Below are 115,343 nucleotides of genomic sequence, written 5' to 3' on the forward strand. Positions count from 1 at the left end.
CGGGGCCAGCGCTACTCGTCCCCATCGACACCTGAGGTCAGGATAACGCAGCGGGGAGGGCCCCGCCGCTCGTTCGGGGGAGGGCCGCCGTGGCTGAGGACGTCCGGGGCGCCGTGCTGGTGACGATGGCGGACCGCGATGACGCCGAGGAGCTGGCCGACCAGCTCCTGGAGCAGGGGTACGAGCCGTGCCTGGTGCACCGCGACATGCTCGCGGGCGAGGACGACGCCGAGGACGTGGACTGGGTGATCGAGGTGCACACCGGGCCGCACGGCGGCCCGGCGGTGTTCGACGAGCCCCACCTGGCGGCCCTGGCCGAGGACTACGGCGGTTTCGCGTTCGCGGAGTGAGGTGCGCGACTCCCGCCCGTGATGTGGGCGGGTCGGACGGGGCGCGTGGTCTGGTCGGGGTGAGCGGATCTCGTGCGCTGGACGGAAAACCGGTTGGGCGCGGGCCGGGGGGAGCGCGAGGATACGTCCCATGCTGATACGTACCGCCGTGCCCGAGGACGGTCCTGCCGTCGCCGACGTGGAGGTCCGCTCCTGGCGGGCCGCCTACCCGGGCATCGTCCCGCAGGACTACCTCGACGCCATGGACGCCGCGGAGCGGGGCGCCCGCTGGTCGGACTGGATCGCCGGAGCGGCCCGGCCGGGGGCGGAGCTGCTGCTCGCCGAGGACGGCGCGGGGGTGGCGGCCTTCGCCTGTTTCGCCCCCGTCGAGGAGGACGGGGAGGGGGCCGGCGGCACCGCCGGGCCGTGCGAGCTGGAGGCCTTCTTCTCCGTCCCCGAGGCGTGGGGGAGCGGGGTCAACCGGAGGCTGATCGCCGACGTGCACCGCGCCGTCGCCGGGGCTGGGTACGGTGAGGCCGTCCTGTGGGTGCTCCGGGACAACCCGCGCGCCCGCCGCTTCTACGCGGCGCACGGCTGGGAGGCCGACGGGGCGGTCACCGAGGAGGGGCCCCTCAACGGCGCGGTCCTGCCCCGCCTGCGCTACCGGCGGGGGTTTTGACCGGGACCGGTCGGTGCGCGGCCGCGCGGACTCCGTGCCCCCCGCGACGACCGACGCCCGTGCTCCGTGCTCCGTGCTCCGTGCCGGGAATGTACGGGCCGGTCGGAGCCGTGACCGGGCGGAAAGCGCATTGTCCCGGATCTTTGCCTTGTCCGGGCGGATTGCCTAAGCTTCCGGCACCACTCGCGGTACCGCCCAGGGGGGAGAGTCCGCGCTCCGGCGGACTCCGGGACGGGTGCCGAGCCGTTTGGAGGGGGTTTGCGATGAAGGCCACCGACGCCGCCCGGCTGCCGGTCCTGCCGGGGGAGGACCCCTGGACGGCGGGGGAGGTCGCCGCGCTCCGCGGGCGACTGGAGGAGGAGGCCGCCGCGGCGAAGCGGGAGCTCGGGGAGGTCGAGGCCGAGTTCGCCGAGCTGCTGGAGGACCCCGTGGAGGGGGCCGGGGACGACAGCGCGGACGCCGGGGCCAGGGCCTTCCAGCGCGAACAGGATCTGGCGTTGGCCTACAATACTCGTGACCTGCTCGCCGAGGGCGAGCGGGCGATCGAACGGATGGACGCGGGGACCTACGGGGTCTGCGGCTCATGCGGGCAGGCCGTCGGGAAGGCGCGCCTTCAGGCCTTCCCGCGCGCGACCCTGTGCGTCACCTGCAAACAGCGCGAGGAGCGTCGCTGACTGAGGTAGAGCCCTCCGGGGACAGGAACATGACCACGACCGACAAGACGGGCGCACGTCCGCGCAGGTACCTTCTCCTGCTGCTCGTCGCGCTCGCCGCGATCGGCGTCGACTTCCTCACCAAGGAGTGGGTCCTGGCGACCTTCGCCGAGGGCGAGTACCTCGACGTCATCGGCGACTTCGTCCAGTTCACCCTGGTGTTCAACACGGGCGCCGCCTTCTCCATGGGCACCGACTTCACGTGGGTGTTCACCTGCATCGCCAGCATCGTGGTCCTCGTCATCGGCTACATGGGTCTGCGGGTGCGCAGCGTGTGGTGGGGGGTGACGCTCGGACTGATGATGGGCGGCGCCGCCGGGAACCTGATGGACCGCTTCTTCCGCGACCCGGCCCCCTTCCACGGCGCGGTCGTCGACTTCATCAGCGTGGGGACCTTCCCGGTCTTCAACATCGCCGACTCCTGCGTGGTGGTGGGCGCCTGCCTGGTGGTGGCGCTGACCTTCAAGGGACTCAACCTGGACGGGACCTTCATCGAGGACGACCGCGACACCGGAAAGGCCCCGGCCGAGGGCGGCGAGAACGCCGGAGGCGCCGGTGAGAACGGTGCCGCCGGAGACGAGAGGACCGGAGGGAGGGACCAGTGAGCGACGTTCGTAGCCTGCCCGTGCCCGAGGGGCTGGAGGGCGACCGGCTCGACTCGGCCATCGCCCGGATGTTCGGCCTGTCCCGTACCCGCGCCGCCGAGATCATCGGTGACGGCGGCGTCCTGGTCGACGGCTCCGAGGCGGGCAAGTCCGACCGCGTCAGCGCGGGGGCCTGGCTGGAGGTCGCCCTCCCGCCGCCGCCCACCGCTCCCGTGCCGCGTCCCGAGGCCGTGCCCGGCATGCGGATCGTGCACGAGGACACCGACATCATCGTGGTGGACAAGCCGGTCGGCGTGGTCGCCCACCCGACCGTGGGCTGGACCGGCCCCAGCGTCCTGGAGGGCCTGCTGGCCTCCGGGGTGCAGGTGGCCACCAGCGGCGCCGCCGAACGCCAGGGCATCGTGCACCGGCTGGACGCCAACACCACCGGCCTGATGGTGGTCGCCAAGAGCGAGACCGCCTACAGCGTGCTCAAGCGGGCGTTCAAGGAGCGCACCGTGGACAAGCACTACCACACGCTCGTCCAGGGGCACCCGGATCCGCTCCGGGGCACCGTGGACGCGCCGATCGACCGCCACCCGGCGGGGGACGGCCGCTGGGCCGTGGTCGCGGGCGGGCGCCCGTCGGTGACGCACTACGACACGCAGGAGGCCTTCCGGGCCGCGAGCCTGCTGGAGATCAAGCTGGAGACGGGCCGCACCCACCAGATCCGGGTGCACATGTCGGCCCTGCGCCACCCGTGCGTGGGCGACATGCTCTACGGCGCCGACCCGACCCTGGCCGAGCGGCTGGGCGTGCGCCGCCAGTGGCTGCACGCGGTGCGCCTGGGCTTCGACCACCCCACCGAGCACCGACCGGTGGAGTTCTCCAGCCCCTACCCGGACGACCTCGCCGCCGCCGTCGAAGCGCTGCGCGAGGACTGACCGACCGGCTCCCGGACCGGACCGCCGGGGCCCGGCGCCCCGGCCCGTCCACAGGCATGGGGCCGTCCACAGGCGAGGGTGAGGGCTTGCCGTGCGTGCGCGCGGCGAAGGACACTGGAATCGGGGGGAGCCCCACCCCCTGGGGGGTGCGTGGCACCCCCGGTTCCCAGTCTGACACCGGGCTGCGGCCCCGGCCAGGGCCTTCCCGGACCTGTGGACGGCTGGCCCGCGGGAGGCTCCGGTCACCTCCTCCGCGCGGACGGGGCCACGTAGCGGGTACGGATCACCCCTTGGCACAGGGCGGCGCCCAGGATGATGACCACCGCGCCCAGCGGCTGGTTCCAGCTCAGGGTCTCGTCCAGCAGCACGACCCCGGCGGCGATCGCCACCACCGGCGCCACATAGGTGACCGTGGTCGCCACGGTCGCCCCGGCCTCGCGCACCACCGCGTACTGGAGGATGTAGGCCACGCCGGTGCCGAAGACGCCCAGGGTGCTCACCGCCGCCACCACCTGCCACGTCACGCCCGTGGGCATCTCGGTGAACAGCGGGACCAGGATCACCAGCGGAACCGAGCCCAGCAGCAGTTGCAGAGTGCTCAGTTCCAGGGCGCCGTGGGAGCTGCCCGCCACGAACCGGCGCAGGTAGGGCGTGCCGATCCCGTAGCAGACGGTGGCTCCCACGACGAACAGCATGCCCAGCACGGCGTCGCCGTCGCTGACGGCCACCTCGCCCAGCGACCTCCACACCCCGAACACGGTGAGCACGCCCAGGAAGCCGATGCCCAGGCCCAGGATCCGGTCGCGGTCGGGCCGCTCGTCGGAGAGCAGCAGCATCGAGAACACCACGCCGAACAGGGGCGTCGAGGCGTTCACGATGCCCATGAGCGCGGACGGGATGAGTTGGGCGGCGTACCCGAACAGGGTGAAGGGGACGGTGTTGAGCAGCAGCGCCGCCACGAACATGTGCCCCCACAGGCGGGGGGAGCGCGGCAGCCGGCCGCCCCGCAGTAGCAGGACGGCGAGCAGGGGCAGTGCTCCGGTGGCCATGCGCCCGAGGGTGAGCTGCATGGGGGAGAGGACCTCGGCCCCGATCTTGATGAACAGGAAGCTCATGCCCCAGATCAGGGAGAGCAGGACGAACTTGGCCCGCCAGTCGGAGAGCGCGCGGCGCGGGCCGCCGGGCGGGGCGGACACGGGGGAGACAGTGGAGGCAGCGGACATGGGACGTTTCTATCCCCGAACGATGTGTTAGGTCTACTTCGTATTGCTTAAGCCAGACCTTAGACTTGCTTACATGCTCAGCGTCGACCGACTCCGGGTCCTGCACACCATCGCGGCCCACGGCTCCCTCAGCGCCGCCGCCGAAGCCCTCCACGTCACCAACTCGGCCGTCTCCCAGCAGCTCACCAAACTCGAACGCGAGGTCGGACAGCCCCTCGTCGAGCGCAACGGCCGGGGCGTGCGCCTCACCGACGCCGCCGAACTCCTGGTCGAGCACACCGCCAGGATCCTGTCCATGGTCCAGCGCGCCGAGGCCGACCTGGAGGCGCACCGCGACGACGTCACCGGGCACCTGCGCCTGTCCGCCACCCCCACCGCCGTCCGGGGCCTCCTGCCGCACGCGCTCTCCTCCCTGCGCGAGGCCCACCCCGGTCTGCGGGTGGAGCTGCACGAGGAGGAGCCGCACGAGAGCGTGCCCGCCATGGCCCGCGGGGACGCCGACCTGGCCATGGTCGTCGACTGGATCGGAGCGCCGCTGAACCTGCCCGGCGGGATGAGCCGCGCCCCGCTCATGGAGGACGTCGGCGACATCGCCCTGCCCGCCGACCACCCCCTGGCCCACCGCGAGATCCTCGCCCCCGAGGAGATCCTCGACCTGCCCTGGATCAGCTGGTCGCGCGGGTCGATCTGCGACGACTGGCTGCACGGCCTGATCCGGGCGCACGGCGGCGAACCCAACGTCATCCACAACGTGGAGGAGCACCAGACCAAGCTGGCGCTCATCGCCGCCGGGATCGGCGCCGCCGTCATGCCCCGCCTGGGATGCGGACCCCTGCCGGAGGGGGTGCGGGTGGTGCCCGTGCAGCCCGCGCTGGTGCGCCAGGTGTACGTGTTCTGGCGCACCGACGCCTCCCGTCGTCCGGGCATCCGCGCCACCGTGCGCGCCCTGCGCGAGGCGGCCGCCGCCTACGCCGCCTGAGCGCTCAGCCCCCTTTCCGGAACGGTTCGGGTCCGGGGAAGGGGCGCGGGCGCCGTGCCGCCCGAGGCGGCCGTTACGGCGCCCGTGCGTCCGTGCGCGTCGGCGGCAGGGCGCGTCCGCGAGGCTCCGTCCGAGCGCCCCGGAGGCGACCGGTGCCCCGGAGGCGACGGCGCTCCGGCGGACCGGTGGCGCGGACGGCCCCGCGGGGCGGCGGCCCCCAGCCGTTCGGCGGTACCGGCTCAACCGTTCAGCAGGCCCGACAGGGTGGCGCCCGGGCTGATCACCTCCGGATCCGTCCGCACGTCCACCAGGGTGGGCAGATCCGCCATCACGGCCTCCGCCAGCGCCTTCTCCAACTCCTCACGCGTGTGCGCGGTCGCGCCCCTGGCCCCCAGGGACCGGGCGTACCCGGCCAGGTCCAGCGGCCCGCTGATCCGGGTTCCGGCGATCCTCCCCAGTTCCCGGGCCTGGTGCATGGCGATCGTGCCGTACAGCCCGTTCTGGAACACCACCACGGTGACCGGCGCGTCCATCCGCACCGCGGTCTCCAGTTCCTGCCCGGTCATCAGGGCGCCGCCGTCACCGGCCACCGCCACCACCGTCCGGTCCGGGGCGGTGATCTTGGCCGCCACCGCGGCGGGCACGGCGTAGCCCATGGCCCCGCTGGTCGGCGCCAGCTGCGTGCGCGGATGCCGGAACCACCAGCCCCGGTGCAGGAAGGAGGCGAAGTTGCCCGCGTCGTTGGTGATCAGCGCGTCCTCGGGCAGCGCCGCGCGCATCCCCGCGACCACCGCCCACGGATGGAGCCGGGAACCGGGGTGCCCGGCGGTTTCGGGGGGCACCGTCGCGGTGTCCACCCACACCCGGCGGGCCGAACTCCAGTCGCGGTAGGGCGCCTGGACCGGTGCCCCGGCGAGTTCGCGCAGCGCCTCCCCGGCGTCGGCGACCGCGCCGAACCACAGGTCGGTACTGGCCCCGAGCTGCCCCGGATCGATGTCGATCTGCGCGACCCGGACGCGGCCGCCGCGCTCGGGCAGCCGGTACCCCTGGGTGGTGGTCTCGCTCATCCGGCAGCCGACCACCAGGACCGCGTCGGCCTCCGCCAGGGCGTTGAGCACCGGCGGAGAACAGCCCAGACCCAGGTGGCCCAGGTACAGCGGATGGTCGTTGGGGAACACGTCCTGGCGCCGCCAGGCGGCGTACACGCCCGTGTTGAAGCGTTCGGCGACCCGGATCAGGTCCTCCCGGGCCGCGCGGGCGCCACCGCCCGCGACGATCACCGGGCGCACCGCCCTGGCCAGCCAGGTCGCCAGCCGGTCCCTGGCCTCCGTGCCCAGGACCGGGCGCGGGACCACGGTCGGTCCGGGCGGGTCCTGGGGGCCCACGCGCTGGCCGAACAGGTCGCCGGGCACCGCGATGGCGACCGGGCCGGGCCTGCCGGTGGTGGCGACGCGGACCGCCTTCGCGGTGGCCTCCGCGAGCCGGTCGGCCCGGTGCACGGTGGTGGACCACTTGGTGATGGGCGCGTAGAACGCGGTGAGATCCACCTCCTGGAAGGCCTCTCTGCCCAGGTGCTCGGTCTCGGCCTGTCCGAGGAACACGATCATCGGCGTCGAGTCCTGCATGGCGGTGTGCACGCCCACCGCCAGGTTGGACGCTCCCGGCCCCCGGGTGGCCGCGGCCACGGCGGGGACGCCGGTGAGCTTGGCCTCGGCCTCGGCCATGAACCCGGCGCCGTTCTCGTGCCGGGTGGAGACCAGCTGCATGCGGGGGTGCTGGTCGATCGCGTCGGCGAGCTCCAGGAAGCTCTCACCGGGGACGGTGTAGCACCGTCTGATCCCGGCCGCGGCCAGCACCCCCACCACCGCGTGCGCGGCGGTGTCGGTGGGCGGGCTGGGGCGTTCTGCTGCGCCTGTGGCCATGGGGGCGGGGTCCTTCCATCGTCGCAAGGTCCACTCGGCGCGTCCGAACGGTCCAGACCGGGCCTGGCACGTCCGGGCGCGTGCGGCCGGTGGTGACCGGCCGCTGCCGTTTCGAGCCTCGTGGGCTCCGTGGCGTCCCGGGTGCTGCCACCCGGAGGCCGCCGTCCCGGGCCGCCGCTGTCCGGCGCCCGAGTAGGGTCTCCGGCTTCCTTCCCAGGGGGAGGGGAACTTGCACCCCCCTCCCGCCGTGTACGGGGACGGTCGTGGTGGGGCGATCGGTCGGAACCCGTGCCGGGGCCGGGCCTGCCCCGGCGCCGCATGGGCGAACGGGAAGGCCTCGTCACCGGCTGGTACGCCCTCCGACGTCCCACCGCCTCCTCACCTTGAGGAAACCGCAGTGCGGCGGCCTTCGGTAGGGGATGTGGATAACTTCCCCGGGCCGCTCAGCCGACGCCCGGCGCCCACGGGAGCCGGGTCCGCCCCTCGCCGGAGACACGACCCGGTGCTCGCCCGGGGACGTGCGGGGAGCGGTTCCCCCGCCGGAGACGCGCGCCCGGTGTTGGGCCAAGGGCGGTGCGGGGAGCGGCCTCCCCGTCGGAGGCGAACCCCCGGTGTCCGGTCGCGCGGCCCCCTCGTCGGAGGCCGCCCCGCCGCTCAGCCGACGCCGAGGGCGCGCAGGCCCGCCGTGGTGGCCGCGGCGGCGACGATCACGACGAGGAAGGGCGCGCGCAGGACCAGGGCCAGGACGGCGGCGCCCAGGCCGCCCATCCGCGCGGTGTCCCAGGCCAGCGCCTGGCCCTCGCCGCGCAGCGCCTCCACCGCGATCAGCGCGGCGAGCAGGGCGAGCGGCACCGCGGTGGCGAACCGCCGCAGCCCCGGGTTGTCCAGGAGCCGCCGCGGAGCGGCCAGGCCCGCGTACTTGAGCAGGTAGCAGCCCGCGGCGGTGGCGACGAGCACGATCCACAGGGTCACGGCCGGGCCTCCCCGCGTTCCGCCGCGGACCGGTGGCCGCCCTCCGCCACGGGACCGTCGACCGCGGGCGCGGCCGGAGTCCCAGCCCCGGAGGACGCGGCCGGGCCGCCCTCCCCGGAGGCGGGACCGATCAGCGCCACGAGCGCGGCCGAGGCGGCCAGCAGCACCGGGACGCCCGAGGGCAGGAACGGGGTGGCCGCCAGGGCCAGGCCCGCGCCCAGGCCCGCGATCAGCCACGTGCGGGCGCCGCCCTCCCGCAACCGGGGCCACAACAGCCCCAGGAAGACCGCCGGACCCACCGCGTCGAGCCCGAACGCGCTGATGTCGCCCACACGCTCGGTGGCCAGCGCTCCGGCCAGGGTCGCCACCACCCAGGAACCGCCCAGCACGGCGTAGGTCGTCACGAACGCCGTACGCGCCGACGCGCGGTCCGGCTGGGCCAGTGTCACGGCCGTCGTCTCGTCGATCACCCCGTGCGCGGCCAGCGCCCGTCGCGCGCCCCGCCAGCCCAGCACGTCCGCCAGGCGCAGCCCGTACAGGGTGTTGCGGGCGCCCAGGAGCAGCGCGCCCGCCGCCCCGGCGACCAGGCTGCCGCCACCGGCGATCACCCCCACCAGGGCGAACTGGGAGGCTCCGGTGAACATGAACAGGCTCATGAAGACGGACTGCGCCGGGGACAGACCGGCTGCCACGGCGGCGGTGCCGAACGCCAGACCGGCGGCGCCCACGGCGACGCCGATCCCCACGCTGTCGCGCACCGCGGGTGTACGGAGGACGGAGAAGGATTTCACCCGCCCCACGCTAGGAAGGCCGACCCGCGGTGTCTTGAACGTTCTTGCCGGGCCCGCCGCCCACCACCGCCCCGCCAGCGGCTCAGGCGGAGAGCAGGGCGCGCTGGTAGGTCACCGGAGGAACCCCCAAGTGGCGCTTGAAGTGGCGGGTCAGGTGCGGCTGGTCGGCGAACCCCACCTCCACCGCGACCTCGCCCGCCCGCCGACCCGAGGCCAGCAGCGCCCGGGCCCGGTCCACCCGCAGCTGGTTGAGGTAGGCGTGCGGCGGCAGGCCGTGGACGGCGCGGAAGGCCCGCGACAGCGCGAACGGGCCGATGCCCAGTCCGGCCGCCAGCTCCTCCAGCGTCGGCGGGTCCACCAGGCGCCCGGCCAGGATCCGCCGGGCCCGCTCCACCTCGGGGCGGGCCGCGTGCCCGCCCGGTCCGGCCGCCCGTTCGCGGCCGTGGGAGCGCAGCAGCATGCCCAGGCCCTGCCGGGCCAGGGAGGAGGCGGTCAGGCGGTCGCCGTTCTCGGCGGCCACGTGCGCGGTGGCCAGCACCCGGGCGGCCTCGGGCGCGTGGATGCCGGACTCGGTGAACGCCGGGGTTCCGCGCATGCCCAGTTCGCGGGCGACGCCGGCCACCACCTCGGGCAGCGGGTAGAACACGCGGTAGCTCCAGCCCTCGGGAACCCCGGCGTGGCCGGTGTGCACCTCCCCGGGGCCGACCACCGCCAGTCCGCCCGGCCCCACACGGGCGCGTCCCCGCTCGTGCGTGTACTCCTCGATGCCGTCGGTGATCACCCCGATCGTGTAGGTGGGGTGGGTGTGGCGGGTGAAGGCGGTGGTGACGAAGCGGGCGGTGAGCAGTTCGGTCTCGGGCAGCCCGGAGAAGCGCCAGTAGCGCGCCCGCTCCGCGCGCGGGTCCTCGATCCGGGGGTGAACGTCTCCGGGCATGCCCATCGCTCCAGGTTAGGCAGTGCGCCGCGCGGGCGCCGCCGCGGGCTTCGGTGCGCACGCCGCGGACAGAGCGGGGCCGTGCGACAGCACGGGCACCGGGAACAGCGCGGACACCGGCCGCTCCGATGGGAAGTCCGTACAGGCCGGGGAACGGCACCCACGATGCGTGTTTCGCCCCGTCATGGGACTAATCTGCCTGCATGACTACGACCGAGATCCGCCTGGCGCGGGACGAGCGCGACCGCGCCGCAGTGTTCGTCATCCGGGGAGCCGTGTTCGTCGCCGAGCAGCAGGTGCCCGTGGAGGAGGAGTGGGACGTGCGCGACGCCACCGCCGACCACCTCCTCGCCCTGGACGGCGGCATCCCCGTGGGCACGGTCCGCCTCGTGGACCTGGGCGGAGGCGTGGGCCTCCTCGGCCGTCTGGCCGTCCTGCCCAAGGGACGCGGCACCGGGACCGGCGCCGCGCTCGTGCGCGCGGTGGAGGAGCGGGCCCGCGAGCGCGGTCTGACCAAGGTGGAGCTGCACGCCCAGACCCACGCGCTGGGCTTCTACGCGCGACTGGGCTACGCGGCCCACGGCGAGGAGTTCCTGGACGCGGGGATTCCGCACCTGCACATGGTGCGTGAGCTGGCCTGACGCCGCCGAGCGTGCCGCCCGTCTCCGCGCCGTGTGACAGGGAGCGCACCGCCCGGCCCCGCCCCGCCGGAATACGACCGAGTAGGATTCGGTTTGACGGTGGTGCCCCCAGCCGCCCGTGCACACCCCGATCCGACGAGGAACACATGACGGTCAACACGCAGCCGGTAACCGAGCGCCTCGACCCCCGCGCCTTCGGCCTCCCGGTGGTCGAGCAGGCCCAGATCCCCGCCGAGCTGCGCTCTCTCGTGGCCCGCGTCCACGACCTCATCGACGCCGTCGCCAACACCGAGGTCGACACCGACACCCTGGCCGAGGCCGCGGCCGCCGTCGAGGGCGTCACCGGCAGGCTCAACGTCGCCCGCCGCCAGATCGGCACCATGGTCCAGCGCGACATCCCGAACGGAGACGTCGAGTACGGCACCATCACCAACATCGTCTCGGGCGACACCAACCCCGCAGCCCCGCCGCTCCTGCTGGAGCGCACCCCCGAGGGCCTGCGCGGCGAGGTCACCCTCAACACCGTCTACCAGGGCCCGCCCGGACTCGTGCACGGCGGCTGGATCGCGGCCCTGCTCGACCAGGCCGTCGGCAGCGTCTCCGCGGTCGAGACCGCGCCGGGGCTCACCGCCAAGCTGGAGGTGAACTACCGCCGGCCCACGCCGCTGTTCACCCCGTTGGAGGTCACCGCGGAGGTGGAGCGGGTGGAGGGCCGCAAGGTCTTCGTCTCCGGACGGATCCGCGCCCACGGCGAGGTCACCGCCGAGGCCACCGCCCTCATGGTCCAGGTCAGGATTCCCGGGACCGGGGCCCAGCAGGGCTGAGCCGTCAGCCGGTCCACCCGGCCGGAGCACCGTGGGGCGGCCCGCGCCGACAGGCGGGACCGCCCCACGCGCGTGCGCGGCCGGTCGCCGTACAGCGCCGCATCGACCACCGCGGCGGAGCCTCCCCACGCGCGTGCGCGACCGAAGGGAACACGGCTCACACGCGCGGGGCGACGCGGCTCCCGCGGGGGAGTCGTCGCGCCCTCACCGGCGGATTCGGTAGTATCTCCCCCATGACCCGCCGCTATCACGTGTTTAGCCAGCCGACGACCTCGTCGGCCGCTCTCACGTAGGCGGAACCAGGGGTCGTCGGCAACGGAGCACCAGGGCAGCAGCCCGGTGCTCCTCTTCGTTTTCAGGCGGCCGACGCCCCAGGACACGCTCTCCACGCACCGCGCGCATCCCGCGGGGACGTACGGCCGCACCGCCACCGCGTCCGGCCCGCCGCCGGGACCGTCCCACCCGAGGGAGAACCACCGTGTCCGAGCACCGCACCACCCCGCCCGCCGCCCAGGAGCAGATCCGCCAGCTGCGCGGACGCATCGACCAGATGGACGCCGAGCTGGCCGCCCTCCTCGAACGCCGCGCCCTCGTCGCCGCCCAGGTGCAGCGGCTCAAGCCGGTCGGCTACTTCGCCGGGCGCGACATGCGGCGCGAACGCGAACTGGTCGAGCGCATGGCCGAGCACGCCCCGCGCCTGGGCCCCGACCGGCTCGCCGCCATCATGGACAGCGTCATCAGCGCAGGACTGGCCGCCGCACAGGAGGAGGCCGTCCGCACGGGGTGACCGCGTCCCGGCCGCTGAGGGTACGGCTAGTGGCGTACCGCGTCCACCCACACCATCCGGTGGTCGGAGCTGGGGAAGGGGTAGTCGCCGGTCAGCCGGAACAGAGGGTCGTCCACGGTCGGCCAGAACACCCCGGACGACCGGGTCGGAACGGTCCGCGAGGGCAGCACGTAGTCCACGCGCAGGTTGCCCGGACCGGGCTCGTCCGCGAAGTCGGCGCTGTCCAGCACCGGGTCGCCCCCGTGCCCGTCGTTGGCCCCGCCCTGGCGCTGGGCCGCGCCCCTGCCGCCCTGGCTGGACGGGCGCACGTCGGTGATCCCCGGGTGCTCCAGGAGCTGGGTGATGGCGTTGGGGTGGCCGTCGCCGTCGTTGGGGTCGGCGTTGAGGTCCCCGGCGATGACGAACGGGGCGCCCACGGGCAGGCCGCCGCGCCGCCCCTGGTCGTCGTAGATGTAGGAGCCCGCGCGCGGGGTCACGTAGTCGGCCCAGAAGCGGATCTCGTCGTGGTTGCGGGCCACGTTGCGCCTCTCCGGGCCGTCGAAGGCCGGCGGGGTCGGGTGGCTGGCCAGCAGGTGGACCGGGCGGCCCCGGCCCGTGTCGATCGGCAGGTCCCAGTGGCTCTTGGAGGACAGCCGCAGCACCTCCAGGGCCTCGGGGGAGTAGTAGGACTCGCCCGTCCCGGGGTCGGTGGGCAGGAGCGCGCCGGGCATGTCCGCCCACCGGAAGGTCTGGAACGTGCGCACGTCCTCGGTGACGATCGGGTACATCGAGTACACGACCATCCCGTACTGGCCGGGGAACAGCCCGTACCCGAAGGCGTCCTCGGCGTAGGCGGGGCTGCCGGGCTCGGTCACCGCCTCGCCGTCGCCGTTGAGGTCCGCGCCCGAGGCCACGCCGGTGTTGACGGGCGCGGAGTAGACGTAGGGGTACTCGATGGCGTCGGCGCCGTTCTGGCCCACGGACAGGTAGTTGTCCTGGAACCGGCGGGGCCCGTTCCCCTCCTCGTCGTAGTCGAACTCGTTGACCAGGAGGACGTCGGGGCGCACGTGCTGGATGATCTCGGCCACGTTGCGCGCCTGCTCGCTGTCGGGGGTGGCCAGCTCCTCGGCGAGCACCCCCTGTCCGGGGCGTTCCAGCGCGGTGTTGAAGGTGGCGAAGCGCACCTCGTGCGATCCCGGCGGCTCGGGGACCGACGGTGACACCTCGGCGGAGGCGGGGGCCGCCACCAGGGCGGACGCGGCCAGGACGAGGGTGGCGGTGGAGGCCACCGGTCTGACCAGCGGGCGTGAACGCGGCTTCATGGAGGCATCCTCTCAGCGGGGGAGCGGGGTGGGAAAGGCCGGATCGCGCCCGACCGTATTCGGGCCGGAGAGTCCCGGCGGCCTGGCCTGGCCGGTGCGGCCCCGGCCGCGGGAGGTTAGCAGTCCGCGGTGAAGCGGGGGTGGACCCGTGTCGTCCACAGGGGGCGGAACCCCGGGGCGTGGGCCTTCGCCCGCCCCTTCTCCCGGTCGCCTGGCCCCCGCGGAGCCCCGTCCTTCGGCCGGGACGCCGCGGGCGAAGATCCGCGGAACCCTCCGTCGCGCCGGAGACGCCACTCCGTTTGAAACGTTTTGCTTCCCACTGCTCCGGACTCATCTCCCTCGGCCGCAGAGGGGTCGGATATCCCATGTCATCTGGGACTCAGAACCTCCGAGGGGACATAAATCGGTTTAGGAAGGGCCGTTGTCGCACCACTACTCCCCGTGTTACATTCGCGTTGTTTTCGGGAGCGCTCCCATCCACATCGACGCATCCGGGCCGCCGCGACAGGCCGGTACCGGACGCGGTGAGGAGTGCCCTTCCCATGCCCCCCAAGCCCCCTGCCGCCCGCCGACGCACACGGCGCGGCGCCTGCCTCGCGACCGCCCTCGCCACGGGCGCGGCGCTCGTCGCCGCGGCGACCGGCCCCGCTTCCGCCGCCGCCGGCTGCGAGGTCGCCTACACCGTCCAGAACCAGTGGAACAACGGCTTCACCGCCGCCGTGTCCGTCACCAACCTCGGTGATCCCGTCGACGGCTGGACCCTGGAGTGGGACTTCACCGCGGGCGAGCGCGTCACCAGCGGCTGGAACGGCGAGTTCTCCGGATCGGGGAACCGCGTCAGCGTGGCCGACACCGGGTGGAACGCCGCCATCGCCACCGGAGCCTCGGTCAGCTTCGGCTTCAACGGCTCCCACGGCGGCACCCCCGAAATCCCCGACTCCTTCACGCTCAACGGCACCGTCTGCACCGGCGACACCGGGGAACCGCCCGGTGAGGAGCCGCCCGACCCCGAGGACCCGCCCACCACCGGAGAGGGGCGCCAGGTCGAGGAGCTGGGCCGCGGCCTGGTGAGCGTGCGGGGCCCGCAGGGCAACCTGGTGAGCTGGCGGCTGCTGGCCACCGACCCCGAGGACGTCGCCTTCAACGTCTACCGGGGCTCCACGCGCCTGAACTCACAACCCCTCACCGGAGCCACCTCCTACCTGGACGGCGGCGCCTCCGCGGACGCCCGCTACACGGTCCGCCCCGTGATCGACGGCCGGGAGGCGGAGGCCTCGGGGACCTCCCTGGCGCTGCGCGACGGCTACCTGGACGTCCCCCTGGACGTCCCGTCCGGCGGCAGCGGCTACACCTACGACGCCAACGACGCCAGCGTGGGCGACCTCGACGGCGACGGCGAGTACGAGATCGTCCTGAAGTGGGAGCCCACCAACGCCAGGGACAACTCCCAGTCCGGCCGGACCGGCCCCGTACTGCTCGACGCCTACGAACTCAGCGGCGAGCGGCTCTGGCGCATCGACCTGGGACGCAACATCCGCGCCGGTGCGCACTACACCCAGTTCCAGGTCTACGACTTCGACGGCGACGGGCGGGCCGAGGTGGCCGTGAAGACGGCGGACGGCACCGTGGACGGCACCGGCGGGGTCATCGGCGACGCCGGGGCCGACCACCGCAACGGCGACGGCTACGTCCTGAGCGGGCCGGAGTTCCTCACCATGTTCGACGGCCGCAGCGGGGCCGCACTCGACTCGGTGGACTACGTTCCCGGACGCGGTGACGTCTGCGACTGGGGCGACTGCTACGGCAACCGGGTGGACCGGTTCCTGGCGGGCGTCGCCTACCTGGACGGTCAGCGGCCCAGCCTGGTCATGGCGCGCGGCTACTACACGCGCTCGGTCATCGCGGCCTGGGACTGGCGCGACGGGCGCTTCACCCGGCGCTGGACCTTCGACAGCGACGAGGCCGGGTCGCGCTGGGCCGGACAGGGCAACCACCAGTTGAGCATCGCCGACGCCGACGGTGACGGCCGTGACGAGGTCATGTACGGCTCGATGGCCGTGGACGACGACGGAAGCGGGATGTGGGCCACCGGCTACGGACACGGGGACGCCATGCACGTGGGCGACCTGCTGCCCGACCGCTCCGGTCTGGAGGTCTTCACCATCACCGAGCGCACGGGAGGCGCGGCGGGCGCCTACGTGGCCGACGCCGACACAGGCGGGGTGGTCTGGCGCAGGCCGACCGCCAGCGGTGAGGAGGGGCCCGGCCGGGGCGTGGCCGCGGACGTGTGGCCGGGCAACCCGGGCGCGGAGTTCTGGGTCACGGGTGGCGGCATCGGCGGCATGTACGACGCCGAGGGGAACCGCCTGGGCGTTCGTGCCCCCTCGTCGGCGAACTTCGTGGTCTGGTGGGACGGAGACCCGCTGCGGGAACTGCTGGACGGCACCCGCGTCGACGAGTACGGGACCGGGGGCGACACCCGGCTGCTGACCGGCTCCGGGGTGGCCTCCAACAACGGCACCAAGTCCACACCGGCGCTGAGCGGCGACATTCTGGGTGACTGGCGTGAGGAGGTCGTCTGGCGGACCGCGGACAACCGGGCGCTGCGGATCCACTCCACGCCTGTTCCCACAGAGCTGCGGATGCCGACCCTGATGCACGACACCCAGTACCGGGTGGCCGTCGCCTGGCAGAACACCGCCTACAACCAGCCGCCGCACCCGAGCTTCTTCATCGGGGACGGAATGGAGCCCGCTCCCTGGCCGGAGGTCCACACGCCCTGACGCCCGAGCGGGGTAGGACGCGGGTGGTCGTACGGGCGTGCTCGTGCGACCGCCCCGTTCCCGGCGGAGTTCCCTCGGGGGAGGGGACCGCCAGAAAACGGGTGGTCAGAGAAGGGACCGCCGGAAAACAGGCCGTCAGAAAACGGGTCCTCCTTCCGGGTGTGTCCTTCTCCGGGGGAGGGCCCGTGGTTCTCCGCGCGGTGGCCGTGTGCCCCACAGGTACCTGCGGGGGAGGTCGCCCGCCTGGAGTTCGGCGAAGGTCACCATCCGCATGCCGGGGCGGGTGAGCACGGCCCCGCCGCGGGCGAGGAGGACGGTGCCTCAGGCCTTGCTCAGGTCGAGCAGGCTCAAGAGCTGTTCGGGTGTCTCCAGAGCGTTGCCGTCTCCCTGGACCGGTCACTCGAACGGCTCCGAGAAACGAAGCGGGGTTATGAAGATGGATCACTGGACGTGGCGTGAGTCCAGCTACAGCGGTGGCAGCGGCGGCAACTGTCTGGAGGCGGCTGGCACTGCCACGGGAGCCGCCGTGCGTGACACCCAGAACCGGCACCTCGGTCACCTGGAGGCCGACCACCGTGAGCGGATCACCCTCCTGGAAGTCGTGAAGGGCCCCACCCCCTGACCCCTTCGAAGCACCCCTGTTCGCAACACCCCAAAGACGCGCCGAGCCCCCCTCCCGGACACCCGGGAAGGGGGCTCGCGTGGAAGGATCACCGGCTCTACAGGGTCGGCAGGTACCTGTGCAGCTCGTACGGCGTCACCTGGCGGCGGTAGTCGTGCCACTCCGCCTTCTTGTTGCGCAGGAAGAAGTCGAAGACGTGCTCGCCCAGCGTCTCGGCGACCAGTTCACTGTTCTCCATGATCCGCAGCGCCTCGTCCAGGCTCTGCGGCAGCGGCCGGATGCCCAGCGCCCGGCGCTCGGAGTCGGTCAGCGCCCAGACGTCGTCCTCCGCGCCCGGAGGAAGTTCGTAGCCCTCCTCGATGCCCTTCAGGCCCGCGGCCAGGATCACCGCGTAGGCCAGGTACGGGTTGCAGGCCGTGTCCAGCGAGCGGATCTCGATCCGGCTGGAGTTGGACTTGCCCGGCTTGTACATCGGCACTCTCACCAGCGCCGAGCGGTTGTTGTGGCCCCAGCAGATGTAGGCCGGCGCCTCGCCGCCCATGCCCGCCGAAGCGGCCGGGTCGTCCCACAGGCGCTTGTAGGAGTTCACCCACTGGTTCGTGACGGCCGTGATCTCGTCGGCGTGCCGCAGCAGGCCCGCTATGAACCCGCGCCCGACCTTGGACAGCTGGAAGTCCGCCCCCGGCTCGTAGAAGGCGTTGCGGTCGCCCTCGAACAGCGACAGGTGCGTGTGCATGCCCGAGCCCGGGTACTGCGTGAACGGCTTGGGCATGAAGGTGGCGTACACGCCCTGCTCCATCGCCACCTCCTTCATCACGAGCCGGAAGGTCATGATGTTGTCGGCGGTGGTCAGCGCGTCGGCGTAGCGCAGGTCGATCTCCTGCTGCCCCGGTCCGCCCTCGTGGTGGCTGAACTCCACGGAGATGCCCATGGCCTCCAGCATGTTGATGGCGTTGCGCCGGAAGTCGTGCGCGCTGTTGTGCGGCGTGTGGTCGAAGTAGCCGCCGGAGTCGTTGGGCTCGGGCAGCTCACCCAGCTCGGGCATCTTCTTGAGCAGGTAGAACTCGATCTCGGGGTGCGTGTAGAACGTGAACCCCAGGTCGGAGGCCTTGCCCAGGGTGCGCTTGAGCACGTGGCGCGGGTCGGCCGACGACGGCGACCCGTCGGGCATGAGGATGTCGCAGTACATGCGCGCCGTGCCGTGCGGCTCGTTGCGCCAGGGCAGCACCTGGAAGGTGGAGGGGTCGGGCTGGGCCAGCATGTCGGCCTCGTAGACGCGCGCGAACCCCTCGATGGCCGAGCCGTCGAAACCGATGCCCTCGGAGAAGGCCGCCTCCAGTTCGGCGGGGGCGACCGCCACGGACTTGAGGTACCCGAGCACGTCGGTGAACCACAGCCTCACGAACCGGATGTCGCGCTCCTCCAACGTGCGGAGCACGAATTCCTGCTGTCGATTCACGTTCAACCTTCCTCGATGCGGTCGGTGTCCGGGCCCTCCCGGCGTACGGCGGGGCCGGTTCGGACACGGCCTCCCAGGTCCAGTGTGCCGTGCGGATATTTCCGGGGTATTTCCGCACCCGCCGAGGAGCCTGCCCGGTCCGTCACCCGCACACGCATTATGGCCCGTGACCGGGCGTTTCCGGTCATCCTCCCGCCGCCGGCGGCGGGCCCCGCACGGGACCCGCCGCCGTCCCCGGCGTGTGTGCCTTCGTGCCCCGAACAGCCGTGCCCGGTGCCGGGCCGCCGGTCCCACCGCCCCCGAAACATCCTGCGGCTAGGCTCGGGCCCGTGGCACAGCTCAGAATCGCACTGGCCCAGGTCAACCCCACCACGGGCGACCTGGACGGCAACCTGTCCCTCGTCGTCGGCTCCGCGCGCAGGGCCGCAGAGGAGGGCGCCCACCTGGTCGTCCTCCCGGAGATGGTCGTCACCGGCTACCCGGTCGAGGACCTGGCGCTGCGCAACTCCTTCGTGTCGGCCTCGATCAAGGCCACCCGCGCCCTGGCCGCCGACCTGGCCCGGGAGGGCCTGGGCGAACTCCCCGTCGTGGTGGGATACCTCTCCCGCCGCGAGGGCCCGGGCGCCCGCTACGGCCAGCCCGCCGGGGCGCCGCAGAACTCCGTCGCCGTCCTGCACCGCGGCGGCGTCGTCCTCTCCTCGGCCAAGCACCACCTGCCCAACTACGGCGTGTTCGACGAGTTCCGCAACTTCGTCCCCGGCGACACGCTCTCCGTGGTCCGGGTCCGCGGCGTGGACGTCGCCCTGGCCGTCTGCGAGGACCTGTGGCAGGAGGGCGGCCCCGTCACCGCGGCCCGCGCCGCCGGGGTCGGCCTCCTGGTCTCCCTCAACGGCTCGCCCTACGAGCGCCACAAGGACGACGTGCGCCTGGAACTGTGCCAGCGCCGCGCCCGCGAGGTCGGCGCCGCCCTGGCCTACGTCAACATGGTCGGCGGCCAGGACGAGCTGGTCTTCGAGGGCGACTCGCTGATCGTGGACTCCGAGGGGGAGCTGGTGGCCCGCGCGCCCCAGTTCGCGGAGACCCTCCTGGTCGCCGACCTCGACCTGCCCGAGGCCCGACCGGCACCGGACGGTCCGGGCGCGCGGGTGGACGGCCTGCGCATCGTGCGCCACACCGTCTCGGCCGACCCGGTCGCCCCCTACCCGCCGCGGGCGGGCACCGTCACCCCGCGGCCCGACCCCCTCTCCGACACGGGCGAGGTCTACCGCGCGCTGGTCACCGGCCTGCGCGACTACACCGTCAAGAACGGCTTCGGTTCGGTCCTGGTCGGCGTCTCGGGCGGCATCGACTCCGCGCTGGTGGCCACCATCGCGGTGGACGCCCTGGGCGCGGACCGGGTGCACGGCGTGCTCATGCCCAGCGCGCACTCCAGCGACCACTCGGTCGGCGACGCCGAGGAGCTGGCGGGCCGCCAGGGCTTCGCGACCCGCACCATCGCCATCGCCCCGGCCGTGGAGGCCTTCACACGCTCCACGGGGGAGGCGGGCGTTCCGCTCACCGGCCTGGCCGCCGAGAACCTCCAGGCCCGCGTGCGCGGCACGCTCCTGATGGCGCTCTCCAACGAGGAGGGCCACCTGGTCCTGGCCACCGGCAACAAGAGCGAGGCCGCCACCGGCTACTCCACGCTCTACGGCGACTCCGTGGGCGGGTTCGCGCCCATCAAGGACTGCTGGAAGACCCTGGTCTGGGAGCTGGCCCGCTGGCGCAACGAGGAGGCCGTCCGGCTGGGGCAGACCCCGCCCATCCCGGAGAACTCCATATCCAAGCCGCCCAGCGCCGAACTGCGCCCCGACCAGCTGGACACCGACTCCCTGCCCGACTACACGCAGCTCGACGCCGTTTTGGACGCCTACGTCGGCACGGACAAGGGGGAGGCCGAACTGGTCTTCGCCGGATACGACCCCGAGCTGGTGCGCCGGGTCATCCGCATGGTGGACCGCGCCGAGTACAAGCGCCGCCAGTCCGCGCCGGGCACCAAGATCAGCGCGCGCAACCTCAGCCGGGACCGCCGCGTGCCCATCACCAACCGCTGGACCGTCTGAGCCGGGTTCCACCCGCGTCCTCCGGTGCGCCCGCGTCCGCACCGGTCCCCGGAGCACGCACGACCCGCGGCGCGGAGCCGGTGGGGGCGGTGCGCCCGCGCCCTCCCCCGGCCCCTGTTCCGGGTCCGGTGTGCGTGGGGCCGGGGACTGGGGCCGGGGCCCGCCCCTAGGCCAGGCCCAGCTCCCGCAGCCGCGCCCCGGCCGCGGCCCGGTTGGGCACGTCCAGCTTGGCCAGGATGTTGGACACGTGCACGCTCGCGGTCTTGGCCGTGATGAACAGCCGTTCGGCGATCTGGGCGTTGGTGCTGCCCACCACCAGCAGCCGCGCCACCTCCGCCTCGCGCGCCGTCAGCCCGGCCGGGACGGCGGGCGGGGCCGCGTCCTCCTCCACGCCGGAGCCCATCCTGCGGGCCAGGTCCGCGGCGGCGCCGGCCAGCGGAACCGCTCCGCACTCCCGTGCCGCGGCGTGCGCCTGACGCATCCACGCCACGGCCAGGTCCCGCCGCCCGAGCACCACGGCCGCCTCGGCGGCCCGCAGCCGGGCCCGGGCCAGGTGCAGCCGCATCGGCGTGGCCTCCCAGGCCGCCACCGACCCGCGCCACCGCTCCAGCAGCGCGTCCGGTCCAGCGCCGTCCGCCTCGGCCAGGTGCGCCCCGACGGACGTCCGGTAGGCGTGCTGCGCCGTCCCGTGGGCGGGCATCGGCGCCACCAGCGCCGCCACCAGGTCCCGCACCCGGCGCGCCCGCTCCGCCGTCCCCTCCGGGCGGCCCGGCGCCGCGCCCCGCCGGGCGGCCTCGGCCATCGCCTCCGCCATCGGCCACGTGTACCCGTGCGCGGACTCCAGGGCCAGCCGCTCCAGCGTCCGCTCGGCCAGGACGAGCGCGTCGTCCACGTCCCCCGCGACCAGGTCCGCCTCCAGCAGCGCCAGAAGGGACAGCTGCACGATGTTCATCCGGTGCGAGGCCAGCGCGTCCGCCCGCCCCGACACCCTCATGGTCCGGCGCGCCGCCTCCGGGTCCCCCTGCGCCGCCGCCGTGCGGGCCAGCACCGCGTCGACGTAGAAGCGGTGCTTGCTGGAGGGGTGGGCGCGCAGGACCGTTTCGAGGATCCCGCGGGCCTTGGCCAGGTCCCCCAGCTCGAAGTGGATCTCCGCGCGGTTCTGGTGGTTGAACGTCTTGTGGACGGCGGCCCACCCCATCGCCTCGTGCCGGGCCAGGGACTCCTCCAGGACGGCCAGGCCCTCCTCGTGGTGCCCCAGCTCACGTAGGAAGTGGCCGAGGTTGCCCGCCCCGCGCGCCTCCAGGGAGGGGTCGCGGATCTCGGCGGCGTAGCGGATGGCGGCCTCGATGAGGGGGCGCCCCCCGTCCAGGTCGCCCGCGTCCATGTGCAGGCCGCCCAGGGTGATGCGGGCGTCGGCGGCCGCGCACATGCCGCTCTGCTCGGCGGGGTCGGCGAGGGCGATGGCCTCCTCCGCCAGCGCGCGCGCCGACCTCCCGGACCTCTCCAGCTCCCGCAGCCGCTCCTGTTCCGGCGTGTGGCGCCGGTCGGCGCGGTGCACCGTGCTCTCCCGGGCCAGGATGGACAGCAGCAGGCCGTACCCCGGCATGTGCGGCGGGTGCAGTTCCAGGGCCGCGACCAGGTCGGTGATCCCGCTGCCGCAGGAGTCCGCGGCGCGTGCCAGACCGCGGCGGCGCAGCAGCCCCGCCCGCACGGTCAGCGTGTGGTCGTCGCCCCCGTCCTCGGGGAGGGCGGCCAGGGCCTCGTCGGCCAGTTCGAGGGCGCGCCTGGCGCGGCCCGCCTCCACGGCGGCCCCCGCCGCGAGGCTGGCCACCTCGGCCCAGGTCCGGCCCTGGACCCGCTCCCGTGCGTCGGGGACGCGGTCCCACAGGGCCAGGACACGCTCCAGCATGTCCAGTTCCTCGCCGTAGGCCAGGGTGTCGCCCGCGCGCACCGCGGCCCACCAGGCGGCCTGGAGGGCGCTGGGCAGCTCCTGTGCGGCGTTGTAGTGGTGGGCCTGTTCGGCGGCCCTGCGGTCGAAGGGGACGGAGTCGGGGTACTCGTCGATGAGCTGGGCGAAGCGCATGTGCAGCCGCGCGTGGGCGCCGGGCAGCAGGTCGCCGTGCACGGCGTCGCGCAGCAGGGCGTGCCGGAAGCGGTATCCGGTCCGGTCGGCGCGCAGGGTGTTGGCGTCGACCAGGGTGTGCAGCGCGGTCTCCAGTTCGCGTTCGGGCAGCCCGGCCGCGTGGTAGAGCATCTCGTGCTCGATGCTGCCCGAGACCGCGCCGACCGAGGCCACGCGCAACACCGACAGGGCGGTGTCGTCGAAGCGGTGCAGGGGTTCCAGCAGCAGGTCGCGGAACTGGTCGGGCACGTCGTGGCCGCTGACGGAGGGGTCGCCGACCGCCGAGGCCAGCGACTCCACGAACAGCGGGACGCCCTCGGTGCGCTGGTACAGCTGGTCCAGTTCGTGGCCGGTGAGCTCGGCGCCCCGTATCGCGGCGGCCTGGGCACCGGCCTCCTCGCGGCTGAGCGGCGCCAGCTCCAGCGGCTCGACCCCGGGCGCGCGCCGCAGTTCGGGCAGCAGGCGGCGCAGCGGGTGGGTGCGGTGCAGGTCGTCGCTGCGGTAGGTGGCCACGAGCTGCACGCCCGGCAGGTCCAGGTTGCGGACGAGGAAGACGAGCAGGTCGCGGGTGGCGCCGTCGGCCCAGTGCAGGTCCTCCAGCACCACGGTGACGCCGCCGTCCTCGGCGGCCTGGGTGAACAGGCGCAGGACCTGCTCGAAGAGGATGCCCCGGTTCTCCGGGCGCAGCACGGGCACCTCGCCCAGCTCGGGCAGGAGCCGGGCGAACTCGCCGGTGCCGCCGGGCGCCGCGGCCTCGAACGCCGCGCGTCCGCGCTCGCGAAGGAGCTGGCGCAGCACGGCGGTGAAGGGGGCGTAGGACAGCCCGTCCACGCCGAGCTGGAGACAGCCGCCGACGAACACCGTTCCCTGGGGCAGGGCCGAGACGAACTCGCCGATTAGGCGGCTCTTGCCCACGCCCGCGTCGCCGCTGACCAGTACCGTTCCGGACGCCTCGGTGTGGGAGCGTCTGGCGTGGTCCCGGAGGAGGCGGAGTTCGCGCTCGCGGCCCACGAAAAGGGTACGACTCTCGGCAAGAACGGGCATAGCGCCCATTATGCCCGCCATGTGCGGCCTTTCCAGGGGGTTTCGCCCGCCGCCCGCCTGCCCGCCGCCCGCTGCCCGCCGCCCGCCGCCGCATGACGCGCGGACGAGTCGGGCCCGGTGCCGCCTCCGCCTCCCGGCACGGCCTCACGCGGCGCGGCCGTAGGAGCGCCGCTGGCGCTGGCGCTCGCGGCGTTCCTTCCTGCGCCGCGCGCGCTCCTCGGCGCGTGCCCGCAGGGCCGCACGTACGTTCTCGGCCTCGCGGACGCGCCGCTCGGTCATCTCACGGGCGTTGGCGTTGAGCAGTTCGCTGTGGAACACGGTGCTTCCCTCTTCACTCGCGCGGCGGAACCGGTGTCCCGCCGTCTGGTCTCCACGTTCTCCCTAAGACCCCGGAGCGCGCATGGGGAGGAATCCCAGTCCTGGGAAGTCTGAGCGCCCCTGCGCCCTAAGACCCGGCCCCCACGGCGTGTCACACCATGCTTCCGAGTGCTCACCCGTAGTTGTCTAGGCGGCAACGACGCACGTGGGAGGCGCGACATGACGCGGAAGTACAGGGCAAAGACGGCGGGCGCGCTCACAGCGGGCGCGCTCACGGCGGGCCTGGCGGCGGCGGGCGCGCTGGGCGCCCCCGCGCCCGCCGCCGCGGAGCCGGTGGAGGGGGAGGGGCGGGTGGGCCTGTTCCTGGAGGCGGGCGAGGCGCCGCGGCCGGGCGAGGAGTTCACGCTGCGCACCACCGTCACCGACGGTCCCGTGGAGGGCGCCCTGCTGGCCCAGCACGTTCCCGGGGAGCTGGAGATCGTCGAGGTCGGGGAGGAGGGGGTGGTCCGGGAGGGGATCGTGAACTGGCGGGTGGCGGTGCCGGAGGGGGAGGAGGCGGTGTACACGGTGCGCGTCCGCGCGCCGGAGGCGACGGGGGAGCGCCTGACCAGCACCGCCTGCCTGCTGCTGGAACGCGACGCCGACCCGGCCGCGTGCGCCAGCGACTCGGTCCAGGTCGCGGAACAGACCGCCATGTCGCGGGTCTCGGAGTACACCGACCCCGCCCACCTGCTGCGGGCGGCGGGGGTGGCTCTGGCGGCGGGGCTGGCCTGGATGCTGTGGCGGCGCAGGAGGGCGCTGTCGCGCGGGTGAGGGGGCGCGCGGGCGGGGAGTCGCGCAGGTGGGGGCGCCGGTTTTGTTACGTCAGCGTGTCATGAACCCGGCGAGGGAAAACTACAGGCCGTAGTAGTGTTTCCGGCATGGACATTCTCTACTCCGCGCTCGTCTTCCTGCACATGATCGGCCTGGCCGGGATCATCGCGGGCTTCCTCATGCAGGTCATCACCGACAACCCCAAGTCGACCAAGGTCCTGCTGCACAGCTCCCTGCTCCAGTTCGTCACCGGCCTGCTGCTGGTCGGGGTGGCCGAGATGGCCGACCTCGGAGAGCTGAACCACGTCAAGATCGCGGTCAAGCTGCTGGTCGCGCTGGCGGTCGTGGTCGTGGGCGTGCTCAACCTGCGCAAGCCCGCCAAGAACCTCGCGATCATCGCGGGCGTGCTCGCCATCGTCAATATCGGCGTGGCCGTCTTCTGGTAGGCCCTCCCGGGGCGGTCCCCGCAGACCGCGCAGGAGCCACCGCCGGCGGCGGCACGAACCGTGCCGCCGCCGGTTTTTTCTGTGTGCGTTTCCGTAATCTTGCGAAGTTTTTCCCACGGACTTCGTGGACTTGCGCGGACGTCGTCCCAGTTCACGGGGGGAGTATCCCCTGGGGCCGATCTGGCGGGGGAGGGCGGCCCGAAACGCATCGCGGCAGGTGGCGGCGGAAACCGTCGCGCTGGGTGAGCGGTGTGACGTCCAGATCAAGACCCGTTCACAAGAGCGTTCCGGTCTGTTAGCTTCGTCACGCTCACGCAAACTCTTGCAAGCACTGCAAGAGAACGGCGGACGGGGCAGTGCCGCCCCGCCGCGCCACCTCCCCCCAAGGAGCGCACATGAAGCCCATCCGACCCGGCGCCGTCGCCGGGGCGGTCCTGATGGGGATCGGCCTGCTGGCCGCCCCCGCGCAGGCCGCCCCCGTCCCGGCGGCCCCGGTCCCGACGACACCGGTCCCGGCAGCCCCCGCCCCCGCCGAGGACGTCCGGGCCGCCGACAACGGCGAGACCATCGTCCAGCTCTTCCAGTGGAACTGGGACTCCGTCGCCACCGAGTGCGAGGAGTTCCTCGGCCCCCACGGCTTCGGCGGGGTGCAGGTCTCCCCGCCCCAGGAGCACGTGGTCATCCCCTTCGCCGAGGGCGGCGACTACCCCTGGTGGCAGGACTACCAGCCGACCTCCTACCGCATCGACAACACCCGGCGCGGCACCGCCGAGGAGTTCCAGGCGATGGTCTCCACGTGTGCCGACAACGGCGTGAGGATCTACGCCGACGCGATCATCAACCACATGACCGGCGACGGCTCGGGCACCGGCAGCGCGGGCACGGAGTGGGCCAAGTACGAGTACCCCGACCTGTTCGGCGACGGCACCGCCTCCCGCACGGGGGAGGACTTCAGCTCCTGCCGGAGGGAGATCAGCAACTGGAACGACAAGTGGGAGGTGCAGAACTGCGAGCTCGTCGGACTGTCCGACCTCGACACCGGTGACCCCGAGGTGCGCGCGCAGATCCGCCGTTACCTCAACGGCCTGGTGGACATGGGCGTGGGGGGCTTCCGCGTGGACGCCTCCAAGCACGTCCCCGAGGCCCACGTCGACGCGATCTTCTCCGACCTGAACGAGGTCCCGGTCTTCGGCGGCCAGCCCGACGTCTTCCACGAGGTCTACGGGGACCAGACCATCCCCTACACCGCCTACGCGCCCTACGGCCGCGTGACCGCCTTCGACTACCAGCGCGACATCTCCAACAAGTTCGCCGGCGGCGACATCTCCGGCCTGGCCCAGCTGCCGGACTACGGCGGGCTCACCGACGAGCAGGCCACCGTCTTCGTCGACAACCACGACACCCAGCGCTACCACCCGACCCTGACCTTCAAGGACGGCGACCGCTACCACCTGGCCGTGGCGTTCATGCTGGCCCACCCCTACGGGCGCCCCGTGGTGATGTCCAGCTACGACTTCGGCTCCAACGTCACCCAGGGTCCGCCCAGCGTCGGCGAGGCGGCGGGCAACCCGGCGGGCTGGATCACCGCCGACACCGACTGCGCCAGCGCCGAGTGGGTCTGCGAGCACCGCCACCCGACCGTCGCCGGGATGGCCGCCTTCCGCAACGCCACCGGCGACACCCCCGTCGTCCAGCGCGCCACCGACGGCTCCTCCCGGCTCGCCTTCGACCGGGGCGACCGCGGCTTCGCCGCCTTCAACGCCACCGGCGGCACCTGGAACCTGACCGCCGACACCGGCCTGCCCGACGGCAGCTACGACAACGCCGCCGGGAGCGGGACCCTCACCGTCGCCGACGGCCGGATCAGCGCCCAGGTCCCCGCCAACGGGGCCGTCGCCCTGCACGTGGGCGGCACCTGCGACGACCCGGCCGAGTGCGGCGGCGGCCCCGGTGAGCCGGGCGAGCCGGGCGAGGTCAACGTCGCCGCCACCGTGGAGACCTGGTACGGCCAGGAGGTGTACGTGGTCGGATCCACCCCCGGGCTGGGGTCCTGGAACCCCCCGAACGGGGTGAAGCTGTCCACCGACGCGTCCACCTACCCCGTGTGGTCGGGCACCGCCCCCATCGGCGCCGACACCGAGTGGAAGCTGGTCAAGATCGACGGCGCGGGCAACGTCGAGTGGGAGTCCGGCGCCAACCGCGTCGGCCCCGCCACCAGCGTCACCTGGCGCGACTGACCCGTGCGCGGCGCCCCGGCCGGGGCGCCGCGCACGGCCCTTCCGGGACGCGCTCCCGGGAGCCGCGAGCCACCCCCACGGGCCGACCACTCCCCGGCCCCGGAGCCCCCGCGTCCGTCTCCTCCGGTGCGGGGGCTCCGTGTCCGACTCCTCCGGCGAGGGGCGCCGCACCGGGAGGGACACGTCTCCGCTCGGGGGTTGTCCACAGGCGCGGGCAGCCTCTGGCGCGGCCCGGGGCGTTCGCGGTTTCCTGGAAAGCGGGGGGTCCCCAGGGGCCGCCGACCTCGGCGTGCCCGCGTCCCGACCGCACCGGCCCCCGGCCTCACGGCGTCCCGCGTCCGCCTCCCGACCGCACCAGACTCCGACCGCACCAGACTCCGACCGCACCAGACTCCGACCGCACCGGCCCCCGACCTCACCGCGTCCCGGAGGCCGGGGACCACCCTCAGTCGTCGTAGAAGACGCGCTCCATCACCGCCCGCGCCCGGCGCGTGGCGCGCAGGTAGGTCTCCGTCAACTGCTCGGCCGGGCCCTCCCGCACGGACTCCGCGTGCTCCCCGCCGCCGTCCTCCCCGTCCTCGCCGTCGCCGCCGGGGCAGCCCATCGCCCCCGCCAGCGCCGCCCGCACCCGCAGGTCCGAGGGCAGCGAGTCCCCGCCCCGGCCGCGCACCAGCATCACCATGCCCCGCACCCGCGACGCCAGCCGCCAGGCCTGACCCAGCACCTCGCCGTCCTCCGCGTCCAGGAGACCGTGCGCCACGGCCGCCTCCAACGCCTCCAGGGTGCCGGTGGTCCGCAGGTCGGGGTACTCGTGCGCGTGGCGCAGCTGGATCAGCTGGGCCACCCACTCCACGTCCGACAGCCCGCCACGGCCCAGCTTGGTGTGCAGCGTCGGGTCGGCGCCGCGCGGCAGCCGCTCCGCCTCCATCCGCGCCTTGAGCTTGCGGATCTCCAGCACCGCCGAGGAGTCGATCCCGCCCTCCGGGTACCGGATCGGGTCGATCAGCCCCGTGAACGCCTCCCGCAGCTGCGGGTCGCCCGCGACCGGCTTGGCCCGCAGCAGCGCCTGGCTCTCCCACACCTGCGACCAGCGCCCGTAGTAGGCCGCGTAGGACTCCAGCGTGCGCACCACCGGGCCGCTGCGGCCCTCCGGGCGCAGGTCGGTGTCCACCTTCAGCGGCGGCTCGGCCGCGGGCATCTCCAGCAGCCGCGCCAGCTCCCGTACGACGGCCAGCGCCTGCTTGGTCGCCGCGCCCGTGTCCACGCCCGGCAGGGGGTCGTGCACGTACATCACGTCCGCGTCGCTGGCGTAGGTGAGCTCACCGCCGCCGAACCGGCCCATCGCCACCACGCACACCCGCGTGAGCGGCTCGTCCCCCGACGCCGCCACCACCCGGTTCTGCGCCAGCCGCAGCGCCGCCTCTATGGTCACCGCCGCGATGTCGGTCAGCGCCGTGCCCACGTCCTGGACCGAGGCGACCTCCAGCAGGTCGGCCGCGGCCGTGCGCAGCAGCTCGCGGCGGCGCAGCGCGCGCACCGCCGACACCGACTCCTCGGCCGTGTCGTACCGGCGCCGCGCCGCCTCCGCCTCCCCGGCCAGCACCTTCGGGTCGCGGCGCACCAGGTCGCCGTCGTCGTCGAACATCGCCACCGCCTCCGGGGCGCGCAGCAGCAGCTCCGTCACGTACCGGCTCGTCCCCAGCAGCCACGCCATCCGCTCGGCCACCCGCACGTCGTCGCGCAGCAGACGCAGGTACCACGGCGTGGTGCCCAGGGCCTCGCTCACCTGCCGGAAGCCCAGCAGACCCGCGTCGGGGTCGGGGGCGTCGGAGAACCAGCCCAGCATCACCGGCAGCAGCGTCCGCTGGATCGCCGCCCTGCGCGAGACCCCCGAGGTCAGCGACTCCAGGTGGCGCAGCGCGCCGCCCGGATCGACGAACCCCAGCGCCTCCAGACGGTCCCTGGCCTGCTCCGGCGACAGCCGCGCCTCCTCGCCCGGCAGCCTGGCCACCGCGTTGAGCAGCGGCCGGTAGAACAGCTTCTCGTGCAGGCGCCGCACCTCCGACGACACCCGGCGGCGCGCTTCGGTCAGCTCCCGCACCGGGTTCGCGGTCATCCCCAGCGCCCGCCCCAGACGGCGCAGCTGGTCGGGGCCCTCCTCGGCGGCCGGATCGGGCATCAGGTGCGTGCGCCGCAACCGCTCCAGCTGCAACAGGTGCTCCAGCCGCCGCAGGAACCGGTAGGCCTCCGCCAGCCCCGCCGCGTCGCCGCGCCCCACGTACCCGTGCTCCGACAGCGCGGCCAGCGCCTCCAGGGTGTTGCCCGACCGCAGCCGCTCGTCGGTGCGCCCGTGCACCAGCTGGAGCAGCTGCACGGAGAACTCGATGTCGCGCAGCCCGCCCGGGCCCAGCTTGAGCTCGTGCTCCGCCTCGCCCGCCGGGATGTGCGCCACCACCCGGCGGCGCATCGCCTGCACGTCCTCCACGAAGTCCTTACGGCCCGCCGCCTCCCACACCATCGGGGAGATGAGGTCCATGTAGGCCCGGCCCAGCTCCGCGTCCCCGGCGATCGGGCGGGCCTTGAGCAGCGCCTGGAACTCCCAGGTCTTGGCCCAGCGCTCGTAGTAGGCGCGGTGTCCCGACAGCGGGCGCACCAGGGGGCCGTTCCTGCCCTCGGGGCGCAGCGCCGGGTCCACCTCCCACAGGGCGCCCTCGGCGTCGGTCTCGGCGGGGACGCGCATCATCGCGGTGGCCAGCCGGGTCGCCGCGCGCATCGCCGCCTGCTCGTCCACCGGCTCCCCGGAACCCGGGCCCGCGCCAGCGTCCTCGTCCGCCTCCCCGGCCACGACCGGCTCGGCCACGAACACCACGTCCACGTCGCTGACGTAGTTGAGCTCGCGGCCGCCGCACTTGCCCATGCCGATGACCGCCAGGCGGCACAGCGCGGCGTCCTCGGGGTGCTCGGCGCGGGCCACCGCCAGCGACGCGTCCAGCAGCGACGCGGCCAGGTCCGCGAGTTCCCCGGCGACCTCGTCCACCGTGCACAACCCGGTCAGGTCGCGCCCGGCCAGGCGCAGCACCCGCCTGCGGTAGGCCACGCGCAGGACGTGCCGCAGGTCCTCCGGCGAGCCGTCGCCGACCACGGCCGGGTCGGCGGTCGGCGCGGGGCTGTGGGGATCGGCGCCCACGGTGTGCAGCAGGCCTCGGCGCACCTCCTCCGTGCCGGGGGAGCGGGCGGCGTCGGCGCCCCGCAGCTCCCGCCAGTCGCCCGGGTGGCGCACCAGGTGGTCGGCCAGGGCGGTGCTCGTGCCCAGCACCCGGCACAGCCGGGCCCGCAGCTCCCGGTCCTCGCGCAGCGCGTCCAGGAGGTCGGCGGGGTCGGGGTCGGACTCCAGGACGCGGATCAGCCCGAGGAGCGCCTGGTCGGGGTCGGGAGCGGCCGCGAGCGAGCCGATGACCTCGCTGTCGGCCCGGGCGTCGAGTCCGGCCTCCTCCACCAGGCGCAGGGCCCGGGTGCTGTCGCTGAAACCGCGCCTGGCGAGCGCGCCTGCCGTCATGTTCGTCGTTCCGTCCCTCACCACGTGTTCAACGGTAACGGTCCGGCCGGTGAGCGGGTCCGGTGCCCCGAACCGGTTCGGCCCTCGGCGCCCGGGGCGAACCGTCCCGCGCACCCGGAACCGGGTCGGGGCCGGTACCCGAACGGATACCGGCCCCGATGGGGGGAGTGCGCGGCGCGCCCTCCCGGAGCTGCCGTCTACGCCTTAGATGTCGTAGTAGAGCTCGAACTCGCGCGGGTGCGGGCGCAGGCGCAGGGAGTCGATCTCCTCGGTGCGCTTGAAGTCCACGTAGGTCTCGATGAGGTCCTTGGTGAACACGCCGCCTTCGAGCAGGAACTCGTGGTCGGCCTCCAGGGCCTCCAGGGCCTCGTCCAGCGACGCCGGGACGGTCTTGATGGCCTGGGCCTCCGCCGGGGGCAGCTCGTAGAGGTCCTTGTCCACGGGCTCCGGCGGCTCGATCTTGTTCTTGATGCCGTCGATGCCGGCCATCAGCATGGCGGAGAAGGCCAGGTACGGGTTGGCCGACGGGTCCGGCACGCGGAACTCGATGCGCTTGGCCTTGGGGTTGGAGCCGGTCAGCGGCAGGCGGATGCAGGCCGAGCGGTTGCGCTGGCTGTAGACCAGGTTGATCGGGGCCTCGTAGCCGGGCACCAGGCGGTGGAAGGAGTTCACCGTCGGGTTGGTGAAGGCCAGCAGCGCCGAGGCGTGCTTGAGCAGGCCGCCGATGTAGTAGCGGGCCGTGTCCGAGAGCTGGCCGTAGCCGGACTCGTCGAAGAACAGCGGCTCGCCGTCCTTCCACAGGCTCTGGTGGCAGTGCATGCCCGAGCCGTTGTCGCCGAAGAGGGGCTTGGGCATGAAGGTGGCCGTCTTGCCCGCCGCGTTGGCGACGTTCTTGACGATGTACTTGTACAGCTGCACCTTGTCGGCCTGCTGGAGCAGGGTGCCGAACTTGATGCCGATCTCGGCCTGGCCCGCGGTGCCGACCTCGTGGTGCTGGAGCTCGACCTCGATGCCCGACTCGATCAGCTGCTGCACCATGTCCGAGCGCAGGTCGCTGTAGTGGTCGACCGGCTCGACGGGGAAGTAGCCGCCCTTGTAGCGGGGACGGTAGCCGCGGTTGCCGCCCTCGATGGCCGAACCGGTGTTCCAGGCGCCCTCGATCGAGTCGATCTCGTAGTAGCCGGTGTTGGACCGGGTCTCGAACTTGACGTCGTCGAAGATGTAGAACTCGGCCTCGGGGCCGAAGAAGGCGGTGTCGGCCACGCCGGAGCCGCGCAGGTAGGCCTCGGCCTTGCGGGCGACGTTGCGCGGGTCGCGGCTGTAGGACTCCAGGGTCAGCGGGTCGTGGACGAAGAACGTCATGTTCAGCGTCTTGTGCTTGCGGAACGGGTCCAGCACGCCGGTGCTCAGGTCCGGCAGCAGCAGCATGTCGGACTCGTGGATGGCCTGGAAGCCGCGGATCGACGAGCCGTCGAACATCTGGCCATCGGTGAACGTCGACTCGTCGACGTTCTCGGTCGGGAGGGTAACGTGGTTCACGCCCCCGAAAAGGTCCGTGAATCGGACGTCGAGGAACTTGACGTCCTCGTCCCGGATGTAGGCGAGCACCTCGTCGACGCTGCTGAACAAAACGAACCTCCGTGCAGGTGGCTGAGACGGTGGACCGGGGTCCGCGCCATCGCGGACACGTCGGATCACGCGCCGTCTCCCGGCTTCGTCTCCGAAGCTAGGAGCGGGTGGTTTCCGCGCCATGTCTCGATTGTTTCCTGTATGTTACGGACCCGGCTGTTGTCGCAGACCACCGGGTCTGACCCGGTGATTCCGCCCTGTAGGGGCCGAAAAGGGACGCTGCGCGGCCCCGTTTGCGGCCCCCGCCACGGACCCCGGCGTGACCTCCGCCATCCTGCACCGAGCGGAGGGTCACAGCCGCTCCGACGCCCCGGGTGCGGGCCCTCCCACCGGGTGGATACCGTGGAAACCATGAGCGACGAGAGCCGGGGCTCCGCCACCGCGGCGTCCGGGGACGACTTCCAGTACCGGGGCAACCGGCTCGGCCTGCCCGAGAGCGGACCGGGTTCGGTGCCCGGCGTGATGCGCCGCCTGGTGGGGCTCCTCCTGGACTGGATGCTGTCCCTCGCTCTCGCCTGGGGGGCCTACGGCGTCGGGCTGGTCGGCGCGGACGCCGCCAGCCAGGCGGAGGCCGTCCCGATGGTCAGCAACACCGCCCTGGTCGTCTTCGCGGTCATGAACATCCTCCTGCTCACGCTCTTCGGCACCACCGTCGGCCGCCGCCTGGTCGGCGTGGGCATCACCGCCACCGGCGAGCGCTCCTGGCCCTGGTTCGTGTCCATGACGGTGCGCACACTCCTGCTGTGCCTGGTCATTCCCGCCGTCATCTACGACCGCGACACCCGCGGGCTGCACGACCGGGCCGCCGGGACGGTCGCCACCCGCTACTGAGGCCTCACGGGGGGTTTCCGGCGCCGGGGACACCCGGCACGCGCGTGGGCGCGGCCCTCCCGAGCTGCTGTTAACATCCGTTCATTACTTGGCCCGGGAACGGACCGAAACTCTGAGCGCTCGATTCCCCGCTCTCACGGGGGCCCGTTCGCGCGCGGGAGAATCGGGTCCGGACCCGCGCGGGGACCCGGTCTCCGCCGCGGATCCCGTTCCCACCGGCGGGCCCCGTCCCCGCCGGGGGACCCGGCCGCCTCCCACGCACGCCGCCGCACCCGAAGGTTCGCATGGCTGGAAAACGCTCCGCCCCCCGCCCTCCGTCCGCCGCCATGCACTCCGTGCGCATGTCCCCGGGGCAGTGGGTCGCCTGCGTGGCCACCGCCCTGGCCATCATCGCCAGCCTCGGCGGCTACGGCTGGTACCAGGGCATCGTCGGCAACATCACCACCGCGCAGGTGGACACCGACGCCTGGGACCGGCCCACCAGCGTCGAGGGCGTGATGAACCTGCTCATCATCGGCTCCGACGTCCGGTCGGGGGACAACGCCAACTACGGCGAGGCCGAGGGCGAGCGCCCCGACACCATGCTCATCGCCAGCATCAACGTGGACAACGGCGCGGCCACGCTGGTCAACCTGCCCCGCGACCTGGTCGTGGACCTGCCCGGCTGCGAGGCCGTGGAGGGCTACGAGGGGATGAACCCGCACAGCGGCATGATCAACTCGGCGATGACCTTCGGCGGGGTGGGCTGCCAGTGGCAGACCGTCGAGGAGGTCACCGACGTGCACCTGGACCACTTCGTCATGATGGACTTCACCGGGTTCAAGGACATGGTGGACGCCATCGGCGGCGTGGAGATGTGCATCCCCGCGCCGGTGGACGACCCCAAGGCGCACCTGACGCTGGACGCGGGGACGCAGACCCTCATGGGTGAGGAGTCGCTGGGCTACGTGCGCTCCCGCTACGGCCAGGGCGACGGCAGCGACCTGTCCCGGATCGACCGCCAGCAGGAGTTCATGGGCGCCATGCTGCGCCAGGTGCTCAGCAGCGAGGTCATGACCAGCCCGGTGACCATCACCAACTTCCTCAGTGCCGTCACCGACTCGGTGACCACCGACGAGGAGCTGACCGTGGAGACGATGACCGACATCGCCATCTCCATGCGCGAGGTGGACCTGGAGCGCATCCAGTTCGTCACCGTGCCCAACGGCCAGCACCCCGCCGACGCCAACCGGCTGGCCATGAGCCAGCCCGCCGCCTCCGAGCTGTTCGCGGCGATCAACTCCGGCGCCTACCTGGAGGACGAGGACCCGGAGGACGAAGGGGAGGAGTCGGAGGAGGGCTCCGGCGACGCGGCCCCCGCCCCCGCCGACGTCTCCGTGCAGGTCCTCAACAACACCGGTGTCACCGGCCTGGCGAACGAGGTCCAGGGCGTCCTGCTGGGGGAGGGCTACGACGTCACCGGTATCGGCGAACCCGCGGTGCGCTTCCCCGAGCTGACCACCGTCTACTACGCTCCGGGTGAGGCGGCCGCCGCCGAACTGCTGGCGGGTTCGCTGGAGAACGCGGTCACCGAGGAGGTCGCCGACCTCCCGCAGACCCTGGAACTGGTCATCGGCCAGGACTGGAACGGCTTCGCGGGCGGAGGCGGTTCGTCCGGGCCCGAGGTCTCCATCACCGAGGACCTGGGCGGCACCACCGCGGCGGGGGCTCAGGAGAGCGCCTGCTGAGGGCCGGTGACCGGCACCCGGTCGTCGGCTCTGATCTGACACGGTACGTACCCGTCCGGTACCATCCGGCCGTTACGTCCGTGTCAGCGCTCGCGCGGTACGCCCTCCCCCACCGACCGGACCAGCCCTTGTCCCATACCGAATCGCAGGTGCCCCTTGGCTCCCAGAAACGCGTCCTCAGCCCTGGCGGGGAAGATGAGTCTCGGCCAGTGGGTGGCGTGCGGGGCGACCGGCCTGCTCATCGCGGCCAGTCTCACCGTGTACGCGGGCTACCGCGACGTCCTCAGCATCGCCACTGAGGAGGTCAACACCGACGCCTGGGGTGACCGTCCGGCCCAGGCGGAGGGCATCCACAACATCCTGCTGCTCGCCACCGACGAGCGCGCCGGTGACAGCGCCGAGTACAGCGTGGTCAACGGTGTGCGCCCCGACGTGCTGGTCGTGGTGAGCATCAACGTGGACGAGGGCGGGGTGACGATGGTCAACATGCCCCGCGACCTGATGGTCCCGATGCCCGACTGCCCGGCCAACGGTGAGAACCCCGGGGTGACGGCGGGCACGGTGGACCAGCTCAACCACGCCATGACCTACGGCGGGATGGACTGCCAGGGCAACACGGTGGAGACGGTCACCGACATCCACCTCGACCACATGGTGATGGTCGACTTCGCGGGCTTCCAGGAGATCGTGGACTCCATCGGCGGCGTGGAGATGTGCGTCCCCCAGCCGATCGACGACCCCAAGGCCCACATCACGCTCGACGCCGGGATGCAGACCCTCAACGGCGAGGAGGCGCTGGGCCTGGCCCGCTCCCGGGCCAGCACGGAGCAGGGCAGCGACCTCAACCGGATCGAGAACCAGCAGCGGATGATGGGCGCCATCCTGCGCAAGGTCACCAGCGGCGAGATCATGTCCAGCCCCGCCACGCTCTACGACTTCATGGGCTCGGTCACCGACAGCCTGGTGACCGACGACGGGTTCACCGTGGACCAGATGACCGAGCTGGCCATCTCGATGCGCGAGGTCGACCTGGGCCGGATGCGGATGGTCACCGCCCCCGTGGTGGACTCTCCCGTCCACGGCGGGAAGCTGGACCTCCAGCAGCCCGCCGCCGACGAGCTGTTCGCCGCGGTCTCCTCCGGTGACGCCCTGCCCGAGGAGGAGGGCGGCGGCGAGGGCTCGGAGGGGGCCGAGGAGCCCGCCGTCGAACCCGCGGACGTGTCCGTGCGGGTGCTCAACGGTACGGGCATCACCGGTCTGGCGAGCCAGGTCGGGACGCTGCTCACCGAGCAGGGGTTCAACGTCACCGGCGAGGGCGACCCGGTCGAGCGGACCCCCGCCGTCACCACGGTCTACCACGGCCCCGACCAGCTCGCGCAGGCCGAGGAGCTGGCCTCGGCGCTCAGCGTGGCCCAGCTGGAGGAGGTCCCCGACTTCGGTCCGGAGCTGGAGCTGGTGATGGGCGCGCAGGACTGGGACGGCCTGGCCACGAGCGGAGGGGGCTCCGGCGGCGGGGGCGACGCCCTGGCGGGTCTGGGCGCCACCAGCGCTGCCGAGGACGAGGTCAGCTGCGAGTAGTCCCTTTCTGAGGGCTTCGGGGCCCCGTGGACGCCGTGCAGGCGTCCGCGGGGCCCTTCGCCCGTACCACGCGGAGTCCGGCGACGGTTCCCGCCGCACCGGGGACGCCGTGCCGGGAGCGCCGCCGGACGAGTGGGCCCCGGGAAGGGCGGACGGGCTCCCGGCGGCGCGCGAGGAGCCTTCGCCGTCCCCCGGTGCCTCTCCCCGGTGTCCCCGGCGGAACGCGGTGCCGCCCCGTGTGACAGGCCCGGGTTTATCGTTTATCGTTAATATCGAAAAACGATAAGAGAAAGGCCGTCATGTCCCTTCGCAAGGCCCTGGACTGGTCCAGGGCGGACTCCGCTCTGCTCCGGTTCGTCCTCGTTGTCCTCCTGGGCTTCCAGGTGGTCCACGGGCTCTTCCTGCTCGCCTGGAGCACCGGTCTCGTCCCCGCCGCCACCAGCGCGGGCCTCAACGTGCTCACGCGGGACCTGCCCTCCGGCACGGTGCCGCGTTCGCCGGACCTCGCCGTGCGCGGCGACGTCACCGTGGAGGGGGCGGACGGCATGGAGATCGCCTTCCACGCCCCCTCGGTGGCCGAGCGCGTCATGCTGGTCGCCCCCGCGCTGCTCACCGCCCTGGCGGCGGGGCTGGTCGCCTATCTGCTGCTGCGCATGGTCCTGACCCTGGACGGGGGAGACCCCTTCGTCCCGGCGAACGTCCGTCGCATGTACGCCATCGCCCTGACGGTGATCACCGGCTCCCTCGCGGTCCCGGCCGCGGAGGCCCTCCTCGGCGCCGTCCTGGAGCACCGGGCGCTGGGCACGGACGCCACCGTGGTGTTCTCCCTCAGCCTGGACCTCGACGGCGGTGTCCTCCCGCTGGTCGCGGTCGGCCTCGTCATCGCCGCCCTCGCCGAGGTCTTCCGCCGGGGCACCCGGCTCCGCGAGGACGTCGAGGGTCTCGTCTGATGCCGCCCGAGGAGGCCGCCGGCGTCCGCGTCCACCTGGACAAGCTCCTGGCCGAACGCGGTATGACCCTCACCCAGCTGGCCGAGCGGGTCGGTGTCACCGTCGTCAACCTGTCGGTGCTCAAGAACGACCGGGCCAGGGCGATCCGCTTCTCCACCCTGGCCGCCCTGTGCCGCGAACTCCGCTGCCAGCCGGGCGACCTGATCAGCTACGACCCCGAGTGAACCGGACCCGGGCACACGCGAGGGGGCCGCCGCACCCGACGGTGCGACGGCCCCCTCGTCCGACTGCGGCCCCGGGCGGGGTCAGCCGCCCATCTGGCCGCGCATGCCCCGGGGCATCTTGGCGTTCTTGGGCATGGGCCCCTTGGGCATCTGCATCTTGGCGGGCAGCGCCTTGAGCCGGTAGTTCAGCTCGGCGGTCCCGGCCTTGTCCAGGTTGCGCGGGAGCCTGACCAGCGTGCGCTGGAGCTTGGAGACCGGCACCTGGTCCTCGCCGTTGCCCACCTTGAAGTCGTAGATGGGCGTGTCGTAGGCGACGCGGGCCACGCGCTTCTTCTCACCGGCGATCAGCGGCTTGAGGCGGCCGGGGTCGCCCTCGCCGACCAGGATCACGCCGGGGCGCCCCACCACGCGGTGCACGACGTCCATCTGCTTGTTGGCCGCCACACCCGGCTCGACCACCCAGTTGCCGCGCATGTTGTCCAGGATCGCCATACCCGCGCCCAGGCGTCCGTCCAGCATCTTGTACTGCACGCGCTGCGCGGAGCGGGTGAAGATGATGAAGCCCACCAGGAAGGCGACCGGCAGACCGGTCAGCGGCCACAGGATCCACGACCCGGTCCAGATGCCGATGCCGACGAACACCGCGAGGATGACCACCGCCGCCGTGACCGCGAGCGGGATGCTGCGCGGACTCTGCTGGTGGACGACCTTGGCGACCATGCCGATCTGCTTGAGACGGCCCGGCTCCTTCTCGGCACCGCCCTTGCCTCGGGCCGTGTTCTGTGAACCCTTGGGCTTTTTCGCCATCGTGCTCTCAGGCAGCTCACGCCGACGCCGGATCGGCGGGGAAGGAGATCCCCCGGCTGCCTTGCCTCCTCTTCGCGGTCGTCGTGGGTGCGGCGCCTCACGGCGCCACCGACGGGCTCCTGTCCACATCAGGATATGTGCGGGTGCCCGTAACTGAGGAACGGTGGCCAGCGGGCCACCGTTCCAGCTTGGTCACGACTCGGGTGGAAAGTTCGTTACGCGTTGTTCGCCAGGGCGGTGTTCTCGGCGTCCCGCTTCTCCCGGGCCTGCTTGTACAGGCGGCCCGCCCGGTAGGAGGAGCGCACCAGCGGACCGGACATGACGCCGGCGAAGCCGATCTCCTCGGCCTCCTGGCCCAGCTCCACGAACTCCTCCGGCTTGACCCACCGGTCGATCGGGTGGTGCAGCTTGGAGGGGCGCAGGTACTGGGTGATGGTCAGCAGGTCGCACCCGGCCTCGTGCAGGTCGCGCATCGCCTCGCTGATCTCCTCACGGGTCTCGCCCATGCCCAGGATCAGGTTCGACTTGGTGACCAGGTTGTCCGCGCGCGCCTCGGTGATCACCTTGAGGGAGCGCTCGTAGCGGAAGCCCGGACGGATGCGCTTGAAGATCCGCGGCACCGTCTCGACGTTGTGCGCCAGCACCTCCGGACGCGAGCCGAACACCTCGGCCAGCTGGTCGGGGTCGGCGTTGAAGTCGGGGATGAGCAGCTCCACGCCCGTGCCCGGGTTGAGCTCGTGGATCTTGCGGACGGTCTCGGCGTACAGCCAGGCGCCGCCGTCCTCCAGGTCGTCACGGGCCACACCGGTGATGGTGGCGTAGCGCAGGCCCATGGTCTTGACCGAGTTGGCGACCTTGGTCGGCTCCATGCGGTCCAGGGCGGTGGGCTTGCCGGTGGCGATGTTGCAGAAGTCGCAGCGCCGCGTGCACTGGTCGCCGCCGATGAGGAAGGTCGCCTCGCGGTCCTCCCAGCACTCGTAGATGTTGGGGCACCCGGCCTCCTGGCAGACCGTGTGCAGGCCCTCGCTCTTGACCAGGGAGTGGAGCTCGGTGTACTCGGGCCCCATGTGCGCCTTGATCTTGATCCACGGCGGCTTCTTCTCGATGGGGGTCTCGCTGTTGCGCGCCTCCACGCGCAGCAGCCTGCGGCCCTCAGGAGCGATCGTCAACGTGAACCCGTTCCCTTCTGTGCCCCGTGCCGGGGACCCTTCCCCTCGTGGGGGCTCGGCGTCCCCACGGGGACTGGTTCATGGTGTGGTGTGTCATCCACGCGCGGTGGCGCCGGAGAGCAGGTCCGCGCCGTCGGTGTGGCGGTACTCCCGCGCGCCGAGCAGGTCCGCCAGGTGGCGTTCCATCCGGGGCCGCGCGTCGGCCACGGACACGTCGCGCCCCAGTTCGGCGGAGAGCGAGGTGACCCCGGCGTCGGTGATTCCGCACGGGACGATCCGGTCGTACCACGACATGTCATTGTTGCAGTTCAACGCGAGCCCGTGCATCCCGACCCCGCGGGCGATCCGGCAGCCGATGGCGGCCACCTTGCGTTCGATCAGGCCGCGCTCGGGGTCGGCCTCCAGCCACACCCCGGTGCGCCCCTCCACCCGCGTGCCGGTCAGGCCGTACTCCGCGATGGTGCGGATGACGGCCTCCTCCAGCATCCGGACGTAGGCGATCACGTCGATGGGGTCCGGCAGCCGGACGATGGGGTACACCGTCAGCTGGCCGGGGCCGTGCCAGGTGATCTTGCCGCCCCGGTCGATGTCCACCACGGGAGCCCCGGGGTCGGTGATGGGACGATCCCACCTCCCGGTGCGCTTTCCTGCGGTGTACACGGGCTCGTGTTCCAGCAACAGGACGGTGTCGGGCACCTCATCGGCGACCCGGCTCTCGTGGAGCCGCTTCTGGAGATCCCAGCCCTGGTGGTACGGGACGGGAGCGTCGCCCAGCCATGCGTAAACGAGATCACTCACACATCCAACCTTACGCCCCGGTGGACTGTGCGGGTCTGGCCAGGATGTCGGATAGCGCACTGTCCACGGTGGGCAGCGCGAAGGAATAACCGGCCTTCGTGAGGCGTTCGGGCTCGGCCCTCATGTCGATCAGCGCGGTCTCCTCGGCGAAGTCCCCCAGCACCGCGCGCATCACCGGAGCCGGGACCGGCAGGACGGCGGGGCGCCGCAGGGCGCGGCCCAGCGCCCTGGTGAACTCGGCGTTGGTCACCGGTTCGGGCGCGCACATGTTCACCGGGCCGGTGATCTCGGGGTGCTCCAGCAGGAAGCGCACGGCCCCGATCTGGTCGCGCATGGCGATCCAGCTCATGTACTGGCGCCCCGATCCCAGGCGCCCGCCCAGCCCCGCCCGGTACAGCGGCAGCAGCGTGCCCAGCATGCCGCCCGAGCGGTCGAGCACCACCGAGGTGCGCATGTGCGCCACCGACAGGCCCGCCTCCTCGGCCGGGGCGGTGGCCTCCTCCCAGTCCCGGCAGACCCCGGCCAGGAAGCCGCTGCCCGGCGGGGAGTCCTCGGTGGCCGCCCGCTCGCCGGTGTCGCCGTAGAAGTGCATCCCCGACGCGCTGAGCAGGCGCGGGGGAGGCGAGGACATCCCCGCCAGGGCCTGGCACAGGGTGCGGGTGCCGCGCACGCGGCTGCGCCGGATGAGGGTGCGCCGGTGCCGCGTCCACAGGGCCGGGCCGACCGGCGCCCCGGCCAGGTGCACCACGGCGTCGGCCTCGTGCAGGGCCACGGTGTCCACCCGTCCCTGCTCGGGGCGCCACTCCGCCTCCTCCACGTCCGGGTGGTGCCGCCCCCGGGGCAGGTGGCGCACCATGCGCACCACCGTGTGCCCGTCGCCGAGCAGGGACGCCTCCAGCGCCCTGCCGATGAGTCCCGTCGCCCCCGTGATAGCCACTCGCATGGTCCTGGGTCTACCCGAAGGAGGGCGGTCCTCGCGCGTGAAGACACACCAAACGGACGACGGAGGACACCCGCCCGGTTTTTCTTCGGCTTTTTCCTCGAAAGAGCTGCGCGAGGGGCCCTCGGTCTTCTAGTTTGAACGTGGGACAGGAACTCCGCGTCAACGCGGAGCTACTGTGGGCGACGCGCTGTCGGGCTGACTGCCGCGTCCCCGACCACAGACCTTTGATGATGGGGATCATCAGGGGATGGTGATTGGTGGGGTAGAAAGACGGGGCGGCGCCGAGAGGCGCCGCCCCGTCCGCTTTCCCGACGCGGGGCTGCGCGCCGCCTCCGAGGAGGCCGCGGGCCCCTCAGCCGGCCGGGCCCTAACCGGGGTAGGGGCGCCGCTCCCGGGCCTCGCGCAGGGCCAGCGCCCACCACGCCAGCTGGCGCAGCATCCGCTCCACGGCGGCCTCCGCGGACGACATGTCCACCACCGGGGCCCCGTCCGGGCCGAACATCGTCTGCGCGTTGTGCAGGCTGACCGTGTCGCGGATCGTGGCGGTGTGCAGCTCCGAGAAGACCGACCGCAGCTGCTCGATCGCACGCAGGCCGCCGGACATCCCGCCGTAGGAGACGAAGCCCACCGCCTTGCCGAACCACTCACGGCGCGCGGCGTCGATGGCGCTCTTCAGCTCGCCCGGGTAGCCGTGGTTGTACTCCGGGGTCAGTACGACGTACCCGTCGGCCGCCTCCACCGTGTGCGCCGACTCCGGGGCCATCGGGCCGCCGTGGCCGTCCTGCGGGCTGATGTCCTCCACGTCGAGGAAGTCGAACGACACGGAGGGGTCCGGGTACTTCTGGGCCCGGTCCACGAACCAGCGGGAGACGGCGGGTCCGGTGCGGCCCCGGCGGTTTCCGCCGAGGATGACCGCGATCCGAAGGTTGTCCATGTGGGTCCTTGCTTCTTTGGTGCCGTCTCGGCCCACACGTGAGCGGGCACGTCAGGCGGGCACGCGCGGACCGGCTCAGGGAGCCGCGCGGCGCACCGTCGGTTCTTAGGGGACAGGACAACGCTAGGACCTCAACAGGTCTTGAGGTCAAATCGGACAGCAGATTCCCCAATAAAGGACGCGCCGGGCCGGGTGCCGTCGCGGCACCCGGCCCGGCGGGTGGTGTGGGGGCCTTCGCGGCCCGGGCCTACAGGCCCAGGTCGTCCTCGAAGGCGCCCTCCTCCAGACGCGCCTTGACGCTCTGGAGGAAGCGCCCCGCGTCGGCGCTGTCGATCAGGCGGTGGTCGTGGGCCAGCGACAGGTACACCATCGAGCGGACCGCGATCACCTCGTCGCCCATGGCGGTGTCCTCGACCACGACGGGGCGCTTGACGACCGCGCCGGTGCCCAGGATGGCCACCTGCGGCTGGTTGATGATCGGCGTGCCGAACAGCGCGCCGGTGCAGCCGGTCTCGGTGATGGTGAACGTGCCGCCGCCCAGCTCGTCCGGGCCCAGCTGGCCGGTGTGGGCGCGCTCGGTCAGGTCCTTGAGCCTGCGCGCCAGCTCACCCAGGCCCAGCTTGCCCGCGTCCTTGACCACGGGGGCCAGCAGACCGCGCTCGGTGTCCACCGAGACGCCGAGGTTCTCCACGTCGTGGTAGGTCACCTCCTGCTTGTCGCTGTCGACCACGGCGTTGAGCTTGGGGTGGGAGCGCAGGGCCTCCACCGCGGCCAGCGCGAAGAACGGGAAGAAGTCCAGCCGCACGTCCTCGCGCTCGGCGAAGCGCTCGGCGGAGTGCTCGCGCAGGCGGGCGATCTTGGTGACGTCCACCTCGATGACCTGCGTGGTCGTGGCCGAGACGTGCAGCGACTCCACCATCCGGTCCGCGATGGACAGGCGCAGGCGGGTGAGCTTCTCGGTACGGCCGCGCAGGGAGGTGTCGGTGGCCCCCTTGCGCGGGGCCGAGGACGGCGCGGGGGCGGCGGCGCGCGCGGCGTCGGCCTTCTGCTCCTCGGCGGCCTTGAGCACGTCCTGCTTGCGGACGCGGCCGCCCACGCCGGTGCCCTTGACGCGGCTGAGGTTCACGCCGTGCTCGGAGGCGAGCTTGCGCACCAGCGGGGTCACGTACGCCTCGGTCCCGGCGTCGGTGCCCGAGGCGCGGCCGGTGCCGCTGAGGGTGCCGATGTCCACGGACGGGCTCTCGCCGTCCTTGTCCCGGCCCGCGGCGGGCTCGGCCTCGGGCTCCGGGGCGGGCTCGGCGGGCTCGGCCTTGGCGGGCTCGGGCTCCGACACGGGTTCGGCCTTGGGCTCGGCCTCGGCCGGGGCGGCGCCCTCGGAGACGGCCGGGGGCTCGTCCCCGGTGCCGCCGATGACGGCGATCTCCGCGCCGATCTCCACGGTCTCGTCCTCGTCGACGAGGATCTTGGTGAGTACGCCCGCGACGGGTGAGGGGATCTCGGTGTCCACCTTGTCGGTGGAGACCTCCAGGAGCGGTTCGTCCACCTCGACGGTGTCGCCCACGCTCTTGAGCCACTGGGTGACGGTGCCCTCGGTGACGCTCTCACCCAGGGCGGGCATGGTCACCGACGTGGTCGGGCCCTGGTCGGAGGACGAGGCCTGCGCGTCGGACCCGGACTCGGGCTCCGGGGCGGGCTCCGGCTCGGGCTCCTCCGCGGCCTGGGGCTCGGGGGCGGGCTCCGGCTCGGACTCCTCCTGGGACTCCTGCGCGGACTCCTCGGCGGCGGGCTCGGCGCCGCCCTCGTCGTCGGCGCTCTCGCCCTCACCGCCGATGACGGCGATCTCCGCGCCGATCTCCACGGTCTCGTCCTCGTCGACGAGGATCTTGGTGAGTACGCCCGCGACGGGTGAGGGAATCTCGGTGTCCACCTTGTCGGTGGAGACCTCCAGGAGCGGTTCGTCCACCTCGACGGTGTCGCCCACGTTCTTCAGCCACTGGGTGACGGTGCCCTCGGTGACGCTCTCACCCAGGGCGGGCATGGAAACGGAAGTCGGCATGGGTTTCCTCGTTGGATCTGGGCGCGGTCTCTGCCCAACCCCTTGATGGGCAGCGCGGATGTGTGCGGGGGCGGGCCCTCGCGGCCCGCCCCCGGTGGTGCGGTCAGTCGTGGACGTGCAGCGGCTTGCCCGCCAGCGCGAGGTGCGCCTCGCCCAGCGCCTCGGACTGGCTCGGGTGCGGGTGGATCAGCTGGGCCACCTCGGAGGGCAGGGCCTCCCAGTTGTAGATCAGCTGTCCCTCGGCGATCAGCTCGCCGACGCGGCTGCCGACCATGTGGACGCCCAGCACGGGGCCGTCCTTCTCGGCGATGACCTTCACCGCGCCCTGCGTCTGCAGGATCTGGCTCTTGCCGTTGCCCGCGAGGCTGTAGTTCATCTCCACGACGTCGTGTCCGCGCTCCTTGGCGACCTTGGTGGTCAGGCCCACGGACGCGACCTCGGGCTCGCAGTAGGTGACGCGGGGGACGCCGTCGTAGTCGATCGCGGGCGGGTTCTGCCCGGCGATGTGCTCGGCGACGAAGATGCCCTCGGCGAAGCCGACGTGGGCGAGCTGGAGGGTGGGGATGAGGTCGCCCACGGCGTAGACGTTGCCCACGCCGGTGTGCAGGTTCTCGTCCACCTGGACGAAGCCGCGGTCCAGGGTGATGCCCTGCTCCTCGTAGCCCAGGCCCTCCGAGACCGGCCCGCGGCCGATGGCCACCAGCAGGACCTCGGCCTCCAGGGTCTTGCCGCCCTTGAGGGTGACGGTGACGCCGGAGTCGGTGGTCTTGACCGACTCGAACGGGGTGCCCAGCTCGTACTTGATCTTGCGCTTGCGGAAGGCGCGCTCCAGCAGCTTGGAGCTGGACTCCTCCTCCACCGGCACCAGGTGCGGCAGGGCCTCGACGATGGTGACGTCGGCGCCGTAGGAGCGCCACACGCTGGCGAACTCCACGCCGATCACGCCGCCGCCCAGGACGATGACCGACTCGGGCACGCGGTCCAGGTCGAGGGCCTGGTCGCTGGTCATGACCTTCTCGCCGTCGATGTCCAGCCCCAGGGTCTTGGGCTTGGAACCGGTGGCCAGCAGGATGTTGCGGCCCTTGTAGACGGCGCCGCCGACGGTGACCTCGTCCTTGCCGGTGAGCTTGCCCTCGCCCTCGACGACGGTGATCTTGCGCGACTTGACCAGGCCGGTCAGGCCCTTGAACAGGCCGCCGATCACCTTGTCCTTGTAGGTGTGCACGGCCTGGATGTCGATGCCCTCGAACGTGGCCTTGACCCCGAAGTTCTCGCTCTCCTTGGCGGAGTCGGCGACCTCGGCCGAGTGCAGCAGGGCCTTGGTGGGGATGCAGCCGCGGTGCAGGCAGGTGCCGCCGAGCTTGTCTTTCTCGATCAGGACGACGCTCATGTCCAGCTCCGCGGCGCGCAGTGCCGCCGCGTAGCCGCCGCTGCCGCCGCCAAGGACGACGAGGTCGAAGGTGCCGCCGCTCTCACTCACGGGAACGAACTCCTTGTTGTGGCTGGTGATGGGTGGTGGCCGCGGCCGGCCCCGCGTGGGCGGAGGGAGGGTGTGCGCGGCCGCGGTGCCCGGGAGGGGCGGCGCTCCGGCTCGGGGAGGCCGCCCCCTGGGCGGGTGCTATCCGGCGTACTCCTCGGCGATGCGGACCAGGGTGCGGGTGCCCGCGCCGGTGCCGCCCTTCGGGGTGTAGCCGTGCGGTCCGCCCTGGTTGAAGGACGGACCGGCGATGTCGAGGTGCGCCCACGTGACGCCCTCCTCGACGAACTCCTTGAGGAAGACGCCCGCGGAGAGCATGCCGCCCCAGCGCTCGCCCGCCACGTTGGCGATGTCGGCGACCGCGGAGTCCAGGCCCGCGCGCAGCTCCTCGGGCAGGGGCATCGGCCAGGAGGCCTCGCCCGCCTCGGCGGCCGCGGCGACGATCCGGTCGCGCGCCGCGTCGTCGTTGGACATGACCGCGAACACGCGGGTGCCGAGCGCGACCAGCTGGGCGCCGGTCAGGGTGGCGATGTCCACGACCAGGTCGGGCTCGTCCTCCTGCGCCCGCACGAGGGCGTCGGCCATGACCAGGCGGCCCTCGGCGTCGGTGTTGAGCACCTCGACGGTCTTGCCGCCGTAGATGGTCAGCACGTCGGAGGGGCGCTGGGCGGTGCCGCTGGGCATGTTCTCGGCCACGGCCAGGTAGCCGACGGCGTTGACGCGCAGGTTCAGGGCGGCGATGGCGCGCATGGCGGCCAGCACGGAGGCGGCGCCCGCCATGTCGGACTTCATCCAGTCCATCGAGCCCGCGGGCTTGAGGGACAGGCCGCCGGAGTCGAACGTGATGCCCTTGCCGACGAAGGCGACGGTCTTGGTGGCCTCGGGGTGGCTGTGGGCCAGGCGGACCAGGCGGGGCGGGTTGGCCGAGCCCTGGCCGACGCCGATCAGGCCGCCGTACCCGCCCTCGGACAGGGCGGCCTCGTCCAGGACCTCGACGCGCAGGCCGGACTGCTGGGCGATCTCCTGGGCGGTGGTGGCCAGGTCCTCGGGCGCCAGGTCGGCCGGTGCGGTGTTGACCAGGTCGCGGGTGAGGTTGACGGCCTCGGCCAGGACGGCGGCGCGCTCGGCGGCCTCCCGGGCGTCCCCGGCGGAGCTGGCCAGGACCAGTTCGGCGGCGCGCTTGTCCTTGGCGGCGGTGCGGTACCGGTCGAAGCCGTAGGCGCCCAGGCGGGCTCCGAGGGCGACGGCGCCGGCTTCGGCGGCGGTCCCGGCGGGCAGGGCCAGGACGACGCGGCCCGCGCCCTCGGGGCGCGAGGTCAGCGAGCGCAGCGCGACGCCGGCGGCGCGGGACAGGATGTCGGGGTCGACGGGGCCCTCGGCGGGCGCCGGGCCGAGACCGACCGCGACGACGACCGGGGCCTTGACGGCTCCGAGGGAGGCAAGGGTGTGCACCTCCTCGGGGGCGCCGCTCGCTCCCAGGAGCGACAGGGTCTGGGCGAGGCCGCCGGAGAAGGCGGCATCGACGTCATGAGCGCCCGACGCGGGCTCCGGAGCGTCGCCTCCGGAGTGGTAACCGACGACAACCGCGTCGGCGTCGAGCGAACTGGGGGACTCCGTATTTACTGACAACGACGTGCTCACGTCCCCGATGCTAGTCGCCCCGCGCGCCCGGCGGGGACGCGGCGCCCCGGGTCCGCGGGGGCCCTGACGCGGCGCTGCGGGGGGTCGCGGGAGCCGGGGGTGTGCGGGGTCGGGTCCGGCCCGCGCGCGCGGCGAGGGTGCCTCTGACCGCCGGTGAAGGGTGTCGTGGGCCGCCTCCGGGGCGGACTCCGCCTTCCCGCCTGCGAGAACCGTGAAACCTGTGTGAAAAAATGTGATGATCACGACATCGGGCACCCCCGAGGCGGTTACCGGCTGGTAGGAAACCGCCTGGTGGGAAGCTCCGCGGCCCGCCGACCGGGGCCGTGAATCCCCGTGCCGGTCCTCACAGCCGGGCCGCGGCCGCCGCGGCCGCCACCAGCGCCGTCGTCACCGCCGTCTCCGACAGCGCGCCCAGCACGTCGCCCGTGACGCCGCCCAGCCGGCGCACCGCCCGGCGCAGCAGGAGGCCCGCCGCCAGCAGGCCCGCCGCGACGGCGAGCGCGCAGGCCAGCGCGAACCCCGGCGCGTGCGCCCAGCCCGCCAGGCACGCCAGCAGCGCGGGGACGGCGGCCAGCAGCGCACCCGGGAGGCGCACGGTCCCCGCCACGAACGCCCCCAGGCCCTCGGGCCGCGCCGAGGGCACGCGCGGGGTGCACGCCAGGGTCACGGCCAGCCGCCCGGCGGCCCCGGCCGCCGCCGCGCCCGTCAGCGCCGCCTCGGCCGAGGCCTGCGCCAGCTGGCCCAGGGCCAGGGTCTGCGCGGCGAGCACGACCACCAGGGTGACCACGCCGAACGGGCCGATGTCGGACCGGCGCATCACCTCCAGGGCGCCCTCGGCGGGACGCGCGCTGCCCAGCCCGTCGGCCAGGTCGGCCAGGCCGTCCAGGTGCAGCCCCCGCGTCAGCAGCGCGCCCAGCCCGACGGCCAGCACCGCGGCCAGCGCGGCGGACAGGCCGACCGCCGTCCCGAGCACGGCCGCGGCGCCGGTGAGGCCGCCCAGGAGCGCGCCCAGCACGGGCGCCCACACCATCGCCCACCCGGCCACGCGGCGGTCCAGCCGCCCCGCGCGCACCGGGAACACGGTGAACGTGCCCAGCGCCATCCGGGCCCCCGCGACCGCGTCCGCGGCGCGGGAGGAAACGGAGGGGAAGCCGCCCGGGACGGGCCCGTCCGACGACGAGCCCTCCGGGGGAGGCCCCTCCGGCGCGGGGTCCCCCGGAGGGGGACCGGCGGCACCGCTCACGGCAGCTCCAGGACGCGGCCCGCGGTCACCAGCACCACGTCCTCGGACTCGGCGCCGACCCACTGGTTCAACCGGCCCAGGTGGTCGCGGAACAGTCCACCGGCACGGGTCGCGGGCACCACGCCCGACCCCACCTCGTTGGTGACCGCCACGACGTAGGCCTGGGTGGAACGCCAGGCCTCCAGCAGCCCGTGGACCGCCGCCTCCACCTCCTCCTCCGCGTCGGGCGGGGGGTTGTCCTCCCACAGCCCCGCCTCGTCCATCACCCGGGTCAGCCAGGTGCCCAGGCAGTCCACCAGGACCGCGCCCCGGGCGCCCTTGAGCAGCGCGGCCAGGTCCGTGGTCTGCTCGGTGCGCCACCACCAGGGGCGGCGCCGCACGTGCCGGGCCACCCGGTCGGCCCAGTCGGGGTCCGCGTCCGGGTCGGGCTCCGGACCGGTCGCCGCGTACAGCACCTTCGGCTCCGACATCAGGCGCAGCTCCGCCTCGGTGGACTTGCCCGAGCGCGCGCCCCCGGTCACCAGGGTCCGGTGCGGCCCGCGCGGCCGCGACTCCGGCCACACCGCCGGAGGGCACGACAGGACCTGCCCGTCGCCCGGCACCAGGGCGCCCCACAGCCGGGCCCGGCGGGCGAACTCCTCGGGTGAGCGGACGCGGTGGTCGCCGCCGACCGCGACGACGGCCGTGGTCACCCCGATCACCCCCGAGCGGCGCAGCTCGCCGATGACCTCCGGGCGCTGCGCGGCGTCCACGACGACCATGTCCACCTGCTGGTCGGGGCGGGCGGAGGAGTAGCCGGAGGAGCCCTCGGCGCGCGCCTCCGCCGGGGGGACGCCGGGCAGGGGCCCCGGGCCCGTGCGCGCGTACATCAGCCTGCCCCCGTCGGGGCCCTCGACCAGGACGCCGTCGGGGGTCGGGCTCACCGAGTACCCCGGCGGCACCGGGCCGACCACCCCCGCTTCGCGGACGCGGAAACGGTCGTCCACCGTCACGCGCAGGGGCAGGCGGCGCTCGGAGAGGGCCTTGTTGCAGGAGGCACAGGTGCACTGGGGGGCGGGCCACCCCGAGTGCCCGGCAGTCCCGAGAAATCGGATACGCACCAAAAAAGTAAACAGCATCCTCCGCCAAGGCTTGGCTAAGCTCGGGCCAGGATCACGGTGACCGGCGCCGTGACCTCCGTGACGAAGGGGCGGTCGAACATGGCGTGGACCTGGCGGTACTTCGAGGCCGACGGAGCCGACCCGCTGGGGGCGGACCTGCCCTCGGAGTCGTTCACCTCGCGTGGCGACGCGGAGAGCTGGCTGGGGGAGAACTGGCAGGAGCTCGCCGAGGGCGGCGTGGGACGCGTCGCCCTGCTCGACGGCGACACGGAGGTCTACGCGATGTCCCTGGAGCCCGTCGAGTAGCGCCCGCCCGGGGGCCGCCAGGGCCCCCGGAGCGGTGGGCCGCCTCCGTGACAATGGGGGCGTGATCCCTGCTCTGCGCAATGTGGCCGTCCTGGAACTGGTCAACATCCCCCTGTTCGCGACGGTGCTCTTCCTCCTTCTGGGCGTGCCCGCCTCACCCGCCAACCTGGTCGGCTTCGCCCTCTTCGCCCTGCTGCTGGCGGAGGGCGGCGCCTACTGGTGGGTCAAGGTGCGCCAACTGCGCGCGCGGGCCCGCTGCCCGGCGGGCATGGCGCTCTTCCGCGCCCTGGGGCGGGCCAACATCGCACTGTTCCTCGCGGGCGGCGCGGTGGTGGCCTCGGCCCTGGCCGCCGACGCCCCGTGGACGAGGGTGTGGCCGGGCCTGGGCCTGTGGCTCTTCGCGCTCCTGGAGCACGTCAACTACTTCCACGTCCAGCTGTCCCACCAGACGCGCGCCGACCTGGCGCGGCTGGTGCGGACCCGGCGCCTCCGCCGCTCCCACCTGTCACGCGACACGGCGCGCTGACCGCCCCGGCGCGGCCGGTCGGCCGGGGCCTCCCGAGCGGGTCAGCCGGTGCCGGGGAGGGGACGGCGGCCCTGCCACGGCCAGCGGTTCTCCAGCTCCACCTCCAGGGAGAAGCTGAGGAAGGTCCGGATGAGGACGATCCCGGCGAGCACCCCCACGCTGGCGAAGGTGGGCGACACCGCGACCGTGCGGATGATGTCCCCGGCGACGAGGAACTCCAGGCCCAGCAGGATCGCCCGGCCCAGCCCCTGCCGGTAGGGCCGGTAGGCCGCGTCCAGCCCGTGCCCGCTGGCCCACCGGTACAGGAACAGCGCGGTGGCGCCCAGGGCCCCGACGACGATGACGCCGACCCCGGCGACGTCGACCGCGGTGCCCACCGCCTCGATGACGTGCGCGATGTCCATGGAGCCCCCTCCGTGCCGCGTGCGTGCGGGGCAGCAGCTACCCAGGTCGGGCGGGGCGACACCGGGGGCCGCGCTGGCGCCGGGGACCGGGCGGCCCGGCCGAGCGCGCGGAGGGGCGCCGGGAACACGGAAGGGCCCGGCCGTCCTGGGGACGGCCGGGCCCGCGGCGTCGGACACCGCTCGAACACGGACCGAAGCGAAGGTCCCGAGAAGACTGTCTAGCCGCGGATGTTCTCGGGGCTCCTGGTCAGCGCCGGGTCGCGCTGGACGCTGTCGCCCAGGACCTCGTCGATGCGCGCCATCAGCTCGGCGTCCAGCCTGACCCCCGCGGCCTTGACGTTGCCCTCCACCTGCTCGGGGCGGGAGGCGCCGATGATCGCGGCCGACACGTTCGGGTTCTGGAGCACCCAGGCCACGGCCAGCTGGGCGAGCGTCAGGCCCGCCTCGGCGGCCAGCGGCTCCAGCCGCTGCACGCGCTCCAGCATGACCTGGTCCTTCATCTGGTCGCTCAGGAAGCGGCCGCCGCCGGGGTCGGCGGCGCGCGAACCGGCGGGCAGCTCCTGGCCGGGCTTGTACTTGCCGCTCAGGACGCCGCCCTCGATCGGCGACCACACGATCTGGCCGACGCCCTCGCGCTCGGAGAGCGGGACGACCTCGGTCTCGATGACCCGCCACAGCATGTTGTACTTCGGCTGGTTGGAGATGATGCGGTCGAAGCCCATCTCGTCGGCGATCTTGAGCGCCTGCTCGATCTCCTCGGCGCGCCACTCGGAGACGCCCACGTAGAGGACCTTGCCCTGGCGGACCAGGTCCTCGAAGGCCCGCACGGTCTCCTCCAGCGGGGTGGAGTAGTCGAACCGGTGGGCCTGGTACAGGTCCAGGTAGTCGGTCCCCAGACGGCGCAGGGAGTTCTCCACGCTGCGGACGATGTGCTTGCGGGACAGACCCCGGTCGTTCTTGCCCTCACCCGTGGGCCAGAAGACCTTGGAGAAGATCTCCAGCCCGTCCCGGCGCTCGCCCTTCAGCGCGCGGCCGAGCACCTCCTCCGCCCTGCCCCCGGCGTAGCCGTCGGCGGTGTCGAACGTGGTGATACCCGCGTCCAGCGCCGCGCGGACACAGGCCTTGGCCGTGTCCTCCTCCACCTGGGATCCGTGCGTGATCCAGTTCCCGTAGGCGATCTCGCTGACCATGAGACCGCTGTTGCCCAGATGCCGAAATTCCATGTCGAGCACTCTAGTAGGGGATTGTGCCCGTTCGCGAGGTTCTACGCCGTGCGAGTGGAAGCGCTCCCAACCGGAGGGGAGCGGGGGATCGGCGGGGAGTGAGGGGCCGGTGCTGGGACCGGCCCGGGCTCACGTCGTCGGGGAGGCGGCGGTGGGAGCCGTCAGTGCGCGCGGCGGGGCGTGGGGTCCTCGCGGACCTTGAGCCGCGGCTTGGGCAGGCGCAGGCGGCGGAACTGGAGCTGGCGCATGGCCGCGTACATCCCGATGCCCTTGACGGCCGGGTCGTCGGGGAAGTACTCGGCGGCGCGCCTCTTGACCGTGCGGCCCACCATGACGCCCTCGGCGATGATGGTGACCATCATCAGCGGCCACAGGACGTAGGCCACGCCGATCTGGAACATCGGGATGTTGATGAACAGCAGCGCGATGATCAGGATCGAGAACGGCAGGAAGAACTCGCTGGCGCTGCGGCGCGAGTCGACGAAGTCGCGGGCGAACGCCCGGGCCTCGCCGAGGTCCTGCTGCCGGTAGTAACGGGCCTCGTCCTTGGGCACGCCCTTGATCGCGGAACTCGCGGTGCCCCTGCCGCGTTGGCGGTCAAGACGCTCCCGGTAGGCCTGGTAGGCCTCCTTGCGCGTCTCGGGCGCCTTGAGCGGTCGGCGGGGGTTGGGGTCGGATTCCCTGCGCTTTGGGGTGGGAACACCCTTCTTGGGCGTGTATCCCTTAGGTTGGGTGGACTCAGTGGCCTCAGGGCTGGCGGATTCGGCGGAGGCCGGATCCGTGGCTGCGGAAGCGGAGCGACGTCGGAACACACCCACAGGGTAGCCGGTCATAGCTTTATGGCGACCGCGGGCCAGAGCGCGTAGGGTTGGGCAAAGCGCCCGCTGGGAACAGCCGATGTACGCACCGAGAAGGGGACGGCCACGCCGATGAGCGTGTTTCAGCGACTTTCGATGATCTTCAGGTCCAAGGCCAACAAGGCCTTGGATTCGGTCGAGGACCCAAGGGAAACGCTCGACTACTCGTACCAGAAGCAGCTTGAGCTTCTACAGAAGGTGCGGCGCGGTGTGGCCGACGTCGCGACCTCCCGCAAGCGCGTGGAACTCCAGATCCAGCAGCTGGAGCAGCAGTCCGGCAAGCTGGAGAACCAGAGCCGCGCCGCCCTGACGCAGGGGCGCGAGGACCTCGCCCGCGAGGCCCTCACCCGCCGCTCCGGCCTGTCCCAGCAGATCGAGGACCTGCGCGGGCAGCACGCCAACCTCCAGGGCGAGGAACAGAAGCTCACCATGGCGGCCCAGCGCCTCCAGACCAAGGTGGACGCCTTCCGCACGCGCAAGGAGACCATCAAGGCCAACTACACCGCGGCCCAGGCCCAGACGCAGATCAGCGAGGCCTTCTCGGGCATCTCCGAGGAGATGGGCGACGTCGGCATGGCCGTCCAGCGCGCCGAGGACAAGACCGCCGAGATGCAGGCCCGCGCGGGCGCCGTGGACGAGCTGCTCGCCTCCGGCGCGCTCGACGACGTCACCGGCACCGCCAGGGACGACATCCAGAGCGAGCTGGACCGCATGGCCAGCACCACCGGCGTCGAGGCCGAGCTGGAGCGCATGAAGATGGAGCTCGGCCAGGGCAGCGGCGGTTCCACCCCCCAGATCGAGGGCGGCAACGGCGCCGGGAACACCGGCGGCACCGGTAACCGGGAGGGCGCGTGATCGTCCGCATCATGGGTGAGGGGCAGCTCGACCTCACCGACGCCGACCTGGAGCTGCTCAACTCCTTCGACTCCGCGCTGGAGTCGGCGATCGAGTCGGGCGACGAGGCCACCTTCCGCCGTGCCCTGCACGACCTCCTGGAGAGGGTTCGCGAGGACGGTCGGCCGCTGCCTCCCGACGCTCTGGAGCCCTCGCAGTTCATCCTCCCGCACGCCGACGCCACCATGGAAGAGGTGCGGGAGATGCTCCAGGACGACGGTCTCATCCCCGGTTAGGACCGGATCCTCCGTCCGGCGCACCGCCTCCGTCCAGGTGCGCCCGGACCGGTGAGTGCGCACGGCGGGCCGGATCCCGGCCGGCCGGTGCGGCGCTCGGTTCCTGCGCGCGTGTTTCCAGGCCGCCGTGACCACGTGTCACGGCGGCTTTCGCGTGCCCGGGGGCGTACGCGCACGTCCGGGGCGCACGCGACGGGCCGTGTGTGGCGTGCGCCGCCCTCGGTCCAGGAACCGCGGCGGGCCCCCCGTCCGTTGGACGTGGTGGAGGGGAAGGGGAGAGGGCAGAGGGCAGGGACCCGCGGTGCGCGTGGGGGACGGTCCGCCGGGGCGGCCGCGCCGGCGAGGCCCGGAGCGGGCGGGGCGGGGCCGGTGAACACGCGGCGGGCGAACCGCCTCATACCCTTTCCCACCTGGGCGAACTACACTCCGAGACAGTCGACGCACCGGCGGAGGGGACTACGGCATGGCCGGATCCAAGTTCAGACCTGACCGGGGACTGACCACCCGCATGGTGACGACCATGGGCCTGCTCGCCCTCGTCTACGCGGCCTTCGTCGTCGGGCTGGTCCTCGTGGGCCTCAACGTGTGGCTGGTGCTGCTCATCGTCGCCGGGTTCGCGCTGTTCAGCTACTTCGCCTCCGACAGGATCGCCATGTTCGCCATGGGAGCCAAGGAGGTCTCCCCGGAGCAGGCTCCCGAGCTGCACGCCCTCATCGACCGGCTGTGCGCGATGGCGGACATGTCCAAGCCCCGCGTGGGGATCGCCGACACCGACGTGCCCAACGCCTTCGCCACCGGGCACAACGAGAAGTCCGCGGTCGTGTGCGTGACCACCGGCCTCATGCGCCGCCTCGACGGCCCCGAGCTGGAGGCGGTCCTGGCGCACGAGCTGTCCCACATCGCCCACCGCGACGTCATGGTGATGACCGTCGCCGGGTTCCTCGGCATCGTGGCCGGGTTCCTCACCCAGGCCGGGCTGCGCTTCGCGATGTTCGCCGGGGCGACGCGCGGCAACAACAACAACGGGCCCGCACCGGCCGTGGTCGCCCTGCTCGTCGTGGCCGTCAGCGCCGTGGCCTGGGCGCTCAGCTTCCTGCTCACCCGGGCGCTGTCGCGCTACCGGGAGCTGGCGGCCGACCGCGCCGCCGCCTACCTCACCGGGCGCCCGTCCGTGCTGGGCAGCGCCCTGACCAAGATCACCGGGGACATGTCCCGCATCCCCACCCGCGACCTGCGCCAGGCGGAGCCGTTCAACGCCTTCTTCTTCGCCCCGGCCTCCTCCCGCGAGGGGTTCAGCTTCAGCCAGCTGGTCGCCACCCACCCGCCGGTGCAGCAGCGGCTGGAGCAGCTGTCCGACATCTCGCGCCAGCTCGGGCAGGGGCGCTGACCCCGCCCGGGGAGGCCGCCGGAGGGGACGGCCGCGCCGGGCCGCTGCCCCGGGAGGCGGGCGGCGGCCGCACCGATCCGTCCGGGCGGACACGGCGTCGACCCGGTCCGCGCGCAACCGACACGACCACGAGAGAGGACCGGCCACGATGAGCTTCTGGCGAGCGCTGTTCGGGCGCTCCGAACCGGCCCAGCCCGACCTCGACGCCCTGTTCGGCCTGCCCTCGGCGTCGGTCACCCTGCGGGCCGCCGCGGGCTTCACGCCCACCGGCACCGGCTCCGTCGCCTTCCGGCCCACCGAGGGCGCCGCCTTCGCCGACCTGGAACGCGACGTCACCGAGCTGCTCAACGCCGACGGGGGGACACCCGTCGAACAGGTCACCGACGACTACGGCTACACCTGGCTGGTGGTCCGTGCGGCCGATCCGGCCCGGGGCCCGGACGGGGCCGCCGACCCCGACATCACCGGCCTGGTGACCGACCTGCACGCCGTCAACTCCACCCTGGAGGCCAACGGCTACGGGCCCTCCCTCCTGTGCTCCCTGGTCGGCTTCACCGACGGCACGCGCTCGCTGGGTCTGGTCTACCTCTACAAGCGCGGCACCTTCTACCCCTTCGCCCCGGTCGGCGACGGCGGCCGCAGGGACAACGCCCTGGAACTCCAGGCCGAGGCCGCCATCGGCCGCGACCTGCCCCTGGAGGAGGACCGCTCCCGGTGGTTCCCCGTCTACGGGGCGCCCGGCCTCTGACCAGCGGGGGGTACCCCGCACCGGGAGAAATGTGGCCTGGCACACTGGTGCGGTGCGTATCCTCATCGCTCCTGACAAGTTCGCCGGTACCCTCTCCGCCCTCGAAGCCGCGCAGGCGGTCGCCGACGGCTGGCACCGGACCGATCCCTCCGCCACGACGGACCTGCTGCCCCTCTCCGACGGCGGCCCCGGCTTCGTCGAGGTCCTGCACACGGCCCTCGGCGGCAAGGTGCACCGGACCGAGGTGACCGGCCCCCTCGGCGCGCCCGTGACCGCGGAGTACCTCCTGGACGGCGACACCGCCTACGTGGAGAGCGCCCAGGCCTGCGGTCTGCACCTGGTGCCCTCCGGTGACCGCGATCCCGGCCGCACCACCACCCGCGGCGTCGGCGAGCTGGTCGCCCACGCGGTCCGCTCCGGCGCCCGCACCGTCGTCGTCGGTCTCGGCGGCAGCTCCACCAACGACGCCGGGGCCGGCCTCCTGGCCGCCCTGGGCGCCACCCCCGCCGACCGCCTGAGCCACGGCGGCGGCTCCCTGGCCGACCCCGGGGAGGTCGACCTCGACGCGGCCCGCCGGGCCGTGGCCGGGGTCCGTGTCGTCGCCGCCACCGACGTCGACAACCCCCTGCTGGGCATCCACGGGGCCAGCGCCGTCTTCGGGCCCCAGAAGGGCGCCGACCCCGACCAGGTGCAGCGCCTGGACGCCGCCCTCACCGCCTTCGCCGACCGCGTCGACCCCGGCGGCGAGGTCCGCGACACCCCCGGCGCCGGAGCCGCGGGCGGCCTGGGCTTCGCCCTGCTCCTGCTCGGCGGCGCCGTCGAGTCGGGGATCAGCCGCGTCCTGGACTCCGTGCGCCTGGCCGAGCGCCTCTCGGGGGCCGACCTGGTCATCACCGGCGAGGGCTCCTTCGACTCCCAGTCCCTGCGCGGCAAGCTGCCCCACGGCGTCGCCCAGGCCGCCAACAAGCACGGCGTCCCCTGCGTGGTCACCGCGGGCGCGGTCAAGGTCGGCCGCGCCGAGGCGGCCGCCGCGGGGATCACCGAGACCTACTCCCTCGTGGAGTCCTCGGGCTCGGTCGAGGCCGCCATGACCCGCTCCGCGGACGAACTGCGCGCCCTGGCCGCCGACATCGCCCGCCGCTGGGCCCGCTGAGCCCCCGGTGACGCCGGGTCCCGGCCGGGACCGGTCCCCGGCGGACACGGAGGGGGCGGGTCGCCCCGGCCCCCCGCGTGCCCCCAGCGCCCTTGCGCCGCGGGGCGCGTACACGCGAAGCGGCGCCCCGGGAGAACCCGCTCCCGGGGCGCCGCTTCGCGTGTGTCGTCACGGACCGCGCCGTGACGGACCGGGCCGTGTGCGGCGGGGGCCGCTACCGGCCGTTGCCGCTACTCCTGCAGGGAGTGCTCCTCGTAGGCCAGGATCTCGTGGCCGTCCTCCCCGTAGTGGAAGATCTCGAAGGTGGCGGCGGTCGGGTCGCCGTTGTCGTTGAAGTCGATGTTGCCGCTGACGCCCTGGTAGTTGATCTCCTCACCGTCGGCCAGCAGGTCGCGGCACTCCTCGAAGGTGCCGCACTCGGTGCCCTCGGGACGGCTGACGTTGGGCAGCTCGGCGACGTACTCGGACGGGTTCACGCTGCCCGCGGCCTCGGCGGCCAGGGCGATCACGGTGACGCAGTCGTAGACCTGCGGGGCGAACTGGAAGACCTCCAGCTCCTCGTTGAAGCTGGTCAGGCCCTCGGTGAACTCGGGGTTGTCCGCGCTCGGGGCGATACCGGTGATGCCGGTGACGCTCTCGGGGTTGTCGGCGCTGACGGTCTCGCCCAGGTTCGGGTCGTTGAGGCCGTCGGTGACGTAGAGCTGCTCGCCCTCGGTGCCGCCCTCCAGGAGCTGGGCGATGACCTGCGCGCCCTCCTCGAAGGCGATGAGCGCGACGGCGTCCGGCTCCTCGGTGGTGACGCTGTTGACGACCGAGTCGAAGGTGGTGGCCAGCGGGTCGTAGGTCTCGTTGACCACGACCTGGGCGCCCAGGTTCTCCAGCTCCGTCTGGAGGGCGCCCGCGTAGCCGCCGCCGTAGTCGTCGGCGCGCGCGACGATGGCGATGTTCTGGTTGCCGTTGTCGACCATCGTGCGGGCCATCACGACCGCGGAGAGCAGGTCGCTCGGCGCGGTGCGGAAGTAGTAGCCGTTGTCCTCGATCTCGCTCAGCTCCGCGGCGGTGTTGGAGCCCGAGCACTGGACGATCTCGGCACCGGTGATGGTGTCGTAGGTCGCCTGCGTCATACCGGAGGCCGCGGCGCCGATGACGGCGTTCACCTGGTCGGAGACGAGGTTGTTGGCGGCCTCGTTGGCCTGGGCGTTGTCGCCCGCCTCGTCACCCTCGACGATGGCGGGGACCTCGGTGCCGAGGATGCCGCCCGCGGCGTTGATCTCGGAGATCGCGTACTCGGCGGCCGTGATCTGGGGCGGGCCGAGGAAGGCGAGGTTGCCGGTCTGCGGGTAGAGGATGCCGTAGGTGAACTCTTCACCGCCCTCACCGCCGCCGCCTCCCTCTCCCCCGTCGCTGCCACACGCGGTCAGGCCGAGGACGAGGGCCGCGGTTGCGGCAGTGAGGCCTAGGACCTTCTTGCTAGCCATGATCGTGGTCACTCCGTTCAACCGGCGAAGCACGTGCTGCGCGGGGCAGCCGTGCCATGAGCATGCGCGTCCTGAATGTCCGTGATGTGTGGCATGACTTAATCAGGAGCGTTAGCGGAGCTTAATCATGAAAGTTCTGGCTCGGAAAGGACGGAACGGGCGTTGGTGCCGACTCGCCGTCAGGCTGTTATGGCTCTGTAGTCATCATTGACATCCGGCGTTTCGTCTCTGTACAGATCACAGCTTTCCGTGCTCGCGGGATAGCGAACTGTCGCGATGATCAGGCACGACGAAGCCCGACCGTCAAGGGCGGCGGCCGGGCCGGAGGAAAGCCACAGGCGGGCTACACGCGGGCGTGAAGCGGTCCTTCCCTAAAACGAGAAAACCCTTGACCGCTATACGCGGAGCAGAAGGGGCGACCGCCCCGGAGGGGCCCGCCCGCGGTGCCCGTCCCGGAACCGCCGTCAGCGACTCCGGGAGGCGACCGCGACCGCGCCCGGCGGACGCGCGGGAGGGCTCCCCGGCGGCCGGGCCCGCTACGCCCCCGGCAGCTCGCGCAGCATGCACGTGAGCCGGGAGGTGCACACCTTCCGCCCCCCGTCGTCGGTGATGGTGATGTCCCACGTGGCCAGCGTCCGGCCCAGGTGCACGGGCGTGGCCACACCGGTCACGTGCCCCTCGGTGGCCGAGCGGTGGTGCGTGGCGTTGATCTCGACGCCGACCGCGACCTTGCCGAACCGGGAGGCGTGGGCCGTGGCGCCGATCGACCCCAGGGTCTCGGCCAGCACGCACGACGCGCCGCCGTGCAGCAGCCCGAACGGCTGGACGTTGCCCTCCACCGGCATCCGGCCCACCACGCGCTCGGCGGACGCCTCCGTCACCTCGATGCCCATGCGCTCGCCCAGACCGCCCGCGAGCGCGCCCGTGTCGAGCATCCGCCGCATCGCCTCGGAGTCCGTCGTCATGTGCCCTCCGCCTCCTCGGAACCCCGCCGCGGCCGGGCCCGGGCCGCGCCGGACCGGGGGCGGAGTCCACGCCGTCGTGTCACTGCCCTCGCGGTATGGCCGCGAAGTGTCTCCGTCGCATCCTAGGATTCGTCTGTGGTGACCAAGCGAGAGACCCCCGACCAGACAACCCGGAGCGGCGACGGCGGCAGGCGCCCCCGGCTCCTCCTCCTGGACGGCCACTCGATGGCCTTCCGCGCGTTCTTCGCGCTCCCGGTGGACAAGTTCGGCACGAGTACCGGCCAGTCGACCAACGCCGTGTACGGCTTCGCGTCGATGCTGGTCAAGCTGCTGCGCGACGAGGAGCCCACCCACGTCGCGGTGGCCTGGGACCTGTCCGGCCCCACCTTCCGGCACGAGGAGTACGCCGAGTACAAGGACGGCCGTTCCGACACCCCGCCGGAGTTCCCCTCCCAGGTGCCGCTCACCCAGGACCTGATGCGGCTGATCGGCGTCGCCAACCTGTCCGCCCCCGGGTTCGAGGCCGACGACGTCATCGCCACCCTGGCCCACCAGGGCGGCGAGGCCGGTATGGAGGTGCTCATCGCCTCCGGCGACCGCGACGCCTTCCAGCTGGTCACCGACTCCTGCACGGTCCTGTACCCGGGCAAGAGCCTGTCGGACCTGCGGCGGATGGACCCCGCGGCGGTCGAGGACAAGTACGGGGTCACCCCCGAGCGCTACCGCGACCTGGCCGCGCTGGTGGGGGAGAAGGCCGACAACCTGCCCGGCGTGCCGGGCGTGGGCCCCAAGACCGCCGCCAAGTGGATCACCAAGTACGGGTCCCTGGACGAGCTGGTCGCCCACGCCGACGAGCTCACCGGCAAGGCGGGGCAGAGCTTCCGCGACCACCTGGACGACGTCCTGCGCAACCAGCGGCTCAACCGGCTGGCCACGGACGTGGAGCTGGACGCGGAGGTCACCGCCCTGGCCCTGGGCGAGGCCGACCGCACCGGGATCGACGCGCTCTTCGACAACCTGGAGTTCGCCTCCAACCTGCGCGAGCGCCTCTACGCCGTCGTCCGCCTGCCCGAGGACGGCTCCGGGGAGAAGGGGACCGAGGCGGTCGAGGGCTTCCGCGTCGAACTGACCGTGGCCGGGACCGGCGAGCTGGCCCCCTGGCTGGCCGCGCACGCCGCCCCCGACGACGCGGCCTCCGACACCCTCACGCCCACCGCCCCCGCCGGACTGGCCCTGGACGGCTCCTGGGGACAGGGCACCGGCCGGGTGGACGCGCTGGCGATCAGCGTGCCCTCCGGCGACGCCGTGTTCGTCGACCCCACCGCCCTGGACCCCGCCGACACCGAGGCGCTGGCGGACTTCCTGGCCGACCCCCGCCGCCCCAAGGCCGTGCACGAGTACAAGGGCGCCCTGCTGGCCCTGGGCGCGCACGGGTGGGAGCTGGGCGGGGTGGTCAGCGACACCGCCCTGGCCGCCTACCTGGTCCAGCCGGGACAGCGCCGCTTCGACCTGGCCGACCTGTGCCGCAAGTACCTGGGCCGGGAGCTGGAGGAGGACTCCTCCGGCGACCAGCTCACCCTGGACCTGGGCGGCGAGGACGGAGAGGGCTCGGGCCGCCAGCACCTGCTGGCCGTGCGCGCGAGCGCCACCCGCGACCTGGCCGGGGTGCTCGCCGCCGAACTCGACAAGCGCGGCGGCACACACCTGCTGCACGAGGTCGAGCTGCCGCTGGTGGACGTGCTGGCGCGCCTGGAGCGCGCGGGGATCGCCGCGGACCGCCCCTACCTGGAGGAGCTCCAGGGCGAGTTCGCCGCGGCGGGCCGGGTCGCGGTGGAGCGCGCGCACGAGATCGTGGGCCGCGAGTTCAACCTCGGCTCGCCCAAGCAGCTCCAGCAGGTGCTGTTCGAGGACCTGGGCCTGCCCAGGACCAAGAAGATCAAGACGGGCTACACCACCGACGCCGACGCGCTGGCGTGGCTGGCCTCCCAGACCGACAACGAGCTGCCCGCGGTCCTGCTCCACCACCGCGACCAGACCAAGCTGCGCACCACGGTCGAGGGGCTGATCAAGACCGTCGCCGACGACGGCCGCATCCACACCACCTTCAACCAGACGGTGGCGGCGACCGGGCGCCTGAGCTCCACCGACCCCAACCTCCAGAACATCCCCGTGCGCACCGACGTGGGGCGGCGCATCCGCCGCGCGTTCGTCGTGGGGGAGGGCTACGAGGAGCTGCTCACCGCCGACTACAGCCAGATCGAGCTGCGCATCATGGCGCACCTGTCGGGCGAGCAGGCGCTGATCGACGCCTTCAACAGCGGCTACGACTTCCACGCGCAGATGGCCGCGCAGATCTTCGACGTCGAGGTCGAGCGGGTGGACGGCGAGGCGCGGTCCAGGATCAAGGCCATGAGCTACGGCCTGGCCTACGGGCTGAGCGCCTACGGCCTGTCCCAGCAGCTGGGCATCACGCCGGAGGAGTCCAAGCGCCTCATGGAGGACTACTTCGCCGAGTTCGGCGGGGTGCGCGACTACCTCAACGCCGTGGTCGAGGAGGCCCGCCGGGTCGGCTACACCGAGACCATCCTGGGGCGGCGCCGCTACCTGCCCGACCTGACCAGCGACAACCGCCAGCGCAGGGAGATGGCCGAGCGGATGGCGCTCAACGCGCCGATCCAGGGGTCGGCCGCCGACATCATCAAGGTGGCCATGCTCCGGGTGGACGCGGCCCTCACCGAGGGCGGGCTCGCCTCGCGGGTCCTGCTCCAGGTGCACGACGAACTCGTGGTGGAGGTCGCCCCCGGCGAGCGCGCGGAGGTCGAAAACATCGTGGCGCGCGAGATGAGCTCCGCCTATGATCTGCGTGTGCCGCTGGCCGTCTCGGTCGGCAGCGGCCAGAACTGGCACGACGCCGCGCACTGAACAGGGGCCGCGCGCGGCCCGCGCACGACGAGAGGGTGGGGGACGGTGACGACACGGAGCACGGCCGAGGAGGGGCTGAGCGCGGGTCCGGTCACCGTCCCCGCCGACGCCCTCACTTGGCGCTTCTCACGCTCCTCGGGGCCCGGCGGCCAGCACGTCAACACCTCCGACACCCGGGTGTCGCTGTCGTTGGACGTGGCGGCCTGCCCCGGCCTTGGCGGCACGCGGCGCCAGCGCGCGCTGGAGCGGCTCCGGGGGCGCCTGGTCGGGGACGTGCTCACGGTCACGGTGCAGACCCACCGCTCGCAGGCGCGCAACCGGGCCGAGGCCCGGGAGCGGATGGCCGCCCTGCTGGAGGAGGCGATCGCGCCGCCAGCCCGCGAGCGCCGCGCGACCCGTCCGAGCCGCAGGGCCAAGCAGCGCCGCCTGGACGCCAAGAAGCAACGGAGCGCCATCAAGCGGTCACGCTCCAAACCTCCTACGGACTGACCGTAACCGGCCCTTCGCACTTTTTCCTCCGGGGGTTCGCTCCGGTGCCGCCGGCCGCCGGCGCGGCCGTCCCAGGGGGACGAAACCCCCGTTCGGACGTGGGGCTACCCCCCAGTTGATCTTGACCGCCATGCTCGGGTAAATTGCCGCCATTGCGACCTACGCCGGGTTGGCTGCCCCGGGTTCCGATTGACCAGGACGCCCTTGTCTCATATTCTGGCGGGAGCGTTGTGGGTTCCTGCGTGCGTCCGCTGTCTCCGGTGAGGGTCGGCGCGACCGCGCCGCTCCGGTCGACACCCTGCACCCGGCGATTGGTGTCCAGGCGGTTCATCGCCGCCTCGGCTCCGCTCCTCGGACGACGGATCGACGGGTTCGAACCCGCGATGTGACCATCTTTCTGAATCTGTCCGTATCCGGAGTCCACCCACACATGACGAGCAGCACCGAGGCCACCTCGACACCCCAGGTAGCGGTCAACGACATCGGGTCCGAGGAAGCCTTCCTCGCGGCGATCGACGAGACCATCAAGTACTTCAACGACGGTGACATTGTCGAGGGCACCATCGTGAAGGTCGATCGAGACGAGGTCTTGCTCGACATCGGCTACAAGACCGAGGGTGTGATTCCCTCACGGGAACTCTCGATCAAGCACGACGTCGACCCCGGCGAGGTTGTTGCCGTCGGTGACCAGGTCGAGGCCCTCGTCCTCCAGAAGGAGGACAAGGAAGGCCGCCTGATCCTGTCCAAGAAGCGCGCCCAGTACGAGCGCGCCTGGGGCACGATCGAGAAGATCAAGGAGGAGGACGGCGTCGTCACCGGCACCGTCATCGAGGTCGTCAAGGGCGGCCTCATCCTCGACATCGGTCTGCGCGGCTTCCTGCCCGCCTCCCTGGTCGAGATGCGCCGCGTGCGCGACCTGCAGCCCTACGTCGGCCGCGAGCTCGAGGCGAAGATCATCGAGCTGGACAAGAACCGCAACAACGTGGTCCTGTCCCGCCGCGCCTGGCTGGAGCAGACCCAGTCCGAGGTCCGCCAGACCTTCCTCAACACCCTCCAGAAGGGCCAGATCCGCAAGGGTGTGGTCTCCTCGATCGTCAACTTCGGTGCGTTCGTGGACCTGGGCGGCGTCGACGGCCTGGTGCACGTCTCCGAGCTGTCCTGGAAGCACATCGACCACCCGAGCGAGGTCGTCGAGGTCGGCCAGGAGGTCACCGTCGAGGTTCTCGACGTGGACATGGAGCGCGAGCGCGTCTCCCTGTCGCTCAAGGCGACCCAGGAAGACCCGTGGCAGCAGTTCGCCCGGACCCACCAGATCGGCCAGGTCGTTCCCGGCAAGGTCACCAAGCTGGTTCCGTTCGGTGCGTTCGTGCGCGTCGAGGAGGGCATCGAGGGCCTGGTCCACATCTCCGAGCTGGCCGAGCGCCACGTCGAGGTGCCCGAGCAGGTCGTCCAGGTCGGCACCGAGATCTTCGTCAAGATCATCGACATCGACCTCGACCGCCGCCGCATCAGCCTCTCGCTGAAGCAGGCCAACGAGAGCGTCTCGCCGGACCAGGTGGACTTCGACCCCACCCTCTACGGCATGGCCGCGGAGTACGACGAGCAGGGCAACTACAAGTACCCCGAGGGCTTCGACGCGGACAGCGGCGAGTGGCTCGAGGGCTTCGAGGCCCAGCGCGACGAGTGGGAGCGCAGCTACGCCGAGGCCCAGGCCCGGTTCGAGGCGCACCGCAAGCAGGTCGAGGAGGCGCGCGCGGCCGAGGCCGACGCCGCCAACGCTCCTGCCCCGGCGGAGGAGGACGACTACACCGGCGGCGGACAGAGCAGCAGCTCGTCCGGCTCGGAGTCCTCCAGCGGCGCCCTGGCCTCCGACGAGGCCCTGGCCGCCCTGCGCGAGAAGCTCGCGGGTGGCGAGGCCTAAACAGCCTCCGAGGACACGCTGAGAAGCTGTTCGGGCCGTCCCCTCTCCGGAGGGGGCGGCCCTTCGCCGTGCCCGGCCCCGGCCGGGTTTCGCGGCACCGGCGGGGCCGGGGGCTAGGCTCGTGGCGTGCCCCCCGACGGAGGGCCCCTCAGGAGGAGACGTGTTCGACATCCACCCGGCCGCCCCCGCCGACGCGGGCGAGGTCTTCACCCTCCAGCGCGCGGCGTTCGTCGACGAGGCCCAAGCCTTCGGCGACCCGTTCGTGCTGGCCCTCACCGAGAGCCTGGAGAGGGTGGAAAGACTTCTGGGGCAGGAGGACACCCTCATGCTCAAGGCGGTCGCCGGAACCCGCCTGGTCGGCTCGGTGCGGGCTCGGGTGATGGGCACCAGCGCGGTGGTCTCCCGCCTGGCGGTCGTGCCCGACCTGCGCCGCCGGGGGATCGCGCGGGCGCTCCTCGCCGACCTGGAGGGCCGCCTACGCGAGCGCCACCCCGACCTGGCCGCGCTCACCCTGTCCGCGGGGGCCCAGGACACCGGCCAGCAGCGGCTCTACCGCGGCCTGGGGTACGCCGAGACCTCCCGCGAGCGCGTCGCCGAGCACCTGGTCATGGTGCACATGCGCAAGGAGCTCACCCCGGCGGGAGCGCGCGCGGACGGCGCCGCCCGGGCGGCGCGGTAGACGGGGGCGCCATGACGCGGACGCGGGCGGCCGTCTAGGGTTGCCGACATGCTCAAAGTGGGACTCACCGGCGGGATCGGCTCGGGCAAGAGCGCGGTCGCGGCCGAACTGGCCGCCTACGGCGCCACCGTGGTCGACGCCGACGCTATCGCCCGGGAGGTCGTCGAGCCCGGCACGCCGGGCCTGGAGGCCGTCGTCGCCGAGTTCGGCGATCGGGTGCTCACCCCCGACGGGCGGCTGGACCGGCCCCGGCTCGGGGAGATCGTCTTCGCCGACGAGGCCAGCCTGACCAGGCTCAACGCCATCGTGCACCCCCTGGTGGGCGAGCGCAGCGCCCAGCTCATGGAGGAGGCCGTGGCCTCCGGCGTGGAGGTGGTGGTCTACGACGTTCCGCTGCTGGTGGAGAACGGCCTGGGGCCGCTCTACGACCTGGTGGTCGTGGTGGACGCCCCCGACGCGGTGCGGGTGGAGCGGGTCACGGCCAACCGCGGCATGCCGCGCGAGCAGGTGGAGGCCCGCATCCGCGCGCAGGCCGACCGGGACACCCGCCTGGCCGCCGCCGACCTGGTGGTGGACAACTCCGGCACCCGCGAGGAGCTGACGGAGCGGGTGGCCGAACTCTGGCGCGAACTCCTCAGGCGGGCGCGGTAGCGGTCCCCTCCCCGCCCACCCCGCCTACGCCGAGGGCCGCGACGCCCCAGCAGGTCAGCGCGGCCGCCAGGTACAGCAGCGCCGTCGCGACGTCGCCCGGGTGCAGGAGCAGGACCGGGGCCAGCTGCCAGACCAGGTACACCACGACGTCGCGCAGGAACGGCAGCAATCCGACACAGGCCACGGCCGCCACCACGGCGTAGGCCGCGGCCTCGCCCCAGGACATCCACTCCCCCCGCCGCAGCCTGGCCCGCACGACCAGGACGCCGACCGCGGTCCAGCCCAGGACCAGCAGCAGGTGGAACGCGTCGTACCAGGTCAGTGCGAGGGCCGCGCCGCCCAGGAACAGGAGGCCGACCAGGGCCGTCACCACCCGGGACCGGGGACGCGCCCTGCCGGGGCGGCGGACCGCCTCCCGCAGGCCCGCGGCGGAGGGGTCCGGAGCCCACAACCCGGCGCCGGGGCGGTCGAGTTCGGCCGCCCGCCCCAGGAACTCCCTCTCCAGCCGCTCCGACGTACGGCGGGACCTCCACAGTTCGACCGAGGGGACCGTTCCCGTCCCGGACTCCGCCAGCAGCCTCCAGCGCCGGTGCGCCGCGACCGCCCTGTGCGCCGCGAGACCGAGCCGGAGCGGGCGGCGGATGTCCCCCTCCGACAGCTCCGGCCACCTGGGGGCTCCCCGGCGCGGGGAACCGCGCCGGTGCCGCAGGTTCACGCGTACGAACGCCGCCCACTCCTCCCGCCGCGCGAGGGCGACCGCCTCGGCGGTCCCGCTGTCGGGCCCCAGCACGCGGTGGGCCTCGACGACGCGGTCGGTCGCCTCCTGGAGGTCGATCAGGAGGCGGTGCTCGGGCCAGGGCTCCGCCGACCGGCCCGGGCCGCCGCTCACGTGCGGCAGCAGGTAGTCCACTCCGTGGACGAGCGTGCCGTCCCCCTGCCGGGCGGGGCCGAGGCGGGCGGTGGCCAACAGCACGAGGGCGGTGACGGCGAACAGCAGGGCGGCGGCGGTGTTCGGCACCGCCCCGGGCATGAGGAACGCGAGCGCCCGCGCCAGGAGGGGGTTCAGCAGCGGCGGTTCGACGGTGACGGGGCTGGACACCGCGGCCAGGAGGACGAACTGCCGGGTACTGAACTCCGGGTACCTGTACCCCAGGCCCGTGAACAGGTAGACCCACCCGCCGATGCCCAGGAGCAGGGTCGCCACCGCTCCGACGAGGGGTTCGCCGGAGAACAGGAGCAGCACGGCGGCGCCGGCGCAGACCGCGGCCAGCCAGGAGTGCAGGGGATCGCGCGGGGACGGCCCCCGCGCCGTTCGGCCGGCGGGGCCGCCGCGGGGGGCGGCCGTGTGCGCGGGCAGGTGCTCCGCGAGTTCGAGGGGCAGGTCGGGGCGCAGGGTGGCGCGGGCGTGCATGGGGCCTCGTGTGGGGGAGCGGAGTTCGGCCGGGTGGAGGAGAAGGCTAACCCGCGGGTACCCGTCCGGAAGCGGAGGGGCCGCGCGTGGACGCCTCCCCCCGGGCCGTCACCTACCGCGTGCACCGTCTCCGCCACCGCCCCCTCCTCCGGTCACTCCCGTCCGCGGTCGCGGTGCAGGACCTCGGACAGGGACGACCCGGCGGACACGGCCTCGCGCACCAGCTCCTCGCGGACCGAGCGCGCGGCCTCCACGCTGAGCAGGCTGTCGTCGATCTCCTGCGGGCGCACCCGCTCCCGCGCGGAGAACAGCGCCAGGTCGGCGTAGTCCCCGGCGCGGTCGGCGATCTCCTGGCACTGCTCCCACTCGCGGTGCGCGGTCACCGCCGCGTGCACCCGGTCGCCGTAACCGGTCAGCACCCCGACCCGTTCGCCGAGTGCCTTGGTGGCGCGGGCCACCGCCTCCTCCTGCGGCTGAAGGGCCCGGGTGACCTGCTCGGACACGGCCTCGCGCCTGCGCACCAGCAGTTCCCTGCGCAGGGAGCGCAGCCGCAGCAGCTCCTGGGACAGCTTCCACTCCTCCTCGCGCAGCAGCGGCAGGGTCTGGGCGGCGTCGAAGGAGTCGCCGAGCACCCGCACGCCCTCCTCCACCCGGTCGGTGGCCTGCTGGAGCGCGGCGAACAGGTGGGCCTCGGGCTCCTCGGTACGGGAGGCGTAGCCGTGGGTGCGGCCGAAGTCCTGGGGCAGCACGTACCGGTCGGCGTGCTCCGAGGCCAGACGGGCGACCATGCCGGGCCGCAGGATGGCCCCGGCGCCGCCCGCGGCGGCGGTCAGGTAGAGGGCAGCGGTCGCGGGGTCGCCGGGGACGGAGGCGCCGACCGGCCCGAGCGCCTGGTCGAGCAGCATCCGGGCGCCCAGGACGCCCACGGTGGAGGCGGGCAGCGCCCAGAAGGCGTGCATGACCAGGTCGGCCCAGTCGTCGGTGAAGGAGCCCCTGAGCGAGGCCAGGCCGAGGACGGCCGCGGTCGTCCCCACGCAGAGCAGCGCCACCAGGACGGCTACCGCGGCCGGGGAGAGCAGGGCGACGGCGGCCAGGGAGGTGCACCCCGCCGCCGTGATCGCGGCGCCCTGGCGCCAGGTGGGCCCGCGCCGCGGACGGGCCGCGGCCGGGAGCAGTTTCTCGGGATGGGCCCTCATGCGCGCGACCGCGCGTGGGGGGAGGTCCGGGTCGAAGGTCGGTCTGGAGGGGTGTGACACGGCTGCCACCTCGCTTCGGACGCAGAGCGCTGGTCTCGATGGTAACTCCGCGCCCTCGGCCGGGAAGGGATGTCCTAGGGGCTCTGTAGCGTTAGGGGTGAGGGACACGCGGGCAGCGGGGGCGGCCCGCCTTCGACGGGAGAAGAGGCGACGTGCGACCGGTCAGCGACATCAAACGCAGCGAGGCGCCCTTCGAGGTGATCTCGGAGATGACCCCGGCGGGGGACCAGCCGGGCGCGATCGCCGAGATCAGCAGGAGGGTGCGGGACGGGGAGCCGCACACGGTGCTGCTCGGCGCGACCGGCACCGGCAAGACGGCGACCGTGGCGTGGACGGTGGAGCAGCTCCAGCGGCCCACCCTGGTGATGCAGCCCAACAAGACCCTGGCGGCGCAGTTCGCCAACGAGCTGCGCCAGATGCTGCCCAACAACGCCGTCGAGTACTTCGTGTCGTACTACGACTACTACCAGCCCGAGGCCTACGTCCCGCAGAGCGACACCTTCATCGAGAAGGACTCCTCCATCAACGACGAGGTCGAGCGGCTGCGCCACTCGGCCACCAACTCGCTGCTCACGCGCCGGGACACGATCGTGGTCGCCTCGGTCTCGTGCATCTACGGTCTGGGCACCCCGCAGGAGTACGTGGACCGGATGGCGCAGCTGGCGGTGGGCATGGAGGTCGACCGCGACGACCTGCTGCGCCGCCTGGTGGAGATGCAGTACTCCCGCAACGACACCGCGTTCACGCGCGGCACGTTCCGGGTGCGGGGCGACACCATCGAGATCATCCCGGTCTACGAGGAGCTGGCGATCCGCATCGAGATGTTCGGTGACGAGGTCGAGCGCCTGCTGACCCTGCACCCGCTCACCGGCGAGGTGCTGGGCGAGAGCCGGGAGATGTTCATCTTCCCCGCCTCGCACTACGTGGCCGGCGAGGAGCGCACCGAGCGCGCGATCGCCACCATCGAGGCGGAACTGGGCGAGCGGCTGGCCGAACTGGAGGCCCAGGGCAAGCTGCTGGAGGCGCAGCGCCTGCGCATGCGCACCACCCACGACCTGGAGATGATGCGCCAGCTGGGCACCTGCTCGGGCATCGAGAACTACTCGCGGCACTTCGACGGCCGTGAGCCGGGCAGCCCGCCCAACACGCTCCTGGACTACTTCCCCGAGGACTTCCTGCTGGTGCTGGACGAGTCCCACGTGACCGTCCCGCAGATCGGCGCGATGTACGAGGGCGACGCCGCGCGCAAGCGCACCCTGGTCGAGCACGGGTTCCGGCTCCCCTCGGCGCTGGACAACCGGCCGCTGAAGTGGGAGGAGTTCACCGAGCGCATCGGGCAGAGCGTCTACCTGTCGGCGACGCCGGGCCGCTACGAGCTGCGCCAGGGCGGCGGCGAGGTGGTCGAGCAGGTCATCCGCCCCACCGGGCTGGTGGACCCCGAGGTGCTGGTCAAGCCGACCGACGGGCAGATCGACGACCTGGTCCACGAGATCCGGGTGCGCGCCGAGCGCGACGAGCGGGTGCTGGTCACCACGCTCACCAAGAAGATGTCCGAGGACCTCACCGACTACTTCACCGAACTCGGTATCCGGGTGCGCTACCTGCACAGCGAGGTGGACACGCTGCGCCGCGTGGAGCTGCTGCGCGAGCTGCGGGTGGGCGAGTTCGACGTGCTGGTGGGCATCAACCTGCTGCGCGAGGGCCTGGACCTGCCCGAGGTGTCGCTGGTGGCGATCCTGGACGCGGACAAGGAGGGCTTCCTGCGCTCGGAGACCTCGCTGATCCAGACGATCGGGCGCGCGGCGCGCAACGTCGCGGGCCAGGTGCACATGTACGCCGACAACGTCACCGACTCCATGCGGGCGGCCATCGACGAGACCAATCGCCGCCGGGACAAGCAGCTGGCCTACAACGCCGAGCACGGGATCGACCCCACGCCGCTGCGCAAGCAGATCGCCGACATCCTGGACACGCTCAACCGCGAGGACGTGGACACCGAGGAGCTCATGGCCACCGGGTACCGCAGCTCGGGGGGCAGGGGCGGCCGGGCGCCGGTGCCCGCGCTGGGCGAGCGTTCGGCGGACGTGTCCGCCATGCCGCGCGCGGAGCTGGCCGGGCTCATCGAGCAGCTGAGCGAGCAGATGCACCAGGCGGCCACCGACCTCCAGTTCGAGCTGGCGGCCCGCTTGCGCGACGAGATCGGCGAACTCAAACGTGAGCTCCGCGGCATGGACGCGGCCGGGGTGAAGTGACGCGAGTGCCTGTGGATTAGCGTTTCCAGCTCTGGGAACACGGGGATCGGGACAGCGCTCACATCTCGAAACAGAAACTTTTTGAGAACGGTGAGGTCGCATAGTTACCTCCGCGTGACATACTCTTGGCTTCGCGCAAGCCGTATGTCGCAATTGCCGGTTATCCGGTTGTGGGGGAGAACATGAGAGTTCGGCTTCTCGTGGCCGCGGGTGGCGGCCTGCTGATCACCGGCCTCCTTCCCGGCTGTGGTCTGGCCTTCGGTCACGAGGACGTCGAGCCGCCCAACGGCGCCCCGGGCACCGAGGGCGCCTCCGACGGGGGCGAGCCCGACATGCCCAAGCACAACGTCAGCACCGAGGACGTGCTCATCGTCGTCGACGACGGCGCCGAGGTGAGCGAGGACTGCGGGGAGCGCGAGGTCGTCGTCACCGCGGACGACGCCGTCGTCGTGCTGCACGGAGACTGCGGGCTGGTGCGCGCCACCGGTCGCGGGTCCACCGTCGACGTGGGCTCGGCGGACAAGATCGTGCTGGTCGGCGTGGACAACAGGATCTCCTTCGCCTCCGGCGAGCCCGAGGTGATCAACCACGGGCGCAACACCACCGTGGCCGAGGGCGGCACCGCGCAGCGGTGATCCCGCGGGCGCCTCGGGCCGGGAGGCCCGCGCCGGGGATCCGTGTCGGGGCGTTGACCGCCCCGGCACCCGAGAGTGACCTTCGATCCGTTACGGTGGTGCGCGTCCGTGCGCGCGCGGGAAAGCGGCGCGGGACGCCGAGGCCGAGCGGGCGCGGCGACGCGCAGTGAATTCTTGGTTGCAGTTGGCTGTTTCGTCCTCCTGGTCGGTTCTGAGGCGGTACGGTCGTTTCGTTCCGCCTGCGGTGTGGCCTGTCCCGCCGGGGCGGCACGACGGCCCAGGGGCGGCGCACGCGCCCTGCCGGAGCCGTTCCGAGGGCGCGCGTTCGACGTGAGGACCCGCTAGGGGAGGGGTGGATGAGCGGTTATGTCGCACGGGTGCGGCATGATGAGTCGCCCGGGGGCGACGTCGGCCTGGACCCGTTGGTGAGTTCGGCCGCCCAGCGCTGGGCGGCCGTGGATTCGCTGTTGCCCGAACCGGTCAACTTCGCTCCGGGCTCCTATCCCCTCCTGACCGTCAGCGACGAGGACGGCCGTGCGGTCGCCGCCGGCACCATGCACTACACCTGGTACCAGCCGGGCGAGGTCGGCCGGATATGGGGCGTGCCCGACCAGCACTGGCTCACCCCCATCGTGGGCGGCCCCGACCCCGGCCGCGCCCTGGACTCGCTGCTGACCAGCTGGCGCGACCAGCTGGAGGACCTGCCGACCGGCACCGGCTCGGAGTCGGCGGCCCTGGTGAGCTGGCCCGCCCGCGACGTGTGCGGCATCATCCCGCTCCAGCGCCACGGTCTGCAGCCCTACACCGTGCTGGCCGCCCGCCAGCGCCGCCGCGGCGTGCCCCCGTCTCTGCCGCCGCGCGACGTGACCATCCGGCTGGCCGACCGCAGCGACCTGACCCAGGTGGTCGGTCTGCTGATGGAGGAGCACCGCTACGAGCAGCACTTCGGCGGGGTGTTCCTGCAGCCCGACACCGCCGAGCAGACCCGTGAGGTGGCCGCCCGGGCGCTGAACCGCTCCCGGTCCTGGATCTGGCTGGCCGAACGGCGCGGTCGCGCCGTGGGCCTGCTGTGGGTCTCCCCGCCCGAGCGTTCGCGCTGGGCCAAGTCGCTGGTCAACGCGCGCCCGATCGCGCACATCGGCTACGGCGTGGTGACCGCCGCGGAGCGCGGCAGCGGGATCGGCACGGCGCTGGTGGGTCAGGCGCACCAGGCGCTGGACAGCCACGGCGTGGGCGTGTCGGTGCTCAACTACGCGGCGATGAACCCGCTGTCGGGGCCGTTCTGGCACCGCATGGGGTACCGCCCGGTGTGGACGACCTGGGAGGTCCGTCCCGCGCTCGCCCTGCGCTGAGCCGGGCGGCGCGAAGCCGGGGGGCCGGGGTGGCCCCCCGGTATCCAGTAGACCGCGCTCCCCCCGTCCCGCGCCAGCGGCGTTGCGGTGCCTGTGGACGACGGGGGCGCGGCCCGGTGCGGGTCCGCCGGCGGGCGTTCCACTACCCTGTGCGCTGACGCAACGGCGCGTGGAAGGGGACGGACGATGGCTGCCAGCGACAGCGGGCCCGAGGGCGCGGAGCACGTCGAGATCGTCGAGGTGGGGCCGCGCGACGGCCTCCAGAACGAGGCGAGGACCCTGCCGGTCGAGGACCGCGTCGAGCTGATCGACCGCGCGGTGGCCGCCGGGGTGCGCCGGATCGAGGCGGTCAGCTTCGTCAACCCCAAGCGCGTCCCCCAGATGGCCGGGGCCGAGGAGGTCATGGCGGGCGTCACGCGCGCGCCGGGGGTCTCCCACATCGGGCTGGTCCTCAACCGGCGCGGCCTGGACCGCGCGGTGGCCGCGAAAGTGTCCGAGGTCAACGTCGCGGTGCCCGCCACCGACGGGTTCTGCGTCCGCAACCAGGGGTGCACCGTCGAGGAGATGCTCGGCACCCTGGCCGACATCGACGCCGCGCTGGAGGGCACGGGCATTCCGCTGAGCGTGACCGTCTCCACCGCGTTCGGCTGCCCCTTCGACGGCGAGGTGGCGCCCGAGCGCGTGGTGGAGGTGGTCCGGCGCATCGCCGACACCGGTGCGGTGGAGATCGCCCTGGCCGACACGATCGGCGTGGGCGTGCCCCGCCAGGTGACCGCACTCGTGGCCGCCGTCGGCGAGGTCGCGGACGGACGCGCGCTGCGCTGTCACTTCCACAACACCCGCAACACCGGTTACGCGAACGCGCTCGCGGCCGTGGACGCGGGCGTACGGGTGCTCGACTCCAGCCTGGGCGGCTTCGGCGGTTGCCCGTTCGCCCCCGCCGCCACCGGCAACATCGCCACCGAGGACCTGCTGTACGCGCTGCACCGCGGCGGCCTGCACACCGGGGTCAGCCTCTCCGGGGCCGCCGCCCTGGGCGGGTGGATGGGCGAGCGCCTGGGCAAGCAGCCGCCCGCCTACCTGGGCCGCGCCGGGGCGTTCCCGGCCTGAGGCTCCGGTGTGGTGTTCGTCGCCCGGCCCTCGCGGTCCAAGGCCCTGGACCTCGAAGTGCCCGAACGGTTTCCGCGCGCCGCCGCGCGCCCCGAACCGCTGCGGGCAAAGCGATCACGCTGGTGACGGGAGGGGACCCGGGGGTGTACGGCGGTGTCCCCGGGTGTGGACGTCCGGGGTGCCTGTTATCCTGGTGCCCCGTGGAGTCCGGCGGCCGGAGCGACGAACCAACCGCCCGCAACCGGACCGCCGCACGGCCGCTCAGCCCGATCCGAGCCCGCCGTAGCCACTCAACCCACGGGAGCACCACTTTGGCATCCGCCGCGAGTACCAAGCACCTTTTCGTTACCGGCGGCGTCGCCTCCAGTCTCGGTAAAGGCCTGACCGCTTCCAGCCTGGGACGACTCCTGAAGTCGCGCGGCCTGCGGGTCACCATGCAAAAGCTCGACCCCTACCTCAACGTCGACCCGGGGACGATGAACCCCTTCCAGCACGGCGAGGTCTTCGTCACCGACGACGGGGCCGAGACCGACCTGGACGTCGGCCACTACGAGCGCTTCCTGGACACCGAGCTGTCCGCCACGGCCAACGTCACCACCGGCCAGATCTACTCCAGCGTCATCGCCAAGGAGCGCCAGGGCGCCTACCTCGGCGACACCGTGCAGGTCATCCCGCACATCACCAACGAGATCAAGGCGCGCATCTACGCGATGGACGCCCCCGACGTCGACATCGTCATCACCGAGATCGGCGGCACGGTCGGCGACATCGAGTCGCAGCCCTTCCTGGAGGCGGTCCGCCAGATCCGCCACGAGATCGGCCGGGACAACTGCTTCTTCCTGCACGTGTCCCTCATCCCCTTCCTCGGCCCGTCCGGCGAGATGAAGACCAAGCCCACCCAGCACTCCGTGGCCGCCCTGCGCAGCATCGGCATCCAGCCCGACGCCATCGTGTGCCGCTCGGACCGCCCCATCACGCAGAGCCTGAAGTCCAAGATCAGCCTCATGTGCGACGTGGACGAGGCCGGGGTGGTCTCCACCCCCGACGCCCCCTCGATCTACGACATCCCCAAGGTCCTGCACCGCGAGGGCCTGGACGCCTACGTCGTGCGCCGCCTGGGCATGCCCTTCCGGGACGTGGACTGGACCGAGTGGGACGAGCTGCTGCGCCGCGTGCACCAGCCCGACCACGAGGTCACCATCGCCCTGGTCGGCAAGTACATCGACCTGCCCGACGCCTACCTGTCGGTCAGCGAGGCGCTGCGCGCGGGCGGTTTCGCCACCGACACCCGCGTCAACATCCGCTGGGTGGCCAGCGACAACTGCGCCAGCCCCTCCGGCGCCGCCTCCGAGCTGGACGGCGCGGACGGCATCCTCATCCCCGGCGGCTTCGGCGTGCGCGGCATCGAGGGCAAGATCGGCGCCATCCGCTACGCCCGTGAGAACGGTGTGCCGCTGCTGGGCATCTGCCTGGGCCTGCAGGCCGTCGTCATCGAGTACGCCCGCGACGTGCTCGGGCTGGAGGGCGCCAACAGCACCGAGTTCGACGACAAAGCCGCAGACCCGGTCATCGCCACCATGGCCGACCAGACCGACGTCGTCGCCGGGGAGCGCGACATGGGCGGCACCATGCGCCTGGGCATGTACCCGGCCGCGCTGGGCGAGGGCACCGTGGTGCGCGAGCTCTACGACGGCAGCGCCGAGGCCTCCGAGCGGCACCGCCACCGCTTCGAGGTCAACAACGCCTACCGCCCGAAGCTGGAGGAGGCGGGTCTGGTGTTCTCCGGGCTCTCCCCGGATGGCAAGCTGGTGGAGTACGTCGAACTGCCCCGGGACGCCCACCCGTTCTTCGTCGCGACGCAGGCGCACCCGGAGCTGCGCTCCCGCCCGACCAAGGCCAACCCGCTCTTCCGCGGTCTGGTCTCGGCGGCCCTGGAGTACCACAACTCCTGATCCGAGGGGCCGGGCGGGGCACGAGGCCTGAGAGGCGAGAACCCATGCCCAGTGACACCCACCCGGCCCTTCCCGCGGGGGCGGACGCGAAGGTCGCGGACGCCCCCGAGTCGTGGCCGGTGGAGCGGTCCGAGGAACGCTTCCGCAGCGTCAAGTGCGGCATGCGTACGGACTGGGTGCGCATGGTCGGCAGCGACGGCGAGGGCACGACCGTGGCCGCCCGCGACTACATGGAGCACCCCGGCGCCGCCGCGGCCCTGGCCCTGGACGCCGACGGCCGGGTGCTGCTCCAGCGCCAGTACCGCCACGCCACCCGGCACACCCTGTGGGAGCTGCCCGCCGGACTCATGGACGAGGAGGGCGAGGGGCCGCTGCGCACCGCCCAGCGCGAACTCGTCGAGGAGGCGGGGCTGCGCGCCGGGCTCTGGCACGAGCTGGCCGACTTCTTCCCCTCGCCCGGGTTCTCCGACGAGCGCATCCACGTGTACCTGGCCCGGGACCTGTCGGTGGTGCCGCCCGAGGAGATCGGCTTCGAACGCGAGCACGAGGAGGCCGACCTGGTCGCCGAGTGGGTGCCCCTGGAGGAGGCGGTCGCCCTGGTCATGGCGGGCAGGCTGCACAACGGCGCCACCGTCATCGGCGTCCTGGCCGCCCAGGCCGCCGCCGCGGACGGGTTCGCCTCCCTGCGCGAGCCCGCGGAGGACTGACCCGTGGCCGACCGGGCGGGCGGGGAGCAGGACCCGCTGGCGCGGGTGTGCGCCGCCTTCCTGGACCACCTCAGCGCGGAGCGCGCCCTGGCCGACAACACCCTCGCGGCCTACCGGCGCGACCTGCGGCGCTACCGCGCCTACCTGGCCGAGCACGGGGTCCTGTCGCCCGAGCGGGTGGGCCCCGCCCAGGTGGGCGGCTTCCTGCGGGCCCTGCGCGAGGGCGACGCCGACCACCCGCCGCTCGGCGCCGCCTCGGCCGGACGGGCCCTGGCCGCCGTGCGCGGCCTGCACCGGTTCGCGGCCCGGGAGGGCTGGACGAATGCCGACCCGGCCGCCGACGTCTCCCCGCCCGCGCCGCCGATGCGCCTGCCCAAGGCGGTGCCGCTGGCGGCGGTGGAGCGCCTCCTGGACGCCGCCGGACCGGTGGGGGCCCCGGCCTCCGGCGACCGCGCCGGGCTGCTGGCCCTGCGCGACCGGGCGCTGCTGGAGGTGCTCTACGGCACGGGCGCGCGCGTCTCCGAGGCGGTGGGGCTGGACGTGGACGACGTCGCCGACGCGGTGGAGGGCGACGACGCCGTGGGCCTGGTGCGCTTTCGCGGCAAGGGCGGCAGGGAGCGCGTGGTGCCGCTGGGCTCCCACGCCCGCCGCGCTCTCTCGGGCTACCTGGTGCGGGCCCGGCCGGGCCTGGCCGCCTCCGGTCGGGGCGGTCCGGCGCTGTTCCTCAACGCGCGCGGGGGCAGGCTCACCCGGCAGGGCGGCTGGGGGATCCTGGCGGCCGTGGCCGAGCGCGCCGGGGTCGAGGGCGTCTCACCGCACACCCTGCGCCACTCCTTCGCCACCCACCTGCTCGACGGCGGAGCCGACATCCGGGTCGTCCAGGAGCTGCTGGGACACAGTTCGGTCACCACCACGCAGATCTACACGCTGGTGACGGTCGAGCACCTGCGCGAGGTGTACGCGTCCAGCCACCCCCGGGCACGGCGCTGAGCGGGGACGCCGCCACGGGGTCCGCGCGCGGTGCGAAGCGGAACAACCCGGTTGGAGGCTCCGATTTCCCCCAGGGGCGCAGGCGTGGGATTCTACCCGTACGTTTTGTTGAAGTGCGTCGTGTCGGCGTTCTAGAGTCGCCGCGCGGAGGTACGTTGCTGTCGACATATTGAGTTTCCGACGGCGGTCAGGGACAGGGGCGCGCGGCATCCCTAGCCGTGGCCGATCCGTAGGGGAGGTCAAGGGTTGTGAACTGGGACAACGAGGCTGCGAACACCGCACCTGTCGGCGAGGGGGAGCTCGCCGACCCGGTGACCAACCCGTGGGGGACGACACGCAACACGGGGGCTAACCTGCACACCTCAAGACCCGAGCGAGCCTATCCGGAGCCCGGGCCCGTAGATGAACACGGCCCGGCACGGATTGTAGCACTCTGTAACCAGAAGGGTGGGGTCGGCAAGACCACCACGACGATCAACCTCGGCGCCGCCATCGCCGAGTACGGAAGACGGGTGCTGCTGGTCGACTTCGACCCGCAGGGCGCGCTCTCCGTCGGCCTGGGCCGCCTCGATCCGCGCGAGCTGGACCTGACCGTCTACAACCTGCTCATGCAGCGGGACGTGACGGTCGAGGACGTCCTGCTCAAGACCGACATCGACGGCCTGGACCTGATCCCGAGCAACATCGACCTGTCGGCCGCGGAGGTGCAGCTGGTCGGCGAGGTGGCGCGCGAGCAGATGCTCGGCCGCGCGCTGAGACCGGTCATCAACGACTACGACGTGGTCCTGATCGACTGCCAGCCCTCGCTGGGCCTGCTCACCGTCAACGCGCTCACCGCCGCGGACGGCGTCATCGTGCCGCTGGAGTGCGAGTTCTTCGCGCTGCGCGGTGTGGCACTGCTGATGGACACCATCCAGAAGGTCCAGGAGCGGCTCAACGAGGACCTGGTCATCGACGGCTTCCTGGGCACCATGTACGACCCGCGCACGCTCCACGCGCGCGAGGTGCTGTCCACGATCATCGACGGCTTCGGGGACAAGGTCTACGGCACGGTCATCAACCGCACCGTGCGCTTCCCCGACGCCACCGTGGCGGGCGAGCCCATCACCAGGTTCGACTCGTCCTCGGCCGGGGCCAACGCCTACCGGGAGCTGGCCAAGGAGGTGCTGGCGAGGTGGCCTCTCAGCGGTCACGGCGTGTGACCCTACCCGGGGCGGACGAACTGTTCTTCCGCCCCAGCGGCACCGAGGAGGTGCCGGAAGAGACCGAACGCCAGCACAAGGCACCGGAGCAGGGCAGCAAGGGCAGCAGGGGCGAGGCTCCGTCGCGCTCCAACGGCACCAACAGGGGCACGTCCGCCGTGCAGGCGGCACGCGCGCCCAAACCGAGCGGGCGCCAACGCCACGACGAGAAGATCACCGTCTACATCTCCGGGCCCGAACTGCTGGCACTGGAACAGACCCGGCTCTCGCTGCGCGCCGAGCACGGGCTGTCCGCCGACAGGGGCCGCCTCGTCCGCGAGGCCGTCGCCGTGCTGCTGGCGGACTTCGAGGAGCACGGACCGGCCAGCATGCTGGTACGCAGGCTGTCCGAGGACTGAGGGCACGCGCACCGGTACCGGAGGGGGTGCCGGTTCGATGACGGAGGTGCCACGGGTGTCACCGGCGGGTTCTGGCCGGTGACACCCTTGTCCCATGAGGAAGACGACGCGGGGCCGGTGCCATGGGGGCTGAGGGAACGTCGGCGGACACCGTCGCGGAGGTGGACGACAACGCCTTCCAGGTGCACCTCGACAACTTCGAGGGGCCCTTCGACCTGCTCCTCGGGCTGATCTCCAAGCACAAGCTGGACATCACCGAGGTGTCGCTGTCCAAGGTCACCGACGAGTTCATCGCGCACATCCGGGCGCACGGCGACGACTGGGACCTGGACCAGGCCAGCAACTTCCTGCTGGTCGCGGCGACCCTGCTGGACCTGAAGGCGGCGCGCCTGCTGCCGCGCGGCGACGTCGAGGACGAGGCCGACCTGGCCCTGCTGGAGGCCCGCGACCTGCTGTTCGCCCGGCTGCTCCAGTACCGCGCCTACAAGGAGGTCGCCTCCTTCATGCGGGCGCGGCTGGCCTCGCAGGGGCGCCGCTACGCGCGCGCCGTCCCGTTGGAGGAGCGCTTCGCGGGGCTGCGGCCGGACGTGCTGTTCAAGCTGGGCCCCCAGGAGTTCGCCGCCCTGGCGGGGATGGTCTTCACGCCCAAGGAGCCGCCCAGCGTCCCGGTCACCCACATCCACCAGGCCAAGACCTCGGTGAAGGAACAGGGCGAGCTGATGGTCGCGGAGCTGCGCGAGCACGGGCGGTTGACCTTCGCCCAGCTCACGGCCGCCTGCACCGGTACCTTCGAGGTCATCGCCCGCTTCCTCGCCCTGCTGGAGCTGTACCGGGCCGCCAACGTGGGCTTCGACCAGCCCGAACCCCTGGGGGAGCTGGTCGTCTCCTGGACCGGCGGCGAGGGCGAGGTCGAGCTGGAGAGCGAGTACGACGAGGCCGACGGCGCCGGGGACACCGGCGGCGGGAACGGGCCGGGGGAGACGGAGGAGCGCGGATGAGCGTCCGGGACACGGTGGGGGACCCGACGACGGAGGACCCGGCAGCGGGGGACGCGGCGGCCCGGGAGGCGGTCGGCGGGGAGGCCGCCGGGGACGGGGCCGAGGTGGGCGCGGAGGGCGCCCCGGCCACTCTGCGCCGCGACCTGGAGGCCGTGCTGATGGTCGTGGACCAGCCGGTGTCGGAGTACGACCTGGCGCGGGCCATGGACGTGCCCGTCACGGTGGTCGTCGGGGCGCTGGAGTCGCTGTCTCGGGAATACACCGAGCAGGGCCGGGGTTTCGACCTGAGAGCGGTGGCCGAGGGGTGGCGTGTGTACACGCGGCCCGAATGCGCCGACGTCGTCGAGCACTTCCTCCGGGAAGGGCAGGAGGTGCGGCTCACCCAGGCCGCGCTGGAGACGATGGCGGTCGTGGCCTACCGACAGCCGGTCTCCCGGGGCAGGGTCTCCGCCGTGCGCGGTGTCAACTGCGACGGGGTTATGCGTACCCTCGTACTGAGGGGCCTGATCGAAGAGGCCGGACACGACTCCGAGTCCGGTGCGCTGCTGTATCGGACCACCTCCTATTTCCTGGAACGGTTGGGCCTGCGAGGCCTCGACGAGCTGCCTGATCTGGCGCCGTTCCTCCCCGACGACATCGAAGGTCTAGACGACACCGGTGAGCACACCTAACAACAGTTCCCGCGGTGCGCGGGACGACGCCCCGCGCGGTGAGCGCGGCGACTACGACAAGCGCGGCGGACAGGGCCGCGGCGACAGCCGGGACCGCCGGGACGACCGTCCCCGCGGCGGTTACCGGGACGACCGCGGCCCCCGGGGCCGCGACGACCGCGGCGGGTTCCGGGGTGACCGGGACGATCGCGGCGGACGTGACTTCCGCGGCGGCCGCGACGGCCAGCGCGGTGAGGGCCGCTCCTTCGGCGGCGACCGTGACGGCCGCCGTTCCTTCTCCGGCGGTCGGGACGACCGTGGCGGGCGTGACTTCCGGGGCGGTCGTGATGACCGTGACCGTGGTGGCTTCCGCAACGACCGTGGCCCGGGTGGTGGCCGGGACGACCGTGATCGCGGTGGTTTCCGGGGTGACCGGGACAGCCGTGGTGGGCGTGACTTCCGTGGTGGCCGTGACGGCCAGCGCGGTGAGGGCCGCTCCTTCGGCGGCGGCCGCGACGACCGCCGTTCCTTCGGTGACCGTGACAACCGCGGCGGGCGTGACAGCCGCGGTCCCGGTGGCGGGCGCGACTTCCGTGACGGCGGGGACCGGCGTTCGTTCTCGGGCGGTCGGGACGACCGTGGCGGGCGTGACTTCCGGGGCGGTCGTGATGACCGTGACCGTGGTGGCTTCCGCAACGACCGTGGCCCGGGTGGTGGCCGGGACGACCGTGATCGCGGTGGTTTCCGGGGTGACCGGGACAGCCGTGGTGGGCGTGACTTCCGTGGTGGCCGTGACGGCCAGCGGGACGACCGCCGTTCCTTCGGCGACCGCGACAACCGAGGCTCGGGCGGTCGCTTCCAGGACCGTGACAGCCGTGGCGGGCGTGACAGCCGCGACGGCGGGGACCGCCGCTCCTTCTCGGGCGGCCGGGACGAGCGCGGCGGCCGTGACTTCCGTGACCGCGACAACCGTGGTCCGGGCGGACGCTCCTCCGACCGTGGCGGACGCGGCCCGGGTGGCGGTCGTGATGACCGCGACCGTGACCGCGACCGCGGTGGTTTCCGGGGTGACCGGGACAGCCGTGGCGGGCGCGACTTCCGTGGTGGCCGTGACGGCCAGCGCGGTGAGGGCCGCTCCTTCGGAGGCGGCCGCGACGACCGCCGTTCCTTCGGTGACCGCGACGACCGCGGCGGGCGTGACAACCGCGGTCCCGGTGGCGGACGCGACTTCCGCGACCGCGAGGACCGCGACGGCCGTCCAGGCGGCGACCGCTCCGGCGCCAAGCGCGTCACGAGCGAGAACCAGCTCTCCAAGGCGGCCCGCGAGCGGCTCAGCGCCCTGCGCGCCGACTACGACCCCAAGGACGAGGACCACGCCGACGAGGCGCGCGACACCTACACCGACGTCGAGAACGGCATCCGCCTCCAGAAGGCGCTCGCCGCGGCCGGGGTCGCCAGCCGCCGGGCCAGCGAGGAGATGATCGCGGCCGGACGCGTCAGCGTGGACGGCCAGGTCGTGCGCAGGTTCGGCGCCCGGGTCGACCCCGAGTCCTCCGAGATCCGCGTCGACGGCATGCGCGTGGTCACCGCCCCGGACAAGCTGTACTTCGCGCTCAACAAGCCGCGCGGCGTCGTCAGCACCATGTGGGACCCCGAGGGCCGTCCCACCCTGGCCGACTACACCGGTCAGACCGAGGAGCGGATCTTCCACGTCGGCCGGCTCGACACCGAGACCGAGGGCCTCATCCTGCTGACCAACGACGGCGAGCTGGCCAACCGGCTCACCCACCCGCGCTACAAGGTCGTCAAGACCTACATCGCCAAGGTGCCCGGCCCGGTCCCGCACCGCGTCGTGCGCGAGGTGCAGAAGGGCGTGGAGCTGGAGGACGGTCCGGTCGAGGTGGACTCCTTCCGCGTGGTCGACAACGAGCCGCCCAAGGCGCTCGTCGAGATCCGGCTGCACGAGGGTCGCAAGCACATCGTGCGCCGCCTGATGGAGGCCGTCGGCCACCCGGTCGCCGACCTCGCCCGCACCCAGGTCGGCCCGATCGACCTGAACGCCCTCAAACTGGGCACGATGCGGGCCCTCACCTCGCGTGAGGTGAGCGAACTCTACGAGGCCGCGGGCCTGTAGATACAGTTGACGGCGGTCGCCTGCCCGGACACCGGGCGGCGACCGCCGTTCCCCTTTCCCGGGCACGGCAGGCTGAACGAGGACGAGGCGGGATCGAACGTGGCGGTACGGGCCATCCGCGGTGCGGTGCAGGTCGACGCGGACGAACGCGAGCAGGTGCTGGAGGCCACGGCCGAACTGGTCTCGGAGGTGATGCGGCGCAACGCACTGGAGACCGACGACGTGATCAGCGTGCTGTTCACCGCCACCCCCGACCTGAACAGCGAGTTCCCCGCGCTGGCCGCGCGCAAGCTCGGCTTCTCCGACGTTCCGCTGATGTGCGCGACCGAGATCGCCGTCCCCCACGCCCTGCCGCGCGTGGTGCGCCTCATGGCGCACGTGGAGACCGACCGGCCGCGCTCGGAGCTCCAGCACGTCTACCTGCGCGGGGCCCAGGCCCTGCGGCTGGACATCGCCCAGTGACGGCATCCACCGGCCTCCGGGCAGGTCGTAGGCTTGGGAGGTAACGGGAACACGTCGGAGGCGGGGGAAAAGTGAGCGACAGCAGCGGTGCGCGGGGGGACGGGGAGCAGCGGCTCCCGGTGCGCCGGGTCACGGTGGTCGGCGCGGGGCTCATCGGCACGTCGGTGGCGCTCGCCCTGCGCTCGCGCGGCGTCGACGTCGCCCTCTCCGACCCCGACGCCGCCTCTCTGCGCCTGGCCTGCGACCTGGGCGCGGGACACCCCCTGGAGGAGTCCGGCGACCCGACCTCGGCCCCGGCCGACCTCGCGGTCATCGCCGCGCCGCCCGCCGTCATCCCCTCCGTGCTGCGCCGGGCCCAGGACCGGGGACTGGCCCACGTCTACACCGACGTGGCCAGCGTGAAGGCGAGCGTGCTGGCCGAGGCCGAGCGGCTGGGCTGCGACATGGCCACGTTCGTGGCCGGGCACCCCATGGGAGGCAGGGAGAAGCAGGGCCCCGGCGCCGCGCGCGCCGACCTGTTCCTGGGCCGCTCGTGGGCGCTGTGCCCCACCGGCAAGGTCGACGCGCAGGCCGTCGCCGTCGTCGCCGAGGTCGCCCGCATGTGCGGCGCGGACCCGCTGGTGCTGGACGCGGCGGCGCACGACCGGGCGGTGGCGCTGGTCTCGCACGCGCCCCACGTGGCCTCCTCGGCGGTGGCGGCCCGGCTGCTCTCGGGCGACGACGCCGCCCTGACCCTGGCGGGGCAGGGCGTGCGCGACGTCACCCGGGTGGCGGGCGGCGACCCCGCCATGTGGTCCGAGATCCTCACGCACAACGCCGCCCCGGTCGCGGAGGTCCTGCACGCGGTGGCCGCCGACCTCGCGGCGACCGCCGACGCCCTGCGCGCGCTGGCGGACCGGCCGGGGCCGAAGGAGGCGTCGGACCGCGTCCTCGCTCCGGTGCACGACCTGTTGGAGCGCGGCAGGTCCGGCCACGGCCGCATCCCCGGCAAGCACGGCACGGTACGGCTGCCCGACTACACGGTCATGCCGGTGGTCATTCCCGACGAGCCCGGTGCGCTGGGCCGCCTGTTCGCCGCGGCGGCGGATGCCGGGGTCAACATCGAGGACGTGCGCATCGAGCACACGCCCGGCCTGCCGCTGGGCGTGGCGCAGCTGCACGTGCTGCCCGAGGCGGTGGACACGCTCGCGCGGGCGCTGGCCGCCGACGGCTGGTCGGTGCACCCGGGCCTCTGAGCTTCCCGCGTCGTGCTCCCGCTCCTGTGGCGGGGTCCGACGCTGGCACCGGTTGAGCCGCGGGCCGGGTCGCCTGTGTCCCGACGCCTCCGGCTCCGGTTCCCGCGGGCGGGCGCCGGGCCCTACCCCGGCGGCGCTCGTGCGTACTCCGCACGTACCGCACGACCCCACACCACGCGACGCCGACCGCGAGCCCACTACCAGCGCACCGCGCACGACTACACATCACTCAACACCCACCGCGTGCGACTGCACGCGACTGAGCGCCAAGTACACACGGGCCACGGGTAGGGTTGGGCGTCGGCAACAGTGAACGCAAGCGGGAGTCAACGGCAGTGAGCGCGCAGGACAGCACCGAGGGCATCGTCATCGCGATCGACGGTCCCTCCGGGTCGGGCAAGTCGAGCACCTCCCGGGGTGTGGCCAGGGCGCGGGAGCTGCGGTACCTCGACACCGGCGCGATGTACCGCGCGCTGACCTGGTGGATGCTCTCCCAGGGTGTGAACGTCAACGACGCCGACGCCGTGACCGCCCTCGTCGACACCCCCGTCATCACCATGGGCACCGACCCGGACGCGCCCTCCGTGGCGGTGGACGGCCGCGACGTGGCCGCCGAGATCCGCGGCAGGGAGGTCACCACCAACGTCAGCGCCGTCTCGGCCGTGCCCGCGGCGCGCGAGCGCCTCGTGCGCACCCAGCGCGAGATCATCGCCGAGGCCAGGGCCGAGAGCGCGGGCATCGTGGTCGAGGGACGCGACATCACGACCGTCGTCGCCCCCGACGCCCCGGTCAAGCTCTTCCTGACCGCCAGCCCCGAGGCCCGCGCCCAGCGCCGCAGCAAGGAGGTCCGCGGCGCCGACGTCGCCGCCACCCAGGCCGACCTGGCCCGGCGCGACGCGCTGGACTCCAGCCGGGCGCACTCGCCCCTGCGCCAGACCGAGGACGCCACCGAACTCGACACCAGCGGGCTGACCCTGGACGAGGTCGTCGCCCTGGTGGTCAAGCTGGCCGACGAGGCCCGCGACCGCTGACCCGCAGGTCGGGCGCCGCCGCGTTCCAGCGGACGGGCGTCCCGTGCCTCCGGACGCCGCCGCGACGGGCGGGCGGTGCACCCGGCGGCCGTAACACCGGACACATTCGTCCCGACAGTCCCTTTCGGGGGAACACAACGACATCCGCGGGGGTTCCTCCCCGTGGCCAGTACACGGGCGCCGTCGGCGCCCGCGTCGATCCGCGCGACCCGGGACACCGGGGCGGATCGGCCCTTCGCATCCCCGCGGCACGCATCCTGGGCGCGCGGGGACCCAGAACCGGGAGCAGTACATGAGTGACTTCGACACCTCCGACGTCGTCCACGGGGGGGCGGACGCCGAAGAGCCCGCCACCCTCCCCGTGGTGGCCGTGGTCGGACGCCCCAACGTGGGCAAGTCCAGCCTGGTCAACCGCATCATCGGCCGCCGTGAGGCCGTGGTGGAGGACGTGCCGGGCGTGACCCGCGACCGGGTCGCCTACGACGCCGAGTGGCAGAACACCAGGTTCACCCTGGTCGACACCGGCGGCTGGGAGACCAGCGTCAGCGGCCTGGCCGCCATGGTCGCCCGCCAGGCCGAGTACGCCGCGCAGACCGCGGACGTCATCCTGTTCGTGGTCGACGCCACGGTGGGCGTCACCGACGCCGACGCGGCCGTGACCCGCGTCCTGCGCTCGACCAAGCGCCCCGTGGTGCTGGCCGCCAACAAGGTCGACGGCAGCATGCAGGAGGCCGACGCCCTCGACCTGTGGCAGCTGGGCGTGGGCCAGCCCTTCCCCATCAGCGCCCTGCACGGCCGCGGCACCGGCGACCTGCTGGACGCGCTCGTGGCCGAGTTCCCCGAGCAGCCCCTGGGCGAGGAGGACGAGGGCGAGGACGGCCCGCCGCGCATCGCGCTGCTGGGCCGCCCCAACGTGGGCAAGTCCAGCCTGCTCAACCGCCTCGCCGGTGAGGACCGGGTGGTCGTCGACGCGGTGGCGGGCACGACCCGCGACGCGGTGGACGAGCTGATCGAGCTGGGCGGGCGGACCTGGAAGTTCATCGACACCGCCGGTATCCGCCGCCGGTTCCGGGCCCTCCAGGGCGCCGACTACTACGCCACCATGCGCACCGGCACCGCCCTGGAGCGGGCCGAGGTCGCCGTGGTGCTCATGGACGTCAGCGAGCCCCTCGCCGAGCAGGACATCCGGGTCGTCGAGCAGGTCGTGGAGGCGGGCCGCGGTCTGGTCCTGGCCTTCAACAAGTGGGACATCCTGGACGAGGAGCGCCGGACCTACCTGGAGAAGGAGATCGACCGCCAGCTGGCCCGGGTCTCCTGGGCGCCGCGCGTGAACGTCTCGGCCAAGACCGGGCGCCACATGGAGAAGCTGGTCCCGGCGATCGAGACCAGTCTGAGCGGGTGGAACCAGCGCATCCCGACCGGGCAGCTCAACAACTGGCTCAAGGAGCTGGTGGCGGCCACCCCGCCGCCGGTGCGCGGCGGCAAGCAGCCCAAGATCCTGTTCGCGACGCAGGCGGGCTCGCGTCCGCCGCACTTCGTCCTGTTCACCACCGGGTTCCTGGAGGACAACTACCGCCGCTTCATCGAGCGGCGCCTGCGGGAGGACTTCGGCTTCGAGGGCTCCCCGGTGCACATCAGCATGCGCATCCGCGAGAAGAAGGGCGGCGGGGCCCAGGGCCGCGCCTCCAAGGGCAGCATGCGTCCTGACCGCAAGCACCGCCGCCGGTAGGGCGTGTCCGGCGGGCGCACACCCCGCTGTGCGAGGGGCGGTGTCCGCCGGACGCTTCCCGGCACCGGCCCCGCCAGCCTGACCACGGCACGAGGAAGGGGGCTCCCCGCCCGGGGAGCCCCCTTCGCCGTGTTCTCGGGCCGGGGAGGGGCCCTGAGCTGGGGCGCGCGGCGCCCGGCGGCCCGGTCGCTCCGCGCGTGCGGGCCCTCGCGCTCCGGGTGCTCAGGCGTCGAGGGAGGCCCAGAAGTCGCGCAGTACGCGGGCGCCCCGCTCGGGGTCCTGGAGCATCCAGTAGTGGGTGAGCCCGTCCAGCTCCTGGAACCGGGCTCCCAGGCGGTGGGCCACCTCCCGGTCCTGCTCCGGGCGGGCCATCGGGTCCCCGGTCGGGGCGAGCAGGAGCCCGGGCGCCTCGGCGGGGCCGTCGAAGTCCCGGCCCCAGTCGGCGTGGAAGTTGGGCCACGCCGAACGGTAGAGCGCCAGGACGGCCGCGCTCATCTCCTCGTCATGGGCTCGGTCGACCTCCCGGGCCAGTTCGGGGCTCATGCCTCGGGGCTGGAGGACGTCTCCGAAGGTGCCCCCGCTGCCGGGGGCGGCCTCGCGCAGCCCGGCCAGGGACTCCTCGCCCTCGGGGCTGCTCTGCCAGAGCGTGGCCGCGTCGTGCCACCGGTAGTCGGGGTGCCAGCCGTGGGCGACGTCGGAGACCCAGCTGCGGACCGGGACGTCGTGGGCGGAGACCACGCGCATGGCCAGGTGGGCGCCCCAGTCGTGGCCGACGAGGTCGATCGGTCCGCCGACGGCGCGCAGCTCCTCGGCCAGCCAGGCCGCGTAGTCCTCCTTGCCGCGCATGCGCGCCGGTCGGGGGCTGCCGAAGCCGGGCAGGCGCAGCGCCACGCTGTCCTCGGGGAGGAGCGCGCGCAGGGGGTTCCAGACCGAGGGCGTCTCGGGGACTCCGTGGACGAACACGATGGTCATGACCACTCCTGGAGTAGAAGTTGATAATCTATCCACTTCAACGTAGCACGATAAGCCGATAACTTATCCACTTCACGAGTCGAGGAGGCCCCATGCGGGCGGACGCCGCGCGCAACAACCGCAGGATCTTCGAGGAGGCGAGCCGGGCGGTCGCCGCCGGGGAGACCGACCTCACGCTCAACGCGCTCGCCCGGCGCGCGGGCGTCGGGGTGGGGACGGTCTACCGCCTCTTCCCCACCCAGCGCGCGATGCTGGAGGCCGTGGTGGAGGACGCGGTGGCCGAACTCCGCGGCCTGGCCGCCGAGGCCGAACGCGAACCGGACCCGCGCGGCGCGCTCGACGGCTTCCTCCGGGCGGCCCTGGACGAGGCGCTCGCCCGCCCCGGCCTGTTCACGGTCCTCATCACCCTCGACGACGAGAGGGAGTCCCTGAGGCAGGCCAAGGCCGAACTGGTCGGGGCGACCTCGCGCCTGCTCGGACGCGCCCACCCGCGGCCGCCGCTGACCGGTGAGAACCTGCTGAAACTCCTGTGCGGCCTGATCCACGCGGTCAGCGAGCACCCGGCCGACCGGCGCGCCGCCGCCACCGACGCCTACCTGAGCCTTCTCCGCAACGGCCTCATGCCCGAAGGCGCCGCCTGAGCGGTGTCGCGGTCCGCTCCGGGCGCCGGTGCGGGGGACTCCGCGCGCCCCCTTCCAGGAGCACGGTGCCGTGGCCGCCCCGCGCGCGGACGGCGCCCCCCGAGCGGGTCAGGACTCCCCGCGCAAGCGGCGGACGCTGCCCCGAGGCGGGTGGCTCCCCGTCGATCCCCCCTTGCGGGCGCGGGGCGGTCGGTCCCCCTCCTCCCCGGGAACGGGGATCGCGGGGGCGCCGGGCAGCGGGCGGTTCGCGCTCTCCTTCATCCGCCACACCACCACCAGCCCCACCACACCAGCGACCATCACCAGCCACGCCGACGCGTACAGGTTTCCGGTGGCCTGCACCAGCGTCTCGGCGACCAGCGGGGTGGTGCCGCCGAACAGCGCCACCGACACGTTGAAGCTGATGGCCAGCGCGCCGTAGCGCACGCTGGTGGGGAAGAACGCCGGGAGCGCCGCGGGCGCGCCGCCGGAGAAGTGCACCAGGGTCACCGCCAGCACCACCATGCCCAGGGCGACCGTCCACAGGCCGCCCTGTTGCAGCAGCCAGAACGCGGGCAGGGCCAGCACGATCGAGAACAGGCTGCCCGAGAGCAGCACGGGCCTGCGCCCCACACGGTCGCTCAGGTGCCCGAACCCGGTCACCGCGAACAGCATCAGCGCCATCGCCGCCAGCGTCAGCACCAGGGCCGTGGTGGGGCCGTACCCCAGCTCGGCCTCCAGGTAGGTGGGCATGTACGCGGTCAGGACGTAGTTGTTGACGTTGAAGACCATCACCAGGCCCACGCACAGCAGGATGTGGCGCCACTGGTCCACGACCGTCGCCCGCAGCTGACCCTCGCGGTGCCCGCCGTGGGAGTCCCTGGCGAAGCCCCCGGTGTTCTGCTCGAAGACCGGGGTGTCCTCCAGCTTCGCCCGCAGGTACAGGCCGACGGCGCCCAGCGGCAGCGCGATCAGGAAGGGGACGCGCCACCCCCAGTCCTGCATGGTGTCCGAACCGAGCAGGAGGGTCATCACCGTGACGACGGTGGCGCCGCCGACGTAGCCGCTGACCGTGCCGAACTCCAGCCAGGAGGCCAGGAAGCCGCGCCGCCGGTCGGGCGCGTACTCGGCGATGAAGGTCGTGGCGCCGCCGTATTCGCCGCCGGTGGAGAAGCCCTGGAGCATCCGCGCGACCAGCAGCAGCACGGGCGCGGCGAAGCCGATGCTCGCGGCCGAGGGGATGAGCCCGATCGAGAACGTGCTCACCGCCATGAGCAGCATCGTGAAGGCCAGGACGCGCTTGCGGCCGATCCGGTCGCCGAGGGGGCCGAAGAACAGCCCGCCCAGGGGCCGCACCAGGAAGGCGGCGGCGAAGGTGGTGAAGGTGGCGATGAGCTGGGTGCCCTGGGTCTGCGCCGGGTAGAACACCAGGCCGATCGTGACGGCCAGGTAGCTGTAGACACCGAAGTCGTACCACTCGGTCGCGTTGCCGATCGCCGCGGCCACCACGGCCTTGCGCGTCGCCCTGCGGTCCGTGGTCAGGGCCGTCCGCCCCTGCGGCTGCGGCTCGTTCACGTCTCCCCCTCGCTGCCCCGCGGTCCTGGTGCACCCACTTAATCACCCTGGGTGACGAGAGTGGGGGCTCTGTCCGTGTCGCCGTCCCGGTGGCGTGGTGGCGGCCAGGAGTCGAGTCCCTCCCGCGGGGCGCGCCGGGTCCGCGACGGCGCCCTCGGCGTGTGCTCAGGCCGAGGAGGGGGTCTCCCGCGGGGCCCGGGGCGCGGCCCGGCGGGTGAGGCGGCGCAGCAGGTTCTCCGCCGGACCGCGGTAGCCGGCGCGCCGCATCAGCTCGGCGGCGGCCAGCGACGCCAGCCAGGTCGCGGCGGCCACCCCGAAGGCCCCGGCCAGCCCCAGCCGGTCCTGCCACCCCAGGCCCACCGGTGAGAAGACCGCGAGGAAGACCACGCTCTGGAGCAGGTAGAAGGTCAGGGAGCGCTGGCCCAGAGCCTGGACGGCGGTGGTCAGGACGCCGCGGGTGCGGGCCGCCCGGATCGCGGCCAGCGCGACGATCCCGGCCATCCCGACGCCGCCGAAGTAGCCCGTCAGGGGTTGGAGGAGGGCCGTGCCCCACTGGGCGGCGGCCGAGGGGGCGCTCCACGCGCCCGTCTGGACCAGGATCGAGGGCAGGGCCCCGGCGACGGAGACCGCCGTGGTGAGCATGACGGCACGCGTCAGGAAGGCGCGGTTGCGCTCGGGTTCCTCCAGGAGGCGGTGCCGTGCCGCCCACATGCCCGCGACCACCCCGGGTACGACCAGGACCGTTCCGACGGCCAGGGCGAAGGGCGTGCCGGGGAGGCGCTCCAGGTAGAGCGCGCCGGGGTCGGACCCCGGGGGCGGGGCCACGGAGCCGATGTCGAAGGTGGAGACGCCCTGGGACAGGGCCAGTCCCAGGGGGACCGCCGAGAGCGCGGTGCCGGGGACCAGGGCCAGGCCCGCGACCCACAGCAGGGTCGTCGAGCGCGCCCGCAGCAGGCCCACGAGCAGCAGGGAGGCGACGCCGTAGGCAGCGAGGATGTCGAGGGGGACCAGCAGTGTGTGGACCAGGCCGAAGGCCAGCAGCCACCAGCCCCTGCGGCGCAGCAGGGCGCGGACGCCGACCGGGTCGGCTCCGCCTGCGACCCGCCGGTCCAGCGTCTGCGCCAGGGCGTAACCGAACAGGAAGGCGAACATCGGGCGTGCGTGGTTGCCCACGAACAGCTCGTGGAGGACCAGCGCGGCGCCGTTGGCCAGGGCGGGGCCGTGGTCGACGGCCAGGACGAACAGCGGGGCGTGGGCGCAGGCTATGGCCAGCAGCATGGCGCCCCTGGCCAGGTCCGGGGCGAGGGCACGGGGCGCGGGAGCGGTCACGGATCCTCCTCGGTGGGGGGTGGGGCACATGCTATTACATGTAAATCATGTATATCGTGTGCCCTGTGGTCGTGATCGCAAACGGACACGGCCCGCTTGGTACGCTGTGCGCAACACGTACGGGAAGGCGGTGGCGGGGTGGCTGCGGAGCAGGACGGCGCCTCCTACGGACCCGGCGGCCGGGGCTTCTACGGCGCGGTGACGGTCAGCGAACGCGGCCAGATCGCGATCCCGGCCAAGGCCCGCCGCGACCTGGGCATCTCTCCCGGCGACAAGCTGTTGGTCCTCGGCGACCCCCAGCAGGGGATCGCCCTCATGACGGTCGACCGGCTCATGGAGAACCTCCAGGGGTCCTCGGCCCTGATGGACGTGCTGCGACAGCACGTGCAGGACGACGGGGGCATCCCGCCCGGCGGGGCCGGATAGCGGCACCCCGGAACGCAGGCGGGGGAGTCCCCGTGGTTCCGGTTCCGGCGGACTCCCCGGGATCGGCTCCGCCCCGGGAGCGCGTGCTCTGCCCGTGGCGCCGTCCCGGTAGCGTGGTGGCGGCCGAGAGGGGGAGTCCATGCGCAGGGTGCTGGTCAGCGCGTGTCTGATGGGACGCCGGGTGCGTTACGACGGGCGCGCCAAGCCGGTCGAGGACGACGTGGTCGCCCGCTGGCGCGAGGAGGGCCGCCTGGTGGTGCACTGCCCGGAGGTCGCGGGCGGCCTCCCGGTGCCCCGGCCGCCCGCCGAGATCGAGCCGGGCGCGACCGCCGCCGACGTGCTCGCGGGCCGCGCGCGCATCCTCACCCCCGAGGGGCGGGACGTGACCGGGCACTTCGTGGACGGGGCCCGGGCGGCGCTGGCCACCGCCCGCGCGCACGGCGTGGCGGTGGCGGTGCTCAAGGAGTCGAGCCCCTCCTGCGGAGTGCACCGGGTCTACGACGGAGCCTTCGGGGGGCGCAGGGTGCCCGGCGAGGGGGTCACCGCGCGGCTGCTCGCGGACGACGGCGTCGCGGTGTTCACCGAGGACGAGATCGCCGGTGCCGCCGCGCGCCTGCGCGAGCTGGACGGCGGCTGAGGGACGCCGACAGGACGCCGCCGCGCTCCTGTGTCGTCGGGCGGCGCCGGAACGCCGTCGAGATGCCGCCGTCGGCGCTCGGGGGCGCGCCGCCCGTCCGTGGTGCCGGGGGAGTGGCTCCGTGGGGCGGGGACGCCCGTCCGGGCCGGGGCGGAGAGCGGCGGCCCCCGGGCCAGGCCGGTGGTGCGCGGGTGGACCCCGGTTCGGGGTGGGGCGCGGGTTCCGGGGCCCGACCGGTGGTGCGCGGGTGGACCCCGGTTCGGGGTGGGGTGCGGGTTCCAGGGCCCGACCGGTGGCGGCGGACCCCGGAACCCCCGGGTCAGGGCCGGACGACCTCGTAGCGCATGCAGGCGAAGTCCCCGGCGCGGTGCACGTCCAGCACCCTCAGGTCCACCCGCCCGGCCAGCAGGGGCGACCCCGCGCCCAGGGTGACCGGCGCGACCGACACGACCACCTCGTCCAGGAGGCCGAGCCGGGCCAGGTCCGCGGCGACGACGCCGCCGCCGATCAGCCACACGTCACGCCCGTCGGCCGCCTCGACCACCTCGGCGTGCAGGTCGCGCAGCTCCTGGTCGGTGTCGGCGCTGGCGAAGCGGACGTCACCCTCGATCCTGGGCAGGTCTCGGTGGGTGAGCACCCAGGTGGGGACCTGGTAGGGCCAGGGCTTGTCGCCTTCGTGCTTCAGGATCCACTCGTAGGTGCCCGCACCGGACACGATCGCGCCCGCCTCGCGGATGAAGGCCTCCGTCTCGTTCAGGGCATCGCCCCCGTCGGCGGCGAACAGCCATTCCAGGGAGTGGTCCTCGGTGGCGATGAAGCCGTCCAGGCTCGTCGCGGTGTTGTAGACCGTTCTGCTCATCGTGTACCTCCGTCGTGGTGTCGGTCCTGAAGCCATTCGATGGGGTCGCCGTGGTCCACCTCCAGGCCCTCCGCGCGCAGCATGTGGCGCACGAGCTGCCTGCGGTGGGCGGAGAAGGTGAGCACGTGCGCGACGACGCTGCCCAGCACGAAGCTCTCGGGCGGGTCGCACAGGGCGTCGATCAGCCGGTCGCCCCAGGCGCCCCGCCGCCCGATGTCGTCGACCGCGGCGATCCAGCGCGCCCCCGCCCGCGTGTGCCGCTCCGCCAGCGCCTCCAGGCCGTCCGCGCCCCGTTCGGGCAGGTCGGCGCCGTCGATCGAGGCGAGCCACATCTCCTTGGCCCGGACCAGGTGGTCGAGCACGGCGGCCACGGACTCCTCCGGCCCGTCCCACTCCAGGACGGTCCGCCCGGGTGAGCGCACCCGCCGGTAGGCCTCCTCGGACAGCCGTCCGGCGAGGCGGATCAGGTGGGCGGTGTCGTCCACGTCGTGGTGGACCTGGAGGGCGATCAGGTCCATGCCGGTCCGCTCCTTGGGTCTGTCCTCGATCCACAGGTGGATCGGCGGGTGGAAGTGGATGCCGTTGGGCGCGGACAGCCACGTGCCGCTGCCCGCCGTGGTGGCGCTGGGCGGGTGCCCGAAGGCGCGTCCGAAGGCGCGCGTGAACCCCTCGACCGATTCGTACCCGGCCGCGAACGCGGCGTCGGTCACGCTGCTGCCCTGGCTGATCTGCCAGGCCGCGCGTTCCAGGAGCACCCGGCGGCGCAGCGCGACCGGCGACTCCCCGGTGTCGCGGGTCAGTCTGCGGGTGAAGTGGAACGGTGAGGCGAAGGCGTGGTCCGCCATGTCGGTGAGGCGGGTGTTCTCCTCGTCCAGGACCGCGTCGAGCAGTTCGCGCAGGCGGTCCCGGCCTGGGGTGGGCTCGGTCATGGCAACCAGTATGTTCACCGGCGGCGCTCGTGCGCCTGACCGATCTTGCCCACCCGTGCCGCCGCCGCGGCCGGTCCCGGCGGGCTTTTCCCGGTGCGAGCGCCCCGGCGGATGCGGTAGAGTCTTCTGCGTCGGCGGGGCCGGAAAAGGTGACCGCTCGACGAACGGGACGTAGCGCAGTTTGGCAGCGCACTTGACTGGGGGTCAAGGGGTCGTGGGTTCAAATCCCGCCGTCCCGACAGAGGAATAGCAGGTCAGCGAGGGGTCCACCGGATGGTGGACCCCTTTCCGTGTTTCCGGTGGGGTGGAAGCGGGGCTGGGGCCGAGGCGTGCGCGCCCTCGGCCCACGTCGTTGAGGGCGTCGTCCATCGGCTTTGGCCGCTGGCCCGCGTCCACGGGTCCGCGTCTTCCGGCGGGCGCTGACCGCTGTGACCGCGATGGCCGACAGTTCCGGGGAGAACCGCGGCCGTCGGGGTCTCGGCGCCCCCGCCGTCCCGTGCCGCACCTCGCTCCACGCGCGGAGCCCGGACTCCCGCCGCCGGTGCCGTGTGCTGCTCCCGGGCAGCCCCGTGTCCCCCGTGCCGCGGACGTCCACCTGCCCGGAGGGCAGGCTTCCCGGGGCCGCGCGGCCAGCCCCGTGGCGACGGTTTTCCCGGGATCTCAGGAGCCGGAGTCGCATCCGTGGGATTAAAGGTGCTATACATGGACATACCGGCAATGAAAACGGTTTTCATTACTGACTATCCTGTCCAGCGCGACCGCAGGGGTGTGCAGCTCAGTGTCGAAGGAAGCCGGGCTGGAGGCCGAGGCCGCCCCGGGCCCCTCTTCGAACGGATCCCCGCCCGCCGATCCGACCTCCCGGTGGAGGACCCCCGCCCCGTTCACTCCGCGCGGCTGTCGGACGCGGCCGGACGCCGGCTCCGCGGTGGCGGCCCCGCTTCCCCTCCGCCGCTGGCCGTCGGCCGCGCGGACCGGCCCGGAACCGGACCACACCCTCGCGCCGACCCGGCCCGTCCGACCGGGACCACGGGCGACCGACCGCCCTGTTCCACGATGACGTGCCGGTCCGGGTATCAGCGCGTGTGCTGAACGCGGTCTCCCGCCGCCCCGAGCACAGGGCCCCCGACCCCCGGTCGCAGACACCTCACGGGACCGCCTCGCCCGCGGTCCCGCCCCCGAGAAAGGCCGAACGATGAGACGACCATTCCTGCCCGCGGCCACCTTCGCGGTGCTCCTGGCGGCCACCGCCTGCGGCAGCGGAGGCGAAGGCGAACAGGCCTCCGCTGACGGCGCCGCCCTGCGTTACGCGGCGGTCGGAGCTCCGGCGGCCACCACCCACGACCCGCACGGCCGCGTCAGCAACGAGGCCGACTACATGCGCTTCGCCATGCTCTACGACGTGCTGACGGTGACCGATGAGGAGGGCGCGGTCCAGCCGCGCCTGGCCCAGTCCTGGGAACCGGCCGGGGAAGCCCTCGACCTGTGGACCGTCAGCCTGCGCGATGACGCCGTCTTCTCCGACGGCCAGCCCGTCACCGCCGCCGACGTCCTCTTCTCGCTGAAGCGGATCCAGGGCAAGGGCGCCGAGAACAACGGACGCCTGGCGGTGTTCGACCTGGAGTCCTCCTCGGTGGTGGACGAGCACACCCTGGAGCTGGCCACCCGCCAGCCCTACGCCGAGGTCGGCAGCGCCCTCGCCTCCCTGACCTTCGTCGTCCCCGAGGGCAGCGACGACATCACCGAACCCGTGGTCGGCTCCGGACCGTTCCAGCTGGAGGAGCACGACGACACCACCGCGGTCCTGTCCCGCAACGACGACTGGTGGGGCGGGGCCGCCGACTACGAGACCCTCCAGATCACCGCCATGCCCGACCCCGCCGCGAGGGCCGAGGCGGTGGCCTCGGGGCAGGCGGACGTCGCGGGCAGCGTGGCGCCCGTCAGCGCGCAGCAATACGAGGAGTCCGACGAGGTCCACGTGGTCACCAGGCCCGCCGGGGTGAACTACCCGCTGGTCATGGACCTGGAAGCCGAGCCCTTCGACGACCCGGGCGTGCGTGAGGCCGTCAAGCTCTCCCTGGACCGCGAGCGACTCGTCGAGACGGTCTTCCTCGGTTACGGGGAGCCCGGCACCGACGTCCTGAACCCCGACGCGCCCTTCGCCCCCGACCTCGACCCGGTCGAGCGCGACCTGGACCGGGCCCGCGAACTGCTGGAGGAGGCGGGGCACGCGGACGGTGTCGAACTCACCCTGCACGCCACCAACTCCTACCCGGGCATGGAGGAGGCCGCGACCCTGGTCGCCGGACAGCTCGCCGAGGCGGGCATCGACGTCGAGATCGAGGTCGGTGCGCCCGACACCTACTGGACCGAGGTGTGGAACGTCGAACCGTTCTACCTCAACAGCCTGGGCGGGAACGGGTTCGTGGACTTCGCGCGCATGTCCCTGCTCTCCGACGGCCCCGTCAACGAGACCGCCTGGAACGTTCCCGAGTGGGACGCCGACTTCACCGGGGCACTGGCCACGGAGGACGAGGAGGAGCGCCACGCGATGCTCGCCGACCTGCAGGAGCGCGTCGCCGACGACGGCGGGTACGTGGTCTGGGGTACGGGCGACGGTATCGACCTGACGGGCCCCGGTGTGAGCGGCCTGCCCACCGGTCCCGGTTTCCACCGCCTGTTCGTCGAGCGGGTCGAGGTCACCGGCTGATGTCGCGCCCCGAGGCGGCCCCCGCGGCCGACCGCCCCCGCTTCCGGGGGTCGGCCGCGGGGGTCCGGCTCCCGTTCGCCGTCGTCCGTGCGGTGTTCCTGCTGGCTTTGGTGTCGGTGGCGGTGTTCGCGGCCACCGAATTCCTGCCGGGGGACGCCGCGGACCTGCGTGCCTCACCCGGGGCCGACGAGGCGCAGGTGCGGGAGTTGCGGGAGGAGCTGGGCCTGGACGCCGCGCCCTGGCGGCGCTACCTCGATTGGGCCGGGTCCCTGCTCACCGGTGACCTCGGTGCGTCCCTGGTCAACGGCCGCCCCGTCGCCGACGCCCTCGCCCAGCGGCTGCCGGCCACCTTCACGGTCGTCGGGGCGGCGTTGGCGGCGGCGGCTCCGGCCTCCCTGGCCCTGGCCTGGTGGGCGGGTGGGAGCAGACTGGCCCGCCGGGCGTCCACGGCCGTCCTCACCGGAGGCGCCGCCGTGCCCACGGCTGTCACGGCCGCGGCGCTGGTCACCGTGTTCTCCGGAGTGCTGGGTCTGGTACCCCCGGTCTCCCTGCTCCCGCCCGGAGCCGCGCCCTGGCAGCACCCGGAACTGCTGTTCCTCCCCGTGGCGGCCCTGGCGCTGCCCACGGCGTTCTACGCCGCGAGCCTGTTGGCGGGCGCGGTGGCCGACACCGTGCGCCTGCCCCACGTGGCCGACGCCCGCCGACGCGGCGTCCCCCCGTGGCGGATCGCGGCGACCGACGTCCTCCCCTTCCTGCTGGCCCCCTTCACCAGGGTCATGGCGGTGTCCGCGGGGGGACTGATCGCCGCCGCGGCCCTGGTGGAGACGCTCTTCGGCTATCCCGGCGTCGGATCCCTGCTGGTGTCCTCGATCGCCTCCCGGGACCTGCCCGTCGTCCAAGCCACCGCCGTGGTCGCCGCCGCGGTCGTGTTGGCCGGACTCCTGGTCGCGGACGTGGTCGCCGCCCTGACCGAACCGCGCCGGAGGCGCTCGCCGTGAACCGCCGTCCCTTCGCACTCCTCGCCTCCGCGGCCGTCCCCCTGATGTCGGTCGCGGTCCTGTCCGTAGCCCTGTTCGGCGGCTGGTGGGCGCCACACAGCCCCACATCCCCGCTGGGGCCGCCCTGGCAGGGACCCGTTCCCGGCCACCTCCTGGGAACCGACGCCCTGGGCCGTGACGTGTGGTCCCGTGTCCTGGCCGGGGGAGGAGGCCTGCTCGGTGTCTCCGTGACGGCCGCCGTGTGCGCCTGCGCGGTCGGGACCGCCGGAGGCCTGACCGCGGGATGGTTCGGCGGGGCGGCCTCGCGGACCCTCACGGCGGCGGCCGACCTGCTGCTCGCCCTGCCCTCCCTGCTGCTGGCCCTGGTGGCGGCGATCGCCCTGCCCTGGCACGCCGCGGTGGTCTTCGCGACGGTGTGCGGAGGAGCCCCGCTCACCCTGCGCGTGGTCAGGGACGCGGTCCGCGCCGTCCGCACCTCCGGGTACGTGGAGGCCGCGCTCCTGCGCGGCGAGACGAGCGCTTCGATCCTGACGAGGGAGGTCCTCCCCGCCATGCGGGGGGTGGTCACCGCCGATCTGGGGCTGCGCCTGGTGGTCGCGCTCCAGGTCGCCGCCGCCCTGAGCGTCCTGGGAATGGGCGCCGAACCCCCTGCCCCCGACTGGGCCCTCATGCTCAGGGAGAACATGCCCGGCGTGGCGGCCAACCCCTGGGCCGTCGGCGCGCCGGCCGTGGCACTGGGCGTCACCACCGTCCTGCTCGCCCTCCTGGCCCAGCTGTACCTCGCCGACGACCGCACGAGCCGGATCCGTCACAGCGGACCCGCACCGAAGGAGCCCACGGATGGCTGAGGGACTGTGCGCGGAGGCGCTGCTGGTCGAGGACGGACACGGCGCCCGCGTGGTGGGCCCGGTGGACCTGCGGGTGCCGGACGGCGCGGTGCTCGCGGTCATGGGCGCCTCCGGAAGCGGCAAGACCAGCGCCGTCCTGGCCGCGCTGGACGCGCTGCCGCCCGGGCTGGTGCGCCGGGCCGGTCGGGTGCGCTGGCAAGGAGCGCCGGTGCCCGCGGGACGTGCGGCGCGCCGGTGGCGCCGGGCCAGCACCGGCGTGCTCGGACAGGACCCCGCCTCGGACCTGCACCCCCTGCGCCCGGTCTCCGCGCTGGTCGCCGAAGCCCTGCCGGGCGGCCTCCGGGGCGCGAACGCCGAGGCCGTCCGAGCGGCGCTCACCTCTCTGGGATTGGACGCCGACGCCCTGTGGCGCCGTCGCCCGCACGAACTCTCCGGAGGCCAGGCCCAGCGTGTGGCCCTGGCACGGGCGGTCGTCGCCGATCCCGGGCTCCTCGTCCTCGACGAACCCACGAGCGGCCTGGACCCCACCACGGTGGAACTCGTGCTCGACGTCCTCGAACGGCGGCGGGGGCGCCCCGGAAGGAGCACCGTCGTGATCACCCACGACCGGGGCTTCGCCGACCGCGTGGCCGACGTCCGTCTCGACATCGGTGCGTCCGAACCGGTTCGCGGGGGCAGCGCCGCAACGGCGGGCCCCCGGGACCCGGGCGGTGCCGCGCTCCTCGGCCTGCGGGGGGTCCGTCTCACGGCTCCGGGCGGCCGGGAGCTGCTCGACGAGGTGGACCTGACCGTTGGCCGGGGGGAGGCGGTCGCCGTCCTGGGGCCCTCGGGGTGCGGTAAGTCCACGCTGCTCAGAAGCCTGGCAGGGCTCCACCCTCCCGCGGCGGGTTCGTTCTCACTCGGTGGTCGGCCCCTGCCCGCCAGACACGCGGACCGTGCCAGGGAAACGCTGCGAGCCGTCCAGCTGATCGCCCAGGACCCGGCCGGAACCCTGAACCCGGCTCAGCGCGTCGCTACGGCACTCGCACGCCCGGCCGTGGTGCTCCGCGGCCTGACCCGAGGCCAAGCCGCGGCCGAGGTCCCCGCGCTCCTGGAGCGGGTCGGTCTGCCAGCGGACACCGGGCGCGCGCTGCCGGTCCGCCTCTCCGGCGGCCAGCGCCAGCGCGTGGCCATCGCCCGCGCCCTGGCCGCGCGCCCCCGGGTGCTGCTGGCCGACGAGGTGTCCTCCGCTCTGGACGCCGCGAGCGCGCACACGATCCTGGACCTCCTGGACACCCTGCGGGCCGAGGAGGGCTTGGCCGTCGTCATGGTGACCCACGACCGGCGTGTCGCCGACCGTGCGAACCGGGTGCTGGCGCTGGACCCGGAGCACCGCAGTCTCGTGCCGGGGCCCTAGCGCCGCCTGTGGCAGCGCTCGCGTCCTGCCCGGCTCACCGCGTCGCGGCCGCCCCCGTCGCCGGGGACCGGCCCTCGTCCTCGACCGCTCGGGCGCGGGCCTCGCGGTGCTCCGCGATCGCGCCCCGGTCGGGTTCTCCTCCCGAGCGTCCGGCTTTCTTCCGCTGAGGTCCTTCCGGTGTGCACGGGCCTTTCGTGGCGAATGGGGCTTTTGGTAGTGTTGGGAACGGTTTTCATTTTCAAAAACGGAGAAACGGGATCGCCGTCGCACCCCCCGCCGAAGCGCTGCCGTCCCCCGCGGGCGTTTCGGTCCGGCGGGAGCGCGCGACAGGGCGGCGCCTCCGACGGCAAGCCGTTCCCACTCGCGTAGAGGACTCGACACATGCCTGAACAAAGGACGCTCACGCCGGCCTCGTCCGTCGGCGAACTCCTGTCCTCCTACAGGGCGGGGGACGTGTTCCTCTCGGCGGCCACCGGTGCGCTGCACACCACGGGGGTGGCGGCGGTCTCGGACGACGTGCACGGACTCGACTCGCTGCTCGGCGACGCGGGGCCCGAGGGCCTGGTCGTGGGAGCCGTCCCCTTCGACCCGCGACGACCGGCCCGGTTCCTGCTCCCCCGGACGGTGCGCCACGCACCCGAACCGCCGAAGGGCTGGGCGTCGGCCCTGCGACGGCGTCCCCTGCCGGGGGAGTGGGGGTCCGCACCGGTGCCCACCCCCGGCGAACACGGGGTGTCGATGGAGCGGACGGCCTCACCGACGGCGGGCGGTGACGGGCTGGACACGGCGGTGTCGGCCAGAAGCCTGCGCATGGACAGCACCTCACCGGTCGATCCGGCGACGGTGCTGAACAACCTCCTCTGGTGGGACCCGGGCGCGTTCGTCTTCGCCTTCGACCTGCCGGGACAGGGCGGAGGGATCCGCACCCTTCTCGGAGCCAGCCCGGAGCTGCTGGTCTCCAAGCGCGGGGACCGGGTGGTGTCCAACCCGCTGACCGGCTCCGCTCCGGGCAGCGCTGATCCGACCAAGGACTACCGCAGCCGCGAGAGACTGCGGGCTTCGGCCGAGGGCAGGCGTGGGCACGCCGTCGTGGTCGACGCGGTGGCGGAGTCGCTGAAGCCCTACTGCCGGACCCTGTCCGTGCCGAGGAAGCCCGAGGTGGTTCGCACCGTCACCGGGTGGCATCTGTCCACCCGGGTCGAGGGGACGCTGATCGATCCGGATACTCCTGCCCACCTCCTGGCGACGGCCCTGCGCCCCACCCCCGCCGTGTGCGGCCTCCCCCCGAGGCCGGAGTCCGGGACGATCGGCGAACCGGAGCCGTTCGGCGGGGGTTTCCACACCGGAGCCGTCGGCTACAGCACGGCACGGGGCGACGGGGATTGGGCCCTCACCCCCGGTGGTGCCGAGGTCTTTCCGAAGAGGATCGACGTCTTCGCGGGCGCAGGCGTCACGGCCGGTTCCGGCCCCCGGGCCGGGGCGGCGGAGGGCACCGACAGGATGCGCGAGCTCCTGTTCGCGCTGGGCGTGCGCTGAGAGCGCTCCCCAGCCCCGGCGGACCCCGCCTCCACCGCCGCGGGGAACACCCCTTCCCCGGCGGCGGGGGCGGGGATCAGCCGACAGGGCCGCTCCGGACGCGCCACGTCTGGGGGATCCGTGAGCGCGGGTACCGCCCCGCCGTCCGTGACCGCGTGGCGGCTGGCGCGCCGGACCGCGCCCCCGGGCGGCCGCGGACGGTGAGCCCTCCGCGAAGCCGACTGGCCCCGGTCGGCGGGGGCCAGTCGGCCGGGGGCTCAGTCGGAGGGCCGCCGCCCCAGGGCGAGCACGGTCGGATGGACCATGTAGTAGCCCGGGGCGTCGAGGACGTAGTCCGGATGGCCCGGGGTCAGGAGCCGCTCGACTTCGGCCACCTCCTCACGGCTCAGACCCGCGTCGGTGCCGCGCTTGAGCACCGACTCCCGCATTTCCGGCCAGACGGCGTTCTCCAGGTAGGGGCGCACGGTCGGGTCGGCGTCGATAGGCGAGCCCACCCTCGGGAAGACGCTCACGCGCACGTCGAGCAGCCCCGCGGCGGCCATCCAGGCGGTGTGGCGCTCGTAGTGGTCGGGCCCACCGGAGGGGAGCCCCCAGTTGAGTTCGGAGGCGGTGCGCGCCGCACGCTCCAGTCGTGAGCGACCGGGCAGGAACACGGCCTGGTAGTAGTTGCTGGTGAACAGCCCCAGCAGGCCGCCGGGGCGCAGGGCGCGCGCGGCGCGCGCGACAAGGGCCCCGGGGTCGTCGAAGTTGCCGGGCCAGACCACGTCCGAGGCCCAGACCGCCTCGAACCCGTCGCCGGATTCGGCGGCCTCGTCGAGTACGTCGACCAGGTCGGCGGCGCGTACCTCGACCCTGTCCGCCACCCCCTCGGACCGCGCGTGCTCCCGGGCGAGTTCCAGCACGTCGGGATTGCGGTCGACGGCCAGGACCCGGGCCTGCGGACCGGCCGCCCGGGCCAGCGCCACCAGCCCGCCTCCGGCGCCGGTGCCCGCGTCGAGCAGGCGCGTGCGCCCGGACAGGTTCATCGCCCCGACCGCCTGTTCGACGGCGGGGGCGACGAAGGCCCGGTTGGCGAGCAGGTAGGGGACCAGTCCGTTCTGTTGGATGTCTGTCAAGGAACGACCACCTCGGCTGTCTCGGATGGGGGACGGTCGCGCTCGCCCGTCGGCACGGTCACGGCCGTGAGGCGGGCACGACGTGCGGCAGGACGCTGGCCAGTTTCTCCCTGGTCTCCTCGAACTCGCGTTCGGGGCGCGAGCCCTCCACGATCCCGGCGCCGGCGCGGAGCCAGGACCGGCCCTGTTCCTCGTAGACCGCGCGCAGGACCAGCGCGGCGTCGAGCTCACCGCCGGAGGTGGCGGTCACCACGGCTCCGGAGTACAGCCCGCGCTCCTCCTCCAGGCGGGTGATCGCCTCGATCGCCGCGGACTTGGGAATCCCCGACGCGGTGATCGCCGGGAACAGGGCCTCGAAGGCGTGCCAGGGAGTGGCGTCCTCGTCCAGGCGCCCCCGGACGGTGGACGCCAGGTGCTGGACACTGCCCCGGACGGAGACGCCCATGAACTCCGACACCGCGACGGAGCCCGGCGCGCACACCGAGCGCATCTCCGCGACGGCCTCGCGGACCGATATGGCGTGCTCGTGGATCTCCTTGGGGTCGGCCTCCAGCTCGGCGCGGGCGGCGCCGTCCCGCGCCTCCCCGCGCCCCGCCGCCCGGGTGCCCGCGAGCGGGTTGGTCAGGACCTCGCGGTCGGGTCCGACCGTGACGACCAGTTCGGGGCTGAAACCGGCGCTGCGGAGCCCGTCCAGATCCAGCAGGAACGACCGCGCCGGGGTGTTGGCCCCGCGGCCGACCGCGTAGGTGGCGGGGAGGTCCACGGGCGAGGGCAGCTCGACCTTCCGGGAGAGGATCACCTTGTGGTAGTCGCCGCGTCCGATCTCGCCCAGGGCCTCGTCCACGAGTGCGCGGTAGGCCTCCGCGCCGGCTCGTGAATCGGCCGGGACGCGGTCGCGCACCGGATCGGCGGCCCGCTCGCGCAGGACGGAGAGCGCTTTCGCGCGCATCTGCGTCTCGCCCCCGCTGATCCGGGCGCCGTCGGCGGTGATGCGGACCTCGGTCTGGGGCACGATGAGGCGGGCGAGCCGCGCGGACGCGCCCGGGGCCGACGAGTGGACCCCGCGCGACCGGAGCGCGAAGTCGAACCCCACCCAGCCGTAGACCCGCCAGGAGGGGTCGGGCAGTCCGGCCAGGGCCGCGTCCAGGGCGTCGGCCGGGCTGCCGGTGTAGTCGCGGGAGTCGGCGGTCCCGTCGGCGCCTCGGACCGTGACCCGGTCGCTGTCGAGGTCGATCCCCCACCGCACACCGCCGCCGAAGAGCCAGACCCCCTCGCGTTCGTAGAGGACGTACTCGGGGAAGAGCCCCGATCCCGCGAGCCGGGCGGCGGCCGCGGCGGGATCGAGCGGTCCCTCGACCTGTTCGGTTGCACGACTGCTCACGGACGTCTCCTCGCCCGGGGCGCCCCGTAGGCCGCGTCTGGTGTACCCGTGGTCAACATTCTTCTCCGGTCTTGTGTCGGGGCCAGCGAGGACGCCCGCGTCTTCGTCGCCCACCCGCGGCCGCCCACCCGCGGCCCGGTGCCGACCAGCCCCGGTCCTTCGTGTTCGAGGGGACGTCGACCGGGGGCGGCCGGCGTCTCTCCGTGCGGGGCGGGGAGGGGGAGGCGGCGGGGGAAGCGCGTCCGGGGTTCAGCCCGAGGTGAGTTCGATCGCGCCGGAGGGGCAGCGGTCGACCGCGTTGCGCACGTGCGCGTGGTCGCGGGGGTCGGGCCGGTCGGTGCGCAGACGCACGAGCCCGTCCTCCTCGCCTTGGTCGAACACTCGGTCGGCGGCGACGACGCATTGACCAGCGCCGATGCAGACCTCGGGGTGGACGGTGATTCGCACGTGGGGACGTCCTCTTCACTGTGGAGCGACCCGGGCAGGGCCGCCGAACGCCCGAAGGCGCTTGTGTGATCGTAAATGATAATCATTTTCGCCAGAAGCGTTCATCCGTGTGGCTGAGGTCGCAACGCCTTACGTGTCGCTCCGGTCGCGAGAAGTGACGAGGGACCTCATCGGATCCGCTCGCGCAGGGCGTTCTTGTCGACCTTGCCCACGGGGGTCAGGGGCAGCGCGTCCACGGTCTCGATCCGGTCGGGGGCCTTGTAGCCGGCCAGGCCCCTCCCGCGCAGGAAGGCACCGAGTTCGCGGACCGTGGGCCGGGCGCCCGCGCAGACCAGGAAGGCGACCGAGCGCTCACCGAGGTCCGGGTCGGGGGCGGCCACCAGGGCGACCGCCGACACGTCCGGGTGGGCGAGCAGCTGGCCCTCCACCTCCGTGGCGTCGATCTTCTCGCCGCCGCGGTTGATCTGGTCCTTCACCCGGCCCACGACGTTGATGTGGCCGCTGGGGTGGAGCCGGACGAGATCGCCGGTCCGGTAGAACCCGTCGGGCGTGAAGTGCGTGGTGGCGAGTTCGGGGGCGCGGTAGTAGCCGCGCAGTGTGTAGGGGCCCCGTGTCAGCAGCTCGCCCACGGCGCCGACGGGCACGGGGGCACCGGACTCGTCGACCACCCGTACCTCGTCACCGGTCGAGATGGGGCGCCCCTGCGTGGTGCACACCAGCTCCTCGGGGTCGTCGAGGCGGGTGACGTTGATCAGGCCCTCGGCCATGCCGAACACCTGCTGCAGGAGGCACCCCAGCGTCGGGCGAACGCGTCGCGCGAGGTCGTCGGCCAGCCGCGCTCCCCCCACCTGCAGGACCGAGAGGCTGTCCAGCTCCGCTGAGCCCGGAGCCCGGTCGGCGTAGGCCTCCAGCCACACGGGCACCATCGGCGGACTGAGCGCCGTGACGGTCACGCCCTCGCGCTCGATCAGGGGGAACACCGTTTCTGGGGCGGGGCTGGGCGCCATGACCACCGTCGCGCCCACGGTGAGCGCGCCCAGGACCCCCGGGCAGGACATCGTGAAGTTGAAGGCGACGGGCAGTACCGCGAGGTAGACGCTGTCCGGGGTCAGGTCGCAGGCGGCCGCGGCGGCGCGGGCGTTGTAGGCGTAGTCCCGGTGCGTGCGCGGGATGAGCTTGGGCGTCCCCGTGGTCCCTCCGGAGAGCAGGAGGAGTCCGATGTCGCCGGGGTCGGGGCGCCCGGAGCCGGGAACGCGCTCACCGGACGCGCCGGAGCGCAGCTCCTCGAAGCCGACGGCGTCCTCGACCCCGCCGGTGTCACCGACGACGATCACATGGCGCAGCACCTCGTGCTCCTCGCGCATGGACGCGGCCAGCGGCCGGTAGTCGAACCGGGCGTGGCGGTCGGCGACCGCGTAGCCGACCGCGCCGGTGACCCGCAGGAGGTGGGAGATCTCGTGCCCCCGGTGCCCGGGCATGGCGTGGACCGGGATCGCGCCGAGGTACTGCAGCCCGAACCAGAGCAGCAGGAACTCCGCCCGGTTGGGCAGCTGCACCACCACCCGGTCGCCCCGGCGCAGCCCCCGCCGGTACAGCCCGGCCGCCACCGTTCCCGCCTCCGCGGCCAGCTCGGCGTAGGACCACCGGCGCTCGCCGTCGACGAGCGCGACGGCGTCGGGGCGCTGCTGCGCCTGGCGCGTCAGCAGGTCGGCCAGGACCTCCTCGCGCCAGAACCCGGCCGCTCGGTAGCGCTGACCCGCCTCCTCCGGCCACCCCGGCCAGTCCTGCTCCCGAGCTGTTACGGGCATGTTTGCGCTCTTGGTCATCTCTGCTCCTTTTGCGTTCTATGCCACACATAGGGGGGATCGCGCTCCGTGTGGGGCTTAGGATAAAAAAGATAACGGTTTTCGTTTTCAAGCGAACCATCGGCCCCCGGTCCCCGCCGGATCCAGGTCGGCCCCCCAAGCCCGCCGCGAGTCAAGGAGACGATCACGCGTGTCGCTGCCAGCCGATCCGCCAACGGTGCCCACGACGGAAGAGGAGCTGCGCGCCGCGGTCGCCGCGCTGGTGGACATCCCCCCGGAGGAGGTCGGCCCGGACGACGACCTGTTCGAGCTCGGCCTGGACTCCATCGCCCTGATGCGCCTGGCCTCGCGGTGGCGGCGCGCCGGCTTGGGGGTCGGCTTCGACGAACTCGCGGAAGCGGCGACCCTGCGCGGCTGGCGGCAGCTCCTGGCGCCGACCGCTCCGGCCCGGGAGTCCGGCTCCGAGGAGCGGGACCCCGGCGGCCCCTTCCCGCTCGCCGCCATGCAGCACGCCTACTGGATCGGGCGCCAGCCGGGCCAGCCCCTCGGCGGGGTCGGCGCGCACTTCTACGCCGAGCTCGACGGTTCGGGAGTCGACGCGGCACGCCTTGAGGCCGCGGTGACGGCGCTGCGCCGCCGCCACGGAATGCTGCGCGTGACCGTGCTCGACGACGGCCGCCAGCGCGTCCTGGACCGCCAGCCGGAGCCCGCGCTGACCGTGCGCGACCTGCGCGAGGAGACGGCCGAGCGGGTCGACCGGGAGCTGGCCGAGCTGCGCGAGTACTACACCCACCGGCGGATGGACGTCGAGCGGGGCGAGGTCTTCGACCTCGCGCTGACGCTCCGCCCCGGCGGCGCCACCCGGTTGCACATCGACCTCGACATGCTGGCGGCCGACGCCGCGAGCATGCGGGTGCTGCTGCGCGACCTCCAGACGCTCTACGCCGACCCCGACGCGGACCTCGCGGAGATCCCCCTGGACTACCGCGCCTACCTGAGCGCGGCCGAGACCACCCGGGCGAGGGAGCGCGAGGAGGACCGCGCCTGGTGGAGCGAGCGCCTGGAGTCGCTGAGCGCCCCGCCGTCCCTGCCCACCGTCGTGGACCCGCTCGACCCGGACTCCTCCTCGCCGCGCTTCCACCCGACCACCCGACTGCACCACTGGCTCGCCCCCGAGCGCAAGGAACTGCTGATCGCCGCCGCACGCGGCCACGGGGTCACCCCCGCCGCCGCGTTGGCGGCCGCCTTCGCCGAGGCCCTCGGGGCCTGGAGCGACTCCCCGAGATTCCTGCTCAACCTCCCGCTGTTCCACCGCGACCTGGACCTGGAGGGAGCCGAATCGCTCGTCGGCGACTTCAGCAGCTCGATCCTGCTCGACGTCGACCTCACCGAGGAGCGGACCTTCGCCGAGTCCGCTCGCCACGTACAGACCCGCCTGCGCACGGCGGCCGCCCACGGTTCCTACTCCGGTGTCGAGGTGCTCCGGGACCTCTCCCGCGCCTCCGACGGCGTGCCGGCCCTGGCCCCCGTCGTCTACACCAGCGCCCTGGGCCTGGGCGAGATCTACGACTCCGAGGTCAGGAGCGCCTTCGGCGATCCGGTGTGGATCATCTCCCAGGGCCCCCAGGTCTGGCTGGACGCCCAGGTGACCGAACTCGACGGCGGGCTGCTCCTGAACTGGGACGTGCGGCACCGTGCGTTCGAGCCCGGCGTCCCCGAAGCCGCGTTCGCGGCCTACCGCGACCTCGTCGACGACCTCGTCGACGACGCCTCGGCGTGGGACAGGCCCGCCGATCCGCCCCTGCCCGAGGCCCAGGCGCGCGTGCGCGAGGCGGCCAACGCCACGGACGCGCCGGCCGTGACCGAACGGCTGCACGAGGGCTTCTTCCGCGCCGCACGCGAGAACCCCGCAGCCGTCGCGCTGGTCCCCGACTCCGGTGAACCGGTGACCTACGCCGCGCTCGCCGATCGCGCGGGCCGTGTCAGCGCGCTGCTGTCGGAGGCGGGGGTGGTACCGGGCGAGGCCGTGGTGGTCAGTCTGCCCCGCGGCGTGGAACAGGTCGCCGCGGTGCTCGGAGTCCTGGGCGCGGGCGCCGCCTACATCCCCGTCGGGGTGGAACAGCCCGCGGAGCGGATGGCGCGCGTCCTGGACGCGGCCGACGCCTCGGCCGTACTCACCGACTCCGCGCACGCCGCCCGGTTCACCGTCGCGGCGAGGGGCGGCCGACAGGGGACACCGGTCGTGCGGATCGAGGACGCGGACCGGTTCGCACCCGCGCCCCCGGATCTCGGGCAGCCCCTCGACACGACCGCCTACGTCATCTTCACCTCTGGTTCCACCGGGGTTCCCAAGGGCGTGGAGGTCGCGCACGCGGCGGCCATGAACACCATCGCCGCGCTGAACGACCACTTCGACGTGGGGCCGGGGGACCGCGGCCTGGCACTGGCGGACCTGGACTTCGACATGTCCGTCTACGACCTCTTCGCCCCCCTGTCCGCGGGAGGTTCGGTGGTCCTCGTGGGAGACGAGTCCCGCCGCGACGCCCACCACTGGGTCACGATGATCCGCGAGCACGGGGTCACGCTCCTGAACTGCGTGCCCGCTCTGCTCGACATGGTGCTGACGGCCGCCGAGTCACGCCCCGGGGGCCTCGGCGACCGGCTGCGGTTCGTGCTGCTCGGCGGTGACTGGGTCGGTCTCGACCAGCCCGCGCGCCTGCGCGCCCTGGTCCCGGGCGCCCGGTTCACCGCCCTGGGCGGGATGACCGAGGCCGCCGTGCACTCCACGGTGTTCGAGGTCGACCGGGTCGATCCCTCGTGGGCCTCGATCCCGTGGGGGAGGCCACTGCCCAACATGCGCGCCCGGGTCGTGGACCACCGCGGCCGCGACCGCCCCGACTGGGTGGCGGGTGAGCTGTGGGTCAGCGGCGCGGGCCTGGCGACCGGCTACCGCGGCGACCCCGAGCGCACCGCCGACAAGTTCGTGACCGACCGGGGCCGCCGGTGGTACCGCACCGGGGACCGGGCGCGCTACCGGTCCGACGGCGTCCTGGAATTCCTCGGCCGCGCCGACCACCAGGTGAAACTCCGCGGACACCGCATCGAACTGGGCGAGGTCGAAGCGGCCGCCGCCTCCTGCGCGGTGGTCACGGCCGCGGTCGCGCTCATCACGGGCACACCGCGCAGGCTCGCCCTGGTGGCGGCCGGGAAGACGGGCCCGGCGGCCGAGGCGGAGCTCCGCGCCGTTCTGGAACGCAACCTCCCCTCCTACATGGTCCCCTCCCAGACCGTGCTGGTGGACGAGCTCCCCCTGACCGCCAACGGCAAGCTCGACCGGCGGCGCGCCGAGGCGCTGACGGCGGCCGTGACCGGCCGCGCGCCCGAAGGCGACCTCCCCGAGGACCGCTCCCCGCGGGGGTGGGCCGAGACCGTGGTGGCCGAGGTCTGGGGCGGGCTCCTGGGCGTCGAGGCCGTCCGGCGCGACGACGGGTTCTTCGCCCTGGGCGGCGACTCGCTGCTGGCGACCCGGATGATCGGTGCTCTTCGGGAACGGGGCGTCGGCGGGGCGCGGGTCGCGCACCTGTTCGCCTCGCCCGAGCTGGCCGACTTCGCCGCCACGCTCACACGGCAGGAACCGTCCGCCAACGTCGTCCTGGGGGAGGGCGATCCGGCCAACCGCCACCAGCCCTTCCCGATGACCGACGTCCAGAGGGCGTTCTGGATCGGGCGCGACAGCAGGCTCTCCCTCGGGGGCGTGGGCACCTACCACTACAGCGAGTTCGACGGCGCCGACTTCGACCTCGACCGCTTCGAACGCGTGTGGGCGGCCCTGGTGGACCGGCACGAGATGCTGCGCGCCGTCTTCGACGAGGACGGTAGGCAGCGCATCCTGCCGCAGGCGCCACCGGCCACGGTGGCGGTCACGGAGGTCGGCTCCGAGGCGGAGGCGGCGGAGGCCCTGGCCCGGCTGCGCGAAGAGGCCTCCCACCTGAGCATCGACCTGACCCGGTGGCCCCTGTTCGAACTGCGTGCCGTGCGCTACCCCCGCGGCGGCGAGACGCGCACGCGCCTGGCGATCGGTCTCGACTACATCGTCCTCGACGCCGCGTCCATCATCGCCCTGTACGGGGAGCTCGACCGGCTCTACAGCGACCCCGGGGCGGAGCTGGAGCCCATCGACGTCTCCTTCCGCGACTACGTCCTGCACTCCGAACCCGACCCCGACTCGGTCGAGCACGCGCGCCAGCACTGGACGCGCCGGCTCCAGACGCTGCCTCCGGCACCCGCCCTCCCGTTGGTCGCAGACCCCTCCACCGTCGAGCACCCCCGCTTCACCCGGCGCCAGCGCCCCGTCCGCGCCGAGTCGTGGGAGGCGATCACCGACAAGGCCCGAGCACACGGTCTGACACCGTCGGTCGTCCTGCTCACCTGCTACGCCGAGGTCCTGTCGGCGTGGAGCGACCACCCGGACGTGGCGGTCAACCTCACCCTGTTCAACAGGCAGCCGGTCCACCCCCGCATCGACCTGATCATGGGCGACTTCACCTCGGTCTCCCTGCTCGGGTACGAGCCGCGCACCGGGGAGCCCTGGTCGGAGGCCGCCCACCGCCTCCAGCGCGTCATGAGCGAGGACCTCGACAACCGCGAGGCCTCCGTGACCTGGCTGCTCCAGGAGCTCGCCAAGCGCACCGGCGCGGTCGACGCGGCCATGCCCGTGGTCTTCAGCAGCTCCGTCGGAGTGGGCGACCGCACCGTCAAGGACCTCTCCGACGGCTTCCCCGAGAAGGTGTGGGGCATCTCCCAGACCCCGCAGGTGCTTCTGGACAACCAGGTCACCGAGTCCCACGGCGGTGTCATGGTCACCTGGGACGCCATCGAGGAGCTGTTCCGTCCCGGCGTGCTCGACGCCATGTTCGACGCCTACAACGCGATGCTGGCCTGGCTGGCCGAGAACGACTGGGACACGGTCGCCCCGCCGGTGCTGCCGCGCGCCCAGGCGGACCTGCGGCTCTCCGCCCGGGGCGCCGCCCCCGCCGCCCCGGAGGGCACCCTCCACGGCGAGGTCCTGCGCCGGGCACAGGAGCGGCCGGACCTTCCCGCCGTACTCGGAGCGCCGGAGCACGAACCCCTCACCTACGGCGGGCTCGCCGAGCGGGCGGCCCGGGTCGCGGGCGGCCTGGCGGAGCGGGGTGCGGGCCCCGGCGACGTCGTCGCCGTCGCCCTGCCCTCCGGAGTCGACCGGGTCGCCGCGATCCTGGGAGTGCTCTCCGTCGGCGCGGCCTACCTGCTGACCGACCCGGGGGCGCCCCGCTCCCGGCGCGAATCCGACCAGCGGGCGGCCGGGGCCCGCACCGTGATCGTCGGCCCCGGGCGCGCGGAGGGGCCGGACCAGGCCGACATCGGGGACCTGGCCGCCGCCGAACCCCTGCGGGGCGCGGTCGCCGCCGATCCCGGAGCACCGGCCTACGTCACCGTCGGAGCAGGTCAAGGCGGCACGGACCCCGCCGTCGAGTTCGTCGAGCACCGGTCGGCGGCGGCGACGATCGCGGCGGTGCGCGAGAGGTTCGGCGTCGACGCGCGGGACCGGGTGCTCGCGGTCGACCCCCCGGCGGCCGGAGTGGACGCGTTCACCGTGTTCGGTCCGCTCGGCGTCGGCGGCGCACTCGTGTGCCCCGGGGCCGGGGGGACGGACGACGCGCACACCGCGGTCGCGCTGGCCGCCGAGCACGGCGCGACGGTGTGGAACGGCCCGCCGATGCTGCTGGACGAGCTGATCGCGGCGGCCTCGACCGGGGAGGGAACGCCGCTGCGCGGCCTTCGCCTGGCGCTCGTCTCGGGTGACCGGGTGAGCACCGGCCTGCCCGGGCGCCTGCGCGGGGCCACCGGTGGCGGAGGCAGGCTCGTGGCGCTGTACGGCGGCCGCGGTGTCTCCGGCTGGGCGAGCGCCGTCGAGCTCGACGGGGGCGCGGACCGCTCCGCGCCGTCCGGGACGCCTCTGCCGGGCCACCGGTTGCGCGTCCTGGACTCCGTGGGCCGGGAATGCCCCGACCAGGTGATCGGCGACCTCTGGATCGGCGGTCCCGCCGACCCGTCCGGGCCGGTCCCGCCTGGAGCGTCCGAACCGGTCGGGCGCCTGCGCCCGGCGGGTGTCCGGGCCCGGTACCTGCCGGACGGCACGGTCGAGTTCCTCGGCCCCGAGCCGCAGGCCGTGCTCAGCGGTCGCCGCGTCGACCTCGGCGCCGTCGAGAGCGCGGTCGAATCCCACCCGGACGTCGTCCACGCGGCGGTGGTCACCGCGGGAGAGGGACGGGAACGGCGGCTCCACGCCTTCGTGGTGACCGCTGACGGCCAGGAGGCGGACGGCCTCTCCCGGCACCTGGCCGACCTGCTGCCCCCCTTCGCCGTGCCGGCCCGGTTCACTCGGCTGCCCCGCCTGCCCCTGACCGCCGCGGGCGCCGTCGACCGCGGCGCGCTGGCCGAAGCGGCCGTCGCCGAGGAACACGCCGCCTCGGGCCCGCCCACGGGGGAGACCGAGATCCGGATCGCTGCCCTGTGGACCCAGATCCTGGGCACGAGGGCCGAGCACCGCTACGCCGACTTCTTCGCCGCCGGCGGCGACAGCCTGAGCGCGCTGCGCCTGGTCACCACCACGGGCGAGGCGTTCGGCGTCGAGATCTCGGTCCGTTCGTTCCTCACCGCGTCCACCCTCGCCGACCTGGCACGACAGGTCGACCACGCGCTCGCCTCCCGCGACGACGAAGAAAGCGGAGTCCTATGAACGCCCATCAGATCGTTTCCGAAATGGAGAAGGACGGCATTCGGCTCTGGGAGGACGGCGGTGCCCTGCGGTTCCGAGCCCCCAAGGGAGTGCTGACCGAGGAGCGCAAGGCCCTGCTGCGCGAGAACCGTGCCGAGGTCCTCGCCCATCTGACCGCGCGCCGCAGCGCCGCCCGGATCACCCCCGATCCCCAGGAAGCCCACACCCCCTTCCCGCTGACCGACATCCAGGCCGCCTACCTGGTCGGCCGCGGCAGCGCGTACGGGTACGGCGGAGTGGCCTGCCACGTCTACGTCGAACTCTCCTTCCCGGCCGACACCGACCCGCAACGGCTCCAGGACTCCTGGTGGTCCGTGGTGCGCCGCCACGGCATGCTGCGCGCGGTGGTCCACCCCGACGGCTTCCAGGAG

The 115,343-nt window shown here is 73.2% G+C and carries 95 protein-coding genes and 1 tRNA gene (1 of these 96 running past the window's edge); 59 read left to right on the plus strand and 37 right to left on the minus strand.

The window, feature by feature from the left end:
* Positions 1 to 89: 89 nt before the first annotated feature.
* The 5 genes from EV372_RS18840 to EV372_RS18860 all read left to right on the plus strand — a co-directional run bounded on the left by EV372_RS18840 (position 90) and on the right by EV372_RS18860 (position 3,249).
* The gene (locus EV372_RS18840; RefSeq protein WP_130397043.1) at positions 90 to 350 is read left to right on the plus strand and encodes a toll/interleukin-1 receptor domain-containing protein; all 261 of its coding nucleotides are present in this window, start codon (positions 90 to 92) and stop codon (positions 348 to 350) included.
* 130 nt (positions 351 to 480) lie between these two features.
* Positions 481 to 1,008, plus strand: coding sequence for a GNAT family N-acetyltransferase (locus EV372_RS18845; protein ID WP_130397044.1), 528 nt, complete (start codon positions 481 to 483; stop codon positions 1,006 to 1,008).
* A gap of 263 nt (positions 1,009 to 1,271) precedes the next feature.
* The gene (locus tag EV372_RS18850) at positions 1,272 to 1,682 is read left to right on the plus strand and encodes a TraR/DksA family transcriptional regulator (RefSeq protein ID WP_130397045.1); all 411 of its coding nucleotides are present in this window, start codon (positions 1,272 to 1,274) and stop codon (positions 1,680 to 1,682) included.
* A 29-nt stretch (positions 1,683 to 1,711) separates the two neighbouring features.
* Positions 1,712 to 2,326, plus strand: coding sequence for a signal peptidase II (gene lspA / locus EV372_RS18855; protein WP_130397046.1), 615 nt, complete (start codon positions 1,712 to 1,714; stop codon positions 2,324 to 2,326).
* Entirely contained in the window at positions 2,323 to 3,249 is a 927-nt protein-coding gene (locus EV372_RS18860) for an RluA family pseudouridine synthase (protein WP_130397047.1), read from the plus strand. The genes lspA and EV372_RS18860 overlap by 4 nt, the downstream gene beginning before the upstream one ends.
* A 242-nt stretch (positions 3,250 to 3,491) precedes the next feature.
* Here the strand turns inward: EV372_RS18860 and EV372_RS18865 are convergent, their stop codons facing one another.
* Entirely contained in the window at positions 3,492 to 4,472 is a 981-nt protein-coding gene (locus EV372_RS18865) for a DMT family transporter (protein WP_130397048.1), read from the minus strand.
* A gap of 73 nt (positions 4,473 to 4,545) precedes the next feature.
* Here EV372_RS18865 and EV372_RS18870 point away from each other — a divergent pair, with 73 nt between their 5' ends.
* Complete coding sequence (locus EV372_RS18870) at positions 4,546 to 5,451, plus strand: LysR family transcriptional regulator (RefSeq protein WP_130397049.1); 906 nt, start codon at positions 4,546 to 4,548, stop codon at positions 5,449 to 5,451.
* 239 nt (positions 5,452 to 5,690) lie between these two features.
* On the opposite strand, the gene EV372_RS18875 is transcribed toward EV372_RS18870, so the two are convergent.
* From EV372_RS18875 to EV372_RS18890, 4 genes are all read right to left on the minus strand, one after another.
* Positions 5,691 to 7,373 (minus strand): thiamine pyrophosphate-dependent enzyme, encoded by a 1,683-nt coding sequence (locus tag EV372_RS18875; RefSeq protein WP_130397050.1) that lies wholly within the window; start codon positions 7,371 to 7,373, stop codon positions 5,691 to 5,693.
* Between the two features lie 654 nt (positions 7,374 to 8,027).
* The gene (locus EV372_RS18880) at positions 8,028 to 8,345 is read right to left on the minus strand and encodes an AzlD domain-containing protein (protein ID WP_130397051.1); all 318 of its coding nucleotides are present in this window, start codon (positions 8,343 to 8,345) and stop codon (positions 8,028 to 8,030) included.
* Complete coding sequence (locus EV372_RS18885; RefSeq protein ID WP_130398995.1) at positions 8,342 to 9,103, minus strand: AzlC family ABC transporter permease; 762 nt, start codon at positions 9,101 to 9,103, stop codon at positions 8,342 to 8,344. Before EV372_RS18885 ends, EV372_RS18880 begins: the two co-directional genes overlap by 4 nt.
* Before the next feature lie 115 nt (positions 9,104 to 9,218).
* On the minus strand, positions 9,219 to 10,070 hold the full coding sequence (locus tag EV372_RS18890; protein ID WP_130397052.1) for an AraC family transcriptional regulator: 852 nt from the start codon (positions 10,068 to 10,070) through the stop codon (positions 9,219 to 9,221).
* Positions 10,071 to 10,273: 203 nt separating this feature from the next.
* On the opposite strand from EV372_RS18890, the gene EV372_RS18895 reads away from it, so the two are divergent.
* From EV372_RS18895 to EV372_RS18905, 3 genes are all read left to right on the plus strand, one after another.
* Positions 10,274 to 10,711: a GNAT family N-acetyltransferase gene (locus EV372_RS18895; RefSeq protein ID WP_130397053.1), complete on the plus strand. Its 438-nt coding sequence runs from the start codon at positions 10,274 to 10,276 to the stop codon at positions 10,709 to 10,711.
* A 146-nt stretch (positions 10,712 to 10,857) separates the two neighbouring features.
* Positions 10,858 to 11,535, plus strand: a complete 678-nt coding sequence (locus EV372_RS18900) for a PaaI family thioesterase (RefSeq protein ID WP_130397054.1) — start codon at positions 10,858 to 10,860, stop codon at positions 11,533 to 11,535.
* Positions 11,536 to 12,013: 478 nt separating this feature from the next.
* A complete protein-coding gene (locus EV372_RS18905; protein ID WP_130397055.1) occupies positions 12,014 to 12,322 on the plus strand; it encodes a chorismate mutase in 309 nt (102 codons plus the stop codon).
* A 26-nt stretch (positions 12,323 to 12,348) separates the two neighbouring features.
* On the opposite strand, the gene EV372_RS18910 is transcribed toward EV372_RS18905, so the two are convergent.
* Positions 12,349 to 13,623 (minus strand): endonuclease/exonuclease/phosphatase family protein, encoded by a 1,275-nt coding sequence (locus tag EV372_RS18910; protein WP_130397056.1) that lies wholly within the window; start codon positions 13,621 to 13,623, stop codon positions 12,349 to 12,351.
* Between the two features lie 542 nt (positions 13,624 to 14,165).
* Between EV372_RS18910 and EV372_RS18915 the strand changes: the two genes are divergently transcribed.
* Complete coding sequence (locus tag EV372_RS18915) at positions 14,166 to 16,406, plus strand: rhamnogalacturonan lyase family protein (RefSeq protein ID WP_130397057.1); 2,241 nt, start codon at positions 14,166 to 14,168, stop codon at positions 16,404 to 16,406.
* A gap of 430 nt (positions 16,407 to 16,836) precedes the next feature.
* Positions 16,837 to 17,028, plus strand: coding sequence for a DUF397 domain-containing protein (locus EV372_RS18920; RefSeq protein WP_130397058.1), 192 nt, complete (start codon positions 16,837 to 16,839; stop codon positions 17,026 to 17,028).
* Positions 17,029 to 17,125: 97 nt separating this feature from the next.
* Here EV372_RS18920 and EV372_RS18925 read toward each other — a convergent pair whose 3' ends face one another.
* Positions 17,126 to 18,487, minus strand: a complete 1,362-nt coding sequence (locus tag EV372_RS18925; protein WP_013151975.1) for a glutamine synthetase family protein — start codon at positions 18,485 to 18,487, stop codon at positions 17,126 to 17,128.
* Between the two features lie 329 nt (positions 18,488 to 18,816).
* Here EV372_RS18925 and EV372_RS18930 point away from each other — a divergent pair, with 329 nt between their 5' ends.
* On the plus strand, positions 18,817 to 20,589 hold the full coding sequence (locus EV372_RS18930) for an NAD+ synthase (protein WP_130397059.1): 1,773 nt from the start codon (positions 18,817 to 18,819) through the stop codon (positions 20,587 to 20,589).
* Between the two features lie 166 nt (positions 20,590 to 20,755).
* On the opposite strand, the gene EV372_RS18935 is transcribed toward EV372_RS18930, so the two are convergent.
* Positions 20,756 to 23,755, minus strand: coding sequence for an AAA family ATPase (locus tag EV372_RS18935; RefSeq protein WP_130397060.1), 3,000 nt, complete (start codon positions 23,753 to 23,755; stop codon positions 20,756 to 20,758).
* 144 nt (positions 23,756 to 23,899) lie between these two features.
* Entirely contained in the window at positions 23,900 to 24,073 is a 174-nt protein-coding gene (locus tag EV372_RS29125) for a hypothetical protein (protein ID WP_165436004.1), read from the minus strand.
* A 219-nt stretch (positions 24,074 to 24,292) separates the two neighbouring features.
* Between EV372_RS29125 and EV372_RS18940 the strand changes: the two genes are divergently transcribed.
* From EV372_RS18940 to EV372_RS18950, 3 genes are all read left to right on the plus strand, one after another.
* Entirely contained in the window at positions 24,293 to 24,886 is a 594-nt protein-coding gene (locus EV372_RS18940) for a hypothetical protein (RefSeq protein ID WP_130397061.1), read from the plus strand.
* A 107-nt stretch (positions 24,887 to 24,993) separates the two neighbouring features.
* Positions 24,994 to 25,332 (plus strand): hypothetical protein, encoded by a 339-nt coding sequence (locus tag EV372_RS18945; RefSeq protein WP_019610181.1) that lies wholly within the window; start codon positions 24,994 to 24,996, stop codon positions 25,330 to 25,332.
* A 395-nt stretch (positions 25,333 to 25,727) separates the two neighbouring features.
* Complete coding sequence (locus EV372_RS18950; RefSeq protein WP_130397062.1) at positions 25,728 to 27,569, plus strand: carbohydrate-binding module family 20 domain-containing protein; 1,842 nt, start codon at positions 25,728 to 25,730, stop codon at positions 27,567 to 27,569.
* 445 nt (positions 27,570 to 28,014) lie between these two features.
* Here the strand turns inward: EV372_RS18950 and EV372_RS18955 are convergent, their stop codons facing one another.
* Both EV372_RS18955 and glnA read right to left on the minus strand, forming a co-directional pair.
* The gene (locus tag EV372_RS18955; protein WP_130397063.1) at positions 28,015 to 31,125 is read right to left on the minus strand and encodes a bifunctional [glutamine synthetase] adenylyltransferase/[glutamine synthetase]-adenylyl-L-tyrosine phosphorylase; all 3,111 of its coding nucleotides are present in this window, start codon (positions 31,123 to 31,125) and stop codon (positions 28,015 to 28,017) included.
* A 204-nt stretch (positions 31,126 to 31,329) separates the two neighbouring features.
* Positions 31,330 to 32,754 carry a type I glutamate--ammonia ligase gene (gene glnA / locus EV372_RS18960; RefSeq protein WP_047867600.1) on the minus strand — a complete coding sequence of 475 codons (1,425 nt, stop codon included), beginning with the start codon at positions 32,752 to 32,754 and terminating at the stop codon, positions 31,330 to 31,332.
* A 351-nt stretch (positions 32,755 to 33,105) separates the two neighbouring features.
* Here glnA and EV372_RS18965 point away from each other — a divergent pair, with 351 nt between their 5' ends.
* The 5 genes from EV372_RS18965 to EV372_RS18985 all read left to right on the plus strand — a co-directional run bounded on the left by EV372_RS18965 (position 33,106) and on the right by EV372_RS18985 (position 38,064).
* Positions 33,106 to 33,585, plus strand: a complete 480-nt coding sequence (locus EV372_RS18965; protein ID WP_130397064.1) for an RDD family protein — start codon at positions 33,106 to 33,108, stop codon at positions 33,583 to 33,585.
* 284 nt (positions 33,586 to 33,869) lie between these two features.
* Positions 33,870 to 35,312: an LCP family protein gene (locus EV372_RS18970; protein WP_130397065.1), complete on the plus strand. Its 1,443-nt coding sequence runs from the start codon at positions 33,870 to 33,872 to the stop codon at positions 35,310 to 35,312.
* 195 nt (positions 35,313 to 35,507) lie between these two features.
* Entirely contained in the window at positions 35,508 to 36,890 is a 1,383-nt protein-coding gene (locus tag EV372_RS18975; protein ID WP_130397066.1) for an LCP family protein, read from the plus strand.
* Positions 36,891 to 37,189: 299 nt separating this feature from the next.
* Positions 37,190 to 37,840 (plus strand): DUF2975 domain-containing protein, encoded by a 651-nt coding sequence (locus EV372_RS18980; RefSeq protein WP_130397067.1) that lies wholly within the window; start codon positions 37,190 to 37,192, stop codon positions 37,838 to 37,840.
* Positions 37,840 to 38,064, plus strand: a complete 225-nt coding sequence (locus tag EV372_RS18985) for a helix-turn-helix domain-containing protein (RefSeq protein WP_130397068.1) — start codon at positions 37,840 to 37,842, stop codon at positions 38,062 to 38,064. Before EV372_RS18980 ends, EV372_RS18985 begins: the two co-directional genes overlap by 1 nt.
* Positions 38,065 to 38,145: 81 nt before the next feature.
* Here the strand turns inward: EV372_RS18985 and EV372_RS18990 are convergent, their stop codons facing one another.
* The 10 genes from EV372_RS18990 to EV372_RS19035 form a co-directional block, all read right to left on the minus strand.
* Complete coding sequence (locus EV372_RS18990) at positions 38,146 to 38,871, minus strand: DUF4191 domain-containing protein (protein WP_130397069.1); 726 nt, start codon at positions 38,869 to 38,871, stop codon at positions 38,146 to 38,148.
* 215 nt (positions 38,872 to 39,086) lie between these two features.
* Positions 39,087 to 40,040, minus strand: coding sequence for a lipoyl synthase (lipA, locus tag EV372_RS18995; protein ID WP_130397070.1), 954 nt, complete (start codon positions 40,038 to 40,040; stop codon positions 39,087 to 39,089).
* 93 nt (positions 40,041 to 40,133) lie between these two features.
* Positions 40,134 to 40,838 (minus strand): lipoyl(octanoyl) transferase LipB, encoded by a 705-nt coding sequence (gene lipB, locus EV372_RS19000; RefSeq protein ID WP_130397071.1) that lies wholly within the window; start codon positions 40,836 to 40,838, stop codon positions 40,134 to 40,136.
* A 10-nt stretch (positions 40,839 to 40,848) separates the two neighbouring features.
* Positions 40,849 to 41,775 (minus strand): TIGR01777 family oxidoreductase, encoded by a 927-nt coding sequence (locus tag EV372_RS19005; protein WP_130398996.1) that lies wholly within the window; start codon positions 41,773 to 41,775, stop codon positions 40,849 to 40,851.
* 373 nt (positions 41,776 to 42,148) lie between these two features.
* Positions 42,149 to 42,715: an NADPH-dependent FMN reductase gene (locus EV372_RS19010; RefSeq protein ID WP_130397072.1), complete on the minus strand. Its 567-nt coding sequence runs from the start codon at positions 42,713 to 42,715 to the stop codon at positions 42,149 to 42,151.
* A gap of 247 nt (positions 42,716 to 42,962) precedes the next feature.
* Positions 42,963 to 44,753 (minus strand): 2-oxoglutarate dehydrogenase, E2 component, dihydrolipoamide succinyltransferase, encoded by a 1,791-nt coding sequence (gene sucB, locus EV372_RS19015; protein ID WP_486484131.1) that lies wholly within the window; start codon positions 44,751 to 44,753, stop codon positions 42,963 to 42,965.
* Positions 44,754 to 44,874: 121 nt separating this feature from the next.
* Positions 44,875 to 46,251: a dihydrolipoyl dehydrogenase gene (gene lpdA, locus EV372_RS19020; protein WP_130397074.1), complete on the minus strand. Its 1,377-nt coding sequence runs from the start codon at positions 46,249 to 46,251 to the stop codon at positions 44,875 to 44,877.
* Positions 46,252 to 46,389: 138 nt separating this feature from the next.
* Positions 46,390 to 47,889 (minus strand): leucyl aminopeptidase, encoded by a 1,500-nt coding sequence (locus tag EV372_RS19025; RefSeq protein ID WP_130397075.1) that lies wholly within the window; start codon positions 47,887 to 47,889, stop codon positions 46,390 to 46,392.
* Positions 47,890 to 48,232: 343 nt separating this feature from the next.
* Positions 48,233 to 48,991 carry an adenosylcobinamide-GDP ribazoletransferase gene (locus tag EV372_RS19030; protein ID WP_130398997.1) on the minus strand — a complete coding sequence of 253 codons (759 nt, stop codon included), beginning with the start codon at positions 48,989 to 48,991 and terminating at the stop codon, positions 48,233 to 48,235.
* A 137-nt stretch (positions 48,992 to 49,128) separates the two neighbouring features.
* Entirely contained in the window at positions 49,129 to 50,124 is a 996-nt protein-coding gene (locus EV372_RS19035) for a bifunctional adenosylcobinamide kinase/adenosylcobinamide-phosphate guanylyltransferase (protein WP_130398998.1), read from the minus strand.
* Positions 50,125 to 50,331: 207 nt separating this feature from the next.
* Between EV372_RS19035 and EV372_RS19040 the strand changes: the two genes are divergently transcribed.
* Entirely contained in the window at positions 50,332 to 50,538 is a 207-nt protein-coding gene (locus EV372_RS19040; RefSeq protein ID WP_130397076.1) for a hypothetical protein, read from the plus strand.
* Positions 50,539 to 50,599: 61 nt separating this feature from the next.
* Positions 50,600 to 51,064 (plus strand): hypothetical protein, encoded by a 465-nt coding sequence (locus EV372_RS19045; protein WP_130397077.1) that lies wholly within the window; start codon positions 50,600 to 50,602, stop codon positions 51,062 to 51,064.
* A 41-nt stretch (positions 51,065 to 51,105) separates the two neighbouring features.
* Here EV372_RS19045 and EV372_RS19050 read toward each other — a convergent pair whose 3' ends face one another.
* The 3 genes from EV372_RS19050 to EV372_RS19060 form a co-directional block, all read right to left on the minus strand.
* Positions 51,106 to 51,468, minus strand: coding sequence for a DUF1622 domain-containing protein (locus EV372_RS19050; protein WP_130397078.1), 363 nt, complete (start codon positions 51,466 to 51,468; stop codon positions 51,106 to 51,108).
* 218 nt (positions 51,469 to 51,686) lie between these two features.
* Positions 51,687 to 52,691 (minus strand): aldo/keto reductase family protein, encoded by a 1,005-nt coding sequence (locus tag EV372_RS19055; protein WP_197044282.1) that lies wholly within the window; start codon positions 52,689 to 52,691, stop codon positions 51,687 to 51,689.
* Between the two features lie 161 nt (positions 52,692 to 52,852).
* Entirely contained in the window at positions 52,853 to 53,524 is a 672-nt protein-coding gene (locus tag EV372_RS19060; RefSeq protein WP_130397079.1) for a DUF3043 domain-containing protein, read from the minus strand.
* Positions 53,525 to 53,620: 96 nt separating this feature from the next.
* On the opposite strand from EV372_RS19060, the gene EV372_RS19065 reads away from it, so the two are divergent.
* The 5 genes from EV372_RS19065 to EV372_RS19085 all read left to right on the plus strand — a co-directional run bounded on the left by EV372_RS19065 (position 53,621) and on the right by EV372_RS19085 (position 57,966).
* Entirely contained in the window at positions 53,621 to 54,403 is a 783-nt protein-coding gene (locus EV372_RS19065; RefSeq protein ID WP_013152003.1) for a PspA/IM30 family protein, read from the plus strand.
* Positions 54,400 to 54,678: a PspA-associated protein PspAA gene (pspAA, locus tag EV372_RS19070; RefSeq protein WP_013152004.1), complete on the plus strand. Its 279-nt coding sequence runs from the start codon at positions 54,400 to 54,402 to the stop codon at positions 54,676 to 54,678. The genes EV372_RS19065 and pspAA overlap by 4 nt, the downstream gene beginning before the upstream one ends.
* Positions 54,679 to 55,141: 463 nt before the next feature.
* Positions 55,142 to 56,065: a zinc metalloprotease HtpX gene (gene htpX, locus EV372_RS19075; RefSeq protein ID WP_130397080.1), complete on the plus strand. Its 924-nt coding sequence runs from the start codon at positions 55,142 to 55,144 to the stop codon at positions 56,063 to 56,065.
* Between the two features lie 148 nt (positions 56,066 to 56,213).
* Complete coding sequence (gene pspAB, locus EV372_RS19080) at positions 56,214 to 56,813, plus strand: PspA-associated protein PspAB (RefSeq protein ID WP_130397081.1); 600 nt, start codon at positions 56,214 to 56,216, stop codon at positions 56,811 to 56,813.
* A gap of 52 nt (positions 56,814 to 56,865) precedes the next feature.
* Positions 56,866 to 57,966, plus strand: coding sequence for a glycerate kinase family protein (locus EV372_RS19085; protein ID WP_130397082.1), 1,101 nt, complete (start codon positions 56,866 to 56,868; stop codon positions 57,964 to 57,966).
* A gap of 230 nt (positions 57,967 to 58,196) precedes the next feature.
* Here EV372_RS19085 and EV372_RS19090 read toward each other — a convergent pair whose 3' ends face one another.
* Positions 58,197 to 59,444, minus strand: a complete 1,248-nt coding sequence (locus EV372_RS19090; protein ID WP_130397083.1) for an ABC transporter substrate-binding protein — start codon at positions 59,442 to 59,444, stop codon at positions 58,197 to 58,199.
* A 536-nt stretch (positions 59,445 to 59,980) separates the two neighbouring features.
* Positions 59,981 to 60,409 (minus strand): PaaI family thioesterase, encoded by a 429-nt coding sequence (locus EV372_RS19095; RefSeq protein WP_019610208.1) that lies wholly within the window; start codon positions 60,407 to 60,409, stop codon positions 59,981 to 59,983.
* A gap of 135 nt (positions 60,410 to 60,544) precedes the next feature.
* Between EV372_RS19095 and polA the strand changes: the two genes are divergently transcribed.
* The 5 genes from polA to coaE all read left to right on the plus strand — a co-directional run bounded on the left by polA (position 60,545) and on the right by coaE (position 67,071).
* Complete coding sequence (gene polA / locus EV372_RS19100; protein WP_130397084.1) at positions 60,545 to 63,331, plus strand: DNA polymerase I; 2,787 nt, start codon at positions 60,545 to 60,547, stop codon at positions 63,329 to 63,331.
* A gap of 45 nt (positions 63,332 to 63,376) precedes the next feature.
* On the plus strand, positions 63,377 to 63,820 hold the full coding sequence (arfB, locus tag EV372_RS19105; RefSeq protein ID WP_130397085.1) for an alternative ribosome rescue aminoacyl-tRNA hydrolase ArfB: 444 nt from the start codon (positions 63,377 to 63,379) through the stop codon (positions 63,818 to 63,820).
* Between the two features lie 430 nt (positions 63,821 to 64,250).
* On the plus strand, positions 64,251 to 65,741 hold the full coding sequence (rpsA, locus tag EV372_RS19110; RefSeq protein ID WP_013152012.1) for a 30S ribosomal protein S1: 1,491 nt from the start codon (positions 64,251 to 64,253) through the stop codon (positions 65,739 to 65,741).
* 160 nt (positions 65,742 to 65,901) lie between these two features.
* A complete protein-coding gene (locus EV372_RS19115) occupies positions 65,902 to 66,420 on the plus strand; it encodes a GNAT family N-acetyltransferase (RefSeq protein ID WP_013152013.1) in 519 nt (172 codons plus the stop codon).
* Between the two features lie 48 nt (positions 66,421 to 66,468).
* Positions 66,469 to 67,071 carry a dephospho-CoA kinase gene (gene coaE, locus EV372_RS19120; protein ID WP_130397086.1) on the plus strand — a complete coding sequence of 201 codons (603 nt, stop codon included), beginning with the start codon at positions 66,469 to 66,471 and terminating at the stop codon, positions 67,069 to 67,071.
* On the opposite strand, the gene EV372_RS19125 is transcribed toward coaE, so the two are convergent.
* Together EV372_RS19125 and EV372_RS19130 are read right to left on the minus strand one after the other, a co-directional pair.
* Complete coding sequence (locus EV372_RS19125) at positions 67,055 to 68,482, minus strand: hypothetical protein (protein WP_130397087.1); 1,428 nt, start codon at positions 68,480 to 68,482, stop codon at positions 67,055 to 67,057. The genes coaE and EV372_RS19125 overlap by 17 nt on opposite strands.
* A 152-nt stretch (positions 68,483 to 68,634) precedes the next feature.
* The gene (locus EV372_RS19130; protein ID WP_130397088.1) at positions 68,635 to 69,678 is read right to left on the minus strand and encodes a hypothetical protein; all 1,044 of its coding nucleotides are present in this window, start codon (positions 69,676 to 69,678) and stop codon (positions 68,635 to 68,637) included.
* A gap of 212 nt (positions 69,679 to 69,890) precedes the next feature.
* Between EV372_RS19130 and uvrB the strand changes: the two genes are divergently transcribed.
* From uvrB to der, 16 genes are all read left to right on the plus strand, one after another.
* Positions 69,891 to 71,990 carry an excinuclease ABC subunit UvrB gene (uvrB, locus tag EV372_RS19135; RefSeq protein WP_013152016.1) on the plus strand — a complete coding sequence of 700 codons (2,100 nt, stop codon included), beginning with the start codon at positions 69,891 to 69,893 and terminating at the stop codon, positions 71,988 to 71,990.
* A gap of 182 nt (positions 71,991 to 72,172) precedes the next feature.
* The gene (locus EV372_RS19140) at positions 72,173 to 72,625 is read left to right on the plus strand and encodes a DUF3060 domain-containing protein (RefSeq protein WP_013152017.1); all 453 of its coding nucleotides are present in this window, start codon (positions 72,173 to 72,175) and stop codon (positions 72,623 to 72,625) included.
* Between the two features lie 356 nt (positions 72,626 to 72,981).
* On the plus strand, positions 72,982 to 73,977 hold the full coding sequence (locus EV372_RS19145; protein WP_013152018.1) for a GNAT family N-acetyltransferase: 996 nt from the start codon (positions 72,982 to 72,984) through the stop codon (positions 73,975 to 73,977).
* Positions 73,978 to 74,163: 186 nt separating this feature from the next.
* A complete protein-coding gene (locus EV372_RS19150; protein WP_130397089.1) occupies positions 74,164 to 75,087 on the plus strand; it encodes a hydroxymethylglutaryl-CoA lyase in 924 nt (307 codons plus the stop codon).
* 311 nt (positions 75,088 to 75,398) lie between these two features.
* Complete coding sequence (gene pyrG / locus EV372_RS19155) at positions 75,399 to 77,039, plus strand: CTP synthase (RefSeq protein WP_130397090.1); 1,641 nt, start codon at positions 75,399 to 75,401, stop codon at positions 77,037 to 77,039.
* A gap of 44 nt (positions 77,040 to 77,083) precedes the next feature.
* Positions 77,084 to 77,746, plus strand: coding sequence for an NUDIX domain-containing protein (locus EV372_RS19160; protein ID WP_130397091.1), 663 nt, complete (start codon positions 77,084 to 77,086; stop codon positions 77,744 to 77,746).
* Positions 77,747 to 77,749: 3 nt separating this feature from the next.
* Positions 77,750 to 78,736, plus strand: a complete 987-nt coding sequence (locus EV372_RS19165; RefSeq protein WP_130397092.1) for a site-specific tyrosine recombinase XerD — start codon at positions 77,750 to 77,752, stop codon at positions 78,734 to 78,736.
* 248 nt (positions 78,737 to 78,984) lie between these two features.
* Positions 78,985 to 79,938, plus strand: coding sequence for a ParA family protein (locus EV372_RS19170; protein ID WP_013152023.1), 954 nt, complete (start codon positions 78,985 to 78,987; stop codon positions 79,936 to 79,938).
* Positions 79,935 to 80,336, plus strand: coding sequence for a hypothetical protein (locus EV372_RS19175; protein ID WP_130397093.1), 402 nt, complete (start codon positions 79,935 to 79,937; stop codon positions 80,334 to 80,336). The genes EV372_RS19170 and EV372_RS19175 overlap by 4 nt, the downstream gene beginning before the upstream one ends.
* A gap of 122 nt (positions 80,337 to 80,458) precedes the next feature.
* The gene (locus EV372_RS19180) at positions 80,459 to 81,334 is read left to right on the plus strand and encodes a segregation and condensation protein A (RefSeq protein WP_130397094.1); all 876 of its coding nucleotides are present in this window, start codon (positions 80,459 to 80,461) and stop codon (positions 81,332 to 81,334) included.
* On the plus strand, positions 81,331 to 82,005 hold the full coding sequence (scpB, locus tag EV372_RS19190) for an SMC-Scp complex subunit ScpB (protein WP_253797142.1): 675 nt from the start codon (positions 81,331 to 81,333) through the stop codon (positions 82,003 to 82,005). Before EV372_RS19180 ends, scpB begins: the two co-directional genes overlap by 4 nt.
* Positions 81,992 to 84,118, plus strand: a complete 2,127-nt coding sequence (locus EV372_RS19195) for a pseudouridine synthase (RefSeq protein ID WP_130397095.1) — start codon at positions 81,992 to 81,994, stop codon at positions 84,116 to 84,118. Before scpB ends, EV372_RS19195 begins: the two co-directional genes overlap by 14 nt.
* Before the next feature lie 99 nt (positions 84,119 to 84,217).
* Positions 84,218 to 84,580, plus strand: coding sequence for a chorismate mutase (aroH, locus tag EV372_RS19200; RefSeq protein ID WP_026115058.1), 363 nt, complete (start codon positions 84,218 to 84,220; stop codon positions 84,578 to 84,580).
* Between the two features lie 71 nt (positions 84,581 to 84,651).
* Positions 84,652 to 85,815 carry a prephenate dehydrogenase gene (locus EV372_RS19205; RefSeq protein ID WP_130397096.1) on the plus strand — a complete coding sequence of 388 codons (1,164 nt, stop codon included), beginning with the start codon at positions 84,652 to 84,654 and terminating at the stop codon, positions 85,813 to 85,815.
* 335 nt (positions 85,816 to 86,150) lie between these two features.
* Positions 86,151 to 86,846, plus strand: a complete 696-nt coding sequence (gene cmk / locus EV372_RS19210) for a (d)CMP kinase (RefSeq protein ID WP_130397097.1) — start codon at positions 86,151 to 86,153, stop codon at positions 86,844 to 86,846.
* 226 nt (positions 86,847 to 87,072) lie between these two features.
* Positions 87,073 to 88,575: a ribosome biogenesis GTPase Der gene (gene der, locus EV372_RS19215; protein ID WP_308210372.1), complete on the plus strand. Its 1,503-nt coding sequence runs from the start codon at positions 87,073 to 87,075 to the stop codon at positions 88,573 to 88,575.
* A 222-nt stretch (positions 88,576 to 88,797) separates the two neighbouring features.
* Here the strand turns inward: der and EV372_RS19220 are convergent, their stop codons facing one another.
* Complete coding sequence (locus EV372_RS19220) at positions 88,798 to 89,547, minus strand: alpha/beta fold hydrolase (RefSeq protein ID WP_130397099.1); 750 nt, start codon at positions 89,545 to 89,547, stop codon at positions 88,798 to 88,800.
* A 92-nt stretch (positions 89,548 to 89,639) separates the two neighbouring features.
* On the opposite strand from EV372_RS19220, the gene EV372_RS19225 reads away from it, so the two are divergent.
* On the plus strand, positions 89,640 to 90,188 hold the full coding sequence (locus tag EV372_RS19225; protein WP_130397100.1) for a TetR/AcrR family transcriptional regulator: 549 nt from the start codon (positions 89,640 to 89,642) through the stop codon (positions 90,186 to 90,188).
* Between the two features lie 108 nt (positions 90,189 to 90,296).
* On the opposite strand, the gene EV372_RS19230 is transcribed toward EV372_RS19225, so the two are convergent.
* Both EV372_RS19230 and EV372_RS19235 read right to left on the minus strand, forming a co-directional pair.
* Positions 90,297 to 91,742 (minus strand): MFS transporter, encoded by a 1,446-nt coding sequence (locus tag EV372_RS19230; RefSeq protein ID WP_130397101.1) that lies wholly within the window; start codon positions 91,740 to 91,742, stop codon positions 90,297 to 90,299.
* Between the two features lie 165 nt (positions 91,743 to 91,907).
* Positions 91,908 to 93,071, minus strand: a complete 1,164-nt coding sequence (locus tag EV372_RS19235) for a DUF418 domain-containing protein (protein WP_130397102.1) — start codon at positions 93,069 to 93,071, stop codon at positions 91,908 to 91,910.
* Positions 93,072 to 93,209: 138 nt separating this feature from the next.
* Here EV372_RS19235 and EV372_RS19240 point away from each other — a divergent pair, with 138 nt between their 5' ends.
* Positions 93,210 to 93,497 (plus strand): AbrB/MazE/SpoVT family DNA-binding domain-containing protein, encoded by a 288-nt coding sequence (locus EV372_RS19240; RefSeq protein WP_130397103.1) that lies wholly within the window; start codon positions 93,210 to 93,212, stop codon positions 93,495 to 93,497.
* Between the two features lie 139 nt (positions 93,498 to 93,636).
* The gene (locus EV372_RS19245; RefSeq protein WP_130397104.1) at positions 93,637 to 94,134 is read left to right on the plus strand and encodes a 2-thiouracil desulfurase family protein; all 498 of its coding nucleotides are present in this window, start codon (positions 93,637 to 93,639) and stop codon (positions 94,132 to 94,134) included.
* Positions 94,135 to 94,453: 319 nt separating this feature from the next.
* On the opposite strand, the gene EV372_RS19250 is transcribed toward EV372_RS19245, so the two are convergent.
* Together EV372_RS19250 and EV372_RS19255 are read right to left on the minus strand one after the other, a co-directional pair.
* Positions 94,454 to 94,993: a dihydrofolate reductase family protein gene (locus tag EV372_RS19250; RefSeq protein ID WP_130397105.1), complete on the minus strand. Its 540-nt coding sequence runs from the start codon at positions 94,991 to 94,993 to the stop codon at positions 94,454 to 94,456.
* Complete coding sequence (locus tag EV372_RS19255) at positions 94,990 to 95,922, minus strand: helix-turn-helix domain-containing protein (RefSeq protein WP_130397106.1); 933 nt, start codon at positions 95,920 to 95,922, stop codon at positions 94,990 to 94,992. The genes EV372_RS19250 and EV372_RS19255 overlap by 4 nt, the downstream gene beginning before the upstream one ends.
* Before the next feature lie 165 nt (positions 95,923 to 96,087).
* On the opposite strand from EV372_RS19255, the gene EV372_RS19260 reads away from it, so the two are divergent.
* From EV372_RS19260 to EV372_RS19290, 6 genes are all read left to right on the plus strand, one after another.
* A tRNA-Pro gene (locus EV372_RS19260) sits at positions 96,088 to 96,161 on the plus strand.
* Positions 96,162 to 97,114: 953 nt separating this feature from the next.
* Positions 97,115 to 98,629, plus strand: coding sequence for an ABC transporter substrate-binding protein (locus tag EV372_RS19265; protein ID WP_130397107.1), 1,515 nt, complete (start codon positions 97,115 to 97,117; stop codon positions 98,627 to 98,629).
* On the plus strand, positions 98,629 to 99,627 hold the full coding sequence (locus EV372_RS19270) for an ABC transporter permease (protein ID WP_130397108.1): 999 nt from the start codon (positions 98,629 to 98,631) through the stop codon (positions 99,625 to 99,627). The genes EV372_RS19265 and EV372_RS19270 overlap by 1 nt, the downstream gene beginning before the upstream one ends.
* Positions 99,624 to 100,475: an ABC transporter permease gene (locus EV372_RS19275; protein WP_253797156.1), complete on the plus strand. Its 852-nt coding sequence runs from the start codon at positions 99,624 to 99,626 to the stop codon at positions 100,473 to 100,475. The genes EV372_RS19270 and EV372_RS19275 overlap by 4 nt, the downstream gene beginning before the upstream one ends.
* Entirely contained in the window at positions 100,468 to 101,871 is a 1,404-nt protein-coding gene (locus EV372_RS19280; RefSeq protein WP_130397109.1) for an ATP-binding cassette domain-containing protein, read from the plus strand. Before EV372_RS19275 ends, EV372_RS19280 begins: the two co-directional genes overlap by 8 nt.
* Positions 101,872 to 102,252: 381 nt before the next feature.
* A complete protein-coding gene (locus tag EV372_RS19290; protein ID WP_130397111.1) occupies positions 102,253 to 103,407 on the plus strand; it encodes a chorismate-binding protein in 1,155 nt (384 codons plus the stop codon).
* A gap of 257 nt (positions 103,408 to 103,664) precedes the next feature.
* Here the strand turns inward: EV372_RS19290 and EV372_RS19295 are convergent, their stop codons facing one another.
* The 4 genes from EV372_RS19295 to EV372_RS19310 form a co-directional block, all read right to left on the minus strand.
* The gene (locus EV372_RS19295) at positions 103,665 to 104,522 is read right to left on the minus strand and encodes a class I SAM-dependent methyltransferase (protein ID WP_130397112.1); all 858 of its coding nucleotides are present in this window, start codon (positions 104,520 to 104,522) and stop codon (positions 103,665 to 103,667) included.
* Positions 104,523 to 104,580: 58 nt separating this feature from the next.
* Positions 104,581 to 105,903, minus strand: coding sequence for a salicylate synthase (locus tag EV372_RS19300; protein WP_130397113.1), 1,323 nt, complete (start codon positions 105,901 to 105,903; stop codon positions 104,581 to 104,583).
* A gap of 249 nt (positions 105,904 to 106,152) precedes the next feature.
* A complete protein-coding gene (locus tag EV372_RS19305) occupies positions 106,153 to 106,350 on the minus strand; it encodes a (4Fe-4S)-binding protein (protein WP_130397114.1) in 198 nt (65 codons plus the stop codon).
* Positions 106,351 to 106,517: 167 nt separating this feature from the next.
* Complete coding sequence (locus EV372_RS19310; protein ID WP_130397115.1) at positions 106,518 to 108,176, minus strand: (2,3-dihydroxybenzoyl)adenylate synthase; 1,659 nt, start codon at positions 108,174 to 108,176, stop codon at positions 106,518 to 106,520.
* 169 nt (positions 108,177 to 108,345) lie between these two features.
* Here EV372_RS19310 and EV372_RS19315 point away from each other — a divergent pair, with 169 nt between their 5' ends.
* Both EV372_RS19315 and EV372_RS19320 read left to right on the plus strand, forming a co-directional pair.
* Entirely contained in the window at positions 108,346 to 114,933 is a 6,588-nt protein-coding gene (locus EV372_RS19315) for an amino acid adenylation domain-containing protein (RefSeq protein WP_486484401.1), read from the plus strand.
* A protein-coding gene (locus EV372_RS19320) for a non-ribosomal peptide synthetase (RefSeq protein WP_130397117.1) crosses the window boundary here: on the plus strand, positions 114,930 to 115,343 show its 5' end (the start). The gene runs 5,049 nt beyond the window's last position; only the first 414 of its 5,463 coding nucleotides appear in the window; it begins with the start codon at positions 114,930 to 114,932; the stop codon falls past the right edge of the window. Before EV372_RS19315 ends, EV372_RS19320 begins: the two co-directional genes overlap by 4 nt.

It is taken from the genome of Nocardiopsis sp. CNZ308, assembly GCF_004217075.1.

Excerpts from the sequence above, each read along its gene's own strand:
- EV372_RS18845 (WP_130397044.1), top strand. The coding sequence starts at position 481 with ATGCTGATACGTACCGCCGTGCCCGAGGACGGTCCTGCCGTCGCCGAC.
- EV372_RS18850 (WP_130397045.1), top strand. The coding sequence starts at position 1,272 with ATGAAGGCCACCGACGCCGCCCGGCTGCCGGTCCTGCCGGGGGAGGAC.
- lspA (WP_130397046.1), top strand. The coding sequence starts at position 1,712 with ATGACCACGACCGACAAGACGGGCGCACGTCCGCGCAGGTACCTTCTC.
- EV372_RS18865 (WP_130397048.1), bottom strand. The coding sequence starts at position 4,472 with ATGTCCGCTGCCTCCACTGTCTCCCCCGTGTCCGCCCCGCCCGGCGGC.
- EV372_RS18870 (WP_130397049.1), top strand. The coding sequence starts at position 4,546 with ATGCTCAGCGTCGACCGACTCCGGGTCCTGCACACCATCGCGGCCCAC.
- EV372_RS18875 (WP_130397050.1), bottom strand. The coding sequence starts at position 7,373 with ATGGCCACAGGCGCAGCAGAACGCCCCAGCCCGCCCACCGACACCGCC.
- EV372_RS18890 (WP_130397052.1), bottom strand. The coding sequence starts at position 10,070 with ATGCCCGGAGACGTTCACCCCCGGATCGAGGACCCGCGCGCGGAGCGG.
- EV372_RS18895 (WP_130397053.1), top strand. The coding sequence starts at position 10,274 with ATGACTACGACCGAGATCCGCCTGGCGCGGGACGAGCGCGACCGCGCC.
- EV372_RS18900 (WP_130397054.1), top strand. The coding sequence starts at position 10,858 with ATGACGGTCAACACGCAGCCGGTAACCGAGCGCCTCGACCCCCGCGCC.
- EV372_RS18910 (WP_130397056.1), bottom strand. The coding sequence starts at position 13,623 with ATGAAGCCGCGTTCACGCCCGCTGGTCAGACCGGTGGCCTCCACCGCC.
- EV372_RS18915 (WP_130397057.1), top strand. The coding sequence starts at position 14,166 with ATGCCCCCCAAGCCCCCTGCCGCCCGCCGACGCACACGGCGCGGCGCC.
- EV372_RS18920 (WP_130397058.1), top strand. The coding sequence starts at position 16,837 with ATGAAGATGGATCACTGGACGTGGCGTGAGTCCAGCTACAGCGGTGGC.
- EV372_RS18935 (WP_130397060.1), bottom strand. The coding sequence starts at position 23,755 with ATGCCCGTTCTTGCCGAGAGTCGTACCCTTTTCGTGGGCCGCGAGCGC.
- EV372_RS18940 (WP_130397061.1), top strand. The coding sequence starts at position 24,293 with ATGACGCGGAAGTACAGGGCAAAGACGGCGGGCGCGCTCACAGCGGGC.
- EV372_RS18945 (WP_019610181.1), top strand. The coding sequence starts at position 24,994 with ATGGACATTCTCTACTCCGCGCTCGTCTTCCTGCACATGATCGGCCTG.
- EV372_RS18950 (WP_130397062.1), top strand. The coding sequence starts at position 25,728 with ATGAAGCCCATCCGACCCGGCGCCGTCGCCGGGGCGGTCCTGATGGGG.
- EV372_RS18955 (WP_130397063.1), bottom strand. The coding sequence starts at position 31,125 with ATGACGGCAGGCGCGCTCGCCAGGCGCGGTTTCAGCGACAGCACCCGG.
- EV372_RS18965 (WP_130397064.1), top strand. The coding sequence starts at position 33,106 with ATGAGCGACGAGAGCCGGGGCTCCGCCACCGCGGCGTCCGGGGACGAC.
- EV372_RS18970 (WP_130397065.1), top strand. The coding sequence starts at position 33,870 with ATGGCTGGAAAACGCTCCGCCCCCCGCCCTCCGTCCGCCGCCATGCAC.
- EV372_RS18975 (WP_130397066.1), top strand. The coding sequence starts at position 35,508 with ATGAGTCTCGGCCAGTGGGTGGCGTGCGGGGCGACCGGCCTGCTCATC.
- EV372_RS18980 (WP_130397067.1), top strand. The coding sequence starts at position 37,190 with ATGTCCCTTCGCAAGGCCCTGGACTGGTCCAGGGCGGACTCCGCTCTG.
- EV372_RS18985 (WP_130397068.1), top strand. The coding sequence starts at position 37,840 with ATGCCGCCCGAGGAGGCCGCCGGCGTCCGCGTCCACCTGGACAAGCTC.
- EV372_RS18990 (WP_130397069.1), bottom strand. The coding sequence starts at position 38,871 with ATGGCGAAAAAGCCCAAGGGTTCACAGAACACGGCCCGAGGCAAGGGC.
- EV372_RS19010 (WP_130397072.1), bottom strand. The coding sequence starts at position 42,715 with ATGGACAACCTTCGGATCGCGGTCATCCTCGGCGGAAACCGCCGGGGC.
- sucB (WP_486484131.1), bottom strand. The coding sequence starts at position 44,753 with ATGCCCGCCCTGGGTGAGAGCGTCACCGAGGGCACCGTCACCCAGTGG.
- EV372_RS19030 (WP_130398997.1), bottom strand. The coding sequence starts at position 48,991 with ATGGCGCTGGGCACGTTCACCGTGTTCCCGGTGCGCGCGGGGCGGCTG.
- EV372_RS19040 (WP_130397076.1), top strand. The coding sequence starts at position 50,332 with ATGGCGTGGACCTGGCGGTACTTCGAGGCCGACGGAGCCGACCCGCTG.
- EV372_RS19050 (WP_130397078.1), bottom strand. The coding sequence starts at position 51,468 with ATGGACATCGCGCACGTCATCGAGGCGGTGGGCACCGCGGTCGACGTC.
- EV372_RS19055 (WP_197044282.1), bottom strand. The coding sequence starts at position 52,691 with ATGGAATTTCGGCATCTGGGCAACAGCGGTCTCATGGTCAGCGAGATC.
- EV372_RS19060 (WP_130397079.1), bottom strand. The coding sequence starts at position 53,524 with ATGACCGGCTACCCTGTGGGTGTGTTCCGACGTCGCTCCGCTTCCGCA.
- EV372_RS19065 (WP_013152003.1), top strand. The coding sequence starts at position 53,621 with ATGAGCGTGTTTCAGCGACTTTCGATGATCTTCAGGTCCAAGGCCAAC.
- htpX (WP_130397080.1), top strand. The coding sequence starts at position 55,142 with ATGGCCGGATCCAAGTTCAGACCTGACCGGGGACTGACCACCCGCATG.
- pspAB (WP_130397081.1), top strand. The coding sequence starts at position 56,214 with ATGAGCTTCTGGCGAGCGCTGTTCGGGCGCTCCGAACCGGCCCAGCCC.
- EV372_RS19090 (WP_130397083.1), bottom strand. The coding sequence starts at position 59,444 with ATGGCTAGCAAGAAGGTCCTAGGCCTCACTGCCGCAACCGCGGCCCTC.
- EV372_RS19095 (WP_019610208.1), bottom strand. The coding sequence starts at position 60,409 with ATGACGACGGACTCCGAGGCGATGCGGCGGATGCTCGACACGGGCGCG.
- rpsA (WP_013152012.1), top strand. The coding sequence starts at position 64,251 with ATGACGAGCAGCACCGAGGCCACCTCGACACCCCAGGTAGCGGTCAAC.
- coaE (WP_130397086.1), top strand. The coding sequence starts at position 66,469 with ATGCTCAAAGTGGGACTCACCGGCGGGATCGGCTCGGGCAAGAGCGCG.
- EV372_RS19125 (WP_130397087.1), bottom strand. The coding sequence starts at position 68,482 with ATGCACGCCCGCGCCACCCTGCGCCCCGACCTGCCCCTCGAACTCGCG.
- EV372_RS19130 (WP_130397088.1), bottom strand. The coding sequence starts at position 69,678 with ATGAGGGCCCATCCCGAGAAACTGCTCCCGGCCGCGGCCCGTCCGCGG.
- EV372_RS19140 (WP_013152017.1), top strand. The coding sequence starts at position 72,173 with ATGAGAGTTCGGCTTCTCGTGGCCGCGGGTGGCGGCCTGCTGATCACC.
- EV372_RS19145 (WP_013152018.1), top strand. The coding sequence starts at position 72,982 with ATGAGCGGTTATGTCGCACGGGTGCGGCATGATGAGTCGCCCGGGGGC.
- EV372_RS19150 (WP_130397089.1), top strand. The coding sequence starts at position 74,164 with ATGGCTGCCAGCGACAGCGGGCCCGAGGGCGCGGAGCACGTCGAGATC.
- EV372_RS19160 (WP_130397091.1), top strand. The coding sequence starts at position 77,084 with ATGCCCAGTGACACCCACCCGGCCCTTCCCGCGGGGGCGGACGCGAAG.
- EV372_RS19180 (WP_130397094.1), top strand. The coding sequence starts at position 80,459 with ATGGGGGCTGAGGGAACGTCGGCGGACACCGTCGCGGAGGTGGACGAC.
- scpB (WP_253797142.1), top strand. The coding sequence starts at position 81,331 with ATGAGCGTCCGGGACACGGTGGGGGACCCGACGACGGAGGACCCGGCA.
- EV372_RS19220 (WP_130397099.1), bottom strand. The coding sequence starts at position 89,547 with ATGACCATCGTGTTCGTCCACGGAGTCCCCGAGACGCCCTCGGTCTGG.
- EV372_RS19225 (WP_130397100.1), top strand. The coding sequence starts at position 89,640 with ATGCGGGCGGACGCCGCGCGCAACAACCGCAGGATCTTCGAGGAGGCG.
- EV372_RS19245 (WP_130397104.1), top strand. The coding sequence starts at position 93,637 with ATGCGCAGGGTGCTGGTCAGCGCGTGTCTGATGGGACGCCGGGTGCGT.
- EV372_RS19250 (WP_130397105.1), bottom strand. The coding sequence starts at position 94,993 with ATGAGCAGAACGGTCTACAACACCGCGACGAGCCTGGACGGCTTCATC.
- EV372_RS19255 (WP_130397106.1), bottom strand. The coding sequence starts at position 95,922 with ATGACCGAGCCCACCCCAGGCCGGGACCGCCTGCGCGAACTGCTCGAC.
- EV372_RS19265 (WP_130397107.1), top strand. The coding sequence starts at position 97,115 with ATGAGACGACCATTCCTGCCCGCGGCCACCTTCGCGGTGCTCCTGGCG.
- EV372_RS19270 (WP_130397108.1), top strand. The coding sequence starts at position 98,629 with ATGTCGCGCCCCGAGGCGGCCCCCGCGGCCGACCGCCCCCGCTTCCGG.
- EV372_RS19280 (WP_130397109.1), top strand. The coding sequence starts at position 100,468 with ATGGCTGAGGGACTGTGCGCGGAGGCGCTGCTGGTCGAGGACGGACAC.
- EV372_RS19290 (WP_130397111.1), top strand. The coding sequence starts at position 102,253 with ATGCCTGAACAAAGGACGCTCACGCCGGCCTCGTCCGTCGGCGAACTC.
- EV372_RS19310 (WP_130397115.1), bottom strand. The coding sequence starts at position 108,176 with ATGACCAAGAGCGCAAACATGCCCGTAACAGCTCGGGAGCAGGACTGG.